Source organism: Aeromonas sp. YN13HZO-058, from assembly GCF_001921245.1.
Lineage (GTDB): Bacteria > Pseudomonadota > Gammaproteobacteria > Enterobacterales > Aeromonadaceae > Aeromonas > Aeromonas allosaccharophila.
In genome coordinates, this window is record NZ_MQSY01000028.1 from 1 (window position 1) to 115,343 (window position 115,343).

General features: G+C 54.4%; 102 protein-coding genes, 1 other RNA gene and 3 pseudogenes (1 of these 106 running past the window's edge). 81 read left to right on the forward strand and 25 right to left on the reverse strand.

Annotated features, from left to right (window positions below):
• Positions 1–320 precede the first annotated feature (320 nt).
• Together BSP75_RS06270 and BSP75_RS06275 are read left to right on the forward strand one after the other, a co-directional pair.
• Positions 321–752: a hypothetical protein gene (locus BSP75_RS06270; protein ID WP_075112599.1), complete on the forward strand. Its 432-nt coding sequence runs from the start codon at positions 321–323 to the stop codon at positions 750–752.
• A gap of 204 nt (positions 753–956) precedes the next feature.
• The gene (locus BSP75_RS06275; protein ID WP_042657367.1) at positions 957–2,216 is read left to right on the forward strand and encodes a dicarboxylate/amino acid:cation symporter; all 1,260 of its coding nucleotides are present in this window, start codon (positions 957–959) and stop codon (positions 2,214–2,216) included.
• 87 nt (positions 2,217–2,303) lie between these two features.
• Here the strand turns inward: BSP75_RS06275 and BSP75_RS06280 are convergent, their stop codons facing one another.
• Positions 2,304–2,906: a DUF924 family protein gene (locus BSP75_RS06280; protein WP_075112600.1), complete on the reverse strand. Its 603-nt coding sequence runs from the start codon at positions 2,904–2,906 to the stop codon at positions 2,304–2,306.
• Between the two features lie 189 nt (positions 2,907–3,095).
• On the opposite strand from BSP75_RS06280, the gene BSP75_RS21790 reads away from it, so the two are divergent.
• The 3 genes from BSP75_RS21790 to BSP75_RS06290 all read left to right on the forward strand — a co-directional run bounded on the left by BSP75_RS21790 (position 3,096) and on the right by BSP75_RS06290 (position 6,078).
• Complete coding sequence (locus tag BSP75_RS21790) at positions 3,096–3,236, forward strand: hypothetical protein (RefSeq protein ID WP_171971583.1); 141 nt, start codon at positions 3,096–3,098, stop codon at positions 3,234–3,236.
• A 1-nt stretch (position 3,237) separates the two neighbouring features.
• Entirely contained in the window at positions 3,238–4,158 is a 921-nt protein-coding gene (locus tag BSP75_RS06285; protein WP_075112601.1) for a DUF808 domain-containing protein, read from the forward strand.
• Between the two features lie 123 nt (positions 4,159–4,281).
• On the forward strand, positions 4,282–6,078 hold the full coding sequence (locus BSP75_RS06290) for a M3 family oligoendopeptidase (protein ID WP_075112602.1): 1,797 nt from the start codon (positions 4,282–4,284) through the stop codon (positions 6,076–6,078).
• Positions 6,079–6,139: 61 nt separating this feature from the next.
• Here the strand turns inward: BSP75_RS06290 and BSP75_RS06295 are convergent, their stop codons facing one another.
• Complete coding sequence (locus BSP75_RS06295) at positions 6,140–7,546, reverse strand: nucleobase:cation symporter-2 family protein (protein WP_042657363.1); 1,407 nt, start codon at positions 7,544–7,546, stop codon at positions 6,140–6,142.
• A gap of 482 nt (positions 7,547–8,028) precedes the next feature.
• Here BSP75_RS06295 and ycfP point away from each other — a divergent pair, with 482 nt between their 5' ends.
• Positions 8,029–8,568 carry an alpha/beta hydrolase YcfP gene (ycfP, locus tag BSP75_RS06300; RefSeq protein ID WP_042061892.1) on the forward strand — a complete coding sequence of 180 codons (540 nt, stop codon included), beginning with the start codon at positions 8,029–8,031 and terminating at the stop codon, positions 8,566–8,568.
• A 74-nt stretch (positions 8,569–8,642) separates the two neighbouring features.
• Positions 8,643–9,935: an NAD(P)/FAD-dependent oxidoreductase gene (locus tag BSP75_RS06305; protein ID WP_075112603.1), complete on the forward strand. Its 1,293-nt coding sequence runs from the start codon at positions 8,643–8,645 to the stop codon at positions 9,933–9,935.
• A gap of 84 nt (positions 9,936–10,019) precedes the next feature.
• Here BSP75_RS06305 and BSP75_RS06310 read toward each other — a convergent pair whose 3' ends face one another.
• The 3 genes from BSP75_RS06310 to BSP75_RS06320 form a co-directional block, all read right to left on the reverse strand.
• Complete coding sequence (locus tag BSP75_RS06310) at positions 10,020–10,661, reverse strand: energy-coupling factor ABC transporter permease (protein WP_075112682.1); 642 nt, start codon at positions 10,659–10,661, stop codon at positions 10,020–10,022.
• Between the two features lie 88 nt (positions 10,662–10,749).
• Positions 10,750–11,547, reverse strand: a complete 798-nt coding sequence (gene pflA, locus BSP75_RS06315; RefSeq protein WP_082034841.1) for a pyruvate formate lyase 1-activating protein — start codon at positions 11,545–11,547, stop codon at positions 10,750–10,752.
• 65 nt (positions 11,548–11,612) lie between these two features.
• Positions 11,613–14,549 (reverse strand): EAL domain-containing protein, encoded by a 2,937-nt coding sequence (locus BSP75_RS06320; protein WP_075112604.1) that lies wholly within the window; start codon positions 14,547–14,549, stop codon positions 11,613–11,615.
• 135 nt (positions 14,550–14,684) lie between these two features.
• Between BSP75_RS06320 and BSP75_RS06325 the strand changes: the two genes are divergently transcribed.
• From BSP75_RS06325 to pbpC, 4 genes are all read left to right on the forward strand, one after another.
• The gene (locus BSP75_RS06325; RefSeq protein ID WP_075112605.1) at positions 14,685–16,373 is read left to right on the forward strand and encodes an FAD-dependent oxidoreductase; all 1,689 of its coding nucleotides are present in this window, start codon (positions 14,685–14,687) and stop codon (positions 16,371–16,373) included.
• A 216-nt stretch (positions 16,374–16,589) separates the two neighbouring features.
• Positions 16,590–17,249 carry a DedA family protein gene (locus tag BSP75_RS06330; protein WP_075112606.1) on the forward strand — a complete coding sequence of 220 codons (660 nt, stop codon included), beginning with the start codon at positions 16,590–16,592 and terminating at the stop codon, positions 17,247–17,249.
• 165 nt (positions 17,250–17,414) lie between these two features.
• Positions 17,415–22,304, forward strand: coding sequence for an alpha-2-macroglobulin (locus tag BSP75_RS06335; RefSeq protein WP_075112607.1), 4,890 nt, complete (start codon positions 17,415–17,417; stop codon positions 22,302–22,304).
• Between the two features lie 10 nt (positions 22,305–22,314).
• Positions 22,315–24,738: a penicillin-binding protein 1C gene (gene pbpC, locus BSP75_RS06340; protein ID WP_075112608.1), complete on the forward strand. Its 2,424-nt coding sequence runs from the start codon at positions 22,315–22,317 to the stop codon at positions 24,736–24,738.
• Between the two features lie 426 nt (positions 24,739–25,164).
• On the opposite strand, the gene BSP75_RS06350 is transcribed toward pbpC, so the two are convergent.
• A complete protein-coding gene (locus BSP75_RS06350) occupies positions 25,165–26,130 on the reverse strand; it encodes a hypothetical protein (protein WP_075112610.1) in 966 nt (321 codons plus the stop codon).
• Between the two features lie 177 nt (positions 26,131–26,307).
• Here BSP75_RS06350 and thiI point away from each other — a divergent pair, with 177 nt between their 5' ends.
• On the forward strand, positions 26,308–27,756 hold the full coding sequence (thiI, locus tag BSP75_RS06355) for a tRNA uracil 4-sulfurtransferase ThiI (protein WP_075112611.1): 1,449 nt from the start codon (positions 26,308–26,310) through the stop codon (positions 27,754–27,756).
• A gap of 74 nt (positions 27,757–27,830) precedes the next feature.
• Here the strand turns inward: thiI and BSP75_RS06360 are convergent, their stop codons facing one another.
• Both BSP75_RS06360 and BSP75_RS06365 read right to left on the reverse strand, forming a co-directional pair.
• Positions 27,831–28,223 carry a hypothetical protein gene (locus tag BSP75_RS06360; protein ID WP_042063739.1) on the reverse strand — a complete coding sequence of 131 codons (393 nt, stop codon included), beginning with the start codon at positions 28,221–28,223 and terminating at the stop codon, positions 27,831–27,833.
• A 100-nt stretch (positions 28,224–28,323) separates the two neighbouring features.
• A complete protein-coding gene (locus BSP75_RS06365) occupies positions 28,324–28,956 on the reverse strand; it encodes a trimeric intracellular cation channel family protein (RefSeq protein ID WP_005333975.1) in 633 nt (210 codons plus the stop codon).
• Positions 28,957–29,338: 382 nt separating this feature from the next.
• On the opposite strand from BSP75_RS06365, the gene flaA reads away from it, so the two are divergent.
• The 14 genes and pseudogenes from flaA to BSP75_RS21985 form a co-directional block, all read left to right on the forward strand.
• Entirely contained in the window at positions 29,339–30,253 is a 915-nt protein-coding gene (flaA, locus tag BSP75_RS06370; protein WP_075112612.1) for a flagellin A, read from the forward strand.
• Between the two features lie 583 nt (positions 30,254–30,836).
• Positions 30,837–31,748: a flagellin B gene (gene flaB / locus BSP75_RS06375; protein WP_075112613.1), complete on the forward strand. Its 912-nt coding sequence runs from the start codon at positions 30,837–30,839 to the stop codon at positions 31,746–31,748.
• A gap of 33 nt (positions 31,749–31,781) precedes the next feature.
• A complete protein-coding gene (locus tag BSP75_RS06380) occupies positions 31,782–32,222 on the forward strand; it encodes a flagellar protein FlaG (RefSeq protein WP_075112614.1) in 441 nt (146 codons plus the stop codon).
• Between the two features lie 27 nt (positions 32,223–32,249).
• Entirely contained in the window at positions 32,250–33,668 is a 1,419-nt protein-coding gene (gene fliD, locus BSP75_RS06385; protein WP_075112615.1) for a flagellar filament capping protein FliD, read from the forward strand.
• A 25-nt stretch (positions 33,669–33,693) separates the two neighbouring features.
• The gene (gene fliS, locus BSP75_RS06390) at positions 33,694–34,116 is read left to right on the forward strand and encodes a flagellar export chaperone FliS (RefSeq protein WP_075112616.1); all 423 of its coding nucleotides are present in this window, start codon (positions 33,694–33,696) and stop codon (positions 34,114–34,116) included.
• A 44-nt stretch (positions 34,117–34,160) separates the two neighbouring features.
• Complete coding sequence (locus BSP75_RS06395) at positions 34,161–34,421, forward strand: hypothetical protein (RefSeq protein WP_253186614.1); 261 nt, start codon at positions 34,161–34,163, stop codon at positions 34,419–34,421.
• A gap of 6 nt (positions 34,422–34,427) precedes the next feature.
• Positions 34,428–36,512, forward strand: a complete 2,085-nt coding sequence (locus BSP75_RS06400) for a 6-hydroxymethylpterin diphosphokinase MptE-like protein (RefSeq protein WP_075112618.1) — start codon at positions 34,428–34,430, stop codon at positions 36,510–36,512.
• A gap of 85 nt (positions 36,513–36,597) precedes the next feature.
• On the forward strand, positions 36,598–38,217 hold the full coding sequence (locus BSP75_RS06405; RefSeq protein ID WP_075112619.1) for an HAD-IIIC family phosphatase: 1,620 nt from the start codon (positions 36,598–36,600) through the stop codon (positions 38,215–38,217).
• Positions 38,210–38,443 carry an acyl carrier protein gene (locus BSP75_RS06410; protein WP_075112620.1) on the forward strand — a complete coding sequence of 78 codons (234 nt, stop codon included), beginning with the start codon at positions 38,210–38,212 and terminating at the stop codon, positions 38,441–38,443. The genes BSP75_RS06405 and BSP75_RS06410 overlap by 8 nt, the downstream gene beginning before the upstream one ends.
• 56 nt (positions 38,444–38,499) lie before the next feature.
• Positions 38,500–39,195 (forward strand): AAC(3) family N-acetyltransferase, encoded by a 696-nt coding sequence (locus tag BSP75_RS06415; protein WP_148140634.1) that lies wholly within the window; start codon positions 38,500–38,502, stop codon positions 39,193–39,195.
• The gene (locus BSP75_RS06420; protein WP_075112622.1) at positions 39,192–39,596 is read left to right on the forward strand and encodes a VOC family protein; all 405 of its coding nucleotides are present in this window, start codon (positions 39,192–39,194) and stop codon (positions 39,594–39,596) included. The genes BSP75_RS06415 and BSP75_RS06420 overlap by 4 nt, the downstream gene beginning before the upstream one ends.
• A complete protein-coding gene (locus BSP75_RS06425; protein ID WP_075112623.1) occupies positions 39,593–40,954 on the forward strand; it encodes a DUF4910 domain-containing protein in 1,362 nt (453 codons plus the stop codon). The genes BSP75_RS06420 and BSP75_RS06425 overlap by 4 nt, the downstream gene beginning before the upstream one ends.
• 132 nt (positions 40,955–41,086) lie before the next feature.
• Complete coding sequence (locus BSP75_RS06430; protein ID WP_075112624.1) at positions 41,087–42,202, forward strand: class I SAM-dependent methyltransferase; 1,116 nt, start codon at positions 41,087–41,089, stop codon at positions 42,200–42,202.
• Between the two features lie 107 nt (positions 42,203–42,309).
• Positions 42,310–42,447, forward strand: a pseudogene (locus tag BSP75_RS21985) (IS1595 family transposase); the annotation flags it as partial.
• A 150-nt stretch (positions 42,448–42,597) separates the two neighbouring features.
• Here BSP75_RS21985 and BSP75_RS06440 read toward each other — a convergent pair.
• From BSP75_RS06440 to pseF, 5 genes are read right to left on the reverse strand one after another with little or no spacing between them, the layout of a single operon-like run.
• Positions 42,598–42,861 carry a hypothetical protein gene (locus BSP75_RS06440; protein ID WP_075112626.1) on the reverse strand — a complete coding sequence of 88 codons (264 nt, stop codon included), beginning with the start codon at positions 42,859–42,861 and terminating at the stop codon, positions 42,598–42,600.
• The gene (locus tag BSP75_RS06445; RefSeq protein WP_075112627.1) at positions 42,858–44,153 is read right to left on the reverse strand and encodes a 6-hydroxymethylpterin diphosphokinase MptE-like protein; all 1,296 of its coding nucleotides are present in this window, start codon (positions 44,151–44,153) and stop codon (positions 42,858–42,860) included. The genes BSP75_RS06440 and BSP75_RS06445 overlap by 4 nt, the downstream gene beginning before the upstream one ends.
• Positions 44,146–45,192 carry a pseudaminic acid synthase gene (gene pseI, locus BSP75_RS06450; RefSeq protein ID WP_075112628.1) on the reverse strand — a complete coding sequence of 349 codons (1,047 nt, stop codon included), beginning with the start codon at positions 45,190–45,192 and terminating at the stop codon, positions 44,146–44,148. Before pseI ends, BSP75_RS06445 begins: the two co-directional genes overlap by 8 nt.
• Positions 45,193–45,198: 6 nt before the next feature.
• Positions 45,199–46,455, reverse strand: a complete 1,257-nt coding sequence (gene pseG, locus BSP75_RS06455) for a UDP-2,4-diacetamido-2,4,6-trideoxy-beta-L-altropyranose hydrolase (protein WP_075112629.1) — start codon at positions 46,453–46,455, stop codon at positions 45,199–45,201.
• Complete coding sequence (gene pseF, locus BSP75_RS06460; RefSeq protein WP_075112630.1) at positions 46,445–47,140, reverse strand: pseudaminic acid cytidylyltransferase; 696 nt, start codon at positions 47,138–47,140, stop codon at positions 46,445–46,447. Before pseF ends, pseG begins: the two co-directional genes overlap by 11 nt.
• 164 nt (positions 47,141–47,304) lie before the next feature.
• Here pseF and BSP75_RS06465 point away from each other — a divergent pair, with 164 nt between their 5' ends.
• The 23 genes from BSP75_RS06465 to BSP75_RS06575 all read left to right on the forward strand — a co-directional run bounded on the left by BSP75_RS06465 (position 47,305) and on the right by BSP75_RS06575 (position 69,179).
• Positions 47,305–47,841 carry a GNAT family N-acetyltransferase gene (locus BSP75_RS06465; protein ID WP_075112631.1) on the forward strand — a complete coding sequence of 179 codons (537 nt, stop codon included), beginning with the start codon at positions 47,305–47,307 and terminating at the stop codon, positions 47,839–47,841.
• Positions 47,838–48,071: an acyl carrier protein gene (locus BSP75_RS06470; protein ID WP_075112632.1), complete on the forward strand. Its 234-nt coding sequence runs from the start codon at positions 47,838–47,840 to the stop codon at positions 48,069–48,071. The genes BSP75_RS06465 and BSP75_RS06470 overlap by 4 nt, the downstream gene beginning before the upstream one ends.
• Positions 48,071–48,820 (forward strand): SDR family NAD(P)-dependent oxidoreductase, encoded by a 750-nt coding sequence (locus BSP75_RS06475; RefSeq protein ID WP_075112633.1) that lies wholly within the window; start codon positions 48,071–48,073, stop codon positions 48,818–48,820. The genes BSP75_RS06470 and BSP75_RS06475 overlap by 1 nt, the downstream gene beginning before the upstream one ends.
• Positions 48,817–50,175, forward strand: a complete 1,359-nt coding sequence (locus tag BSP75_RS06480) for an AMP-binding protein (protein ID WP_083617080.1) — start codon at positions 48,817–48,819, stop codon at positions 50,173–50,175. The genes BSP75_RS06475 and BSP75_RS06480 overlap by 4 nt, the downstream gene beginning before the upstream one ends.
• Complete coding sequence (locus BSP75_RS06485) at positions 50,172–51,227, forward strand: acyl-protein synthetase (protein WP_075112634.1); 1,056 nt, start codon at positions 50,172–50,174, stop codon at positions 51,225–51,227. Before BSP75_RS06480 ends, BSP75_RS06485 begins: the two co-directional genes overlap by 4 nt.
• Positions 51,206–52,411: an acyl-CoA reductase gene (locus BSP75_RS06490; RefSeq protein ID WP_075112635.1), complete on the forward strand. Its 1,206-nt coding sequence runs from the start codon at positions 51,206–51,208 to the stop codon at positions 52,409–52,411. The genes BSP75_RS06485 and BSP75_RS06490 overlap by 22 nt, the downstream gene beginning before the upstream one ends.
• A 168-nt stretch (positions 52,412–52,579) precedes the next feature.
• Positions 52,580–53,524: a glycosyltransferase family A protein gene (locus BSP75_RS06495; protein ID WP_075112636.1), complete on the forward strand. Its 945-nt coding sequence runs from the start codon at positions 52,580–52,582 to the stop codon at positions 53,522–53,524.
• 37 nt (positions 53,525–53,561) lie between these two features.
• Positions 53,562–54,665: a glycosyltransferase family 8 protein gene (locus tag BSP75_RS06500; protein ID WP_075112637.1), complete on the forward strand. Its 1,104-nt coding sequence runs from the start codon at positions 53,562–53,564 to the stop codon at positions 54,663–54,665.
• 39 nt (positions 54,666–54,704) lie between these two features.
• Positions 54,705–55,685: a methyltransferase domain-containing protein gene (locus BSP75_RS06505; protein WP_075112638.1), complete on the forward strand. Its 981-nt coding sequence runs from the start codon at positions 54,705–54,707 to the stop codon at positions 55,683–55,685.
• A gap of 107 nt (positions 55,686–55,792) precedes the next feature.
• Positions 55,793–56,788 carry a glycosyltransferase family A protein gene (locus BSP75_RS06510; protein ID WP_148140635.1) on the forward strand — a complete coding sequence of 332 codons (996 nt, stop codon included), beginning with the start codon at positions 55,793–55,795 and terminating at the stop codon, positions 56,786–56,788.
• Between the two features lie 80 nt (positions 56,789–56,868).
• On the forward strand, positions 56,869–58,152 hold the full coding sequence (locus tag BSP75_RS06515; RefSeq protein WP_075112640.1) for a glycosyltransferase: 1,284 nt from the start codon (positions 56,869–56,871) through the stop codon (positions 58,150–58,152).
• Between the two features lie 11 nt (positions 58,153–58,163).
• The gene (gene rfbF / locus BSP75_RS06520) at positions 58,164–58,937 is read left to right on the forward strand and encodes a glucose-1-phosphate cytidylyltransferase (protein WP_075112641.1); all 774 of its coding nucleotides are present in this window, start codon (positions 58,164–58,166) and stop codon (positions 58,935–58,937) included.
• Complete coding sequence (gene rfbG, locus BSP75_RS06525) at positions 58,898–60,001, forward strand: CDP-glucose 4,6-dehydratase (protein WP_083617086.1); 1,104 nt, start codon at positions 58,898–58,900, stop codon at positions 59,999–60,001. The genes rfbF and rfbG overlap by 40 nt, the downstream gene beginning before the upstream one ends.
• The gene (rfbC, locus tag BSP75_RS06530; RefSeq protein ID WP_075112642.1) at positions 59,998–60,561 is read left to right on the forward strand and encodes a dTDP-4-dehydrorhamnose 3,5-epimerase; all 564 of its coding nucleotides are present in this window, start codon (positions 59,998–60,000) and stop codon (positions 60,559–60,561) included. The genes rfbG and rfbC overlap by 4 nt, the downstream gene beginning before the upstream one ends.
• Positions 60,558–61,781 (forward strand): class I SAM-dependent methyltransferase, encoded by a 1,224-nt coding sequence (locus BSP75_RS06535; protein ID WP_075112643.1) that lies wholly within the window; start codon positions 60,558–60,560, stop codon positions 61,779–61,781. Before rfbC ends, BSP75_RS06535 begins: the two co-directional genes overlap by 4 nt.
• Positions 61,778–62,890 (forward strand): DegT/DnrJ/EryC1/StrS aminotransferase family protein, encoded by a 1,113-nt coding sequence (locus tag BSP75_RS06540; protein WP_075112644.1) that lies wholly within the window; start codon positions 61,778–61,780, stop codon positions 62,888–62,890. Before BSP75_RS06535 ends, BSP75_RS06540 begins: the two co-directional genes overlap by 4 nt.
• Before the next feature lie 4 nt (positions 62,891–62,894).
• Positions 62,895–63,587, forward strand: a complete 693-nt coding sequence (locus BSP75_RS06545; RefSeq protein WP_075112645.1) for a class I SAM-dependent methyltransferase — start codon at positions 62,895–62,897, stop codon at positions 63,585–63,587.
• Positions 63,584–64,270, forward strand: coding sequence for a formyltransferase family protein (locus BSP75_RS06550; RefSeq protein WP_075112646.1), 687 nt, complete (start codon positions 63,584–63,586; stop codon positions 64,268–64,270). Before BSP75_RS06545 ends, BSP75_RS06550 begins: the two co-directional genes overlap by 4 nt.
• Entirely contained in the window at positions 64,270–65,001 is a 732-nt protein-coding gene (locus BSP75_RS06555; protein ID WP_075112647.1) for a WbqC family protein, read from the forward strand. Before BSP75_RS06550 ends, BSP75_RS06555 begins: the two co-directional genes overlap by 1 nt.
• Positions 64,988–65,767: a cephalosporin hydroxylase family protein gene (locus BSP75_RS06560; protein WP_075112648.1), complete on the forward strand. Its 780-nt coding sequence runs from the start codon at positions 64,988–64,990 to the stop codon at positions 65,765–65,767. The genes BSP75_RS06555 and BSP75_RS06560 overlap by 14 nt, the downstream gene beginning before the upstream one ends.
• Positions 65,768–65,769: 2 nt before the next feature.
• Positions 65,770–67,596, forward strand: coding sequence for a hypothetical protein (locus tag BSP75_RS06565; RefSeq protein WP_075112649.1), 1,827 nt, complete (start codon positions 65,770–65,772; stop codon positions 67,594–67,596).
• A 94-nt stretch (positions 67,597–67,690) separates the two neighbouring features.
• Positions 67,691–68,638: a hypothetical protein gene (locus tag BSP75_RS06570; protein WP_148140636.1), complete on the forward strand. Its 948-nt coding sequence runs from the start codon at positions 67,691–67,693 to the stop codon at positions 68,636–68,638.
• Positions 68,639–68,642: 4 nt separating this feature from the next.
• The gene (locus tag BSP75_RS06575; protein WP_075112650.1) at positions 68,643–69,179 is read left to right on the forward strand and encodes an adenylyl-sulfate kinase; all 537 of its coding nucleotides are present in this window, start codon (positions 68,643–68,645) and stop codon (positions 69,177–69,179) included.
• A 145-nt stretch (positions 69,180–69,324) separates the two neighbouring features.
• Here BSP75_RS06575 and BSP75_RS06580 read toward each other — a convergent pair.
• Positions 69,325–69,791 (reverse strand): annotated as a pseudogene (locus tag BSP75_RS06580) (DDE-type integrase/transposase/recombinase); the annotation flags it as partial.
• A 104-nt stretch (positions 69,792–69,895) separates the two neighbouring features.
• Between BSP75_RS06580 and BSP75_RS06585 the strand changes: the two are divergent.
• Genes BSP75_RS06585 through BSP75_RS06605 form a run of 5 tightly spaced genes read left to right on the forward strand, consistent with a single transcriptional unit; the run spans position 69,896 to position 74,932 of the window.
• Positions 69,896–70,456: a hypothetical protein gene (locus tag BSP75_RS06585; RefSeq protein ID WP_075112651.1), complete on the forward strand. Its 561-nt coding sequence runs from the start codon at positions 69,896–69,898 to the stop codon at positions 70,454–70,456.
• The gene (locus tag BSP75_RS06590) at positions 70,453–71,178 is read left to right on the forward strand and encodes a formyltransferase family protein (RefSeq protein WP_075112652.1); all 726 of its coding nucleotides are present in this window, start codon (positions 70,453–70,455) and stop codon (positions 71,176–71,178) included. Before BSP75_RS06585 ends, BSP75_RS06590 begins: the two co-directional genes overlap by 4 nt.
• The gene (locus tag BSP75_RS06595; protein ID WP_075112653.1) at positions 71,175–73,559 is read left to right on the forward strand and encodes a PEP-utilizing enzyme; all 2,385 of its coding nucleotides are present in this window, start codon (positions 71,175–71,177) and stop codon (positions 73,557–73,559) included. The genes BSP75_RS06590 and BSP75_RS06595 overlap by 4 nt, the downstream gene beginning before the upstream one ends.
• Positions 73,556–74,176: a gamma-glutamyl-gamma-aminobutyrate hydrolase family protein gene (locus BSP75_RS06600; protein WP_075112654.1), complete on the forward strand. Its 621-nt coding sequence runs from the start codon at positions 73,556–73,558 to the stop codon at positions 74,174–74,176. Before BSP75_RS06595 ends, BSP75_RS06600 begins: the two co-directional genes overlap by 4 nt.
• On the forward strand, positions 74,177–74,932 hold the full coding sequence (locus tag BSP75_RS06605) for a phosphocholine cytidylyltransferase family protein (RefSeq protein WP_075112655.1): 756 nt from the start codon (positions 74,177–74,179) through the stop codon (positions 74,930–74,932).
• A 39-nt stretch (positions 74,933–74,971) separates the two neighbouring features.
• Here the strand turns inward: BSP75_RS06605 and pseC are convergent, their stop codons facing one another.
• The 6 genes from pseC to BSP75_RS06635 form a co-directional block, all read right to left on the reverse strand.
• Positions 74,972–76,129 (reverse strand): UDP-4-amino-4,6-dideoxy-N-acetyl-beta-L-altrosamine transaminase, encoded by a 1,158-nt coding sequence (gene pseC / locus BSP75_RS06610; RefSeq protein WP_075112656.1) that lies wholly within the window; start codon positions 76,127–76,129, stop codon positions 74,972–74,974.
• Positions 76,126–77,130, reverse strand: coding sequence for a UDP-N-acetylglucosamine 4,6-dehydratase (inverting) (gene pseB / locus BSP75_RS06615; RefSeq protein ID WP_075112657.1), 1,005 nt, complete (start codon positions 77,128–77,130; stop codon positions 76,126–76,128). Before pseB ends, pseC begins: the two co-directional genes overlap by 4 nt.
• A 157-nt stretch (positions 77,131–77,287) precedes the next feature.
• On the reverse strand, positions 77,288–78,124 hold the full coding sequence (locus BSP75_RS06620; RefSeq protein WP_075112658.1) for a cobalamin-binding protein: 837 nt from the start codon (positions 78,122–78,124) through the stop codon (positions 77,288–77,290).
• A complete protein-coding gene (locus tag BSP75_RS06625) occupies positions 78,117–79,079 on the reverse strand; it encodes a cobalamin biosynthesis protein (RefSeq protein WP_075112659.1) in 963 nt (320 codons plus the stop codon). Before BSP75_RS06625 ends, BSP75_RS06620 begins: the two co-directional genes overlap by 8 nt.
• On the reverse strand, positions 79,076–79,768 hold the full coding sequence (gene mtnN / locus BSP75_RS06630) for a 5'-methylthioadenosine/S-adenosylhomocysteine nucleosidase (protein ID WP_075112660.1): 693 nt from the start codon (positions 79,766–79,768) through the stop codon (positions 79,076–79,078). Before mtnN ends, BSP75_RS06625 begins: the two co-directional genes overlap by 4 nt.
• Positions 79,769–79,937: 169 nt before the next feature.
• Positions 79,938–80,870, reverse strand: a complete 933-nt coding sequence (locus BSP75_RS06635; RefSeq protein WP_075112661.1) for a ZIP family metal transporter — start codon at positions 80,868–80,870, stop codon at positions 79,938–79,940.
• 341 nt (positions 80,871–81,211) lie between these two features.
• Here BSP75_RS06635 and BSP75_RS06640 point away from each other — a divergent pair.
• Positions 81,212–82,843: pseudogene (locus tag BSP75_RS06640) on the forward strand (methyl-accepting chemotaxis protein).
• A gap of 413 nt (positions 82,844–83,256) precedes the next feature.
• Here BSP75_RS06640 and suhB read toward each other — a convergent pair.
• Positions 83,257–84,060 carry an inositol-1-monophosphatase gene (suhB, locus tag BSP75_RS06645; RefSeq protein ID WP_042060219.1) on the reverse strand — a complete coding sequence of 268 codons (804 nt, stop codon included), beginning with the start codon at positions 84,058–84,060 and terminating at the stop codon, positions 83,257–83,259.
• A 199-nt stretch (positions 84,061–84,259) separates the two neighbouring features.
• On the opposite strand from suhB, the gene BSP75_RS06650 reads away from it, so the two are divergent.
• The 3 genes from BSP75_RS06650 to emrD all read left to right on the forward strand — a co-directional run bounded on the left by BSP75_RS06650 (position 84,260) and on the right by emrD (position 87,054).
• Positions 84,260–84,715 (forward strand): hypothetical protein, encoded by a 456-nt coding sequence (locus tag BSP75_RS06650; RefSeq protein WP_075112662.1) that lies wholly within the window; start codon positions 84,260–84,262, stop codon positions 84,713–84,715.
• A 217-nt stretch (positions 84,716–84,932) separates the two neighbouring features.
• Positions 84,933–85,595, forward strand: coding sequence for a glutathione S-transferase N-terminal domain-containing protein (locus BSP75_RS06655; protein WP_042060215.1), 663 nt, complete (start codon positions 84,933–84,935; stop codon positions 85,593–85,595).
• A 262-nt stretch (positions 85,596–85,857) separates the two neighbouring features.
• Positions 85,858–87,054, forward strand: a complete 1,197-nt coding sequence (emrD, locus tag BSP75_RS06660; RefSeq protein WP_075112663.1) for a multidrug efflux MFS transporter EmrD — start codon at positions 85,858–85,860, stop codon at positions 87,052–87,054.
• 177 nt (positions 87,055–87,231) lie between these two features.
• On the opposite strand, the gene ssrS is transcribed toward emrD, so the two are convergent.
• Positions 87,232–87,413, reverse strand: a non-coding RNA gene (gene ssrS / locus BSP75_RS06665) — 6S RNA.
• A gap of 16 nt (positions 87,414–87,429) precedes the next feature.
• Positions 87,430–87,762: a cell division protein ZapA gene (zapA, locus tag BSP75_RS06670; protein WP_005333910.1), complete on the reverse strand. Its 333-nt coding sequence runs from the start codon at positions 87,760–87,762 to the stop codon at positions 87,430–87,432.
• Between the two features lie 173 nt (positions 87,763–87,935).
• On the opposite strand from zapA, the gene BSP75_RS06675 reads away from it, so the two are divergent.
• From BSP75_RS06675 to BSP75_RS06765, 19 genes are all read left to right on the forward strand, one after another.
• Positions 87,936–88,505, forward strand: a complete 570-nt coding sequence (locus BSP75_RS06675) for a UPF0149 family protein (RefSeq protein WP_005333908.1) — start codon at positions 87,936–87,938, stop codon at positions 88,503–88,505.
• 177 nt (positions 88,506–88,682) lie between these two features.
• Positions 88,683–89,906: a 2-octaprenyl-6-methoxyphenyl hydroxylase gene (gene ubiH, locus BSP75_RS06680; protein WP_075112664.1), complete on the forward strand. Its 1,224-nt coding sequence runs from the start codon at positions 88,683–88,685 to the stop codon at positions 89,904–89,906.
• 123 nt (positions 89,907–90,029) lie between these two features.
• Complete coding sequence (locus BSP75_RS06685) at positions 90,030–91,298, forward strand: FAD-dependent 2-octaprenylphenol hydroxylase (protein ID WP_075112665.1); 1,269 nt, start codon at positions 90,030–90,032, stop codon at positions 91,296–91,298.
• 417 nt (positions 91,299–91,715) lie between these two features.
• Positions 91,716–92,813, forward strand: a complete 1,098-nt coding sequence (gene gcvT, locus BSP75_RS06690) for a glycine cleavage system aminomethyltransferase GcvT (RefSeq protein WP_075112666.1) — start codon at positions 91,716–91,718, stop codon at positions 92,811–92,813.
• An 84-nt stretch (positions 92,814–92,897) separates the two neighbouring features.
• On the forward strand, positions 92,898–93,287 hold the full coding sequence (gene gcvH, locus BSP75_RS06695; protein ID WP_075112667.1) for a glycine cleavage system protein GcvH: 390 nt from the start codon (positions 92,898–92,900) through the stop codon (positions 93,285–93,287).
• A gap of 270 nt (positions 93,288–93,557) precedes the next feature.
• Entirely contained in the window at positions 93,558–96,434 is a 2,877-nt protein-coding gene (gene gcvP / locus BSP75_RS06700) for an aminomethyl-transferring glycine dehydrogenase (protein WP_075112668.1), read from the forward strand.
• 538 nt (positions 96,435–96,972) lie between these two features.
• Positions 96,973–97,263 carry a His-Xaa-Ser system protein HxsD gene (gene hxsD, locus BSP75_RS06705; protein WP_157868080.1) on the forward strand — a complete coding sequence of 97 codons (291 nt, stop codon included), beginning with the start codon at positions 96,973–96,975 and terminating at the stop codon, positions 97,261–97,263.
• Positions 97,253–98,707, forward strand: a complete 1,455-nt coding sequence (gene hxsB / locus BSP75_RS06710; protein WP_011899284.1) for a His-Xaa-Ser system radical SAM maturase HxsB — start codon at positions 97,253–97,255, stop codon at positions 98,705–98,707. The genes hxsD and hxsB overlap by 11 nt, the downstream gene beginning before the upstream one ends.
• 3 nt (positions 98,708–98,710) lie before the next feature.
• Complete coding sequence (gene hxsC / locus BSP75_RS06715; protein WP_011899283.1) at positions 98,711–99,916, forward strand: His-Xaa-Ser system radical SAM maturase HxsC; 1,206 nt, start codon at positions 98,711–98,713, stop codon at positions 99,914–99,916.
• Positions 99,913–100,491, forward strand: a complete 579-nt coding sequence (gene hxsA, locus BSP75_RS06720) for a His-Xaa-Ser repeat protein HxsA (RefSeq protein WP_011899282.1) — start codon at positions 99,913–99,915, stop codon at positions 100,489–100,491. Before hxsC ends, hxsA begins: the two co-directional genes overlap by 4 nt.
• Before the next feature lie 41 nt (positions 100,492–100,532).
• Positions 100,533–100,805 (forward strand): DUF5334 family protein, encoded by a 273-nt coding sequence (locus BSP75_RS06725; protein ID WP_042657574.1) that lies wholly within the window; start codon positions 100,533–100,535, stop codon positions 100,803–100,805.
• A gap of 76 nt (positions 100,806–100,881) precedes the next feature.
• Positions 100,882–101,193: a M48 family metallopeptidase gene (locus BSP75_RS06730; protein ID WP_011899280.1), complete on the forward strand. Its 312-nt coding sequence runs from the start codon at positions 100,882–100,884 to the stop codon at positions 101,191–101,193.
• Between the two features lie 442 nt (positions 101,194–101,635).
• On the forward strand, positions 101,636–102,508 hold the full coding sequence (locus BSP75_RS06735; protein WP_011899279.1) for a TnsA endonuclease N-terminal domain-containing protein: 873 nt from the start codon (positions 101,636–101,638) through the stop codon (positions 102,506–102,508).
• The gene (locus tag BSP75_RS06740; protein ID WP_011899278.1) at positions 102,498–104,681 is read left to right on the forward strand and encodes a hypothetical protein; all 2,184 of its coding nucleotides are present in this window, start codon (positions 102,498–102,500) and stop codon (positions 104,679–104,681) included. Before BSP75_RS06735 ends, BSP75_RS06740 begins: the two co-directional genes overlap by 11 nt.
• A gap of 2 nt (positions 104,682–104,683) precedes the next feature.
• A complete protein-coding gene (locus tag BSP75_RS06745; RefSeq protein ID WP_011899277.1) occupies positions 104,684–106,123 on the forward strand; it encodes an AAA family ATPase in 1,440 nt (479 codons plus the stop codon).
• Positions 106,120–107,079 carry a TniQ family protein gene (locus BSP75_RS06750; protein WP_042657575.1) on the forward strand — a complete coding sequence of 320 codons (960 nt, stop codon included), beginning with the start codon at positions 106,120–106,122 and terminating at the stop codon, positions 107,077–107,079. Before BSP75_RS06745 ends, BSP75_RS06750 begins: the two co-directional genes overlap by 4 nt.
• 15 nt (positions 107,080–107,094) lie before the next feature.
• Entirely contained in the window at positions 107,095–108,699 is a 1,605-nt protein-coding gene (locus tag BSP75_RS06755) for a TnsD family transposase (protein WP_223945899.1), read from the forward strand.
• Positions 108,700–108,753: 54 nt separating this feature from the next.
• Positions 108,754–109,053 (forward strand): hypothetical protein, encoded by a 300-nt coding sequence (locus tag BSP75_RS06760; RefSeq protein WP_011899273.1) that lies wholly within the window; start codon positions 108,754–108,756, stop codon positions 109,051–109,053.
• 168 nt (positions 109,054–109,221) lie between these two features.
• On the forward strand, positions 109,222–109,578 hold the full coding sequence (locus BSP75_RS06765; RefSeq protein WP_011899272.1) for a hypothetical protein: 357 nt from the start codon (positions 109,222–109,224) through the stop codon (positions 109,576–109,578).
• Between the two features lie 133 nt (positions 109,579–109,711).
• Here BSP75_RS06765 and BSP75_RS22150 read toward each other — a convergent pair whose 3' ends face one another.
• Positions 109,712–110,182, reverse strand: coding sequence for an antitoxin Xre/MbcA/ParS toxin-binding domain-containing protein (locus BSP75_RS22150; RefSeq protein WP_011899271.1), 471 nt, complete (start codon positions 110,180–110,182; stop codon positions 109,712–109,714).
• Positions 110,183–110,999: 817 nt separating this feature from the next.
• Positions 111,000–112,217: a tetracycline efflux MFS transporter Tet(E) gene (gene tet(E) / locus BSP75_RS06775; protein WP_011899270.1), complete on the reverse strand. Its 1,218-nt coding sequence runs from the start codon at positions 112,215–112,217 to the stop codon at positions 111,000–111,002.
• Positions 112,218–112,297: 80 nt separating this feature from the next.
• Here tet(E) and BSP75_RS06780 point away from each other — a divergent pair, with 80 nt between their 5' ends.
• The 4 genes from BSP75_RS06780 to BSP75_RS06795 all read left to right on the forward strand — a co-directional run.
• Positions 112,298–112,930 (forward strand): tetracycline resistance transcriptional repressor TetR(E), encoded by a 633-nt coding sequence (locus BSP75_RS06780; RefSeq protein ID WP_011899269.1) that lies wholly within the window; start codon positions 112,298–112,300, stop codon positions 112,928–112,930.
• Between the two features lie 813 nt (positions 112,931–113,743).
• A complete protein-coding gene (gene trmJ, locus BSP75_RS06785; protein WP_075112669.1) occupies positions 113,744–114,466 on the forward strand; it encodes a tRNA (cytosine(32)/uridine(32)-2'-O)-methyltransferase TrmJ in 723 nt (240 codons plus the stop codon).
• Between the two features lie 92 nt (positions 114,467–114,558).
• Positions 114,559–115,062, forward strand: a complete 504-nt coding sequence (gene iscR / locus BSP75_RS06790; RefSeq protein ID WP_042063444.1) for a Fe-S cluster assembly transcriptional regulator IscR — start codon at positions 114,559–114,561, stop codon at positions 115,060–115,062.
• A 53-nt stretch (positions 115,063–115,115) separates the two neighbouring features.
• A protein-coding gene (locus BSP75_RS06795; protein ID WP_075112670.1) for an IscS subfamily cysteine desulfurase crosses the window boundary here: on the forward strand, positions 115,116–115,343 show its start. The gene runs 987 nt beyond the window's last position; only the first 228 of its 1,215 coding nucleotides appear in the window; the start codon lies at positions 115,116–115,118; its stop codon lies beyond the right edge, outside the window.

Genomic DNA, 115,343 nt, shown 5'->3' on the forward strand with positions numbered 1-115,343 from the left:
GGGAGGGGCGTGAATATCAAAGCGTGTTTGCATGAGGCGCTGGGGCACCCCATGCAACACGTAATTGGGACATAGCCTTTTCTTTTGTGCGCAATTCGGAGCCGGTGTGTGGCCCGGACAGGCGGATCAGGCCGGGAGGGCGGGCAGAGGCAGCAGCGAACAGAGACGGGTAGAAGAGGCGGCTAGAAGAAACGGAGAGCGGAGATGACCACTGTGATTGTGTCGCCACCGGCGTTTGTGCTGTAGTAACGCTCAGTTGCCCACCCCCCCAGCCGAGGTCCTCTGTGTCTGCATCTCTGTTCAAACCGGTTTGTCTGCTGATGCTCACCCTGCTGCTGGCGGGCTGCGCCACCCCTTACCTGAGTGAAAAGTCGTTCTGGAATGGCCAGACCGGTTTCTCCCAGACCCGGCTTGGCCCGGACAAGTGGCAGCTGGAGTTTGTCGGCAACGATCTGGTGGACAGGGAGACCGCCCGCAAATATGTGCTCAAGCGGGCAGGGGAGCTGGCGCTCGCAGAAGGCTATAGCTGGCTCGGCGTCGATGAGCTGACCATTACCCGTGATGCCGTCAGGGTGACCCCATCGCGGCCGATCTTCGGGTTTGACGAGGATGAACCGGATCTCTTTATGGCCCAGATGCAGGTGCAGCACCGCATCTCGGCGCTGCTCACTTTTCGCCTGTTGCCACGGGCAATGGATGAGCGAACCCTCAACGCGAAATATCTCGCCACAATTAAAACAAACAGCGATTAATATTGGTGGTTTGCAAGATCCATATCACATACACCTAATGGCAGCATAAAATTCTGGAACAACCCTCTAGATTTACCCCCTGCTTTTAGGCATTCTCCCAGCATACCAGCCGCTAGGAATCAACGGCTCGGATCACAAAAACGGACTGTAGTGGCTCCCATGCCACCGTTAACGGCTTGCACCAATCAAAACCGGGACTCCCCCATGAAAATGAATAAACTGACGGTCGCCATCCTCATCTCCATGATGTTTGGCATCCTCACCGGCCAGGGCTATCGCATGTTTGCCGCAGATCAGGCTGCGGATTTCGCCAATAACATCACTATCCTGACCGATATCTTCCTGCGACTGATCAAGATGATCATCGCACCGCTGGTCTTCACCACTCTGGTGGTCGGCATCGCCAAGATGGGCGACACCCGCACTGTCGGCCGCATCGGCGCCAAAACCCTCGGCTGGTTCATGCTGGCCTCCCTGATGTCCCTGAGCCTGGGTCTGGTGATGGTGACCCTGATGCAGCCGGGCGTGGGTCTTTCACTCTCCCTGCCCAATGACACCGCCAGTTCCGGTATTGCTGCCGGTGCCATTACCCTGAAAGATTTTGTGACCCACGCCATCCCCAAAAGCGTGGTCGAGGCGATGGCCACCAACGAGATCCTGCAGATCGTGGTGTTCTCCCTCTTCTTCGGTCTGGCTGCCGCCGCGCTCGGCGATCTGGCCAAGCCGGTGGTGGTGCTGATGGCCAGCGCTGCCGAGATCATGCTGAAAGTGACCGGTTACGTGATGAACTTTGCGCCGTTCGCGGTATTTGGTGCCATCGCTGCCATGGTTGCCAAAGAGGGGCTGGGTATTCTGGTCACCTACGGCAGCTTTATGGCCCAGTTCTACATCGCGCTGGCCTGCCTCTGGCTGCTGCTGATCGCCATGGGTAGCGTCTTCCTGCGTGGTCGCGTCATCAAACTGCTGGCGCTTATCCGCGAACCTATCCTGCTGGCCTTCTCTACCGCCAGCTCTGAAGCCGCCTATCCCAAGACCCTGGATCGTCTGGAGAAGTTCGGTTGTGACAAGCGCATCGCCAGTTTCGTGCTGCCGATGGGTTACTCCTTCAACCTCGATGGCTCCATGATGTACTGCACCTTCGCGGTGATGTTCATCGCCCAGGCTTATGGCATCGAGCTCTCCATGGCCCAGCAGATCACTATGCTGCTGTTGCTGATGGTCACCTCCAAGGGGATGGCCGGGGTGCCGCGCGCCTCTCTGGTGGTGATTGCCGCCACCCTGAACCAGTTCCATATTCCGGAAGCGGGCATCCTGCTGCTGCTGGGTATCGACCACTTCCTCGACATGGGCCGCTCTGCCACCAACGTGCTGGGTAACGCCATCGCCGCCAGCGTGGTTGCCAAGACTGAAGACAGTCTGGGCGAAACCGATGAACTGGGCGAGCGTGAACCCGCCAAGGCGTAACAACGGTTTAAGCCGCCCGCAGGGTTGGCAGGTTGAACGAAAAATCCCCGTCATGACCATGACGGGGATTTTTTTATATGGCGGGTGTCAGAAGCCGGAGCCCGGTTGCTGCAAAAACTCCACCTCTTCCGGCGTGCTGGTGCGACCCAGTATGTCGTTGCGATGTGGGAAGCGGCCAAAGCGCTCGATGATTACCTGATGGCGGCGGGCAAAGTCGGCAAATCCGGCGAAGGTCGCTTGCGCCGGTGTGCCGGCCTGCTCCGCTGCCAGTGTTTCGAACAGCGCCACGCTTCTGGCCTGCTGTTCGCGGGATTCGGCGTGCTCCAGCGGTAGATAGAAGAAGACCCGCGCCAGTGGCGAGAGGGATTTATCAGCCCCGATGGACAATCCTTTCAGGCAGAGATCCCGTGCCAGCGGATCCCGGGCAAAGGCCGCAGGCGTGCCGCGATGGATATTGCGCGGCAGCTGGTCGAGCAGCAGGATCAGCGCCAGCCGACCGCTGGTGGCATCGGCCCAGTGGGCGAGGCTGCCTTCGGCCGCGGCCTGTGCCGGCTCGCCGAAGCGGCTGGCCAGCAGGGTATCCGTTTCGCTGCTTTTTCCCCACCAGAGGGGGGCTTGCCGGGTGGCCCGGAGGGCGTCATCGGCCTCGTCGCCAAACCAAAGATCGAGCAGAGGTTGCCAGGGTTGCATGGGAACTCCTTGAGGTGATTCAGAGGGAACCAGGAACAAATGGCTCAGGGGTGCTGCCGAAACGGCGGCTTCTCGTTACACTGTGCCATCTTTTGCCCGAAAGACGTAACCCCGGAGCGATGAAGCGGGTCTGCTTATCCTGTCGCTCTCGCTGAGGGGTTTGCATCACTGATATAAGGAATCTCTGATATGGCCGGAACCAGTTGGTTGGCCCTGCTCGACGATATCGCCAGCGTGCTCGATGATGTGGCACTGATGACCAAGGTCGTGGTGAACAAGCGCGAGACATTTTTCGGGAAGACGTTTCTCACTGATATAAGGGATCTTTGATATGGCTGGAACCAGTTTGTTGGCCCTGCTTGATGATATCGCCAGCGTGCTCGATGACGTGGCACTGATGACCAAGATGGCAGCGAAGAAGACCGCCGGGGTGTTGGGGGACGATCTCGCCCTCAACGCGGAGCAGGTCTCCGGTGTGCGCGCCGAGCGGGAGCTGCCGGTGGTATGGGCGGTGGCCAAGGGCTCATTTCGCAACAAGCTGATCCTGGTGCCCGCCGCCATCGCCATCAGTGCGCTGGTGCCCTGGCTGATCACGCCGCTTTTGATGCTGGGGGGCGCTTACCTCTGCTTTGAGGGGGCCGAGAAGCTGGCGCACAAGTTCCTGCCTCATGAGGCGAGCGAGGGTGAGAGTCACGCCACCCCCATTCCCGATGATTTGGCCGCGTTTGAGCAGCAGAAAGTGAAAGGGGCGATCCGCACCGATTTTATTCTCTCTGCCGAGATCATCGTCATCGCCCTTGGCACGGTACAGGGGGCGAGCCTCGCGCTGCAGCTCTCGGTGGTGGCGGGCATTGCCGTGCTGATGACGGTGGGTGTCTACGGGCTGGTGGGGCTGATCGTCAAGCTCGACGATATCGGCCTGCACCTGCTGCAAAAGCCCGATGGCAGTGCCCTGCGCCGCGCAGTGGGGCAGGGGCTGCTGGTGACTGCGCCGCGCCTGATGCACCTGCTGGCACTGGTCGGCACCATCGCCATGTTTATGGTGGGGGGCGGCATTCTGGTGCACGGCTGGCCTTTTGCCCATCACCTGATTGAAGGGGCAGCCGCTGTCGTGGCCACCCTGCCGACCGTGGGGGCCGTACTGGCGGCGGTGACGCCGACCCTGCTTAACGCCGTGGCCGGTGTGGTGGCGGGTCTGCTGCTGGTTGCAGTGATGACGCTGGTGAGCCGTCTTGCCCCGGCCAAGGGATAAGGGAGCTTGCGGGCTATTTTCTCTTTTTTCCTCTCTTCATTTTTTTGCCTGCGGGACGCTCGGTCTCGGGCTTGGTGCCCGCAGGCCTGTTGCGCCTCCCGATGAAGGCCTTTGCGAGAAGCTATGTATCAACAACAGTGGAATAACGACCATATCTACCCGGGCCTCGACAGCCCCGAGCTGGAAGCGGACATGCGCGCCGCCCGCCACGCGCTGGAGGAGCTGGCCAGCTATATGGCGGGTCTGGACGCGGTGCGCGGCGATGACGCCGCGCTGCAGGATTTTTTGCGGGAAGTGCGGCTGCGCGCCCGTGATATTCGCCATATCGGCTGGAACGTCGCCATTCTGGCCGCGTGTCGCGGCAGTCAGGATGCGCGGGATCCGCAGGCCAAACAGCTGGCGTCCCGTGCCCGCGCCCTCAACGCCGATCTGTTCAAGACCCTGGCGCCGGTGGACGATCTGATGCTGGCGCTACCGGAAGAGGAATTCGCCGCGCTGATGAGGGATCCGCTGCTTGGCGAGGAGGCGTACCGCCTGCGCCATGAGCGTCGCTTGCAGGATCAGCGCCTGCCGGTGGCGGCGGAGCAACTGGTGATCGGCCTTGGCACCGATGGCTTGCACGCCTGGGGCAACCTCTATAACGATCTGGTGGGCAAGATCCGGCTAACCCTTGATGGCCGCGAGATGGGGCTGGCCGAGGCGAGCAATCTGCTCTCCAGCCCGGTACGTGCGCTGCGTTTAGAAGCCTTTGATGCCATCAGCGCCGGTTGGGAAGGGGAGCAGGAGACGGTTGCCGCCATCCTCAATGCCCTCAACGGCTGGCGGTTGGAGCTGGCCCGTCAGCGTGGCAAAACCCGTTTGCTCGATGCGCTGGATCTCTCCTGCCATCAGAGTCATATCGAACGCGCCACCCTTGATGCCCTGATGAGCGAAACCTGGCGGGCCCGTGGGCTGGGTCAGCGCGCCCTGGGGCTGATGGCTGCGCGGCTCGGACTCGACGATCTGGGGCCGGAGGATCTGTTTGCGCCGCCTCCGGCCGCCAGCAGCCGCGAGATCCCGTTCGAGGAGGCGATCGAGTTGATTGCCGATGCCTTTAGCCGTTTCGATCCCGAGATGGGGGCGTTTGCCCGCATGATGGCCGAGAAGGGGTGGATTGATGCGGCGCCTACGCCAAATCGCCGCACCGGCGCCTACTGCACCAAGTTTGCCGCGCCGGTGGAGCCGCGGGTCTTCGTCACCTATGCCGGTACCATGGACAATGTCATTACGCTGGCCCATGAGCTGGGCCACGCCTGGCACAACTGGGTCATTCGCGATCTGCCGATGAGCCAGCGCAGCTACCCCATGACGCTGGCGGAGACCGCCTCCATCTTCGCCGAAACCCTGGTGCGCAGCGCCCTGTTCGAGCAGGCGCAAAGCCCGGAAGATCAGCTGGCCATCGCCTGGGCGGAGGCCGATGGCGCCGCTACCTTTCTGGTCAATATCCCGGCTCGCTTCGATTTCGAGCAGGCCTTGGTGGCCGAGCGAGCGCAGGGCTATGTTCCCGCAGAGCGGCTCAAGGCGCTGACCGACGAGGCGTGGGGACGCTGGTATGAGGGGAGCCTGACCCGCTATCACCCCATGTTCTGGGCGGCCAAGGCACACTTCTCCATCGCGGGGCTGGGCTTTTACAACTATCCCTATCTGTTTGGTTATCTGTTCAGCCTCGGGGTCTATCAACAGTTGATGAGCCGCAAGGCGGCGGGGGAAGAGGGTGTTGCCGAGGCATATCGCGCCTTGCTGCGCGATACCGGCCGTATGAGCGCCGAAGATCTGGTGGCGAAACATCTGGGGCAGGATATCCGTGAGGCCGCCTTCTGGCAGGGGAGTCTGGCACAGGTAGCGCAGGCGGTGGAGCGCTTCGAACAGCTGCCAGCCTGATGGGTTGAGTGGCGATGTGAATAACAGGCCCCCGACAGTCTCGCTGTCCGGGGCCTGTTTGTTATGCCTGCTCCTGCTCCGGTTTGATGGGACCAACGAACAGAGGACGGGTCTGGTGACTCAGATCAGGCTGATAGCCGTTGAAGAAGAGGTTGAGTGCCACCGAGCTGATGGTGGCCAGCAGGATGCCGCTATGAAACAGCGGTTGTGCTGCCGCAGGGAAGTGCTGGAAGAAATTCCCTGAAACGGTGGGGATCATGCCGACCCCGAGGCTGATGGCGACGATGTAAAGATTGTGGCGGTTGGTGTTGTAATCGGCGCGCGCCAGAATGCGAATGCCGGTCGCCAGCACCATGCCGAACATCACTATGCCTGCACCGCCCAATACGAAGGGCGGGATGGAGGCGACCAGCACCGACATCTTGGGGATGAGACCAAAGGCGAGCAGGATCCCCCCCGACATCACGCAGACCCAGCGACTCGACACCCCGGTCACGCTCACCAGCCCGATATTCTGGGAAAACGAGGTATGGGGGAAGCTGTTGAAAACCCCGCCGACAATGGTGCCGATGGCATCGACCCGCAGCCCGCGCACGATGTCGCCGCGACTGGCCGGATGGCCAACGATGTCGCCAAGCGCCAGAAACATCCCCATCGACTCGATAAAGGTGATGAGCATGATCACCGTCAGGGTGGCGATGGAGATGGGATCGAAGGTGGGCCAGCCAAACGCGAACGGCACTATGGGAGCAAACCAGGCCGCATTGCCGAGGCCGTCGAGGCTCACTTCACCCATGGCGATGGCCACCACGAAACCGAAGATGATCCCGAGCAGCACCGAGATATTGCTGAAAAAGCCCTTGGTGAAGCGGGTCACCAGCAAGATGAAGGCGAGCACCACAAAACTGGTGCCGATATAGCGCAGACTGCCATATTCCGGATTACCCTTGCCCCCCGCCATCCAGTCGATCCCCACCTGCATGATGCTGATCCCGATAGAGGTGATAACCACCCCGGTCACCACAGTGGGGAAGAGCGGCATCAACCGGCCGATCAGCGGTACCAGCAGGGTCGAGATGATACCGGCGGCGATGGTGGCGCCGAAGATGCCGGTCAGCCCCAGATCCGGATTGCCGCCGATGGCCAGCATCGGCATCACGGCGGCAAAGGTGACCGACATGATGACCGGCAGCCGGATCCCGGCAAAGCGGCCAATCCCGACACATTGCAGCAGGGTGACGATGCCGCAGCAGAAGAGATCCGAACTGATAAGGTAGGAGATTTGATCCTTGGGCAGCCCCAGACTGCCGCCGATCACCAGTGGCACCGCCACGGCGCCGGCATACATCACCAGCACATGTTGCAGGCCGAGGGTAAAGAGCTGGCCCATGGGGAGCATGCGCTCCACTTCATCCACCGGGCGCTTGCGCGTACCCGGACGAGGGGAGGGGGGGTTGGTCTCGTTCATGAACAGATCACTCCTTGAAGCCCGCGCAACCGCTACAGGCAAGATAGTGAAAGCCGTGGCTTTCCCGGTCATTGATCTCGTGTATTGACTGACGTGCCAGATCCCTTTGCAGTGGTGAGAGGGATCCGGTGCAGCACGAGTCAGTGCACAAAACATGCACAACGCCGGTCATGAGCGAAAACGTTTGGCGCTAACGCCTTGTTTTTGTGGGATGAGTCACATCCCGGCCAGATAAGTGGCCAAGGTGGGGCTGCATCGAGCGGGAGCGGGATCTCACATTGGTAATGTTTTTATCATTATCGGGAGGCCACTCTCACTTTGATAGCCAATCGCGGGCCCCCGGGTGCACAACGCCGTCGTGACGGGCCATGATCAGGTCTATGGGCGTGATCCAAAGCAAGAAAGTTGGATGTTTTGGTGGCGCGCGGGGCCGCCGCTGGGGTAGTTTCGATAAAACCGACACAGTTCCTGAGGTCTTATCCATGATCATCTATCTGCATGGCTTTGATGCCACCAGCCCCGGCAATCACGAGAAAGTGCTGCAGTTGCAGTTTATTGATGATGATGTGCGTTTCGTGCACTACAGCACGGTTCACCCCCGTCATGATATGAGCCACCTGCTCAAGGAAGTGAAGAAGCAGCTCGATATGAGTACCGATCCAAAACCGCTGATCTGCGGGGTTGGATTGGGTGCTTACTGGAGCGAGCGGATCGGTTTTCTGTGCGGCATTCGCCAGGTGCTCTTCAACCCCAACCTCCATCCGGAAGAGAACATGCAGGGCAAGATCGACCGGCCGGAGGAATATGACGATATCGGTACCAAGTGTGTAACTGAATTTCGTAAGAAAAATTCAGGAAACTGTCTGTGCATCCTTTCCGTTCAGGATGAAGTGCGCGATAATCGGGACACTGAACGTGAATTGAAGAACTATTACGACATCGTGTGGGATGAGCGCGAGACCCATAAGTTCAAAAATATCTCGCATCATCTGCAGCGGATGAAGGCCTTCAAAGAAGCCTGATCCATCACGTCGACCGATTTCGTTTTAGGGAGCCAATGGCTCCCTTTCGTTTTGAGGAACCGAGGAAAATCATCATGATGAATATTGTCGTTGTAGGCGGCGGCGCCGGTGGCCTGGAGCTGGCCACCAGTCTGGGTCGCAAGCTTGGCAAAAAGAACAAGGCCAAGATCACCCTGGTTGACCGTAACCGCACCCACCTGTGGAAGCCGTTGCTGCACGAAGTGGCCACCGGCTCCATGGATGCGGGCATCGATGCCCTGAGCTACCAGTCCCATGCCAAGAACCACGGTTTCGACTTCCAGCTCGGCACCCTGACCGACATCCAGCGCGACGAGAAGCGCATCGTGCTGGCCCCGATCCACGACGACAATGGCGACATCGTGGTCAACGAGCGCGCCGTGCCTTACGACGTCCTGGTGATGGCTATCGGTTCTGTCTCCAACGACTTCAACACCAAGGGGATCAAGGATCACTGCATCTTCCTCGATAGCCCCTCCCAGGCGCACCGCTTCCACAACAGCATGATGAACCGCTTCCTGCAGTTCGCCACCGAATATAAGCCGGGTGACAAGGTGAAGATTGCCATCGTCGGCGGCGGCGCCACCGGCGTGGAGCTCTCTGCCGAGCTCTACAACGCGGTGGAGCAGCTCTACGCCTACGGCTTCAAGAACCTCACCACCGATAGCCTGAAGGTGACCCTGGTGGAAGCGGGCCCACGCATCCTGCCGGCCCTGCCGGAGCGCATCAGCGGCGCCGCCCATCAGGAGCTGGTCAAGCTCGGTGTAGACGTGCGTACCGCCACCATGATCACCGAAGCGACCAGCGATGGTCTGCACACCAAAGATGGCGAGCTGATTGAAGCTGACCTGATGGTGTGGGCTGCCGGTATCAAGGCGCCGGACTTCATGAAGGACATCGCCGGTCTCGAGACCAACCGCATCAACCAGCTGGTGGTGAAAGAGACCCTGCAGACCACCCGTGACGAGAACATCTTCGTTATCGGTGACTGCGCCGCCTGCCCGCAGCCGGATGGCAAGTTTGTGCCGCCGCGCGCCCAGTCTGCCCACCAGATGGCCAGCCAGGCGTTCAAGAACATTCTGGCCAAGATGAACGGTGGCGAGATGAAGCCCTACCTCTACCATGACCACGGTTCGCTGGTGTCCCTCAGCCGCTTCTCCACCGTGGGCAGCCTGATGGGCAACCTGATGCGCGGCTCCATGATGGTCGAGGGCTACATCGCCCGTCTGGTCTACATCTCGCTCTACCGGATGCACCAGATCGCTCTGCATGGCTACATCAAGACTGGCCTCATCATGCTGGTGGGTCGCATCAACCGGGTACTGCGCCCGACCCTGAAGCTGCACTAAGCCAGTAAGTGGCACAGTTCGGAAGATCAAAAGGAGAGGCGATGGCCTCTCCTTTTTTATGGGCGCAGATCAGGGAAGAGAGAGTTACTGGCCCAGATAGGTGCGGTCGAAGAAGGTATTGACCCAGTGTGGACGGTAGATCGCCAGTACCGTCATCGCCATGCCGTTGAGCAGCGCTTCGGGGAACAGCAGCAGCGGCCAGATGGAGAGGTAATCTGCCGTGATGGTGTGCCAGGGGTAGCTGTCGCTCAGCCCCATCAGCAACGCGCTGGCCACCACCTTGACCGAGATGGCGAGGGCGCCGCCGAGAAACGCGGCCACAAAGATATAGACAAAAAGGTGGCGCGGCAGCCAGGCCCAGCTGGCCAGAAACAGCAGCCAGCTGGTGGTCACCGGCAGGGCGATGCCAACCAGCGCCTGCCAGCCAAAATCGGCCAGATTGGTGACGCCGAAGTAACCGAGCACCAGCAGGGTCAGGCAGGGGGCGAGCAGTGCCAGCCGCCAGCCCAGCAGCAGGGTGAGGGAGGTGAGCCCGAGAAAATGGACCTCCAGCCCCTCATGCAGACCGGCCCTTAGATACCAGAGCGGTACCAGCGCGATGGCACTGCCCAGCAGCAGGTGCTGATAGAGGGGGTTATCATGGAGGGTGTGCCACAGGGAGCGGCGCAGGCTAAAGGCCAGCAGTACCAGCCAGATCAGGAGGGCGGCGAGTTGTCCTTCACTCATCTTTTCGTCCATTCATGCAGTAGCGTCCGGGCGGCCTTCCCGACCGCCCCATAGCAGAGCAGGCTGACGAGTCAGCCTGCTTTTACCATCAATATTTGACGTTGTCGTGGTACTTGCCGAGGATACCCTTGACCCGTTCCATGGTCTCCTTGCTGGGGGGCTTGATCCCGCTCAGCTCGTATGGGTCGCCCAGCACATCCCACTTGTGTTTGCCCAGTTCGTGGTAGGGGAGCAGCTCCACCTTCTCCACGCTCTCGCCCAGCTCGGCGATGAACTGGCCCAGCCCTTCGGCGCTCTCGTCGTCGTCGCTCCAGGTCGGCACCACCACGTAGCGGATCCACATGGTCTTGCCTTTGGCCGCCAGATAGCGGGCAAACTCCAGGGTGTATCTGTTGCTGACGTGGGTCAGCGGAATGTGTTTCTCGTCATTGATCTGTTTGATGTCGAGCAGCACCAGATCGGTCTGTTCGAGCAGCTTGTCCACCTGTTCGTCGAGATGACGGACGAAGCCGTTGGTGTCGAGACAGGTGTGGATCCCTTTCTCTTTGCAAGCGGTAAACAGTTCGGTAATGAAAGCCGGTTGCAGCATGGCTTCACCGCCAGACGCTGTCACGCCACCGCCGGAGGCATTCATGAAGTGGCGATAGCTGGTGATGTCACTCATCAACTCCGGTACGGTCACTTCGCGGCCACCTTCGGTATCCCAGGTATCGCGGTTATGGCAGTACTTGCAGCGCATCAGGCAGCCTTGCATGAATACGATAAAGCGTATCCCCGGACCATCGACAGTGCCGCAGGTTTCGACGGAATGGATCCGGCCAATGGTGCCGTGAGATCCGGCTGGCTGGCTGATTTCAACGGCAGGGATCCGATTAATGACAGACATAAACAACTCCAACGATTCGAGCAGGCCGTGATTTTATTACATAAACCCCTATTGATCCTACACCTTTAGTCCTGTGCCCGGCTGCCAAGCAACTGCTCCAGCGCCTTGACAGTGAGCGGCCGACTGGTGAGAAACCCTTGATAATGCTGGCATCCCAACGCTTTGAGGATGGAAAGTTGCGCCTCCTCTTCCACCCCTTCGGCGGTGACGGTAAAGCGGAAGACCTGGGCCAGATCGAGAATCGCCTTGACGATGGCTCTGTCCTGTTCGCTGTGCACCAGGGTCTGAATGAAGCTTCTGTCCAGTTTCACCTCATCGGCGGGCAGATCCCGCAGATAGGCGAGCGACGAGTAGCCGGTGCCGAAGTCGTCGATGGAGATGAGGATACCGAGCTCCTTGAGCTGGCGCATTCTGGCGATGCTCTCGCGCCGATTCTCCAGCACTACCGATTCGGTCACCTCCAGCAGCAGGCGGGAGGGGGGCACGCCGGTGTCGCGCAGAATGTACTCCACCTGTTGTACGAAGCCCTGGGTGTGGAACTGGCGGGCGCTGACGTTGACCGACAGGTGGGGGATCTGCAGGCCGCGGTTGAGCCAGAAGCTGTATTGGGCGCAGGCGGTCTTCATCACCCAGTAGCCGATCTCGAGGATCAGGCTGGTCTCTTCGGCGATGGGGATGAACTCCCCGGGTGGCACCATAGTGCCGTCGCTGCGCTGCCAGCGTAGCAGCGCCTCGATGCCCGACAGCGAGCCATTGTCGACCCGGTATTGCGGTTGATAATGCAGTTGCAGCTCGTGATGACGCAGGGCATCGCGCAGCTCATTGGTGAGGGTCAGCCGGTTCTTCTCGTGCCGGGCCATCGCCTCGGTAAAGAAGACGTAGTGGCCCTGACCGGCCCGCTTGGCCATGTGGGTCGCGGTGTCGGCCTGTTGCATCAGGACCAGATGATCGGTCTCGTTGCCGGAGAAGAGGCTGATCCCCACCGAGGCGCTGCAGTGCAGCTTGTGATCACCGATGTCGAACGGGGTGCGAAACAGCCCCATCAGCTCGCGGGCGAAGTGCTCCGCCAGAATTTTGGCGGTGACTTCCCCTTGCCCCAGCTGGGTAAAGAGCAGGGCAAACTCATCCCCCGAGATGCGCGCCTGCACCAGATTATCCTGGGGCAGCTCCCTGAAACGCTGCACCACAGCTTGCAGCAGCTGATCGCCGCAGGCGTGACCGAGGGAGTCGTTGATCGACTTGAAGTTGTCGAGATCCACCAGTAGCAGGGCGCCCCACTGGCCATTGGAGGCGCTCAGGGTCTGCTGCAAAATCTGGTTGAGACTGCGCCGGTTGTGCAGGCCGCAGAGATCGTCGTAGTAGGCGAGCTGCTCGATGTGTTTGGCGGCCTCTTTTTCCTGGGTGATGTCGTAGAAGCTGCAGATAAAGTGGCTGAGCTCCCCCCGCTCATCCTTGACCCCGTTCACCATCAAGCGCACCGGAAAGAGGTGGCCATCCTTGTGCAGGCAGCGCTCTTCCCCGAGCCAGAACTCCTGCTCGTTGACGGTGCGGCTGACATCCTCCTTGAGATGATCCCCGTAGTAGGTGGGGCGCAGCTTGCGAATGGAGTGACCGATCACCTCTACCTCGCCAAACCCGGTGATCCGGCTGAAGGAGTGGTTGACCTTGAGGATGATGCCGCTGTGATCCATCACGATCAGCCCATCGTGGGTATTGAAGGCCACTTCGGCCAGCCGCAGGGCGTCGTCGGCGGCGAGGCGCTTGAGCTCGATGGCCGCTCGCTCGTGCTGGCTGCTCAACAGATCCAGCAGGGGCTCTGGCTCTTCAAGGGGGGTATCGAGCAGCAGGGTGATCTGACCAATGGGGGCGCTGCTCTGACCATGGAGCGGAATGCCAATGTAGGTGCTGGCATTGAGGGCCAGCAGCCGGGTCGCCTTGGGATAGCGCGCGGGCAGATCTTCCACATAGATGGCCTGACCATGCTGGAACAGCTCCTGAGCGGGGCCGGGGTCGAGCTGGATGGGCTTGAGGGTGGAGCAGATCTCCTCGTTGATGACGCAGCGGGGGATGATCCAGAGATCCTGACCGCGAGGCTGGAACTCGCCGATCCAGCCCACCCGGGCACCGCTGGCGCTCATGGCCCAGCTCACCAGCGTCTTGCAGTAGTCGATGCCGGTCTGCTGGTGCAGCTCGGGCGGGAGGGCCAGCTCGGCACGGTGCTCTTCCGGTTGTGGCTGCCAGTGGCCGAGCAGTTGGGCGCTGCTGCGCACCAGTTGCAACATCTCTTCGCTGAGCGGGGTAGGATCGAGATACTCCAGACTCAGCACCCCGAACAGCTTGTCCTGCTCCAGCAGGGCGCCATCGAGGCGCGAGCGCACACCGGCACTGCTCAGATAGAGGTGGTTGCTCAGCATCGGCTGGTGGGCCGCCTCCGAGAAGCTCAAGGATTTGCGGGTGCGCAGGGCACGGATATAGCGGCTGTCACCGCGAATGGGGTAGAGCGCCTCGACCCCCAGGGTGAACACCGGGGTGAGCTGCTCGCTGCCGAGATCGCCGTTGGCCTGATAGTGCCAGAGGATGAGCCGATCGGCCCCCAAGCTCTCTTTAAGGGCCTCAAGCAGGGGCGCATACTGTTGCTGGCTCGCCATCTGGCTGAAACGTGGCAGTTGCAATGCCAGATCGGCGATGGGCTCCTGGCGAAGGGCCTGCAGACAGATGAGCCAGAAGCCATCCTGCTCGTGGGCGAGGGCGATATGCCACAACTGGCTGGCAAAGCGCACGGTGATCTTGCCGCCATGACCGTTGGCCAGCAGTTGCTCGATGGGCAGGCGCAGGGCATCGGGCAGCTGGGCAGGCCAGGGGGCGCGCGGCTCGTCGAGCCAGTAGAGCGGGGTTTGCATCACGTCGGTCAGGGCGACCAGCCGTTGACTGCGCAGATCCAGACGGAAAAAGAGCGGCGTCTGGAGGGCAGGAGGAAGATGACTGAGTGCGGTAGACGACATGAACAAACAACATCCTGTTAAGCAACCGTCGGGGTTGCAAGAATACTGCAAAATGGTGTGAAACAAAATTTCATTGAATTCTAAATTAGAAAAGTCTAATTTATTGCCCATTATCATGTTTGAGGAGTCTTGCAGATGAAACGGATCCTGATTATCGGTGGTGTCGCGGGGGGCGCATCGGCGGCGGCTCGCGCTCGTCGTTTGAGTGAAGAGGCAGAGATCGTGATGTTCGAGCGGGGCGAGTTTGTCAGCTTCGCCAACTGCGGTTTGCCCTACCACATCGGGGGCGATATCCCCAATCGGGATGCCTTGCTGCTGCAGACTCCCCAGAGTTTCAAGCGCCGTTTTAACGTCGATGTGCGAGTCTTCCACGATGTGATCGAGATCGACAAGGCGGGCAAGACCTTGCTGGTGCGCAACCTGCAAACCGGTGAAGAGCAGCGCGAGCATTACGATGTGCTGCTGCTGAGCCCGGGGGCGGCACCGATCCGTCCTCCCTTCCCCGGTATCGATAGCCCCCATGTCTATACCCTGCGCAACATCCCGGACATGGATCGCATTCTGGCGGCTCTGCACCACGATCAGCCACGCCACGTCACCGTGGTGGGTGGCGGCTTTATCGGGCTGGAGATGATGGAGGCGCTGCACCAGCGCAAGCTGGATGTCACCCTGCTGGAGCTGGCCGATCAGGTGATGGCGCCGGTGGACAAGGAGATGGCCAACATGCTCCATGCCCGCATCCGGGAAGAGGGGATCGACCTGCGCCTGCGCACCGGCCTCACCGCCATCGAGAGTCTGGATCTGCCTGCCGAGAAGACTTCCGCTGTGCCGACCGCCAACAGCGGTGGCCTGCGCCTGACCCTCAATGACGGCTCTCACCTCGACACCGGCCTGCTGATCCTCGCCATCGGCGTCAAACCGGAAACCCTGCTCGCCGCCAAGGCGGGGCTGGAGCTGGGCCCGCGTGGCGGCATTAAGGTAGATGCCGGGATGCGTACCTCGGATCCCTTCATCTATGCGGTGGGGGATGCGGTGGAAGAGATTGACTTCGTCACCGGTGAAGCTGTGCTGATCCCGCTGGCGGGTCCCGCCAACCGGCAGGGTCGCATCGCCGCCGACAACATGCTGGGCCGCAGCGAAACCTACAAGAAGACGCAAGGGACAGCCATCTGCAAGCTGTTCGATCTGGCGGTGGCCAGCACCGGCCTCAACGAGAAGCGACTGGTGCAGTTGGGGCTGCCCTTCGAGAAGGTCTATGTCCACCCGGGCAGCCATGCCGGTTACTACCCCGGCGCGCATCCGGTCAGCCTCAAGCTGCTGTTTGCCCCCGATGGCAAGATTTACGGCGCCCAGGCCATCGGCAAGGATGGCATCGACAAGCGCATCGACGTGCTGGCGGTGGCCCAGCGTGCCGGTCTCACCGTGTTTGATCTGCAGGATCTGGAGCTCACCTATGCGCCGCCGTTCGGGTCGGCCAAGGATGTGATCAACATGGCGGGCTTTGTGGCAAGCAACCACCTGAAAGGGGACACCCTGCTCTGCCACGTGGCCGAGGTGCAGGCACGCAACCCTCACCAGCTGGTGGTGGATGTGCGCAATGGCCCCGAGCTCGACAAGCTGGGCCGGATTCCGGGAGCGTTGCATATCCCCCTCGACGAGTTGCGTGGGCGCCTCCATGAGCTGCCCAAAGACAAAGAGCTGCTTATCAGCTGTCAGGTCGGGCTGCGCGGCCATGTCGCCTGCCGCCTGCTGAGCCAGCACGGCTTTAAAGTGAAGAATCTCTCCGGCGGCTTCAAAACCTGGCAGATGGCCACCGCCGAGTAACCGTTATATTTCTGTGCCTGTTTGCCCCTCTCCCTTGTGCGTGCAAGATGAGGGGCTTTTTGCCTCTGCTGTTCGCCCTTCTTGCATTCCCCCTCGTTGCTGCAATATTTCGACACACTTTTTTTCCTGCACCGGACAAAATTAACGTTTTGTTCAGGGGATGGGTGCTATAACCCCTGCCTCGTTCATGATGAACCGTGTAGTAGGGAGAGTGACATGCTGGATATGCTGATGGCCATTTGGCATCAGGATTTTGACGCCCTGGTTCAGATGCAGGCAGTGCCCCTGCTGATCAGTTGCCTGATGCTGGTGTTGCTGCTGGAGTCCGCATTCGTCTTCATGCCCCTGCCGGGTGACAGTCTGGTGCTGCTGGCTGGCGGGCTGGTGGGCATGGGGGTATTTGGCCCCGAGGTGACTCTCTGCTATCTGCCGCTGGCGGCGGGGCTGGGATCCGTGCTGGCGTATTGGCAGGGGCGGGCCCTGCAGCGCACCCGCTTTATGGAGCATATCGAGCGGATGCTGCCCCCCGACAGCCTGCCCAAGGCGACCCGCTTGCTGAAAAAGTACGGTTTTCTGGCGATGTTCTCCTCCCGCTTTATCCCGTTCGTGCGGGTCTTGACCCCCATGCTGATGGGGATTGGCCGCCTGAGCGTAGTGCGCATGTGCGTGGCCAGCTTTGCCAGTGCCTTTATGTGGGCGCTCACGGTGAGCTTGCTGGGCAAGCTGGCGATGAATACCCCCTTCTTCCTTCATCACAGCGAACTGTTGACCCGGGCGCTGCTCATCACCTCGCTGGTGCTGTTTCTGGCGGCCGTCATGGCCATCCTGTTTCGCTGGTTCAAAGGCGGGGCAAAAAACGAGACTACCCACGACTAGGTGACAACCCTTGCCGCACTAAATCAGTGGGCAAGGGGGTTCTCGCGCTTCTGGGGCGCTGAATTGTGCCCATTCGGTAATGAGCTTTGTGTCGGGTGAGCAGGATGCTTTATCCTGTTTGCTGCCTCGCTGCTGTTGCAGCGGATCCCAGCCAGGATGGAATCTATGCGCCTTTTTCACGCTCGCCCGGTTTCCCGTCGCTCTGTCCAAGGAGCACCCCCTCTGAATCGTCGTCGCTGGTCAGCCCTGTTGCTCTCCTGTTTGGCCGGTTTGCTGCTGGCTGGTTGCGGCCCCGACAAGCCTGTGGCCAATGGGCCGACCACACAACCTGCCGCCCAGCAGGAGGCCGGGGCGCCGAGTTCAGTTGTGCAAGCCAATGCCCGCCAATATCGCGATGCCCCAGCGCTGGCGTTGGTCTTCTCCGGCCCCTTGGTGCCCAAGGCAAACTGGCAGAGCTGGCTCTCTGTCAGTGAGGGAGGCAAGCAGGTGCAGGGGGAGTGGATCCTCGCCGAAGATGGTCGCACCCTCTATTTCCCGAACGTCCAGCCCGATAAAAGCTACGAGGTGAGCCTCAAGGCGGGGCTGGGCCCTGGGCCCCAGAGCTGGACCCTCAAGACCCGGCCGCTGGAGGCGGGGGCCTCCTTTACCGCCAGCGGCATGGTATTGCCGCTGCGTCAGGAACTTCGCCTGCCGATCAGCGCGGTCAATGTGGACGAGGTCAATATCGACTTCTTTCGGGTCGATGCCGAATATCTGCCCCGTTTTCTGGCCGAGTATCGCCCCGGTGCCGGCATGGGCAACTGGGAGCTTGAGCAGATCACCCAGCGGGCCAAGCGGGTGTTCAGCGGCCGCTACGCGCTGGAGCTCGATGCCAACCGGCGCGAGACCCGCCTTATCAATGTGAAGGAGCCGCAGCTGGCCGAGGCTGGCGTCTACTTTGCGGTGATGTCGCCTCTTGGCAACTACGACTGGCGCAAGGAGACCACCTATTTCGCGGTGAGCGATATGGGGCTCAGTGCCCGCCGTTACAGCGATCAGCTGGAGGTGTTCGTGAGCTCCCTGGCCAGCGCCGACCCCCTCAAGGAGGTGCAGCTCTCCCTGCTCGATGAGAAGGGTAATCGGCTGCAGGTGCAAACTACCGATCTGCAGGGTCATCGTCGTTTCGATCAGGTGCAGGGGGCCCGCCTGCTGCTGGCCGAGCAGGGCACCCATCTGGCGGTGCTGCGCCTCGATGGCGCGGCGCTCGATCTCTCCACCTTCGATCTCGGCACCCAGCCCTGGCAGGCTCAGCAGCTTTATCTCTTCAGCGGGCGCGACCTCTATCGCCCCGGCGAGCGCCTCGACAGCGAGATCCTGCTCAAGGGTCAAGATGGCCAGCTGCTGCCGGGCATGGCGGTGGAACTGGAGGTGAAGCAGCCGGACGGCCAGCTGCTCGAACAAAAGCTCCTGCTGCCGGACAATCTTGGTGCCGCTCACTACGGCCTGCGTCTGCCGGATGATGCGCCGCTCGGGCGCTGGACCATCAACCTCAAGACCGCCGCCGGCAGCCGCTTCGAGTGGCCTTTTCTGGTGGAAGAATTTCTGCCGGAGCGGCTGAAACTGCAGCTCGGCAAGGGGCCGGATGGGGAAGTCACGAGTCTGGACGCCGCCCTGACTCTGCCGCTGCAGGGGGACTATCTCTACGGTGCGCCAGCGAGCGCCACCAAGGCCAAGGCGGAGGTGAAGATCAGCCGCGCCACCATGCCTTTTACCCAGTGGCAGGAGTTCACTCTGGGTGACGTGCTGCTCGCCGAGCAGGCCAGGGATCTTGAACCGCTCAATCTCACCCTCGATGCACAGGGGCGGGGGGCTTTTTCGCTTACTGATGAACTCGATGGGGTGCGCACCCTCGGGCCGCTGGAGGTGGCCTATCGGGTGTCGCTCTCCGAGCCCGGTGGCCGCGCCGTCAATCGCAGCCGCACCCAGTATGGTTGGCCCGCGGACAGCCAGTGGCCGGCACTCAAGGCCGATTTCGTGGCGGATCGGGTAGAAGGGGGCAAACCGCTCCCCTTCCAGATCCTCAACCTCGATGAGCAAGGCCAACCGGTGGCAGGGTCGGTGAAGGTGCGCCTCATCAACGAGTACCGCGACTACTACTGGCACTACGCCGATGGCGAGGGGTGGAAGTACGAGTTCAACAGCCAGCCTTATCTGGAGCAGGAGCAGACCCTGCAGCTGGATGGCAAGGGGCCGACCCCGCTCACGCTGCAACTGGCGGCGGGCTGGTATCGGTTGGAGGTGGAGAACAGTCAGGGCCATCAATCGAGCCTGCGGGTTGAGATCGGCAGTTACGCCTGGGGCGGCGGTGGCGAGCAGGCGCGGCCTGACAAGATTGCCATCACCCTCGACAAGCGCGCCTATCAGGCGGGCGACACTGCCACAGTGACGCTGGTGGCCCCGCGCCCCGGCAAGGGGTTGCTGATGGTGGAAGATGGCGATGGCCTGCGCTGGTGGCAGCGCATCGAGCTCAAAGGCACCGGCAGCGACGCCAAAGATGCCCGTGGCGAGTTCGAGATCCCGGTCAGTCCCGAGTGGCAGCGTCACGATCTGCATATCTCGGCCCAGATCGCCGCGCCAGACAGCGCCTCCAAACCGGCTGGCAAGCAGCAGGGGCAGAGCCTGCGCTCGGTCGGTCTGGTGCCGCTCACCCTGGACCGGGAAGCGCGCCGTCTGCCGCTTACCCTGAGCGCGCCGGACAAAGCCGTGCCGCTCACCCGACTGGAGGTGACCGCCACCTCCACCCCCAACAGTCAGGGCCGCGTGGTGCTGGCAGCGGTGGATCGGGGTGTGCTCAACATCAGCGACTACCAGCCCCTCGATCCGTTCGAGATCTTCTTTGGCCGCAAGCGCTTCGCCCAAGATTTGTTCGACAACTACGGGCAAGTGATCCCGCCGCAGGATGGCAAGCTGGCCCGCCTCAACTACGGGGGCGATCGGGCGCCGCTGAAAAAGGGCGGCGCGCTGGAGAGCCGGGTCGAGATAGCCGCACTGTGGAGCGGCGAGGTGAGTTTTGACCAGCAGGGCAAGGCGGTGATCCCGCTCGATCTGCCCAACTTCAACGGCGAGTTGGCGCTGATGGCGCTGGCCTGGAACGAACAGCAAGTCGGTGAGGCCGAGCGAGCTGTGAAGGTGGTAGCGCCGCTGGTGGCCGAAATTGGCTGGCCGCGCTTTGGCGCCAGAGGGGATGAGACCCGGGCGCTGGTGCAACTGCGCAACATGAGTGGCGAGGATCAGACCCTATCCCTTGCCTGGACCCTCAACGGCGGGCTGAAAGCAAACGGTGAGCTGCCCCGCACCCTTTCCCTTAAAAATGGCGAGGAGCAGTGGCTGACCCTGCCGCTCACCGTGACCGGGGCGAGCGGCGTGGCGAGCCTGCAGTTGGCGGCCAGCGGCAAGGGTTTTGCGATAAGTCGCGACTGGACTCTGCCGCTGCGCTCCCCCTGGCCTGCCGAGACGCGTCAGCGCTACCAGATGCTGGCCCCCAGCCAGCAGATGAGCTTTGCGCCAGCTGAGCTGGCCGGGCTGGATCGCGCCAACCTGCAGGGGCTGCTCAGCCTCTCCGGCACCCCGCCCTGGGATCCGGCAGCCCAGTGGCAGGCGCTGGCCGACTACCCCTACGCCTGTCTGGAGCAGACCTTGTCCCGTGCCTGGCCTTACTTGCTGACCACGGCCGATGAGCGGGCCGCCTGGAGCAAACCCGTAGAGGGCAACAAACCGGCGAGCGAGGCGGATGTGCAGCGCGCACTGCTGCAGCGGCTGCAGCGGTTGCAATTGCCAAGCGGCGGCTTTGGCCTCTGGGATGGTCGCTCTGACGAGGAGCAGTGGCTCACCGCCTATGCCGCCGATTACCTGCTGGCGCGCAAGGAGGCAGGCGATGCAGTGCCGGAGGCAATGCTCAATCAGGCGCTGAACCGGCTGCAAAGCTATCTCACCGACAGCCAGTACGGCGAGCGCTGGAGCAGTGCCCCCGAGCACAGCCGTCTTGCCTATCAGGCTTACAGCGCCTATGTACTGGCCCGGGTGGGCAAGGCGCCGCTCGCTACCCTGCGCCTTATCTGGGAGCAGCAGGCGGATCACGCCCGCTCCGGTTTGCCGCTCTTGCACCTCTCGCTGGCGCTCTCGGCCATGGGGGATGAGCAGAACGCCGCCAAGGCCCTCAGCCGGGCATTGGCGACCGAGCGCGGGGACGACTATCTGGGGGATTACGGCTCGCCGCTACGCGATCAGGCCCTTGAGCTCTCCTTGCTGCGCCAGCACAAGCTGGCTGCGGAGCGCTGGCCGGCCCTCAGTGCCAAGGTGGCCGATACTCTGGCTCACCGTCAGTGGCTCAGCACCCAGGAGCGGCTCGCCCTGCTGCGACTCGCCCGCGTCGATCCGGCCGTCGACTGGCAGGCCAGGGTGACCTCCTCTCTTGGCAGTGGATCCCTGAGCGGTTCGGTTCCGCTGCAGCAGGGTGCCCCCGAGGCACTGGCGGCGAGCACCGTCACCAACGAGGGCAAGGGATCCCTCTATGTGCAGCGTACCCTGGTCGGTTACCCCGAGCAGGCGCCGGCACGGGTCAGCAAGGGAATGAGCGTGACCCGCAGCTGGTTCAACAGCGACGGTCAGCGTTTTGACCCGACCAAGGTGAAGGTGGGCGATCTGGTGGTGGTGCGGCTCAATGTCAGCAGTGAATCGGCGGTGCCCGATGCCCTGCTGGTAGAGATGGTGCCAGCCGGCTTCGAGCTGGAGAATCCGGCCCTTGGCAACAGCATCAAGCTCGAAGAGCTCTCCATTGAGGGGAAAGCTGCGTGGCAGAGCGAGTGGAACGACTACCTCAAGCATCAGGAGTTTCGCGACGACCGCTACACGGCGGCGCTGGATCTGAGCGAGGGGAGCAACCAGCAGCTGGTCTACCTGATGCGGGCGGTGACGCCGGGTCGCTATCAGGTGCCGCCGACCCAGGTGGAGGATATGTACCGTCCCGAGCTGCGGGCTGTGGGTGAGGATATCCATGAGGTAACGATTTCTGAGTAGCTGGCGCTTGATGAGTCGCAGACGCCCTCTGAGTAACGTCCCTTCCAGTGAGCGGGTTCGCCCGCTCACGCGCTGGCAGCGCGGCTGGCTGAAATTGGGTCGCAGTGGCCGCGCTGGTTGGCGCGGGCTTGGCCGTCTACCGCGCTGGCTGCGTGTCTCGGTGCTGGGTGTTGTAGCACTGCTCCTGTTATTGCTGACGCTGGATCGCATTTTCCCACCGCCGCCGCTCGACCCTGCCTATGCGCGGGTGGTGCTCGACATGAAGGGGCGGCCGCTGCGCGCCTTTGCCGACACCAGCGGCGTGTGGCGCTACCCCGTGACCCTGGAGCAGGTCTCCCCCCGCTATATCGAGGCGCTGCTCGGCTACGAGGATCGCTACTTCTGGCGTCATCCGGGGGTCAATCCGGTGGCCATGGTGCGCGGGGTCTGGCAGTGGCTGCGCTATGGGCGAGCTGTGTCGGGCGGCTCGACCCTCACCATGCAGGTGGCGCGTCTTATCGAGCCCTACCACAGGAGCGTGCCCGGCAAGCTGCGTCAGATGGCGCGCGCGCTGCAGCTGGAGTGGCACTACGACAAGCGTACTTTGCTCACCGTCTACCTCAACCGGGCGCCGTTTGGCGGCAACCTGGAGGGAGTGCAGGCGGCAAGTTTTGCCTATCTCGGCAAGAGCGCCGCCAAGCTGACCTATGCCGAGGCTGCGTTGTTGGCGGTGCTGCCGCAGGCCCCCAGTCGCAACCGGCCGGACCGGCATCCCGAACGGGCCCGCGTCGCCCGTGACAAGGTGATGCAGCGGCTGGTGGCACAGGGTGTCTGGCCGGAGCAGGTGTGGCAGGAGGGGCGCATCGAGCCGGTGCTGGCCCGCGGCCATTTCACGCCGATGGAGGCGCCGCTATTTGCCCGCCTCGCCGCCGATCATCAGGTCGGAGCGCTGGTGCACACTACGATTGACGGCGATCTGCAGCGCTGGCTGGAGGGGCGGGTGGCAAGCTATATCCGCCGTTTCCCCGAGCAGACTTCTGCCGCCCTGCTGCTGGTAGACAACAAAACTATGGCGGTGCGCGCCTATGTAGGCAGCGCCGAGTATGGCAATTTGCGCCGCCACGGTTATCTCGACATGGTGCAGGCGATCCGCTCCCCCGGCTCTACGCTGAAGCCTTTTATCTACGGCCTGGCCATGGATGAGGGGCTGGTGCACTCGGCCTCCCTGCTCTCCGATGCGCCGAGGCTCGGCTCGGATTACAGACCCGCCAACTTTTCCGGCGCCTTTCAGGGGCCGGTGACCCTGATCCAGGCGCTGCAGCAATCCCTCAACGTGCCGGCGGTGCAGGTGCTGGAGGCGTTCGGGCCTGACAAACTGGTCAGCCGCCTCGACAACGCCGGGGTGCGGCTGGCGCTCTCCGACAAGCCCAATCCGGCCATCGCGCTGGGGGCGGCAGGTATTCGGCTCGAGCAGTTGGTAGCCCTCTACAGTGCGCTGACCCGTGAGGGGCAGGTGGCCATGCCGGTCTGGCTGGCGGGGCAGCAGGCAGTGTCGCGCCCCTTGCTGAGCCCGGGGGCGGCCTGGATCATCTGGCAGATCCTGAGCGCGCAGGGACGGGCGGATCAGCCTTTTGCCAGCGAGGCGACTGGCCGGGTTAACCGACTGGCCTGGAAGACCGGTACCAGCTATGGCTATCGCGATAGCTGGGCGATGGGGGTCTCAGGTCGCTGGACCATCGGCGTCTGGCTGGGGCGCCCCGACGGTACCCCCATGCCCGGTTTTTATGGTCAGAGCGCGGCTGTGCCGCTGCTGCTCTCGGTCTACTCGCGGTTGGCGGACAACAGCCCCCTGCCAGCGCAGCCCAATACGGTGAGTGAGGCCGAGATCTGCTGGCCGCTGGGGCGCAAGGTGAGTTCGACCCTGCCGCAGACGTGTTTGCAGCGCCAGAGCGCCTGGTTGCTGGAAGGACGCGATCCTCCCACCTTGCCGGATCCTATGGATTGGCCCTCGCCGCTGCGCCAGGTTGCGCTGACCGCTGAGGGCAAACCGACCCTGGCACGCTGCCATGATGCGGCGCAATCCGGCTTTCGGGCCCTCTGGCCGCTGTCACTGGAGCCGTGGCGGGCGCTTGGCGAGCGACGACAGGCGCTGCTCGCCAGCGGTTGCGCGGGGGAGGGGCGAAGCGCCGAGCTGCAGTCCCCCATTCGCATCGTGGCGCTGGGGGAGGGCAATCTTATTCGCAGCCAGCGTTACCGGCTGCAGCCCAAGGTGCTGGGCGGTGTCGGCAAGCCGGCCTGGTTTCTCAACGGCCAGCGGCTGCGCTGGGACGGGGATCAGGTGCTGAGCGTGGCGGGGCGTTATCAGCTGGTGGTGGTGGACGAGGCGGGCAACAGCGATCGTATCGAGTTTCGCGTGGTGCATCCTGACAGTGATGCCGGCACCATCACCCGTTGAGCGTTTTGCCGACAGCCATTGAGGCGAATGTAATTAACCATTTGAAATGCATCAATATTTGATTGGATGAATTAATTTATGAATAATTACAAATTCATTCAAATCCAATCGGGAGTTCTCTTTTGCTGCGTGTTCTGTGTCCCTTGCTGGTGCTGATGAGTGCGGGTTGTGCCACAACCAATCATGGTGATCACCATGTTTCTCCTGAACGTACCGGGTTCTATTCACCTTTCGAACCTGCTTCCGAGAGTTTTGTGCGTTGTTATCAGAAACAGTTTGCCTGTACCCCTGCCAATATCCGCCGTGACAGGGCGATGGAGGCGCGCAGGCAGGCGCAAGAGCAGGCCAATCACCGTGGTGATGATTGGTAGGCCGCAGATAACGAGAGGGGTTGGCAGATGCCAACCCCTTTTTCATTCCGCCGATTCAGCCAGGCTGGCGCAGATGACCGAGCCGGGTGAAGAAGTGCTGGCTCTTGCGCTGGTGAAAGTGGCTCTTCTTGATGGGATGGAAGATGAGGTTGCTTTCGGGGTGGCTCGCCTTTAGCTGGTGGAGCATCGCCACGGCGGGCAGGCTGGTGCTGACCAGGGTAGTGAGTGGCATGCTGAGGGTCTCGGGCCCCAGCAGCTGATTGAGCCCTTGCTGAGCCTGCTCAAAGCGAGTCAGGGCCGCCGGGTCGGCATAGCCGCTGCCCAGCATGGCGAGCAGGCTGTCGAGGGCCTGATGAAATTCGGCCAGCTGTTGGCGAAAGCCGCTGCGCCCGCGCAGGGCAATCAGCTCTGCAAACGGAATCTCGGCCAGGTGAGTGGGCACTTGCAACGGGATTTCGAGGTGGAAGCAATCCTGCCCGCCCCGGTTGTGGTAGCGGGATTCGAGCAGGTGGAGCAGGCGGTCGAGATAGTCGTGATCGGTAATGAGCGCCCCGTCATTGGCGAGTGCCCACTCACGGGCGAGACGCATGGAGAGCAGGTTGGCAAAGCGCCGTGCCATTCTGATCCCCCCCTCATCCCGGGTCGCAAAGCCGTGGGTCAGGCAAAAGCCGTGCAGCCGCTCCAGTCCGGCCTGCTCCGGGCAGAAGCAGTCGTGGTTGGCGCCCTGGCGCCAGCGACCAATCAGCTCCTTGTTGCCAAACACCTTGTGGCGTACGAAATCGGGGGCCACCAGGCCGCTGATCTGGCTCTCCAGTTGCGGGGTGATGGCGGCAAAGAAGGCGGCATCGGGCCGCTCGGCCAGCAGATCGGTCTGCTGCTGCAGGGTATCGAGCAGGGTGGTTAGGCCACTTTTTTCACTGACGGTGAAGACGAAGGCGAGCCGCTCCAGATAGAGCAGGGCAAATTTGAGCCAGAGCTCGTCGCGTACCTCCATGCCGGGGTAGTAGATATAGGTCTTCATCGGATCGGTCTGTTGTCAAAAATCTGGCGAGGCGCAGGGTGGGGAATATACGCAAGATTGGCGCGGTGCGGCAAATATTGCGTGGGGGAATGTGAGCAAACGCTCATCCAGTAGGCGCTGGCCACAAAGTTCTGATATAATTCGCGCCCTTAAATCAAGGCCACCCGAGTCAAAACCATGAAGTTCATTATCAAGCTGTTCCCGGAAATCACCATCAAGAGCAAATCAGTTCGCCAGCGCTTCACCAAGATGTTGCAGGGCAACATCCGCAACGTGTTGCGCCGCTTCGACGAAGATGCCCGCGTACGGATGGATTGGGACAAGCTGGTAGTGAGCTCCCGTAACGATCAGTTCCACGCCCAGTATCTCGAGACCCTGGCCTGTATCCCGGGCATTCAGTACTTCCTCGAAGTGCAACTGAGCAACTTTACCGACCTGCACGATATCTTCGAGCAGACCCGCGCAGTCTGGGGTGAGCGCCTGAAAGGCAAGACCTTCTGCGTGCGAGCCCGTCGCGTCGGCAAACATGATTTCAGCTCGCTGGAGCTGGAGCGCTATGTGGGCGGTGGCCTCAATCAGCATTGTGAAACCGCCGGTGTGCGTCTGAAAAAACCGGACATCCAGATCAATCTGGAAGTGGAAAATGACGAACTCTACATCATCAGTGCGGTACACCACGGCATGGGCGGCTTCCCGATGGCCACCCAGGAAGATGTGCTGAGCCTGCTCTCCGGTGGTTTCGACTCTGGTGTTGCCTCCTACCAGTTCATCAAGCGCGGTTGCCGCGTTCACTACTGCTTCTTCAATCTGGGTGGTGCGGCCCACGAGATTGGGGTGAAGCAGGTTGCCTATTACCTGTGGAACAAGTTTGGCGCCTCCCACAAGGTGCGTTTCACTGCTATCGACTTTGAACCCGTGGTCGCCGAAATCCTCGAGAAGGTCGACAACGGCCAGATGGGCGTGGTGCTCAAGCGGATGATGATGCGTGCAGCCGGTCAGGTTGCCGACTACTTCCAGATCCCGGCGCTGGTCACCGGCGAGTGCGTGGGCCAGGTCTCCAGCCAGACGCTCACCAACCTGAACGTGATCGACCGGGTGACCGACAAGGTGATCCTGCGTCCGCTTATCACCTGGGACAAGCCGGATATCATCAGCGAAGCCCGCCGCATCGGTACCCTGGAGTTTGCCGAGACCATGCCGGAGTATTGCGGCGTCATCTCCAAGAAGCCGACCGTGAAGGCCGAGCTCTCCCGCATTGAAGCGGAAGAGGCCAACTTCGACTTCTCCATTCTGGACAAGGTGGTCTCCGAGGCCCGTTATCTCGATATCCGCCGTATCGGTGAAGAGACCGCCGCTGAAGTGCAAGAGGTGGAAACGACTCAGGTGCTGGGCGCTGACGAGGTGATCCTGGATATCCGCTCTGCTGATGAGCGTGACGAGAAGCCGCTGGTGGTGGAAGATCGTGAAGTGCTGCATATCCCCTTCTTCAAGCTGGCCACCGCCTTTGGCGATCTGCCCAAGGAGAAGACCTATCTGCTCTACTGCGATCGCGGCGTGATGAGCAAGCTGCAGGCGCTCTATCTGAAAGAGAAGGGCTTTGACAACGTCAAGGTGTACCGCCCGTAAGCGTGGTTTACTCTGCCCATAAAAAATCCGGCCAATGTGCCGGATTTTTTATTGCACGGGGTCAGTGATGACCATCAGGGGCAGGGGACCGGGGTGAAGGAGTCTTGCCCCTGGCAACGCCAGCCCATTTCCGCCTCCCGCATCTGCCACAGGTTGTCGCTGCGATAGAGAGTCAGGATGTAGATCATGTCACTCTTGCTGCCATCGAGGGCCACCGAGAGCACCAGATCATTATCCAGCTGCTGGGCATGAATGCGACTGGGGGTGTCGCCATGCCCCACAAAGCGCAGTGCCACCTCACGGTAGTCATTGACCCAGCGTTGTTGTTGATCACTGGCTTGACGTATCTGCTGGTTGAACTGCTGCACCGGCGCCGAGGCCAGTCGACCAAACACTACTTGAGCTTCGGCGTGGGCTGCCGTCACGTTCGCCAGGAGGAGTGTGGTAAGCATACCGATTTTGCGCATGAGAAGTTCCGGCTAACAACGACTGCTACTATGACAACAGAAAAGCCTATTTGGTTCAACGCAAGGCCCGCAGCGACATGATGGCGCTGTGGGCCTGCTCTCAATTGCGTTGCAGCGAGAAGGTTGGCAGCGACAGATGCCAGTAGATGGCGGCGACCCGCAGGCCAAATACGGCCGTCATGCAGATGAGCATGGCCGTTACCCTGTCCATGTTCGCCTCCAGCGCCAGGGTATAGAGAATGCCGCCGAGGATACAGGCGGTGGCATAGATCTCTTTTTGCAGCACCATGGGCACTTCTCGCGCCAGTACATCGCGGATCATGCCGCCGGCTACGCCGGTCATGGTGCCCATGATCACGGCGATCAGCCCCGGGGTACCGAAGTTGAGGGCCTTCTGGGCACCGATCACGGTAAAGAGGGCCAGCCCGAAGGCATCCGCCACCGGCAGCACATACCAGGGCATCCGGCGGGGCAGCTTGACCATCCACATACCGATCAGCGCCGTCGCGATGACGACCCAGATATAGAGGGGATCGCGCACCCAGAACACGGGGGTAGCGCCCAGGATCATGTCACGGATGGTGCCGCCGCCGATGGCGGTCACTGCCGCCAAAACCATGACGCCAAACCCGTCCATTCTGAGCCGGCCAGCCACCAATACCCCTGAAAACGCGAATACCGCAGTACCAAACATGTCGCTGATGTAAACAATCTGCTCAACCAGTGTCTGCATGGAGAACAACTCACGCCAAATTGTTGATGGGGCCGCGATTTTAGGGGCTGGCGAGCCCAATCGCCAACTGTGCTCGATAAAATTGCGAGTCGAGACGAACTTTTTCTCACTGCATGGACCGGGTGAGTCTCGAGTGTGCCCGCTTGCCACGTCGTTCGCGGGATTCGGGAGGTGACTCCTGTCGTCTGTTTTGGCCCGATTTTTTCCTTAAGTTTCCCCCCGACCCGCCGATATATAAGGTAAGCGGCGTTAATGCGATGAAGCGTTGAAAAAAATGCTAAAGACATCCAAAAACGAGCCGTTAAATAAGACGCATCGGGCACAGAAAATAATAAAGCCTGAGCAAATAGAAGAGTAAATTTAATAGCTTAGGAGAAGAATCATGAGTCTTTACATTAACACTAACGTTTCATCACTCAACGCTCAGCGTAATCTGATGAATACGACCAAAGCATTGGATACATCCTATACTCGTTTGGCGTCGGGCCTGCGTATTAACAGTGCAAAAGATGATGCAGCAGGTCTGCAAATTTCCAACCGTTTGACCTCCCAGATCAATGGGTTAGATCAGGGTAACCGCAACGCCAACGATGGTATCTCTGTTGCTCAGACAGCTGAAGGTGCGATGGACGAAATTACCTCGATGTTGCAACGGATGCGTACCCTAGCACAGCAATCCGCCAACGGTTCCAATAACACTGATGACCGTACTGCGCTGCAGCAAGAGTATACTCAGTTGACTACAGAGATTGACCGAGTTGCAAAAGATACTACTTTTGGTGGTCAGAATTTATTAAATGGCGGTTATTTTGGTACTTTCCAAGTAGGCGCGGATGCTGGGCAGACAATTACTTTCAAAATGACGACAGCGTTTACTCTGAGTGGTATTGCGCAGGCTACTAAAGGTAGCGCGACAGTAGCATCCAGTGCTGCAGCTGGTGTTGATAAGTATAAAGTAACGCCAAATTCAGCAAAGGTAGATATAGCTGATGTCAGTACAATTACAGCTGCTAGTACAGCACAGCTGGCAATGGCGAATCTGGATTTCATGATTAAGGTTGTCGATAGCAAACGAGCCGAATTGGGTGCTGTGCAGAACCGCTTCGATTCGACCATTCGCAACCAAGCTAACGTATCTGAAAACGTCAGTGCAGCACGCTCACGTATCCGTGATGCTGATTTTGCAACTGAAACCGCCAACCTGACCAAGCAGAACATTTTGCAACAGGCGGCTTCTACCATCTTGGGTCAGGCCAACCAGCGTCCTCAGTCAGCCCTCTCTCTGCTGCAAGGTTAACAAAAGAAAACAGGGCGGTTGTTCAGGCCGCCCTGGTCAAGAGATGGAACAAAGGGGTGTTCGGTTCGCACTCTGTTCTATCGGGAGAGATATCATTCTCTATTAGTAATGCCAAGTGTTGTCCAGCTGTTCAGTTCTGTCACACTTGGTCATATTCTCCTGAGCATATGCTCATCTTTAGGCCGGTTTACCGGCCTCTTTTTATTGTGCCGCCAAATTGACGTCACTCTGTCAGTACAAAGCATGAACCGTGCCAATGCAGTCCATCCCGCAAAATCAAGCATCGTCTGATGTTGGCGTTTGGCTGCGTCGTTCCGCCTTTGTCCTATTGCCGCCTACCGGAGAAAACTTGCCGCATCAGGCAACAATTTTCCTAAAGCTTGTCTCTGCGCTGCCGTTAAATAAAGTGAAGCAATCGAGGGGTGTTCGGAATCCAACGTTTGCACTACTGCGGGTGACCTGTTCGTTCAAACAGACACCCGCCTGAAGAGACAGGCATGTTCAACCTGTTCTTCAAACGGTGGGACGTCGTGCTGTTTTGACGACGCAACCTGCAGTCGCATGTTCTTCGGGAGAATATTTTATGGCCATGTATATCAACACCAACATTTCATCATTGAACGCTCAGCGTAACTTGATGAATACCAACAAGTCTCTGGATACCTCCTATACCAGATTGGCATCAGGTCTTCGTATCAACACCGCCAAGGACGATGCTGCCGGCTTGCAGATATCCAACCGTTTGACCTCGCAAGTCAATGGTCTGGATCAAGGTAACCGTAACGCCAACGATGGTATTTCTGTGGCACAAACTGCTGAAGGGGCGATGGATGAAGTGACCTCCATGTTGCAACGGATGCGCACTTTGGCTCAGCAATCGGCGAACGGTTCCAACAATACGGATGATCGTGTCGCTTTGCAGCAGGAATATGATCAGCTGACTACAGAAATAGATCGTATATCCGGTGATACCACTTTTGGTGGTCAAAAATTGCTGGATGGTTCTTATAAGGGGACGTTCCAGGTTGGCGCCGATGCCGGCCAGACGATTACCTTCAAAATGACAACGTCCTTTAATCTTGCCGGTATTGCAAAGGCAACCAAAGGTAGTGCGACAGTCGCATCTAGCGCTGCGACTGGTGTTGACAAGTATAAAGTTACACCAGCAGGAACCCCGGTTGCCGTTGCTGATGTCAAGAGCATTAAGGCTGCGAGTACAGCACAGCTGGCCATGGCCAACCTTGACTTTATGATCAAGGCGGTTGACAGCAAGCGTGCCGAACTGGGTGCGGTGCAGAACCGGTTTGATTCGACCATTCGCAACCAGTCCAACGTCTCTGAAAACCTGAGCGCCGCCCGTTCTCGTATTCGTGATGCAGACTTTGCGACTGAAACCGCCAACCTGACCAAACAGAACATCCTGCAGCAGGCGGCATCAAGTATCCTGGCGCAAGCCAACCAAAGACCGCAATCTGCTCTGTCCCTGTTGGGTTAACGGGTAGTGATGGGATAGACAAGGAGCGACGATATGGCCAATGACATTGGAATCCCCTCATCGGTCACTCCTTCTTCTCTTCAGTCAAGTAGCAAGAGCGGCCAATCGGCCGCTCAAGTGCTATCTGGCATGGCGGAAGAGCAGCGGGTGACGACACAGGATGTGGAAAAACAGCAGGAGGAGCTGAAACAAGAAAACGTCAGCAAGCAGAACATGTCCGAGCGGGACATTGAAAAAGAGGTCCAAAACTTGCAGGAGTTCAGTAAGTTGAAGGGATGGACGGTCAATTTCAGTGTTGAAAAAGAGCTCGAACAGGTCGTTATTAAGGTGATGGATGCCGATACCCAGTCGATGATCCGTCAGATCCCGAGCGAGGAGTTGTTGGCTATCAGCAAACGGATCAAGGATTTGCGTGAAGGGGATGTTATCGGCGGTGGTTCGCGAGTCGGATTATTGCTTGATAAAGAGATTTAATACGTAAGTGTTACGAGGAGAGTGAGAATGGCCACAATTACGTCTGCTGGTGCGGGTTCTGGACTGGACTTGGAGTCTGTCATCGCAGCAAGCGTTGACGCCAAGAAGGCGCAGCTGTTGCAGCCAATTACCACCAAAAAGACCAATGCCCAGATCACTCTCTCTGGGGTGGGACAGCTGAAGTCTGCGATCGCGACTTTTGTCACCACTCTACAGGCGATGTCAAAGGATGATGCGTTTAACAAACGTTCGATAAACATCACCCAGGATAAAGATAATCCGGTTCTCAAGGTAGAGAGTAAGAGTGGTTCTTCAAACGGGCAATATGATATCAGTGTCGAAAAATTGGCGAAAACCAGTAAATTTGAAGGTAGTTTTGCCTCTTCGACCACGCCCATGATTACTCAAGATGGCACCCTGACACTCAAGGCAGGTGACAAAACCTTTGATGTGGATGTTAAAGTGGGAGATTCACTCCAGTCCATTCGCAAGCGCATCAACAATGATAGTGACAACTTTGGTCTTAGTGTCAATATCATGAATACCTCCGATGGCAAGGCGGCCCTTGTTATTGACTCTGGTGTCAGCGGAACCGGTAAGGATCTGCAGATAACCGGCAGCACACCTGAGCTGACTGACAATTTCATCTCCAAGCTGACCCAGAAGCAACAAGCCCGTGATGCCGAGATAAGCGTAGATGGCAATAAATTGACCAGTGCGACCAATACCTTCGATGGCACCATTGTGGGTCTCAAGATTACGGTGTTGAAAGAGTCGGAGAGCACAACTACCACGAACCCGGCTGATGGTACCGTGACGACCACTTACAAGCCAAACAGAGTGGATGTGACTACAGACAAGGCTGGCATCAAGACCATGGTGCAGGGCTTCATCGATGGCTATAACGCTCTGGTGAAGAAGAGCAACGATCTGGGCAAACGCAGCTCTATCGTGGCCGGCGTCAGCCAGAATGATGGTGGAGCCCTGGCGGGGGATGCAACGACCAAGGCTGTGACTAGTCTGATGAGTGGCACAGTCACCGAGCCTTCGAACAACTCTTCGACCTTTTCGACCATCTTTCAGTTGGGGGTCAAGATGGACAACAAGGGAGTGCTCTCCCTTGACTCGACGAAATTTGACGAAGCGGTCGAGAAGAACTTCGACCAAGTAGTGGCTGTATTTGGCGGCAAGGACGGGGTGGCTGGCAAGCTGGCCAATCAGCTTGAGACCTATTCCAAGACAGGGGGGCTGCTTGCCAAGCGGGAGGATACCCTCAATTCGGATTTGCGTGACGTAAACCGCAAACAATCGGATGTAGCGGCCCAGCTTACCAAGTATGAAGAGACACTGAGAGCTCGCTACGGCAGTCTGGATACTCTGCTGGCAAAAATGAACAAGTCTGCTTCTTATCTCAGTTTGCTTAATACCAACACCAAAACCAGTTAATTTGTAGTCAGGAGCGGTGTCTCGTATGTATCGGAAAAATATCAAGGCTTATACCACTCAGAGTCTGCAGTCCGAGTTGGCAGTAGCGGATCCCTATCGCGTGATCCAGTTACTGATGCAAGGATGTCTCGAGCGTCTCGCACAGGCCCGTGGCGCTATTGAGCGCCGTGATTTCGAGGGAAAATCCCAGTCTATCTCCAAAACACTGGCCATTATCAACGGCCTTCAAGATTCATTGGACCTGTCGTATGGCAAGGTACCCGAGGATCTGTTCGCGCTTTATGACTATATGAAGGTACGTATGATGGATGCTAGCCGTGACATGGATGTGAGCGCCATTGATGAAGTGATTAGTCTTATGCTTACAGTCAAGAGTGGCTGGGATGCTATTCCTGTCGAGGAGCGTGACAAGGCGTTAGCGCAGCAAAAAGTGGGTAGACCGGAATGAGTGAGCGCGGCGGCTCTTCACTGTCAACCGTGATAATCCAAGGTGTGCAGTTGCAAGCCCTGCTGGAGCAGGGCGCGCTTGCAGAAGCCGAGCGGCTGGCAGAACATTATCTGCAGTCAATTGAAGAAGTATTCGAGCCGTTTCAGCGTGGAGAGACTCTCAATGTGGAACAGCAGCAGTTACTGTTGCAATTTCAGGTTCTTCATGACTGGGTAAGTCAGGAAAAGCTGCAAGCTGAAGCACAATTACGAGAATTTTCCCAGGCCGGTCGCGCATCGGGTCTGTACAAGCTGAATGCAGGTTAGTCTGATATGGATATTCATCACAAAATAACTGATTTAGAAAATGAGCTGGCTCGACTGGCACTGCAAAAGCAGCAGGAAGCGGCCATGCTAGAGGTGCTTCCCGTCCGTTATGATCTGAACATGGCCGCTTTTGCCAAGTACATGCCTGCCATTCATGACTGTTTCAAGGAGTACCAGTCTGCCAGGCCTTTTCGCTTCTTCTGTAATGAAAATGGTGTTCCCAATATTCTGTGGCTCGATGATGGTCTCTCGCTTTATGGGGAGGATCCATGCCACGAGGTACAGGAGCAGATTGCCGAGGTCATTGAACAGAGTGTCTTGCAATGTATCGACTTTGTGCCCCAGTGGTATATTGATGGTCAGATCCATATCAAATACAACAATGAAATATCCAAATTAAAAGAGAAGTCAGCCTTGGAAGGGTTGCATCTCAATTCGGCCTTACATACCGATATTCCGTTGGCATTGATGTATGGTATTGGCTTGGGTTACCAGCTCGGTTGCCTCTATGAACAGTGCAAGATCAAAAATCTGTTTGCTTTCGAGCCTGATCTTGACATGTTTTATGCGTCACTCTTCTGCTTTGACTGGCATCAGTTGCTCGCCTATATGGAGGCTGAGTCGATCAGTTTGCACCTATTTATCGGTGTTGATGAGCAATTGCTGGTTGCTGATATGATGGAAGCTCTCCATCGTAAAGGAGCATTCTGGTCAGCTAGTTATTTTTCTTTCTGTCATTATCATTCGCCAAAACTACATGCTTTGATCGAACAGGTCGAAAGGGAGTTTTATCTGCTCAAGACTGGATGGGGATTCTTTGATGACAACATCTATGCGCTTGCTCATAGCCACACCCATCTGCAAGATGGCACCCCCTTCCTCAAACGGTGGCGTGATACCAGTGCTTTCGAACAGGTGCCGGTCTTTGTGGTTGGCAATGGTCCTTCACTGGATCAGAGCATCGAGTTCATCCGGCAGCATCAGCAGCAGGCCATCATCATCGCGTGTGGTACGGCGGTCAGTGCGCTCTACAAAGCTGGCGTAAAACCGGATATCTACGTTGCAGTGGAGCGCACCAAAAGTTCTGCAGATTTTCTGAGCATCCTCAACGCCGATGACTTTATCAAGGATGCGGTGTTCCTGAGCGTTGATGTCATTCATCCTGAATGTAAGCTCTTCTTTCGTAAAACAGGATTAGCATTCAAGCCCAACGAGCCGATGTTTTCCATGTTGATCAGCGCGTTTGGTCAGGCATTCGAGTACGATACCATTGAATTTTCCAATCCCTTCGTCGGCAATACCGGCCTCAATTATGCTGCTTTGCTTGGTTTCAAGCAGGTATATCTGTTTGGTATCGACAATGGCTATAAAACAGCCGGGCAGCATCATTCCAGCCTGAGTCTCTATTACAATGATAAGCAAGAGGCGAAATACCAGGAAAATTTAAAGGATACTTTCCCGGCACCGGGTAACTTTGGCGACGAAGTGCGTATCAACCATCTATTCGGACTGGCCATTCATAATATGGCGCGCGTATTGTGCGATTATCCCGAGATGCAATGCGTCAATAGTAGTGACGGCGCTTATATCGAAGGGGCGATCCCTCGCCGTGTTGAGTCGCTGCAACCCGAATGGCCGGAACTCGACAAGATCGCACTCATGGATGAAGTGATGGCCACTTGTTTCCAGCCTTTTGACATGGCCAGTTTTGATTTTGCCGCTGCGTTGCAGGTGCCGCTGTTTGTTGAGCTGGTGGACAAGTTGCGTGATGACTGGCGCCAGGTTGCCTGTGAGCACAACGCGGTGCTGGCCATGATGCAACGCCATCACGACTATCTGCTTTATCTGTTGATGAGCCGCGAATCCCATCTCTATCGGGTATTGATCGGTTCAATAAACTATTTCTACGCCAATATCATCAGCCTGATGATGGCGCAGGTGACAGCAGAACCCGAGGTGCTGGCGGGCAAGATAAAAGAGGCGCAGGCAATTCTGGAGTTATTCTTCGAGGATAGCAAAGTGATGTATGCCGATGCTTTTGATGGTCATGACACCACCTACTTTACCGGCCTGGATGTGTTCAAGCGCTAGTTCTTGAATCGGATGGGGATGACGCTGTTCATCTCCATATCCTAACAGTATGATATCGAAGTATTTAATCCCTTCAGGTGCATATATGGCCACCCTTTCCCTGGCATCCACCGCATTTCTCATGCCCGGTAATGTGGCGTGGACTCCTTTGGGTCGATGTGCGCGGTTGCAATTTTGTCCTCAAGGTCAATGGCAGCCGATGGCCGATTGTGACGGACATCTGGTGCTCTGGTTTTGGGAGCAACTGCTGACCGACAGCGAATGCCAGCATTGGTACACTCTGGATGATCCCGAATTGTCCGAGACCATTGATACTTGGTTGGAAGCATTGCTCTCACCACTGCTGGGGACTCCTCATCTTTATCTCGGCGCCTGCTCACTGCAAGGGGGCGGGGTGAGTGGTGCTCTCCATCCCTGGATGATGCAGCTGGATGCCTGCTTTACCCGAGCGCTTGCACGTCACCACATTCGGGATTTGGGGCTAGGTCGCTGGCTCTCTGAGCAGGGACGATCCCATTGTGTGGACGAGCGTAATCGTTATCTTCTTTCTTGTCCTCTCTCGATGCACGGCTTGACTAGCCTTGCCGATTGGATTGCCGCGCGTTGGATGCTTGATCAGGCGCCGATACGCAAGGTGTTGGTGCTCGACTGTGACAATACCCTGTGGGGGGGGGTCGTGGGTGAAGAGGGGCTGACTGGCCTTTACCTTGGTCAGGACGGTCTCGGTAAACTCTATCAGTCGTTTCAGGATGTGGTGCTCTACTGGTATCAGCGCGGCGTGTTATTGGCATTATGCTCTAAAAACGATCCGGCAGATGTTTGGCTGGTGTTTGAGCAGCATGGCTCCATGAGACTCAAAAAGCGGCAGATTGCAGCGTCTGCCATTGGTTGGGGCTCTAAATCTCAAGGTTTACGAAATATTGCCGCCAGCCTCAATCTGGGGCTTGAGGCCTTGGTCTTCTGGGATGACTCCCCCCTAGAAAGGGCCGAAGTTCGACATGCCCTGCCACAAGTCGATGTCATTGAACCACCAGCAGATATTTGGGCATGGCCTACAACCTTGCTCACTTATGGAGGGTTTTCACGCACCTTCAGTGGTGATGACACTCTTCGTCAGGCCTCCTATCTGGCATTGGCAGATGCCGCCCGGTTACGTAGCAAGGCCGGCAGTGAACAGCATTTTCTCGCCTCCTTGTCGCTGCGTGCAGCGATACAGCCGCTGGCGATGGATAACCTTGATCGTGCCGAGCAGATCACCCATAAAACCAACCAGTTTAACCTCTCCTGTCAGCGATATGAGGCAAGCGAGCTCAAACGGCTGGCGCAGTCTGGCTGGTGTTGGCTAGTGTCGTTGCAGGATCGCTTTGCCGATCATGGTTTGGTTGGCTTGGTGCTGATCATTAAAATCACGCCCAAGCTGGCGTTGCTCGATGCGCTGGCTCTGAGTTGCAGAGTGTTGTCCAGAGGACTCGAATATTGGTTGCTGGCTCGTGTCTCGGCTGCATTGCGCGAGGCGGGGATCGAGCGTCTGGTTATTGGCTCGAACCGTTGTGAACGTAATGAACCTGCGCTGACATGGTTGGCATCCCTGTTGTTAACCCCCTGTGATAATCCGGATCCTGCCCGTTTTTCCCATGAGCATTACCATAGTCTGGCGCTCGAACAGCTGAATTTGCCTTTTTTGGAGTTTTATCACCATGACTGATCTCTTCACTCTGTTAGAACAGCAGTTCCCTTCTGCCATCATCTCGCGAGGCAACTATCAGCTGGGACTTGGGGCCTTTCCGGAATGGGATTCGCTCGGTCATTTCAATTTTCTGTTGCTGGTTGAGCAGACGTTCTCGGTACGCTTCGAGCCCGAAGAGTTGGCGACTATGAAACAGCTTCAGGATGTTCGTGATGCGCTGTTGCTGCGTGGTCTTGCGCTGTGATTGAAGCTCTCTCTCATGTTCTTGGCGCCCTCGGGATCGCACGTGGAAGCGCTATCATGGTTCACTCTGACGCCATGGCGGTGGCCCAGTTTCCAGGGCGGGGCAATGAAGCCGGCATGCATGCTTTTTGGCTCGGGATGCAGGAGTGGCTGGGGAAAGAGGGTACTTTGCTGGTGCCGACATTCACGTATAGCCTGACTCGCCAGATCTGTTTCGACAGGGCGACATCCCCCAGTGAAGTCGGGTTGATGACGGAGCAGTTTCGCACTCTGCCAGGGGTGGCGCGGACCCGCGATCCTATCTTTAGCGTTGCGGTATGGGGAGCGGGGCGCGACGAGGTGGTTGCAGCAGGGGGTCATGACTGCTTTGGTGAAGAGAGCCCCTTCGCCTGGTTGGCGGCCCACGATGGCTGGATTACCGGTTTTGCCTGTCATCCCGATCGCATTACCTTCACTCATTATGTCGAGCAGCAACTAGGTGTCGATTATCGCTTTATGAAACGCTTTGAGGGGGATGTCCGCGAGCTTGGAATGGTGTGCTCCTGGCATTGTGACTACTTTGTGCGAAGACTCGATCTGGCCAGCGAGATAGATCTCTCCCGTCTGGTTGAAGCCCTTAAAAGTCAGAACAAATGGCACCATGGGTTATTTGGCCGGTTACCGGTTTGGGCGGTTCGTTGTGCTGACTTTGCCGCGGTGGCAAAAGAGCTGATCGCAGTCCATCCCAATGCGCTTATCAGGGAGGGGAGATGAAACTACACCATATTGGACTGGTGGTGGCCGAACTGGATCTTGGCGTACGTTATTGCCGCGAGACCCTCGGGCTTTCCCGCTTTAGCGAGCCGGTGCTCGATCCGTTGCAGCGGGTGCATATCTGTTTTGCCTATGATGATGCGGGTATTTGCTATGAACTGATTGCCCCGGCCAGTGAAGAGAGCCCCGTCAGTCAGGCGCTACGTACCCGTCATAACCTACTCAATCACCTAGCCTATGAGGTGGCAGACCTGGCAATAGCTGCTGAAAAACTGCGGGCCCAGCGTCATCTTCCCCTCGGGCTCAGCCAGCCTGCCATCGCGTTTGGCGGCGCCCATGTCCAGTTTTTCCTGAGCCCCCTTGGCCATATAGTTGAATTGATCGAGGCACCCACCCCATGAGTTTTTCACCCAAGAGTGGCTATCTGCCCACCGACTGGGACGACCAGGCACAGATCGGTGAGCAGCTGCATCGGCTGCTCACCCTGTTGTTTCCGCTCAACCGTAGCCTGACCGGGGACGGGGTTCGACAGTCGCTGGCCCTGTGGCGCGAGCATTGCCTGCCCGAGTTGCAGATCCATGAAGTGGCCAGCGGCACCGAGTGCTTCGACTGGACCGTGCCTGACGAGTGGAACGTGCGGGAAGCCTACATAGTGGGGCCAGATGGACGCAGGGTGGTGGACTTCCAGGAGCACAACCTGCATCTGGTCGGTTACTCGGAGCCGGTGCGCAGCACCCTCTCGCTGGCCGAGCTGCAGTCTCATCTGCACTCCTTGCCCGACATGCCGGACGCCATTCCCTATGTGACCTCCTACTACAAGCGCCGCTGGGGCTTCTGTCTGCCCCATCGGCTGCGTGAGGCGCTGCCGGAGGGGGAATATCAGGTGGTGATCGATGCCTCTCTGGAACCGGGTTCGCTCACCTATGGTGACTGGGTGCTGCCGGGGGAGAGCGAGCAGGAGATCCTGCTGTCGAGCTACACCTGCCACCCCTCCATGGCCAACAACGAGCTCTCTGGCCCCTGTGTCGGTGTCTTCCTGATGGCTTGGCTGGCGTCACTGCCCACACGCCGTTACGGCTACCGGCTGATGCTGGTGCCTGAAACCCTGGGCGCCATCGTCTACCTCTCTCGCCATCTGGACCAGCTCAAGCAGCGCACCCTGGCCGGGTTCAATCTGACCTGCCTTGGCGATGACCGCGGTTACTCCTTCCTCCCTTCCCGCCAGGGCAACACGCTGTCGGATCGCATCGGTCGACATGTGCTGGGTCATCTGGCGCCGGGCTACAAGGCGTACAGTTTCCTGGAGCGAGGCTCCAACGAGCGCCAGCTGTGCGCCCCCGGCATCGATCTGCCGGTTACTACCCTGATGCGCAGCAAATATGGCTGCTATGCCGAATACCACACTTCGCTCGATGATCTCTCGCTGGTGACGCCGGCCGGTTTGGCTGGCGGATTCATGGCGCTGCGCCGAGCCATCGAGTGTCTGGAGCTGGACGAGCGCTGCGAGGTGACTGTACTGGGAGAGCCCCAGCTGGGCAAACGGGGTCTCTATCCTGATCTGTCGACCCGCTATTCCGGTTGGCAGGTGAGGGAGATGATGAATCTGCTGGCCTACAGCGATGGCAAGCTGACCCTGTTCGAGATCGCCGAGACCATCAAGGTGCCTTTCTGGCGGGTGGTGCCACTCGCTAGATCACTTCTTGACGCGGGGTTGCTACGTCGACATAGCCCCGTTCTTGAAAATGCACTTACAAAATAATAATTACTTGGAGTGTATGGGGTTGGTAAATACGATAGTGTTCATACCTCAGCTCCTTATCGAATATCACATTTTTTGTATGACAGAAAAACGCCGGATTATCTACCTTGGTCATGCTTTAAGGAAAGAATTATGAAGTGCCCATATTGTCACAGTGATAACACATTGATTTTTCTTGAGCGAAAAATGCCAACAGTCCTATCTGCATATTCTGGCAGTTTTCCTGTGAAAGTGGCAGATATGCAGATTAGTGCTTGCAAGGATTGCCTAGTCGGCTTTGCGTCGAAGAAATTATCCTCGGAAGAGCTAACTGAGATATATGATAACTATTTATATATTTCCCCGCTAAATAATATTGGCGTTACTAAATATGATGGGATGATTAATACTATCAGAAAGAATTTTAGTATAAATGATGAAATTATAGAAATTGGTTGTTCGGAAGGGTATCTTTTGAAAAAACTCAGAGATGTTGGCTTTTCGAATGTGACGGGAATTGAGCCAGGCCCTCAGGCTGATAGTGCGAAGGCATTGGGACTCAATGTCATAAAAGGTTATTTTGATGCCAGTCATGCTAAGAATAAAATTGATGGTTATTATCTTATGCATGTGTTCGAACATTTTGAAGACCCATTCTCAATTTTCAGATTAATGTCTGAAACATTGAATGAGACAGGGAAGATTGTAATTGAGGTACCAAACTTTGGTGGTTTTCACATCCAACACTTATTCTATTATAATATTTATTTCATGCAAGTTTTGTCTCGAGATAATGATTTAAAAATAATAGATTATTGCATTGAAAATGGCAGTTTAAGAGTTGTATTTGCTAAGGATGAAAACGTACGGTATCGCAAAATTCATCTAGTGTTCGACAAGATAAAATATATAGAAAATCTTACGGAGATTAAAAGTAGCTATGAATCATATCGTGAGAGAGTTAATGGCTTTCTTAGAGGTAAAGATACTGTTTTTTGGTGGGGGGCAGGATCCGCATCGGTAATTATTCTGAATGAAATAGAGCGAGATGTACTGAATAATACAAAAATAATCGTTGTTGACGGAGATAGGAATAAGTCTAATCTTACAATTCCAGGTGTAAACTTGAAAGTTGACCATTATAGCAACTTTAATGGTGCACATATCAATAACTTGGTGATTGCATCCAGCTTCTATAAAGAGATACTTGATTCAATAGAGCTCAGTGGCATAACGTATGACCATGTGGAGGTTTTTAGTTATGCCTAAAGCCATCAGGCAGCAGGTCATCACCGTCAGTGCGAGAGCTGAACATGCGGTTGGCAATGTGGTATGAATATGTTGCCTGTGATTTTGAGCATGGATGTAACGACATCCATTGCGTGGTGACCCATAACCTCTGGAATTATCTGGGTTGGCGCAGGATGCTGGATCGTTACGGGAAGGGTGTGGATATCAGGGACTGTCTGCATGAGGTGCTGGGGCGCCACATGAAACACGTAATGGGGGCATAGCCAAAATAAATCCCTGATCAGGTGCGGAATGTCGGGTAGAGGCACTGGTTGTTCCGCAGCTCAACTGCGGGCAGTTGGTTGGAGATCAAAGTTAGCTGAACGCTTGGCGGCGTGACAGTTTCTTGCGAGATAAATTGGATGTGGCCTTGATCATGAAACATCTCCTGCTGTGGTGGGGGAGGAAGGGGCCGTCAGGGTATGCACCAGCTCATATTCGAGATAGTCGGCTAGCCCAAGCCAGTCTTGCCGTTCCTGGCTGTGGAGCAAGGAGGCTATCAGGTCGGGTGGCAGGTTGCCCCGCTCGGTGAGGGTCTCCTGTAGCAAAACGGGCAGGGCCTGACTCGCCGAAACCGATTGTCCCAGCCGAAACTGGTGTGCCAGCGCCGTGATGCGGGTTATCAGGCTATTAATCATGACAGGTACTCCGGATGGTAGCTGCAACCCACAATCTCCGCACCTTCCCGGCTGCAGCTCCAGAATTTCACCTCGGGATGGCGCGCTATGTATCGTTCAAGTTCGATGCGATAGGCGGAGAAGTTCGGATTGGTCTTGACCCGCCGCCCGTGTCCATCAAGGGTCCAGCTGAGCGCCTCGCTGGCTCTGGGGCCGAGCGCCCCATCCGCCCATCCGGAGTGGGTTAGCTCGCCGGGGAAGGCAAAATCCGTTCCCAGCAGAATGACCTGCTGGCAGCCCATCTGCACGGCGAGGTCGACGGCGGGATGGATGACGCTGCCGCCCGAGTGCAGGGTCCCCTTGGGGATCGCCTGCCTCAGCGTCTGGTACATGGGACTGCGGGAGTAGGCTGCCTTGCGCGGTCCTTGCCAGGCCAGTAGGGCTGCCGTGGGGACCATGGGATAGTAGACCAGGGTGGTCTGGGCCGACTGGGCGGCAGGCAGTCTGTCGCCGTAGATGGCCTCATCTATGGTGACGACGATGTCGGGCCGGATGCCGTGGCGCAGCAAAAAAGCCAGCGCAGTGTCAACGCTGATCAGCAGGTAGTCCTGCCGACGGTTCTGCAACTGCTTCTGCAGGGTGGCCAGGTTGTGCTGCAGGGTCGGGCCGCTTGCCACGACAAGGGCCTGCTTGCCCTGGGCCAGACCGAACAGGGTCGCCACATCGCCATCACCGGCCAGCAGCTCGCGGTTTTCGGCCAGCCGCCTAGTAATGTCGGGGTGCTCGGCATCGAACCTGGCCAGGACGAACGGCAACTCTATTTCACTCACCAGCCGGTCGCGGATGCGGGCTGCTGCATCTTCCACCAGCAACAGTTCGGGCGGCAGGGCGAAGAAGGGCAGACGCATCTCGCTCTCGTCCCCCGCCATCATTAGTTCGACCCTAGGGTCAGCCAGCCAGTCCTGCTGGTCCAGCAGCCGCAGCACTAGGGCAAACAGGGCGCCATTCATGATCTTCACTTCCAGCCGCTTGAGGCCGCTGCGCGCCAGCAGGGCGCGCGGCAGATCACCGAGCCCGGTGCCGTAGAGGTGCAGCACCGGCTGTTCGGGCAGGCTGGCGGCCTGCAGCTCGGCCTCTTTCACCCTGTCATGGCGACTGGTGAGCTGGATGCCGTTGATGCTGAGGGTCGAGCCCAGCCCTTCGGTCAGCTCGGCTTGGATGCTATTCACGTCCTGCGCCAGCAGGCGGTGCCAGAGGGTGGGCCAGCGCTGGCTGATGAGCCTACCGTGCTGGTTGAAGAGATCATCACTCATCTTTTTCTATCCACTCCCAGTTGAGAGGTTGATTGGCGCTTAGATCGCGCCTGACCCGCTTGCCGATGAGCCGATCGTAATCGGCGGGGGGCAGGCCGAGGGCGGGGCGCACTGACTTGATGTGCTCTGCGGTGATCACCTCTCCTGCTGCAATATTCTTGACCAGATAGAGGGAGCGGCGAAACGCGCGGTTACCCTGTTCACTTGCGGTGAGCTGGTAATCGGCTACTCCGAGAGCGGCATGGGCGGTATTGACCGAGGTTACCAGTTCGGCGAGTTCCGCCGGTTCCATGGAAAAAGCGCAATCCGGCCCGCCGTCGGCGCGGGCTAGGGTAAAGTGTTTCTCGATGAGGGTCGCCCCGAGCGCGGTGGCGGCGATGGCGGTGGCCGAACCCAGAGTGTGATCGGAGAGCCCGACCTCGACGCCAAAGCGCTGGCGCAGCATGGGGATGGTGCGTAGGTTGTATTCGGCCGCGGGCGCCGGATAGCCGCTGACGCAGTGCAGAAGTGCCAGCTGGCCGCTGCCATGCTTGAGCGCCATCTCAACTGCGGCGGCGATCTCGGCCTCGTTGGCCATGCCGGTGGACATGATGAGCGGCTTGCCGGTCTGGGCGGCGTAGCGGATCAGGGGCAGGTCCACCAGCTCGAAGGAGGCAATCTTGTAGGCCGGGCAGTCGAGGGATTCCAGCAGATCCACGGCGCTGAAATCGAACGGACTGCTGAACACCGTCAGCCCCAGCTCGCGCCCCTTGGCAAACAAGGCCTGATGCCATTCCCACGGCGTGTGCGCCCACTCATAAAGATCGTAGAGGCAGTGACCATCCCACAAGCCGCCGTGGATCTGAAATTCCGGCCGATCACTTTTGAGGGTGATGGTGTCGGGGCGGTAGGTCTGCAGTTTGACCGCACTGGCCCCGGCCGCCTTGGCGGCGGTCATGATGGCCAGCGCGCGTTCCAGGTTGCCGTTGTGGTTGGCCGATAGTTCGGCGATCACATAGGGCGCCTGCGCCGGGCCTATGGATTGATGGGCGATCTGCATCTGTGGTCAGGCTCCTGTGCCAAGTTGCCAGCCTTGCGGCGCCGGCTGCCAGGGGGCAGGGGGCGCTATCTTGGGTGGCTCGGCAAGATAGAGGGGAAATTGGGAGAAAATTTTTAGCAAGCGATGTGCCAACACTTGCCAAACCTCGGGGGCAATCAATTGCTGGGCTTGCCACAGTAGTTGCTGGCCATTGAGGGCCAAGGTGAGCAGTGCCTTGTCATAATGACGTAACTGCCACTGCTGGCCATCTGGTATCAGTTGATAATCGGGTTGTGGTAGCAGCCAGGCGGTGAGGCGATCCAGCCCCAGCCCGTCTACCTGCTGCTGGCCACGGCGGCGGTAGTCGTCTGCCTGTCGTTCAAGTCGTTGCAGGGCCTGCATCAGCCGCTCAGGCTCAGCCAGCTCGCTCAACGTGAGTCGCTCTGCCAACTGGAAGCGGGCGATCACTTCGTCGTTGAACTGCTGGTTGTCGACGATGGGCACTGCCAGGGTCGGCAGGCCGAGACAGGCCCGCTCCCAGGTCATGCCGCCGGCGGCGCCGATGGCGAAGTCGTGCCGGCTCATCAGGTCGGCCATCTGGCCGCTCTGGCGCAGCAGCACCAAATCGAGGTCGGCCAGCTCGGCCACTCTCTGTTCCAGCTCGGGCCAGAAGGGGTTGGCGCCGCCCGCCACCAGGGTCCAGCTAATGGTGCGGGCCCAGGGCAGCTTGGCCAGGCTGTTGAGGGTGACGAGGCAGGCGCCGGCGGGATCTGCGCCGCCAAAGCAGACAAGGCCCCGTTGCCACTGACTGGCGTGTGGCCGCGCCAGCTGGCGATAGGCGGGGCGCAGCAGGGCATAGTCGGTACCCAGCAGCAGCCGGCAATCGGCTGGGGTGAGCGGCTGGTAATCGACGGTGTGGCGCAAGGGGCCCTGATCCAGCAGCAACTGACCATGATGAGGGCGATCGGCCAGATCGTCGATCACCAGCAACTGACCACAGTGACTTGCCAGTGTCTGCTCGATTTGCCGATCAATCTGGTAGTGATCACACACCAGCCACTCCGGGCGCAAGGTGGGCAAGGGGCCTGCATCGTCCAGATCACAGAGAGCGTGATGCTGGTGGGAGTGCAGCAGTGGCAACAGGTGCATAGGTAGCTGATGGCAGAGGAAGTGGCACTCGGCGCCAGCCGTTTTCAGCCGATCGGCGATGGCCAGACAGCGCATCTGATGACCCAGCCCAATCTCGGTGCCGGCGTCGAGCCGGAAGGCAACCTTAAACGTCATCTTGGGCCAGCACCTGATAGAGCAGTTCGGCCAGGTGCCAATCTTCCAGCGTGTCGATATCGACCACCCTGTGCCGCGGCAGTGTGTGGCCAATCCCTTCTCCCCCCACCGGACTGATCCCTCCCAGCCAGGCCGCACGGCTGCCCCAGTAGAACTGGCCGGCATCCTGATAGGCAGGTTCCAGATCCTGGGAGCGTTTTGCCATCTGCTCCGGCCAGAAGGGGGTGACCCGCCCCTGCTCATCCATGCGCACGGCGCGCTGGATAGGGAAGCCAAACTCGGCCACGGTATAAACAAATGGAGCCTTGCTTGCGATCAGTTCCTGATAGGCGGACTTCAGGTCATCGGCCTGGATAAGCGGCACGGTGGCATAGATGCAGCAGTAGTGCTCTGCTTTGATGCCTAACTGATCGAGCCGCTGGATGGTGTCGATCACCACAGGGGTGGTACCTGTGTGATCGTCGGCAAGGCTGGCTGGCCGCAGAAATGGCACTTCCGCCCCCAGTTGACGAGCGACCTCGGCAATCTCGTCATCATCGGTGGAGACCACAATCTTGCTGAAACAGCCAGATTTCTGCGCCGCCTGGATGGCATAGGCGAGCATGGGCTGGCCACAGAAGGGGCGGATATTCTTGCGTGGAATGCGTTTGCTGCCACCCCGGGCTGGGATAATGGCGATGGCCATGATGGGCTCTCTCTGCTGGATTAATGACTGGCCGCAACTAGGATAATCGATGACAACTATTTGATTATTTTTGATATTATACTGGTTTTTCTGCTTGTATTATCGATTTTTGCTACGGAATAGCAGCAGTGTGGTCGATAAGAGAGACAGGTCATGGAAACTGGATGGCGTTGAAGATGAATTATGGCGTTGAGCTACGCCCGATAGCGCCGTGGGATCTTCCCGCTTTGCGGCGTTGGCGCAATCAGGATGATGTGCGAATGCAGATGGTATCCCAGACGAGTATTTCGCCGCGGCAACAGCGCCAATGGTTCGCCGCCACCCGTGAGCTGCGGGATCAGCAGCACTGGGTGCTCTGGTGCAAGGGCGTGCGAGCGGGCTACGTCAATCTTAAAGGTGAGTGTCAGGGCGAGCTGCAGGGTCAGGCGGTCGCCGATGCGGGGCTCTATCTGGGCAGCTCAACCGTGCGGCATCCCATGCTGGCCGTTGCTGCTGCATTATCCCAGCTTGATCAGGGTTTTGACGAGTTGCATATCGGGTGTATCCGTACGCTGGTTCGGGAGAACAACCGCTCTGCCCTGCGCTTGAATGAACAACTGGGTTACCGCCAGATAGGGCAAGAGAACGGATTTTTCGCATTGGAACTGCTTCCTGCGGATTACTATGCCGCCCGTGAGCGGCTACGGAGATTTTTCAGATGACAATCGCATTGGAACAGGTTTTTGCCGAGGCTCTGGGTATCGATATCGGCAGCGTCAGCGATGGGCTGGCCTACAACAGCATCCCGCAGTGGGATTCCGTCGCCCACATGGGGCTGATTGCCCAGTTGGAGGATCACTACGGCGTATTGCTCGATACCGATGACATTATCGACATGAGTTCGGTCGGCAAGGCGCGGGAGATCCTGGCTAAATACGGGATCGCATTCTGATGCAGGGGCTGTTGCAGGGCAAACGCGTGTTGATCACCGGTGCCGGGCGTGGCATCGGCCTTGCCATCGCCCGCCAGTTTGCCTCTCAAAGGGCAGAACTGTGGCTGGGAGGCCGTGATGAGGTGGCGATGAGCCAGCTGGCGACCGCGATTGGTACCGAGTTTGGCATGCCCTGCCAGCCTCTCTGTTTTGATGTGGCTGATCCGTCGGCGGTCAAGCAGGCCTTTCAGCAGCTGTTTGCCCAGACTCGCCAGCTGGACGTGCTGGTGAACAATGCCGGCATGCTGGAAGAGGCGTTATTGGGGATGGCGAGCCAGGCTCATCTGCAAAAGACGTTTAGCAATAATACCTTTAGCGTGATCTACTGCAGCCAGTATGCCGCGCGCCTGATGCAACGCAGCGGTGGCGGCAGCATCATCAATCTCGCCTCCCTGATGGGGCAAGTGGGGGCTGCGGGGCTTAGCAGTTATGCTGGCAGCAAGGCGGCGGTGATCGGCATTACCCAGTCACTGGCCAAGGAGCTGGCCGTCAGCCAGATCCGTGTCAATGCCATTGCACCCGGTTTTATCAATACCGATATGGCGCATGCCATCCCGGAAGATAAGTTTGCCGAGAGGGTGGCCAGCATCGCCATGGGGCGGATTGGTACGCCAGATGAAGTGGCCAAGGTGGCCCTGTTTCTTGCATCCGACTTGTCGAGCTATGTGACCGGGCAGGTGATTGGGGTCGATGGGGGTATGGTGATTTGAGCCAACCTGATTTGTTGACGCATCTGGTTGAAATCAATGAGGAGCCCGCCTGGCGAGACCCGCAAGAGGGGTGGCTCAGTTATGGTGAACTGGCTCGGCGTGTGGCGCAGTTGGCCTCAACCTATCCTGCCGGTCGTCATCTGGTCTACCTGCCATTTGTGACGTCCACTCTGCATCTGCTGCACTACTTGCTGGCCCTGCGTGATGGCCACGCCATCATGCTGGCCGATCCTGCTCAGGATGCCCAGTTGCACCGTGAGCAGTGCCAGCACTTTGGTGTCAGTCTGCGGGTATTGGAGGATGGGGTTGTTGCGCATCTTGGCGATGCGCCCTCGCTTCACCCTGAGCTTGCCATGCTGCTGCCGACATCTGGCAGTACCGGCTCCTGCAAATGGGTGCGATTGTCGCGAACCAATCTGGATGCCAATGCCGCGGCCATCGCCGAATATCTGGCGCTGAACGGGCGTGAGCGAGCCATCACCTCTTTGCCACTTTTTTACTCCTTCGGGATGTCGGTGCTCAACAGCCATCTTTTGGCTGGCGCCTCGCTGGTTTCATGCACTGCCAGCCCCCTTGAGCGCCACTTCTGGGATGAGGTCAATCGTCATCGGGTCACCAGCGTGGCGGGGGTGCCATTTACCTTTCAGATGCTTAACCGTTTGCGTTTTGACTGGGCCAGCTATCCCAGCCTGATGACACTGACCCAGGCGGGAGGACGGCTTGAGCCAGCGCTGGCAAAACAGTTTGCCGAGCAGGCATCTGCACTGGGGCGACGTTTTTTCGTGATGTATGGTCAGACCGAAGCGGCACCGCGCATCGCCTGGTTGGCGCACGATGAAGTGATGATTGCCCCGGATGCCATCGGCCGTGCCGTACCAGGCGGGCACCTCTCTCTGCGTCATGAACCGGGCTTTCCCGATGGGGAAGGGGAGTTGGTCTACGAAGGTCCAAACGTGATGCTTGGCTATGCCGAGCGCCCTGAAGATCTGGTTCGGGGACGTGAGATGAATACGCTGTTTACCGGCGATCTGGCTCGTTGTGATGAGGCGGGCCGATTCTATCTGACCGGGCGACTCAACCGTTTCTTGAAGCTGTTTGGCAAACGGGTGAGTTTGGCAGAAGTGGAAACCTGGTTGCAGGGGCGGGGCTATGCCTGCGCTGCGACCGGCCGCGATGATCGCTTACTGGTGGCCATCGAGGCAGACGCGTGCCCCTGTGACGCACTGCAACTAGAGGTGGCCCGTTGGCTGATGGTGCCGCCATCAAGCGTTCGCATTTATCGGCATCATTTGCCACGGCGCAGCAATATGAAGATTGATTATCCGGCCCTGTTAACAGAGCTGGAGCAACTATGAACAAGCTGTTTGATGCGCCGGTTTTTGGGCTGCCCCAACATGAAAAAAGTGGGTTGCTCCTTGCTCGCCTGAATGAATTGACGCAGCGCCATGCACAAGGGTGCCCAGCTTTTACCAATATTCTGTCGGCGTTTGGTTGGGGGCAGGCTTCGACGTACCAAGAGCTTCCCTATCTGGCCGCTCGTTTGTTCAAATTGGCCCAGTGGCAGAGTGTGCCGCAAGAAGAAGTATTCAAGGTGCTCACCTCCTCTGGCACTACCGGAACGCCGTCACGCATTGTGCTGGATCGGGATACCGCCGCCCTGCAGAGCAAGGTGTTGGTGAAGATCCTGCAAGAGTTCATCGGCAAGCAAAGGCTGCCCATGCTGTTGGTGGAGCAACCCGCCCTTATTCAAAACCGCAGCGGTTTTTCAGCCCGCGGCGCCGGTGCGCTAGGGCTTTCCTTCCTTGGCCGTGACCATACCTATGCCCTCGATGAGCAGATGCGGCCCAACTGGCCGGTCATTGAGGCGTTTTGTGACAAATATGCTGGCCAGCCGGTCCTGCTGTTCGGCTTCACCTTCATGGTCTGGCAATGTTTGCTGGAGCCGCTACGTGAGCGCGGGTTACAACTGCCGCTCACGCAGGGCGTGCTTTTTCACAGCGGTGGCTGGAAGAAGCTGCAACACCTCGCGGTGGATAATCCGGCCTTCAAGCAGCGCTGCCATGAACAGCTGGGGCTGAGTCGGGTCCACAACTTCTATGGTATGGTGGAGCAGGTGGGATCGGTGTTTGTCGAGTGTGAACATGGCCATCTGCACGCCCCGCTTTTTGCCGATCTGCTGGTGCGGGATCCGCTGACCCATCGACCGCTCGGGGTCGGCCAACCTGGCTTGTTGCAGGTGATCTCGGCCATTCCCCAAAGTTATCCAGGCCACAGTTTACTCAGCGAGGATCTTGGTGTGCTGCTGGGGGAGGATGATTGCCCCTGCGGCCGTCGTGGCCGCTATTTCCATGTATCAGGACGTCAGCAAGGCGCCGAGGTGAGGGGATGCAGCGACACTTTCCAGTGATTCGGTCAGATACAGAAGATGCCATCTGGCAAGCGGGGCCCGAGGTCGCTTTCGCGGCTCCCGTCAGCGGCTGGCAGGGTTTTGTCACTCGCCCGCTGCCAAGCTTTGCGCCCGTCATATGTGACTTTGTGGCTGCGCTCTCTGCACGTCTGCAGCAGGAGGGGCGAGAGAACCCGGATCTGGCCGCTTTTGGTTTTTGGTTGCGGCCGCGCCAGATTGAGGTACAGCGTAAACGCATGGCTGGGCGCGCCGCACTGGGGATGGTTTTTCATCTGGTACCCGCTAACGTGCCGACTGTCGCGTTCTACTCCTGGATCATGGTGCTGCTGATGGGCAATGGTTCCGTGGTTCGTCTCTCATCTCGTATCGATCCGGTGCAAGAGGCCATGCTGGCTATTCTGAACGAACTCTTCTATCTGCCAGAGTGGCAAGAGATTGCCTCGCATACCCGTTTTATCCGGTATGACCATGACGAGCGCGTCACCGCCTGGCTGTCGGCTGGGTGCCGCCTCCGCATTATCTGGGGAGGTGATGAAACCATCGGCCGGGTACGGGCTATTCCGCTCGCTCCCCGCGCTCAGGAAATCGTGTTTCCGGATCGCCGCTCCATAGCGGTGCTGGATAGCCAATGGCTTGCCAGCCTGGATGCTGCTGCGTGGCGGCAAGTGGTCGCGGCTTTGCAACAAGACTTTACCCGCTTCAATCAGCAAGCCTGCGCGTCGCCCACCACCATTTGTTGGTTGGGCACTCCCGACAGTGCATTGCGCCGTCGTCTGCTCGAAGCAGTCTTCGCCCCCTTTGCAGATAGCCCTGCCCTGATGATGGAACGTCTCATCAATAGTCAACAAAATGCCGCCCATGATGGTCAGATGCAGCTGGAGACCTTTGCTGGCGTCACCTTATTGACTCCTGCCGTCTCTTTACGGCTTGCACACATCGGAGGAGGTACAGTTGCCGAATTTGTTGCCGATACCCTTGATGAGTTGCTGTTACAGCCTTGGGATATGCAGACCTGTGTCTGGGTTGGGCCAGATAAAACGCGGCTTGAGCGTGCGCTCCTGGTATCGCCAGGTTGTCGTATTGATCGGGTGGCAAGTCCGGGACAAGCGCTGGCATTCGAATGGCTCTGGGACGGCATCGACATGCTGGTGGCCTGCAGCCGTCAGCTTGATCGTATTGAATAGTGGATTCCAGGTCACATAAATCAAGTCATATCAATCAATTAGCTTGGTCAGGCACGACTATTGCAGTAAATATTGTCATGAAGGGCAGGAAGGGTTGACAGAGACCGTGCGGTAGCCTTGTCCATTTTCTCCAATTCGCTTCTTTTTTACTCTACTTCTGGATCCTCTATGAAAGTCAGCGTACTGGTGCCGGTGTATAACCTCGGGCGCTTTATCGAGCCCTGTCTGCTTAGTCTGCTGGAGCAGCAAACCAATTTCGATTTTGAGGTCATTGCCATTGATGACGGCTCGAGCGATGACTCCTGGGCAATTATGCAGCGGCTGGCATTACAGTGGCCCACACTGCGGGCATTGCAAAACAAAAAAAACATAGGGGTGTGCCTGACCATTCGTGCCTTGTTGGAACAAGCTCTGGGCTCGTATCTGGTTTATGTCGATGGCGATGATTTGGCTCTACCCGGCAAGCTGCAGGCGTTGAGTGATCATCTGGATAAGCATCCAGATTGCGGATTCGTTTATCACGAAGCAGAAGTATTTGATAGCGATTCCAATCGGACCACCTCGCTATTCAGCAAGGATTATTACAACGCCAAATATATCCCTGATCGAGCGGGTCCGGAGCATTTAGTACAATATGGACTCTTTTTCAACACCAGTTCCTGTGCTTTTCGCCGGCATGAAAGAATGCTGGATGCGGTAAATCTGGATTGCCATATAGTGAATGACTACTCCTGGCATATTCTTAATTCATCTTATCTGGGCGGAAATATAGACCGTATTCCGCAAGTATATGGGCGTTATCGGGTTCACGGTAGCAGCATTTGTGGAGCAATTCGCTCTTCAGAAGATCGTCGCAAACTAGCTTTGCAAGATATGCTGGCAGCATGTGATTTGGCGCTTCATACAGGAATGGATGAGTTGTTAGTAAGAAGGGGGAAAAGTCATCTGTGGTTTTCCACCGCATTGTATTTCTTACGTGCCAGGAACTGGGCTCTGTTTGATATCTTCATCACTGATTCCGTTCAATATGAGTGGTTCTTCGATGAGCGTCATGAATTTGCATGGCAACATAAAAATGAGCCAGAGCGCGTGCTTGAAAAAATTTTTGGCTGATCAATAGTCTATTTCATTAACCTGACTAGGTAATCATATGAAAAAAACAATCCATGTTGCCTTCTGTATTGATAATACCTTTGCAATTCATTTGGCAGCCTTGATACATAGTCTGGGTAAACATCTGAGTCAGAACTTTCAGCTGAAATGTCATATTTTGGGCAGTCTTAATGAAGACAACATATTTAAGCTGTCGGCATTGGTTTCGCAATATATAGATATTAGTTTTTATGATGACTTTCCTGATTATAAAGAAATTCCAATAAGTAACCTCTATAATAATAGATTGAACGAAGTTACTTATTATCGCTTTGCCATACCTGAAGTCTTGCATAATGTTGAGAAGGTTTTATTCATCGATGCGGACATGATAGCTATGGGAGATATCAGCCTACTTTGGTCGATAGATATGATGGATTCCATTGTCGCCGTAGTATCAGATCATATATTGGGATGCGATAAAGAGAAGCAGCAGGTGCGTGGAATATCATCTGGAAGGTATTTTAACGCAGGTTTCATGTTGATGGATCTTGGCAAATGGCGGAAAAATAATATCAGTCAGCAGGCATTGAAACTGCTTGTCGATAATAATGGTTTTGAGCACAATGATCAGGATGCCTTAAATATTGTTTTGCAGAATAAGGTTCTTTATCTCGATGAGAAGTGGAATGCTCAACCCAATCACCTTGCGAAAAAGGATATGCTCGTACCTGTTCTGGTACATTTCTGTGGTCAGGAAAAACCTTGGCATGTATATTGTGCTCATCCTTTCAAAGATAGTTATCTGGTAAGTCGTGCAGAGACTGCGTATGCATGTGAGCCACTGCAGACATATCTTGATCAAGATGATATGGATATTTTGTCCCGCCTGAAAAAAATATTTCCTGACGGGGCGCGTATCGTTGTCTGGGGTGCTGGTCAGAGAGGGCGACGTCTGTGTTATGAGATGATAAATAACATGAGTGAATACTCAATTGATTACATTGTTGATAAAAATGTGAATGGTGACTTTATGGGTATAGAAATAAATCGCCATCTCAAAAACGTGGTTCATATTGATGCAGTAATCATTGCCTCAATCCCTTATCGTGCCGAAATAATAGATGAGATTAGTAGAAATTTTGCAATTGTATGCATATGATGTGACGAATTTTGCGTAATTATCTATCGGGATATCCTAATGAATATTATAATGTTTCCTTTTGACAAGGTTGATAAAGGTGCAACTATTGCCATTTATGGTGCTGGTGAGATAAGTAAGATCTTCTTGAGTCAACTAAGTGCTATTAACTATTGTCAAGTCGCTTGGTTGGTTGACCGAAAGTTTGAAAAAAAAGAACAGAAGGGAAAACTGGTTTGTCTTCCTCCAAGCATGATGGATTGGCAGCAACCAGAGCAGATTATTATCGCTTCACAGGCGTTCAAAAATGAGATAAGCGAATATCTATTGGCTAGTGGCGTTGCTGCTTGCAAGTTGATCATGATAGAAGATGCACAAGAGATTGATGTGCTGGATTTAATCCAGACAAGATTGAGTGCTACCCCTGCTGGTTATGATTGGGGAGCTTATTACAAGTCAGCCGAACTTGCTGCTCAAGATCAATATAAAAAATTTATAAAGCCCATTCTTGAAAAATTGGAAGGAGAGTTGGACTATAGCAATGTACTGGATTTTGCCTGTGGAGAAGGACGCATAGCAGAGTTGATGCAGGAGCGTTGCCAACATCTACAGTTGATCGATGCCAGTGCTAAAGCGGTTGATGTTTGTCGTGAACGTTTTGCTAAATACCAACATGTGCAAGTACAGTGCAATGCGGCCGGTGCTCTCCCGCAAGCGGACAGTTCACTTAGTCTGGTTTATTCATGGGATGCAATGGTTCACTTCTCATACAAGAGTCTTGATTTCTATCTCTGTGAATTTAGCAGAGTATTACAACCGCATGGATATGTGATTATGCACCACTCCAACCTGGCAGCCTTAAATGATCATATGAGAGTCTTTGATGTGTGGAGTTTGAATGTCAATGGTCGCAGCAATATGTCGAAAGATGATATTCCCTTCATAGCAAGACATCATGGTTTCAGTGTAGTTAGCCAGACAGTCATAACGTGGGGTGTTCATAATATGGACTGTATTAGTGTTCTCAAAAAAGAAAAATAATCATGTGTGTTAATTGGCCAATTACTAAGCTAACAAAAATATCATATTGTTGACGTATTAAATTATTTGGCAATTTAAGCTATGTGAATGATCACGGGGTGTTTAGAATGGAAAATCCAAATTTAACTATTTTAATGCCTGCATTTAATGCCGAGAGTTATATCTCTCAAGCCATTTGTTCTATTTTGTCTCAGACATACACAAATTATAAGTTTGTTATATTGGACGATGGTTCTAATGATAACACTGGCAATATAATATCTGCATTTGAAAAAATAGATGGAAGAGTAGTATTTCTTGCAAATGATAATAACATGGGGGTTATATATAGCAGGCAAAGGCTCGTTGATCTGGTTGATACAGAGTTCTTTACTTGGATGGATGCTGATGATATCGCACCGATTGAACGTATAGAATTACAGATGAACACTATTAAATCATCACCAGAATTAGTCGCTGTGGGTGGGTATAATAAATTCTTTGGTGATAAAAATATGGTTTGTGTTGTGCCGTGTGAGCCGGAAGATATTAAGGCTTCACTATTGGTCGGTAATGTCATGACCATGCCATCCATGATCAGAACCTCTTTGTTCAAATCATCAGGATTCTCTTTTGTTAATTGTGGTGTAGATAGTGCAGAAGATTATGCCATGTGGTCAAAATTGGTTCGTTGTGGTGAACTCAAAAACTTACCGATAGTAGTTAACTATTATCGTAGACATAAGACACAAGAAAGTACTCAATTTATTGAATACCAAAACAAGATGGCAAAAAACGTAATGGTTGACATGTTTTCATGTGTCAATGTCAAGGTCGCTGATGATATAGTTGATTGTGTTCGTCTTTTTCAAGGTGATACAACCACTACTGGTAACGTTTTCAAAATAGCCCAGTTATATGAAGAAGCCATGTTGAAAAATAAAGAGATTAAATTTTTTAACGATAAATCATTGAAGAGGCATCTTGCAAATAGCTTCAGAAGACATTGTAAAATGCTGGGAGGCTATGGTGTTCTTGTTTTTATTTATTATTTCGGGGTTGTGGAGTTTTTTCGAGGGGACAAATATGGATTGTCATTTGTTAAATATTGTTTTGGAAAATAGCTTTTTTAAAAATTAAGCTTTTTAAAGCATGGGAATAAATTTTTAGTGAAATTTCACCAAAATTCTTATTGGGGATTGATATGACCAAACGACCATTGTTTAGTATCGTACTTCCCACTCGAGACCGACCTGAGTTAGTGTCAAAAGTATTAAAGGCACTAGAGTTACAAACATTTTCAGATTTTGAGGTTATTATTTCCGATAACGGGTATAACGCTTTCTGTGAACATGCAATTGCTCCATTTTTAAAGGATGAGAGGTTTAAATATAAGCGACCGCCACACCCAATGAATATGTGTGACAACTGGGAGTTTGCGATAGGAAGTGCGCAAGGAAAATATATAACAGTATTTTGTGATAAATTTATATTGCGTTCTGATGCATTACATTTAATGGCTAACGAGATCTCAAACTCATCTCCTGATGTGTTGACATGGCAGTATGAGGTGTTTGATGTCAAGCAATCAAAAAATGAAATGCTATATGGAGAGTTTCACCCGTTATTAAAACCGGGCAAGGCTAAGAAATATAACCCTGCATTAGAGTTAGAACGTCGTTTTAGCTTTGATTTTCCACTGTTTTGTCGATTTAATAAGCCCATGGACAGTTATGGTAAAATATATTCAGGAATTGTTAAGGCTGATGTATTGACTCAGATAAAAGAACGCTATGGTCGAATATTTCACCCTATGAGTCCTGATTTTACTTCAATGATTGCTATTCTAAATGAAAGTAAAGTTTGTGTGGATCTAAATCAAACGCTGATGTTGGTCATCAATATGGACGGGTTTTCCAATGGTGAAGCGACTCGAAAATCAATTTTTGCTACTCGAGAATACCTTGAAAGCTATGGGGTAGATGCAGATGCCTACTGGCAGCAATTACCAATTAGTGGGTTTGGTGTGGGACATAATTCCCATATAGCAGCTGAATTCGAATTTATGAAGTCATTGGCAGTGGACGGTTCGATTAAAAATTTGATATTAGATAAGGGAGCTCTTGCTTTCTGGGCAAGAGAGGACCTTAAGATGGTTTGTGATTTAGATGCTACAGAGCGGTTTAGATTTGAGGCATTATTGCAACCCTGGCTTGAATCCTTGGATGATGTTCGAAGGCATGAATTAGAGTCTAATATGATTAAACAGCTTAAGCCGGCTAGCAGCGAAATTTATCATTCCGGATTGATTAAAACAGATGCGTTTATACATGATATATCTGCTGAGCATTTGGCGTACGTACATTGGCATGATGGTGTAGCATTGCCGAGAAAACCGGTGACAGAAGCTCCTATTGAGCTATTTGACGCGTTGAACTATTTGACTGGTTATAATAACTGCTCATGTCAGTTGCTTGGTATCACTTAATAGGAGTCAGCATGAAAGCTATTATTTTAGCCGGCGGATTGGGTACACGGATTAGTGAAGAGTCTCATCTTAAGCCAAAGCCAATGATTGAGATTGGTGGAAAACCGATCCTTTGGCATATAATGAAAATGTACTCACATCATGGGATTAATGATTTCATTATTTGCTTGGGGTATAAGGGTTATATTATCAAGGAGTATTTTGCAAATTATTTTTTACATATGTCGGATGTCACGTTTGACATGCCGAATAATCGTATGGAAGTTCATCATAACCATGTTGAACCTTGGCGGGTGACATTGGTTGATACCGGTGAAGATACTCTCACGGGGGGACGGTTACGACGTGTTGAAGAGTATGTTAAGGGAGAGCCAGCCTTTTGTTTTACCTATGGGGATGGACTCAGTGATGTGGATATTCGGCAACTGATTGATTTTCATCAAGCTCACGGCAAGATGGCAACAGTTACTGCGGTTGCACCGCCAGGTCGTTATGGTGCTCTGACTCGGGACGGTAATGTAGTGACTGGCTTTTCTGAGAAACCCAGAGGCGATGGCGGTTTGATTAACGGCGGTTTTTTCGTGCTCTCTCCTGCCGTATTCACGTTGCTGGAGGGTGATCAATGCAGTTGGGAAGGTGAACCTCTGGCCACATTAGCAGATATGGCGCAGTTGATGTCATTCGAACATCAAGGGTTTTGGCAGCCGATGGATACGTTGCGAGAAAAGAATCAGTTGGAGGAGTTATGGGCCAATCACAGGGCTCCCTGGAAGGTATGGGCATGACGCCGGGTATTGATGCTTCTTTTTGGGCGGGGAAACGGGTGCTTGTCACCGGGCATACAGGTTTTAAGGGCAGTTGGTTGACCTTGTGGCTACATCGACTTGGGGCGGATGTGACCGGCATTAGTCTGGCACCCAATACAACTCCCAATCTGTTTGATGTTGCGGAGATAGCTAAGATATGTCGTCATCATATCTGCGATATCTGCACACCGGAGCATTTTGTGCCACTTGTACGCGAGGTGAGACCAGAGATCGTATTCCATCTTGCCGCGCAATCATTGGTTCGAGAGGGGTATCGTGAGCCAGCACGAACATTTGAAACCAATCTGATGGGGTCGGTTTATTTATTAGACGCTCTCAGGATGTTGGATTCCGTCAAGAGTATTGTCATGGTTACCACGGATAAGGTCTATTACAACCAAGAGTCCGTTTGGCCTTATCGGGAGACTGACCATTTGGGGGGACATGATCCATACAGTGCAAGTAAGGCTGCCAGTGAACTGGTGATCAGCAGTTATCGTGAGGCGTTTTTGGCCGCTCAGGGTGTTGCCGTCGCCACCGCTCGAGCTGGCAATGTGATTGGGGGGGGGGATTGGTCCGCTGATCGTTTGATCCCCGATGCTGTTCGAGCTTGGCAAGCTGGTCAGACATTATCCATTCGGCGTCCCGACGCTGTGCGTCCATGGCAGCATGTTTTAGAACCTATTTCGGCATATCTCGTGTTGGCACAACGCCTGTATCAAGAACCACGCTTAGCTGGTGCATATAACTTTGGTCCAGACAGCCGGGATGCGGCAAGCGTGGAGAAAGTGGTTAATTTGGCTGCGATCAGTTTTGGTTTATGCCATGAGGCTTGGTGCTTGGTGGGTGATCCTGGGCCTCATGAGACTGGGTGGTTGGCATTGGAAACGGCCAAGGCGCGTCAAACTCTGAGCATTTTGCCACACTGGTCTTTATCACAGGCCATTGATCACACCATGAGCTGGTATCGTGATTGGTATCAGGGGGCTGCTGCACGGGATTTGTGTGAGCGGCAAATTGAGGACTATGAGGCTCACCGATGAGCCGTTTTACGTTATTGTCCGAGCCGTTGCCCGGAGCCAAGTTGCTGCAACGCGAAGCCCGAGGGGATTCGCGAGGCATGTTGAGTCGACTGTTCTGTGCCCAAGAGCTGGCTGCTCTGGGTTGGGAGCAATGTGTGGCACAGATCAATCTGACTTGCACATCTCGTTGTGGCACGATTCGGGGACTGCATTTTCAATATCCACCACATAACGAGAAAAAGTTGGTGACCTGTATTAGAGGCCGAGTCTGGGATGTGATTGTCGACATTCGGGCTGGCTCGCCGACATTTTTGACGTGGCATGCGGAAGAGCTTTCGGATAGTAACTTCCGTTCTCTAGTTATTCCGGAAGGTTTTGCTCACGGCTTTCAGACTCTGAGTGATGAAGTTGAGATGCTTTATTGTCATTCGGCAATGTATGTTCCAGAGGCGGAAGGAGGACTCAGTCCGCTGGATCCGCGTATTCAGATTACATGGCCGCTAACGATAGCGGAGCTTTCGGCACGTGATCGCCAGCATCCGACATTAAAGGACTGTTTTCAGGGGATCGTTATCCGATGAAATGCCGACACTGTGGTACCACGTTGGTTCATGGCTTTCTTGATTTGGGCTTTGCTCCTCCTTCTAATGCGTATCTTTGTGCCGATGATCTCTCTCGGCCAGAAATAACCTTCCCGCTACGCTTGCAAGTATGCGACCGATGTTGGCTGGTGCAGACCGAAGATTTTACCTCAGCAGATCAGCTGTTCCGTCCGGATTATGCTTATTTTTCAAGCACGTCAACCAGCTGGTTGGCTCATGCCGCCCGTTATTGCTCGCGCATGATGAACGAGTTATCCCTGACGTCCAAGCACCATGTGGTCGAGATCGCAGCCAACGATGGTTATTTGCTCAAAAACTTTGTAGCGGCGGGTATTCCTTGCCTCGGGATTGAACCTACCGTTGCTACGGCGACTGCAGCTGAATCGCTGGGCATTCCGATTATCCGCGAGTTTTTCAGTACCGAATTAGCAGAACAGATCTGCCAACGTGGTCAAGGTGCAGATCTACTGATTGGCAATAATGTCCTAGCCCATGTTCCCGATATCAATGACTTCTGCGGTGGTTTGAAGCACCTGCTTAATCCTGGTGGAACCTTGACTCTGGAGTTTCCTCATCTGCTGCAACTATTGCTTCAGGTGCAGTTCGATACGGTTTATCACGAGCATTTTTCATATCTCTCGCTGCAGACTGTGCAGCTGATTTTGGCTTCGGTTGGTCTGCAAGTGTTCAACGTTGAATTATTACCTACTCATGGTGGAAGTTTGCGGGTATTTGCCTGCCATGCCGATGAACAACGGCCAGTTACTGCGGCTGTCGTAGAATGCTTGCGTCAGGAGTCGATGGCTGGATTGCATCAGTTGAGCATCTATCAGGATTTCCAGTCACTGGTGGACAGAGTCAAGAATTCACTGCTCACTTTCTTATTGACTCAGCGGCAGGCTGGTAAAACGGTGGCTGCTTACGGGGCTGCAGCTAAAGGCAATACCCTGTTGAACTACGCTGGTGTTCGCCCCGATTTGTTGCCTTATGTCTGTGATGCGGCTGGCTCGAAACAAGGTCGATTCATGCCGGGAAGTCACATTCCAATTGTGTCACCGGAGGTGATGATGGCAAATCCGCCGGACTTTGTCCTGATCTTGCCTTGGAATCTGGTGGATGAGGTCAGCCACCAACTGGCACCTCTGAGTGCTGCCGGTACCCGTCTTGTCGTCGCTGTACCGCGTTTGGAGATCTTATGAACGAACGCATTTTGTATACCAAGCCTTCTATCACTGAGCTGGAAATTGGCTATGCCACTGATGCGGCGACCAACGGCTGGGGGGAGCGTTGTTATGAGTATATTGACCGTTTTGAACGGCTTTTCCGTGAGTATCTGGGTGTGAAATACGCCATCGCCACGTCAAGCTGTACCGGTGCCCTGCATATGGGGATGGCTGCGCTGGGCGTCGGTGCTGGTGATGAAGTGATATTGGCTGACAGTAACTGGATTGCCAGTGTTGCCCCCGTAATTCATCTGGGGGCGACACCTGTTTTTGTGGATATATTACCTGACTCCTGGTGTCTGGATCCTGACTTGGTTGAGGCCGCAATTACGCCACGTACCAAGGCCATTCTTGCGGTACATCTCTATGGCAACCTCTGCCATATGACGCAATTGCTGGAGATTGGTAAACGCTACGGGATTCCGGTAATTGAAGATGCAGCAGAAGCGATTGGTTCTATATATCATGGCCAGCGAGCTGGTTCTATGGGGCGTTTTGGTGCTTTTTCATTTCATGGAACCAAAACGATGACAACCGGTGAAGGTGGCATGTTTGTTACCAATGATGACGACCTCTATGAACGGGTGTTAACGCTGAGCAACCACGGTCGAGCACGTGGACAGACTCGCCAGTTCTGGCCCGAGACCGTGGGCTATAAATATAAAATGTCGAACATCCAAGCTGCGATTGGCTGTGGGCAAATGGAGCGAATAGAAGAGCTAGTCTCTCGAAAGAGAGCTATTTTAGAGTGCTATCGACGTGAGTTGCTGTGTTTCGATGGAGTCAAGATGAATCCAGAACCGAGCGGTACGATCAACGGTGCCTGGATGCCAACCATTCTGATTGAAAAATCAGGCTCGGAAGCTGTTGAACAGTTGAAATCTAAATTCAACACTGAAAATATAGATGCGCGAGTATTCTTTCATCCATTGTCATCTCTGCCCATGTTCATACCAAAAAAATGTAATGCTCTAGCGAAATTTATATCTGAAAGTGCGCTGAATCTTCCTAGCTATCATGATATGAGCGATGAATCTCTAGACAAAATTATCAAAATTATTCGTTCTGTGTTGAAGAGTAATTAGAAAAATGAATAATCAAGAAATTAGTCAAGTGTTGTGTGAACACTATTCAAAGACATTCATTAAGCATGGCCGAAATTCCAAAGGGGTTGATTGGGGGGATAATAAATTTGACCATTTATTGCGCCTTGAGAAAATGCTAAATGTCATCGATGTGACTAGCATTTCAACTGCCAACTCAATTTTGGATGTCGGATGTGGATATGGAAGTTTACTTGAGGTGATTAGACAAAAAAAAATACCAATAAAGTACACAGGCATTGATATCAGTTTGCCAATGATTAACTCTGCAAAGGGCCTCCATCCTAACGATGAATGGAAGTGTGTTGATATATTAAATGATTCTTGTTCTGGACAATATGACTACGTTGTTTGCAATGGTATATTGACACAAAAACTGAATGTCAGCCATAAACAAATGGATCGCTATGCTCATGATCTAATAAAAAAAATGTTTAATTTGTGTCGTGTTGGTATCGCCTTCAATGTCATGACGACCCATGTTAATTTTCAAGTTGATAATTTGTATTACCGAAACCCAGTGGAGTTACTCGCCTGGTGCATGAGTGAGTTATCATCGAAAATTAGAATTGATCATTCTTATCCTTTATTCGAATATACGATTTATTTATATCGGGATCTGGATTATAAAGAAAGGGGTTGTGATATGAAATATAATTCGGCGTTAAGCTCACTATGATGCGGCTCGGTATTATTGCTTCAAGCGGTGGATCTGTTTTCGCCGCAGGCGTTAACTTGCTAAAGTCGTGTGGCTATGAAGTATCTGCATACGTGGTTACGGATCGTGAATGCGGGATAGAAAATGCCTGTGACGTGTTAGGCATTTCTTACACTAGAATAATTGATGGCGATAATGTTAGTTTTTCATGTAAAGCCAGTCAGTGGTTATATTTTGAAAAAAATGTCGACTGGGTTTGTCTTTTTTTTACCCGGCTGGTCAGCTCGTCGATATACTCATTAAAACCTTGCATAAATATACATCCTTCTTTGTTGCCAGCGTTTCCTGGATTCAACTCTCTGCAGCGGGCATTTGAAAAAAAGGTCCGATTTGTTGGTGCAACAGCTCACTTTGTTGATGGAAGCTCGGACGGTGGCGAGCTAGTGGCTCAGGTGGTTGGCTCGGTAGTCAACATGCGCGACATACAGCAATTGGAACGCCTTTCTTTTGCGCAGAAGCTATATATATTTCTTGTCTTGTGTGAATCAGTACTTCTGGATGGCGTTAGTTATTTATATAAGTCTAAAGATTACTTAAACACATACCCTGCCCATCCATGGAACAGCCAGTCTCTCAGGAATAAAAAACTAGCAGATGCCTTCGAAGATTTTTTGAAAAACGAGAAAATATATTGGATACGGTAATGGTTGATAAAAAACGAGTTGTCATATCACAATCTATGTACTTCCCATGGGTTGGATTGCTTGAGCAAATCCGTCTGGCTGATAGTTTCGTGCACTATGATGATGTTCAGTTTTCTCGTGGTTTTTTCAACCGTGTACAAATTAAAACGTCAAGAGGTATTGTCTGGATGACTGTTCCTCTAAAAAAATATCATCAGAAAGATAAAATAAATGAAATAGAAATCGACAACTCAACAAATTGGCAAAGACAACACAAAAATATTCTCAAGGAGGCCTTTTCAGTATCCCCTTACTTTCAAGATGTTATGGATATTGTAGATGGGGTTTTTTCTTTTCCATGCAATACATTAAATGACCTGTCGAGATGTTCTATTGTCGCATTATCTGATTATTTTGGCTTAGCTCAAAATACTAGTTTCTATGAGTCTACTCAATTAGAGGTTTATGGTAAAAGTACTGATAGATTGCTTGAGATCGTCAAGGTTCTTGGTGGTAATATATATGTCACTGGGCTTGGTGCTAAAAATTACTTAAATCATGAGCTATTTTTAAAATCAGGCATTTCTGTAGAATATATGAACTATCAAAAAACAGCATACCCCCAATTGTTCGGAGAGTTTACACCCTACGTGTCTGCTCTCGACCTGATTGCAAATTGCGGGGCTCATGGGAAAAAATTTATCCATTCCGGAACTATACCTTGGCAGGAGTTTGCTGATGAATCCCAATGATTTATTCAAAGAAGAAGTTGAGACAAATATTCTCTCTCTCGCGTCAGATATGGATCTGCAAGCTTTATCAAGGATCTGGATTAGGGAGATAGCCCCCCATAAGTGGTCATATAACTTTCGATGGATGGGAAGGCCTGCTATACAGTTTCCGAATGACGCGTGGGCAATGCAGGAGTTGATTTGGGAAATACGTCCAGATCTTATTATTGAGACTGGCATTGCACATGGTGGTTCGCTGATCTTTAGTGCTTCGATGCTGGCCCAGCTAGATTTGTGTGAAGCCATTGAACGTGATGAAAAATTTGATGCTAAACGATCAGAACGCAAGGTCATCGGAATTGATATTGATATTCGGAGTCATAATCGAGATGCGATTGAAAAACATCCTATGTCATCAAGGATTCACATGATTCAAGGATCAAGTACGGATGAAAAGGTGATTGCTGAAGTCCGAGATTTTGCTCGGAAATATAAAAGAGTACTCGTGTGTCTAGATAGCAACCATACGCACGACCATGTTCTTGCCGAGTTAAATGCGTATGCCCCATTGGTCAGCGTAGGTAGTTACTGTGTTGTATTTGATACCATTATTGAGGATATGCCAGATAGTATGTTCCCGGACCGGCCATGGGGGAAAGGTAATAACCCCAAGACGGCTGTGTGGCAATATCTTAATGAGCATGACCAATTCGTGATTGATGCGGACATACCTGCCAAGTTGCAGATCACCGTCGCGCCGGATGGTTTTCTAAAGCGGATGAAGTAGTTATGCCAATATATCAAGGATTGGCAGCGTTGTTTGATTCGTCGCCAAACGACAATACTGGGTATCGTATCGGTATTCGCCTGTGTTTTAGCGCGGCTGCCAATCAGGCTCTGGAGTTCTTATCACAGTTGCAGATCTTTCCTGAAATTCAGATTTGTGCATTGGTTACTCAGGCTGAATATCAACAAGCTCCGGACTGGTATATTGAACACTTCATCGATCTGCCACTGGTGATTTTTGCTGAAAGTGATCCTGCACTTGTGGATTTTGACTGTTTTATCTGCCCTGAGTCAAACCACTGGATTTACAGTGAACTCCCTGCAGGTATTATCCGTATAGGTCTACCCCACGGTGCAGATATTCCACTGGAAAAAACGGTGGAGATTTACGGTGGAGGTTATTGCTTCGATTATGTACTTGCCCCGGTAAAAAGGCCGCCACTGGAAGATCTGCGGTTTGTTAACCGCTTTCATTCCTCACTGCGCAATCACTACGCCGAATTTATTTGCGAGATCCCGTTTGGGGTTCCAAAGCTCGATGCCATGCTCAGAGCAGTAGAGGCTCATAGGGATGAGCCACGTTGTATCATCTATCACCTATCGCTACTGTCACTTGAGCCTGAATGGGTCAGCCAGTTATTGCTGCCAACGTTGCAAAAACTGCTTGAGCTATTTCCCTCTACACGTGTGGTTTTTCGTCCTCATCATTTGGACAGGCAACATCCACTGATTCTTGAAGCCACGGCATTTGGTGACAGCTTTGAGCATTTTTACTTCAGCGATAGTGACTCCTATATCTCAGATTATGCCTGTGGTGCTGTCATGATCTGCCACCGGGAATACCAGAATCATTTGTTTCCCATGAGTACTGGCAAGCCGATGCTGAGGGTGTCTCCAGACGGAATGTCGGCCACAGGATATGGCCATGGCTTGGAAGTGGGCTGGAGGGACTTGGCATCCAAGGTGGCAGATGCCCTGAACAATCCGTTGCACAGTAGTTGCAACATCGCTCAAGTTTACAATGCCGGTAATGCGGTAAGCAGTTTTGTTGCCAGATTGCCAGCAATCTTGGCCCATCAACCCATGGCGGATTGCCGTTACTACCCGTTGGAAGCACCATTGGGTGACGCGGGTATACCTCTGACAGTGCTGGATATTGTGTTGGCACTGCTCAAGGGGCAGATAGCCAATCTATTTTTTGTTGCTCTAGCAGAACGATTTCCTAACTGGCAACTTGCCCAACTGATGGAAGTTGAGAGCTTTTGTCGACCCACTACTCTTGCCTCTTACTATTTGCCGATAGCCGAGCAACGCTTGCAGAAAAAAGTGCTGTCGGTGTCGGGAGACAAGTCAGTGTTCAACGTCTGGTGGCGCTATCGACATGAGCTGTTTTCGGTACCGCTGCCTGATGTGGTTGCTGCTGTGCCTACAGACGTCCTGACATTTTTCAGTCTGTCACAGCTTAAGTTCGTTGAACCGGAAAATGGTCTGGTGTTGTATGGTTCCGGGTTGGTAGCCCAACGAGTGATCGATACCCTTGGTGCACAGGTCGGTATGATAAACGCCATTGTGGATAGCCACCCTGGTCGCTGGGGTGAAACTTTGGCAGGACACCGAATTGTAGCCCCTGAACATGCCCTAGCCGATGCTTATCAGATTGTGATTTGTTCCAATTCATCGGTGAAAGAAATTATGACTCAGCTTTTGCACTCTAGCTACACTAGCGGAACGGTTGATATTCTGACGGTCTGCCCAGACGCGCCTACGGCCATTCTTTTAGCTGGAGTTATTGATGAGGCTGAATCGGAATTAATGAGTTTACTGCAATAGCAGTATGAATTTTTTGAAATTACGGATGTCTCATAGGTATGCCTATATAAAACATACGCTTACGAATATCATTAATGTCAAAGGCAGGTGTTTAATGAGTCAATTCAGTTATCTCGAGTTTGGTAGTGTTAATCCTTTATCTGGATCTCGACAAATTTATGATTTTAGAACCCATGAAAAAGCTTATGAATGGTTAATGGGTGCAAGGTATGCGAATGACATCGTTGCATATAATAAAATGACGGCAGCACTCTCATTCAGGCAGTTTGAGTCAGTCGAGCATCTTTTTGTGGACGAGATACATCATAAAGATGACTTGGTATTTAACTGCAATAAGCTGATTGCTTTGGAGCTGTTCCAAGGGAGTTTTTTTGAACTTGGGCAGACGTTATTTGGTTGTATAAATGGGATGGGTTTTTTAACGGAGCTAAACGCATTGATGTCACCTTGTCAAAAAAAAATAGATTTGACAGGGATTAAATGGATTGGTGTTGACATTTCTGAGTATTTTAATATCTTGGCTAGAATGCTTCATAGTTCTCATGATGTGTCTATTTTTGAGGATGTAAATGAGCTGCCAAGTCATTTAAATGTGTTTTTTGCAAAAGGGATCACGTTGTTGTATGCCATCAGAACGGCAGAACAACTGTTTGGACTTATCTCAAAAAGTGACATTTCCATTATTGATTATTCATTCAGCATTTCCTCATCTGTTGATACGCAAGTTGGGACAGGTAAGGATGTACGGTATTTGTCTAAGTCTGAGTTTTTTAGATTCTATGAAAATATACAATCGGATGGTAAAGATATATGGGTGAGAGATACTGCAGAAATTAAGCAGAACTCTGATTTATTCTATTTCGAAGGCATTGTATGTAATGCTGACACCGCGTTTATGTTTATTGAAAGGCAGCGAATATGGCGTGACAAATTAATGAGTGCCTTTCCTCAGTTATTTAATGTTTTTATTCATGACAAATCTGAACCATACTGGCGTTGGAGTAGACTCGGTGACATTCTTTCCAAGAATAACATAGGGTGATTAAATGGTTATTTGGTTGGTAGGATTATCTGGTTCGGGTAAAACAACAATTGGGCGCTCACTTTACAGCAGATTGAAAACTGACAACGCTGCGACGTTATTTTTGGATGGAGATGAGGTGCGAGCACTGTTTTCTCATGACGCTCAATCGTCAGATTATTCCATCGCGGGGCGGCGATTGAGTGGTGAGCGGATGCACCGATTGTGTGGATGGTTGGATTCTCAGGGTATCGACGTTGTCTGCTGTATTATCTCCATGTTTCCTGATATCACAGCATTAAATCGAGATTGCTATTCAAGTTTTATGGAAGTTTTCGTTGATGTCCCTCTGGAGTTATTGATTGAACGGGACAATAAATCACTATACAAATCTGCAATTCTGGGTGAAGTTAATAACGTAGTCGGTATAGACTTACCATATGCCAAGCCAGTATCCCCCGACTTAATTATCAACAATAACTTCGACCAATCTGAAATTTCCCGCTATGTTGACGCTATTATAGCCTTGTTCGGTGCTACTCATGTAAATAACTTATCCTAATAGTGCGGCGTTGTTGCCTAAATCAGCCAGAAAGTCATGACTTCCCCAGCTCTAGGTGACCGCTACACTCGGGCTTTCTGACCGGCAGACCAAGAGTGTTCAGTTTGTTTATCGCACTCACATATGCCATTAGCTCTTGTAGTGGTCAACTAAATCCGGACACTTGGTTAGGCCGAACCTCGGCTTTTGCTGGCGGCATCCCGTCATTGTGTTGATTTGGACGCCACCAGTTGTAGTAATCCATCAGGTAATAACTGATATCCCGCTTTGCTTCCCGCAGGCTCATGTATCCCGTTGCTGGAAGCTACTCAGGCTCCTGAACAAGCGCTCCATCGGTGCGTTATCCCAGCAATTACCACGACGACTCATGCTCTGGGTCATGCGATAGCGCCACAGTCGTTGCCGAAATGCCCGACTGCCGTATTGGCTGCCCTGGTCGGAGTGAAACAGCACGCCTGATGGACAACCCCGCTGCTGATACGCCCTCTCCAGCGCTTTGATTGCCAATTCTGCATCAGGCTTGTCAGACATCGCCCTGCCCACGACCCGCCGGGTATGCAGGTCAAGCACCGCGGCCAGGTAATGCCTGCGACCACTGGCCCAGACATGGGTGTGGGGCGCCCCATGCAACACGTTATTGGGACATGGTTTTTTATATCTATTTCAATTGGTTGCTGCTAAAAATATTGTACATGATGTGTCACTGGAGAGGCGTGATGACATGCAATGTAACTTACCCCTATGTTACCGAAGACAACCTGGCCCAGATCCAGAGCTACCAGTATTCCCAGTGGCAGGGTGATGTCTTTATTGATGCGTATTTTCACCAGCGCAACAGTCTACTTGAGCAGATGCCTGATCCCGTATTGTGGCAAAGGTCAGAGGAGGCTTGCGATACGATCCGGCGTCTTTGGCCTTTGGTTACAAAACTCAGGAAGGGGAAGGTCGTAACTCAGGCAGAGGTTTATTGGGCACTGGTGCTGGTAAAAAAGTTCGAGGTTAGCAAGCGGCTATACGGCTCTTATGAGTCTGACGCTCCCCATAAACACTGTACCGTGGAATACCGGGTTCCTGGGCCTTATCTGCTGTTGGCTGAAGTAGCACTGCAGCTATGGTGCCAGCAACGGTACACCTTTTGGCTGAGTGTCGCCATTAAGCTACTTGATACCCTCTGCTCAGTGGGTCAGAGCTTGTCTGTTTCGGAACAGGCTGGTGTTGCAGCGCTGATTGTGCTGGAACGTGCCCAAGTGACAGAGTTGATCAAGGAGTGCCAATGAGCTTGCTTGATGGTGTCGTGTTGCTGTGTGCCCAAACGGCTCGCTCTGCCGCTTATGTCCAGGCATTGATAGATAAGGGTCTGCGTCCTCAGGGCGTAATTGTGTTCGGGAGTAGAGCCAACATACCTTCTAGTCCACGCGATTTAGTGGTTCGGACTTTGCCATGGTTCTGTCCTGACCTGTCAATCCAGGTGGAAGATTCATTGAAAGCTGCCGACTGGCCTTTCGTAACTGTGGAAGAGCGTGCGTTGGACAGCGAGGCGTTGCTTTCCTGTCTTGAAGTTCTATCCCCAAGCCTGCTTGTGTACTCAGGCTATGGTGGTCAGCTGGTGCCTGAAGTTGTGCTGAATATGACACGCGTGCTCCATATTCACAGTGGGCTGCTACCCCGTTACCGCGGAAGTACCACTCTGTATCATGAAATACTGGAACATAACGGCTGTGCGGCAAGTGCCATTCTGCTAGCGCAGACCATAGACACTGGTCCATTGATTGCTAGTCGGGAATATCCTATGCCACCGTCTGGCATGGATGTGGATTACTTGTATGACAATCTTATCCGAGCCGATCTATTGACGGCAGTTCTGGCCCATTACCAAGTTACGGGGCAATTACCCAGTTCACAGCCCCAGAAAGAGTTGATGCCAGCATATTTTGTTATTCATCCAGTACTCAAACATCTGGCACTTAAAAAAGTGGATAGTCACAGGGGGTCATCATGACCCAGAGAACCTTTTCCTTTGGTACTAAATCCGAAACACTCCAGCGGTTGATGCCGCTACTGAAGCAAGCCAAGATACTACCCTTGCAATATTTTATGGTGGCACAGTGGCAGTCCTCTCCAAAGCAATGTCTGGCTAAAGTAGCTGCCTTGACAGCATCACATGTAGTGGTCAGATCCAGTGCGCTGAAGGAGGACGGTGATACCAGTTCCATGGCAGGTACCTTCACCAGTTGCTTAAATGTGGATGCATCCTGTGCCGAGGCGCTATGCGATGCTATCAATGTAGTGGTGGCTTCGTTTGATAAAATGCCGGATTTGCGTAATCAAATCCTTGTCCAGCCCATGCTCAGTGATATTCAAATGAGCGGGGTGGTGATGACCCACGATATTCAGCACGGAGCTCCCTACTACAACATCAATTACGACGATGAGAGTGGTAAGACAGATACTGTTACTGGTGGCTATGGGGTGGAGAAATCCGTGATGGTATATCGGGGCTGTGCACTTGAGGCGATTCGCTCCCCCCGATTGCGGGCACTGATAGCTGCCTGTCGGGAGCTGGAAGATTTGTGTGGTGAGGTGCCGCTGGATATCGAATTTGCCTTGGATAATCAGGGTATTGTGTACATTTTCCAGGTCAGGCGTATCAGCTTGTACCGCCAGTGGCATCCGGTCACCGAGCGGCGAGTGGCCAGACAATTAGCTCATGTTCGGGCATATCTTGAAACGCAGTTGGGGCCCAAGTCTGGCTTGTATGGCGAGCGCAGTGTGTTGGGGGCTATGCCTGACTGGAATCCTGCCGAAATTATCGGAGCCAACCCTCGCCCCTTGGCCGCCAGTCTGTATCGCCAGTTAGTGACTGACAGTATTTGGAGGGAGGCCCGTGCGGCTATGAGTTATCACCATCCCAAGCATCAGCCTCTTATGTTGATGGTAGGTCAGCACCCTTTTATCGATGTCCGGGCCAGCTTTAATTCGTTTTTGCCACAACAACTTGCCCCCAATACAGCGTCATTGCTGATTGATGCTTGGGTAGCTCGATTGGCCAGTAATCCCCAGTTGCATGACAAGGTGGAGTTTGAAATTGTGCCCACCTGTTTTGATTTCGATTTTGACAGCCAATTTGCCAGCCGCTATCCCGATTTGCTTTCGCGTGAGTCTCTATTGGCTTACCGCACCGCACTGTTTGGGTTGACAAGGTCAATACTCACCAAACAAGGCCTTGGAGGACTGAAGTATTCGTTAGATCAGATTGCAATGCGCGAACAGCAGCAATTCTCAGCCCATAGTCTTACAGGCGCGGCAGAGTTGGGGTTGGAACGGGTCCGGGATTTGCTGCAGGAATGTCGGCAATTGGGTACCTTCCATTTCGCGATTATTGCCCGTCATGGGTTTGTAGCTGAGTCATTGTTGCGGTCGGCCAGTCGGATTGGGGTTCTAAATGAGGCTCGAGTTGCTCAATGGAAGACAACCATTACTACAGTCTCTGGTGAGCTGACCCGAGACTTTCAAGCGGTTTGCGACAGCAGAATGACATCGGAGATATTTCTGGCAAGGTTCGGCCACCTGCGTCCGGGCACCTATGACATTACCTCACTACGGTATGATGAGCGCTCGGACCTGTTTGTCGATAGTGCACTGAGGATGTCATCTAGTGTCTGCGAGCCCTTTGCTTGGACCCGGGAGGAGACCGAAGCTATGGATACCCTGCTCACGGAAGAGGAGTGGGGCATCAGCGCAGAAGAGTTCTTCAGTTATGCCCAAAATGCTATTGCCGGACGGGAATACGCCAAATTTGTCTTTACCAGGGACCTATCCGATGCCCTTGCAGCTCTGACCTTGTGGGGTGCTAACAATGGCCTGTCTCGGGATGACTTGTCATATCTTGGCATTGACCGCTTGCTGGGACTGATTACCGACCCACAGCTCGATGATTTGGATCGCTACCTTCTGAATGAGGTCAGCCAAGCAAAATCCCGGTGCGCAGACGCGGAACTGATAACGCTTAGCCACCTAGTGCTGGATCCTTCGGAAGTATTTGTGGCGCCCATGCACCGGGCACAGGCCAACTTTATCGGCCAACAGTGCATTGAGGCACAGCTGCAAGTGTTGTCGGCCAATAATACCCAGTCGTCCTGGGGGCTTGGCGGTAAAATAGTGTGTATTGAAAATGCCGACCCTGGCTATGACTGGATCTTTACCCGAGGCATTGCCGGACTGATCACTCAGTATGGCGGCGTCAATTCTCATATGGCGATTCGTTGCGCTGAATTTGGTATCCCGGCGGCCATTGGCTGTGGCGAGCAATTGTTCAGCCGCTTGCTGAGTGGACGGCAAGGTGTGCTCAATTGCCGCGACAAAACGGTGACACTGGTATGAGACGCATTGGCATTACCACCCGGAGCTGTGATGCCCAAGGGTATAACGAGCGTCGTGACGGAATTGCCCGGGATTGGTATCGGCTGCTTGGCGCACTGGATATTGGCTTTCAATGGCTGTTACTGCCAAACCTCGGCGCAGATACGATTTCCTATGCGCAATGCCACGGAGTGAATGCTCTCATCCTGACTGGCGGTGATGATGTGGGGACATACTCGGCCAGAGACGTGACCGAGCACGTGCTGCTGGCATATGCTACCCAGCACCAATGGCCTGTGCTTGGCGTGTGTCGTGGCATGCAATTTATGCACACTTTTGCTGGCGGCCAACTGGTGTCACTGGGGGAAGAGCATATAGCTTGTCGCCATGAGGTGACGATTTCAGCCCCTTTGCCCTGGGCATCTACAGTATCGTGCCTTGAGGTCAATTCTTTTCATCGCTGGGGGATAAAAAGTCCGGCTGCCGGGTTGCAATCGTTGGCTTGGCATGCGGACACTTGCGAAGCCTTTGTACACAATACCTTGCCTTGGGTCGGTATTATGTGGCACCCCGAGCGTGAGATAACTCTTTCGCCTATGGACAGGGCGCTCTTTTGTTGGTTATTCGAGGTGGAGTGAATGAAAGCAATTATACTGGCTGCTGGCCGCGGTTCTCGATTAGGTAGTCTAACCGAGCATAAGCCAAAGCCCTTGACCATCCTTGCCGGAAAATCTCTGCTGGAGTGGCAGATGATGGCGTTGGAGCGCGCGGGGGTGTCAGAGATCAGTCTGGTGACAGGCTATTGTGCGGAGGCATTGGCCCATTATGGTAGAACTTGTCATCATAATCCTCGATGGCAACAAACCAATATGGTGCGCAGTCTGCTGTGTGCAAGTGCCGTACTGGCGGAAGATAGCCATATTGTCAGCTATGGTGATATCGCTTACCGCCCAGAGTCGGTACGTCGATTAATGGAACTTGATGCAAATATAGCCATCACGTTTGACACCCGTTGGTTCGAGCTCTGGTCAGCACGTTTTGAGGATCCACTATTAGATGCAGAGAGCTTTCGACACCATGATGGCCAGCTGCTCAGTATTGGTGACAAAGTGCTGGACGTGGCGGATATCCAAGGCCAGTACATGGGGTTGCTCAAGTTTACGCCTACCGGCTGGCGCGCGGTCCGCTCACTGGTCGCGACCTTGGATGAGGTTGTGCTGGACAGGCTGGATATGACTTCGTTGCTTCAACGGCTGCTTAATTCAGGACAGTCGATTGCAGTTGTTCCCATTGATGGAGGATGGGTCGAAGTGGATGAGCCGCAGGATATCACGCTATACGACTCTAAAACCCGTGAGGTCGGCTGGAGCCATGATTGGCGAGACCTCATTTAATAATGCTCGCATTATGATGCTGAAATATGTTCTGACATATTAACGTTCCAATGGATGAACAGCATAGAGTGCTGTTCTCAACTTAGAAATGACATCTTCTTGAACAACACCTAATCCAGGATAAATTGGGAGGGATATTATCCTGTTAGTAAAAGCCTCAGCTTGCGAGGGGGTAGTGAATGTGACTTTTTCATAATACGGTTGGTTGGTTATGTTCATGTAATGAACGTTAACTCCAACACCCTGTTCTCTCAGTTGTTCAAAGAGGGGTTTTCGCATGTCGATGGTCATCTTGATGACAAACAGATGCCATGCACTGATGCGACCTTCGCGATTGGCGAGGGTCTCCAGTTCAAGACAATGCAGATTGGCCTGATAGCTGGCCGCTATATTCCGGCGTTGCTCTAAAAAAAACTCTAGCTGACTCATTTGACTCAATCCAAGAGCCGCCTGGATATCGGTCATGCGGTAGTTGAAGCCCAGCATCTGCTGCTCGTAGTACCAGGGACCATCCGACTCATTAATAAAGTCTTCCGGTTCGCGAGTGATCCCGTGGCTGCGCAACATACTCATGGTTTTGGCAAGCACAGGATCATTGGTCATGGCCATGCCGCCTTCACCCGTGGTGATGATTTTCACCGGGTGGAAGCTGAAGACGGTAATGTCGCTGTAGCGGCCATTGCCGGTGGGTTCACCGTGATAGCGGGCACCGAGGGCGTGGCAGGCATCCTCGATGATCCGAAAGCCATACTCTTGGCCCAGGCGGTGGATCTCCTGCATGTCGCAGGGGAGGCCGGCAAAGTGCACCGGTATGACTACCTTGGGGAGCTTTCCTGCAGCCTTGGCTGCAAGCAGCTTCCTCTCCAGCTCCAAAGCGCACATGTTACCGGTATCCGGTTCAATATCGACAAAATCGACTTGTGCACCGCAGTAGAGAGCACAGTTGGCGGATGCAACAAAGCTGATGGGGGATGTCCAGACCCAGTCGCCGAGGCCGACTCCCAGTGCCAGGCAGGCTAGATGGAGTGCTGCAGTACCTGAATTGACTGCCACCCCGAATTTAGCTCCACAGTAATCGGCAACTGCTTGCTCGAAGCGGGGAACGACTGGCCCCTGAGTCAGGAAGTCGGACTTGAGAACGTCCACGACAGCATCGATATCTGCCTGACTGATAGATTGGCGGCCGTAGGGGATCATTCTGTTACCTTGCTCTGGTTCATCTTCTGCAGCTGTTCAATGGAGAAAAAGTCAGGGTTGCTGCGAGAGTTGTATTCAAACCCCTGCTCGACCATCTTTCCCTTTTCACCTGCAGCTGTCTTGGAGAAGTCGTTGTTGCGATTATTGAAGTTGATGGTTGGGCCAATAATGAAGAAGTCATCAAACTCAAAGGTGTGATAAGAGTCATCGGCAGGGCACATCACTTCATGGAGTTTCTCCCCCGGGCGGATACCGATGATCTTGTGTGGCAGGTGCGGTGCCATGGCACTGGCGAGATCCGTAATTCGGACGGATGGCAATTTGGGAACGAATATTTCCCCCCCCTTCATCCGCCCAAAATTGTCCAACACGAAATCCCCCCCTTGCTGCAAGGTGATCCAGAAACGCGTCATCTCCTCATGGGTGATGGGCAACGCATCTGCCCCTTGGTCAATCAGCTTTTGGAAGAAGGGGACGACAGAGCCGCGAGAACCGACCACGTTGCCATAACGGACCACGGCAAAACGGGTGGGATCCTGACCTGCGATGTTGTTTGCTGCCACGAAGAGTTTGTCTGATGCCAGTTTGGTGGCGCCGTATAGGTTAATTGGGTTCGCGGCTTTGTCGGTAGAGAGGGCAATCACCTTTTTGACTTGATTGAGCAACGATGCCTGGATGACGTTCTCGGCACCATGGATATTGGTTTTGATGCATTCCATCGGATTGTATTCAGCGGCCGGCACTTGTTTGAGTGCCGCAGCATGCACCACATAATCCACACCACGCATCGCCATGGTAAGCCGGTTGGCGTCTCGTACATCACCGATAAAATAGCGCATGCAGGGGTCGTTAAACTCCTGCTGCATTTCGAATTGCTTCAGTTCGTCACGAGAATAGATGATGAGTCGTCTCGGTTTATATCGTTCCAATACTGTCTTGACCAATCGTTGGCCAAACGAGCCGGTGCCACCTGTGATCAGTAGCGTTTTATCGTTGAACATTGTGGGCATCTCGTCATAAAAACAGTAGATGAATCATATGCTAGCAAATAAAGTACCAGCTTTTTTGGTAAAGAGTGTGATCCATTCATAAAAACAGTTTTAAAGATTATGTCGCCAGCCAGTATATCGCTGGTTGACGCTTATCGGCAGCAGCTTATCAAGATGGATGTAATGTCTGCGAGGTGAGCCGGATAGCTTGGCATACCTGCTCCACCGCATTGAGGGCTCTCGGGGTGAAGCGGTGCAGCTCGTCCGAATTGATCAGGTCGAGTCGCCGATGCTGCACTGCGTCAAGATTTGGCCACTTCTGCCAGTGACGCAGGGCGTCAGGATCTTGACTCCCCGCCAGGATCAGCGCCGGGTTGGCCCTGATCACCTGTTCCATGTCCACTTGAGGGTAGGGGGTCTTGGCATTCGCCATGACGTTGATCCCGCCGCAGAGTTCGATGGCCTGAGCCGGCCAGGCATTGCCACTGACACTGGTGAGCGGCGGGTACCAAAGCTGGTAGAACACCTTGACGCCGGTTGGTTGGCCATAACGCTGTTGCAGGTCATGCAGGCGCGCCAGATAGCGATCGGCGGCTTCGTTGGCACTCTTTTCCACCCCCAGCAATTTGCCGAGAGCCCGCATCTCGACGGCCAGCGAGGCAAAATCGGTGGGCTCCGAGTAGAAAACCGGGATACCCAGCTGCTCCAACGGGGCCAGCATTCGTGACTGGGCCGAGCGCCAGCCGAGGATCAAGTCCGGCTTTTGCGCTAGCAGGGCCTCGACATTGATGCTGCGATAATTGGCCACCTTGGGCTTGGTTTTCACCTCGGTGGGATAGTCTGAGGCATCATCAACGGCCACCAGCCTGTCACCGGCACCGATGTCGTAAAGCAGTTCGGTAAGATGGGGCACCACGCTCACCACCCGGCTCGGTGTGGCCGCCAGCAGCGCACCGGGCAACCATGCCAGCAGTGTGCAGGACAGCAATCGCAGCCATCTAACCATGAAATAACCCTGCCACCGTGACAAGCAGCGCCAGCATCAACCAGCCCCAGCCCATTGCTTGCAGAATATTGAGTACCTTGCGCGGTGACTCGCCATCGGGGTCATGACCGCTGCCAAGTACCGGCCAGCGTTGCAAGGTTCCCTGATAATAGCGGGGGCCACCAAGGCGGATCCGGCACTTGTCAGCCAGTAGTGTCAGCAGCATGCCGATAGCGGGATAGGGCCAGAGTGCACCGCTTCGCAGCAGTTGAGTGGCCTGCCTGATACGGGGCAGCAGGAGCGGCAGTCCCAGCAGCAGGATAGTGGGGGCATTGAGCCCCTGATAGAGGGCGCTGGCGGCACGGCCGAAATAGCCAAAGGCGGGATCCTTCATGCTCCAACCCTGGCTCATCAGCTGGGCCAGCCGCCAGAGCAGGGCTCCCTGTACCCCGGCGAGGGCGTACCCGAGCAGCGGGCCCGTCCATTGGCCGACCAGACGCAGGGCGCAACTTTCGGTCATCGCTTTGGCAATGCCCATGGCAGAAAGTTTGCCGGTCTCCCGCTTGAGCCAGGGGGCCGCCTGCAATCTCGCCAGCGGCAGGGTCTCCTGCGTGGCGAGCGAGCGGGTGGCATGGGCGAGTTCGCGCAGCGGACGGGATTCGATCATCAGCAGCAGGAACAACAGGTCAAACAGCGGCTCGCTCAGAGCCAGATTGCGCAACGACCAGAGTCCGGCTGCGCAGGGAACCCAGACCACCAGCATCGCCAGCATGCCCGCTTGCAGTTGCTGGCGGGGCGTACCATCGGCTCGGTGCACCTTGTGACCCAGCCGGGTCAGTAGGGGCATGACGGCCGAGAGCCGCAGATAGGATGGCCACGGGATCACCGCCTCCAGCAGGGCCGCCCCCACCAGAATGGCCGCCGTCGTCGAGAGGAGGGCGTCGGCCATCACTTCGAGTGAGCCGGTTTCGATCACAGCTTGCCGAGCATCTTGATGATCATTTCGGCGGAGTGCTTTCCTGCCACTTCGATAAAGGCGTCGAAGGATTCAACCTGTTCCTTGCCAGCGATGTCGGACATGGCGCGCACCACCAGATAGGGCACTTTGAACATGTGGCATACCTGGCCGATGGCGGCCCCTTCCATCTCGACTGCCAGCATCTGCGGGAAGTCGGCGCGGGCCTTGGCGATGGCGTCCGGTTTGCACATGAACTGATCGCCGGTACAGATAAGGCCGACCTTGGTCTGGTGCTTGCCCTGCTCGGCGATGCAATCCTCGGCGACCGCGATGAGCTGCTCGTCGCAGGGGAAGGCGGCGGGCTGCTGCGCCATCTGGCCCATCTCGTAACCAAAGGCGGTCACGTCGACATCATGAAAGCGCATCTCGCTGGCGATCACCACATCACCGATGTGCAGATCCTGGGCAAAGCCGCCCGCAGAGCCGGTATTGATGACGCAGTCGGGGGCAAACTTTTCCAGCAGCAGGCTGGTGGCCACGCTGGCGGCAACTTTACCGATGCCGGAGCGGGTCAGGATCACTTCTTTGCCTGCCAACTCACCTTGATAGAACTCGCAGCCGCCCAGTTGCAGGGTAGTGGGGTTGCTCATCTGGCTGCGCAGCAGGGCTACTTCTTGCTCCATGGCGCCGATAATACCTACTTTCATTGCTGACCTCGTCTTGCTAGCCGTGTGGCTGAATTTAAGTTGCTGTAGATCATAACAAAAGATGGCGTCGGCGCCGAGAGGCACAAGCGAAAGGATAGATGAAGTACGACGCTCCATATGGGAGCGCCGCAGGTGACAAAAATCATTGATGAGAGAGGAGAGGGAGCTTTTAGCCAAGCGCGGTGTCGAGGGTCATCATCAGGGCAAAGCCCGCCATCAGGCCAAGGGTGGCATAGGTCTGATGACCGTTGCGGTGGGTCTCGGGGATCACTTCATGGGAGACCACGAACAGCATGGCACCGGCGGCGAGCCCAAGACCTATCGGGTAGGCGATGGCAAGGCCGCTGGAGAGGCCCACCCCGAGTAGGGCGCCTAACGGTTCCAGCAGGCCGCTGGCGATGGCAACCAGTACTGCCACCGAGGGGCGAAAACCGGCGGCGCACATGGCCAGTGCCACTGCCAATCCTTCCGGAATGTCCTGCAGTGCGATGGCGGTAGTAAGCGGCAACCCGACCGACATATCCCCCTGGGAGAAGCTGACCCCTATGGCCATTCCTTCCGGCAGGTTGTGCAGGGCGATGGCAAAGACAAACAGCCAGACCCGGGAGCACTGCTCGTGGCCGGGGCCACAGGGACCGGTCTTGTCATGCTCGTGCGGGGTGAACTGATCCAGCCCCAGCATCAACAGCACCCCGAGGGTCATGCCAACTACCACCACGGCGGCGGCACTAAAGCCGTTGCCGGTGATCCCCTCGGCGGCTTCCAGCCCAGGCAACAGCAGGGAGAAGGCACTGGCGGCCAGCATCATGCCAGCGGCAAAGCCCAACATGGTGTCCTCGACCTTTTGCGGCACAGAGCGCAGGAATAGGGCGGGCAGGGCGCCAATGGCGGTGGCGGCAAAACCGGCTGCTCCCCCGATCAGGCCGTAGCGCACGCCGCTGGTTACGTCGCTGGTCGCCAGCATGATCAGGCTCTGCAGCAACAGGAGCAGCACCGCGACCAGCGCGATAAAGAGGCCGAGAGCGGTGAGCGGGCGACTTTGCATCTGGCTGCGCAGTTGCTGTGGCCAGGATAACGGGTGGAGGGCTGAAAGATGGTCCATGATATGACCTCGGGGTGTGCAAAGTGGATGGTGGCATTACATCGATTCGGCCACCCCTTGTCCATGTCTGCAAGACGATTGCCGCTATCGGGAAAATGGTGCCAGCTGAGTTTGGGGTGGTTTTTGTGATCCGGCTCCGGTTGTTGATTTTGTTAAGTTGCTTTTAATTTTTAAAGAAAAGTGAGGAGGTGGTCGCTTTGTGCTGGCGTGCGCGCCTTTGCGGAACCCTATCTTCCCGGTGTTCTGCTATTTTTCCCGTCAGGAAGGTCCGGGTATTTGCTCATAGGGATGTGTTCGCCACACTCCATTCGCCTGTCAGCAGTAGAGGATCACCCGCCACTATGTTTTACAAGAATCTCTCCATCGGCAAAAAAATTGCCGTGGTCTTTGCGGTTATTGCCGCCGTCAACGTGATATTCGGCATCTTTCTCTCCAGCGAGTTGCGCGGTGTGCGTGATCGGGTGTTGAACTTTACCGACTCTACGCTGCCGAGTGTCCTGTCGGTCGAAACCCTGCTCTATGACGTCTCCTATGTCCGTCGTGCCCAGTTTGCCTTGCTGATGGTGAACGATGCCGCTGATCTGCAAGCTCGTCGCAGCAGGATCCAACAGAACATCCAGAAAGTAGACAACGCATTTCACGCTTATGAGGCGACAGTCGGAGCTGATCATGAGCGTCAGGTGTTTAATCAAGCCAAACAACAGTGGCTCAGTTATCAACGTTCAGTGAACGAGTTTGATCAACTGCTGGTACAAGGACAACAAGATCAGGCCAAGGAACAGTTGTTTGCCTCGAATGCGGCTTTCGGCTCTCTGGAGCAGGCAGTTAATGCTCTGATCGATGTGAATCTTGGTTTTGTGAAGGAAAACCGCAGCAGCTTGCTTGGCAGTATCAGCATGGTGATCTCGTTTGCCATGGTGAGCATCGGGAGCCTGCTGCTGTTTATGATGGCCATGACCTGGTTCTTAACTCGTCAAATCTGTCTGCCACTGCAGGCCGTGGTGGCGCAGGCCAATGCCATTGCTGCGGGTGATTTGACCCACCAGCTGGAGCGCCAGCATATCGGTCGTGACGAGCTGGGAGCGCTGGCGAAGGCCTCTCTCAAGATGCAGGATAACCTGCGTGGCCTGATTGAAGAGGTGGTAGCTGCGGTTACCCAACTGGGCGCTGCGATTGAAGAAGTGAGTGCGGTTTCCGAGCAGTCCGCCAAAGGGATCCAGAGTCAGCAGCAAGAGATTTCGCTGGTGGCAACGGCCATGACCCAGATGAAGGCGACCGTTGCCGATGTAGCGGGCAATACCGAGAGCGCCTCCGAATCAGCCAGCTCCGCCAATGCGTTGGCCCGCAGTGGCAATCAGGATGTGCAGCGCTCGCTGGTGGCGATCACCCGTGTGGCCGAAGAGATTGAGCAGGCCGGCACGCTGGTGGCCGAGCTGGAGCGCGAATCTGCCCAGATCAATGTAGTGGTCGATGTCATTCGCGGCATTGCCGATCAGACCAATCTGCTGGCCCTTAATGCTGCGATCGAGGCTGCCCGTGCCGGCGAACAGGGCCGCGGTTTTGCGGTGGTCGCCGATGAGGTGCGCACCCTGGCTGGTCGTACCCAGGCCTCTACCGGCGAGATCGTTGCCATCATCGAAACCCTGCAGTCTCGCGCCAATCAGGCGAAAGAGGTGACCGGGCTGAGCTGTGACATGATCCGCCAGTGCGTGACCTAAAGCGAGCAGACCGGTACCGGTATCCAGCAGATCGAAGAGGCGGTGGCGCAGATCGCCGATATGGCGATCCAGATTGCTAGCGCCTGTGGTGAGCAGGATGCGGTGTCTGACGAGCTGGGTCGCAACGTCGAGCGGATCAATGAATCCGCCAATGAGGTGGCGCAGGGGGCGGATCATACTGCCCGCGCGTGTCTGGAGCTGAGCCAGCTGGCCGTTGGTCTGAGACAGACTATCGGGCGCTTCCGTCTCGCCTGATAAAGGGGCTGGGGGCGTACACCGGCCTCTTCATGCATAAAAAGTCGGGGCGCTTTGCATGCCCTCACGACACCCGGCCATGTGCCGGGTGTTTTTTATCTGGCGATTGGTACGAGACCTGGGGGTCGGGGTTCTCCGTAAGAGGATGAAGGTCAGGGCAAAGATGGAGGGAGATCAAATGCTTATCCCTGCCTGTGTGGTGATATTCAAGAAGGTTGGTTAAGGCGTATTTGATAACGAGAGAAGGGCGACTAACTGTTTTGGGGATTGAGTATGGGTGAGCTGATGGTATGCCCGCTGCGGGGGAGGAGAGAATTAGTTGTGGGTTGGTGTGGCCTTACAGGGCATATCGCAGCCATAAAAAAACCGGCTTGCGCCGGTTTTTTTATCTTGGTGAATGCTGGGAAGCGGGCTTATTTGGCCAGGGACTCCGGCAGCTCTTCACGGATCTTGCCGAGCATCTCTTTCAGGACGCGCGGGTTGGCAACCACGATGTTGCCGGAGTTTTCGTAGTTGTGACCACCTACGAAGTCGGTGACGATAGCGCCGGCTTCTTTGGCCAGCAGTTCACCGGCAGCGGTGTCCCAAGGCTTCAGGCCGATTTCCCAGAAACCGTCGACGCGACCGGCAGCCACATAGGCCAAATCCAGCGCGGCAGAACCGGAGCGACGGATGTCGGCACATTCGATGAACATGCTCTGGAACATCTTCAGGTACGGCTCGATGTGATGCTTTTGCTTATAGGGGAAACCGGTTGCCAGCACGGTGCCAGCCAGCTCTTTGGCTTTGCCGACACGGATGCGGTAGCCGTTCAGCTGGGCGCCGTTACCACGGGTAGCCGTGAACAGTTCGTCACGGATGGGATCGTAAACAACGGCTTGTTCGGTTTTGCCTTTCACGCGCAGCGCGACGGAAACGGCAAAGTGCGGAATGCCTTTGACAAGGTTGGTTGTGCCATCCAGCGGGTCAATGATCCATTGGTAGTCCGGATTGGTACCGGCAATCTCACCGGACTCTTCAGCAACAATGCTGTGCTCCGGGTAAGATTTTTTGATGGTGTGAATGATGGCCGCTTCGGCTTCACGGTCAACGTTGGTCACGAAGTCATTGCTGCCTTTTTGGATAGCCTCAATGTTCTCGGGCTGGGAGAAGGCTTTTACTACAACTTGACCGGCGTTACGCGCAGCGCGCACGGCGATATTCAGCATCGGATGCATAGGTTCACCACTGGATGTTAAAGAACGGGGGATAAAAGGACGCGGTATGATACCAGTATTTTGTGCGATGGCAACTGTTATCCCCCTACGACCAATTGATTAGCACTGCCAGATTTGACGGCTCCAATATAGACCAGATCTGCGCTAGTCTTATCCCAGCAGCCTGATACCGGCTGTCATGAGCATAGGGATATGAGCCATGAATTTGTCATTAGTGAGTCAGAACGTGTCAGCGACCAGTGAAGGTCTGTTGGCCATTTTGCGGTCATCACCGGAGTATGGTGATCACTTTGCCCACATCGCCGTGACCCCCCTTGCCCAGTGGCAACCGGCCAAGACGGAGGCGGCGATCCTGCTGATCGACGGGGATGCCCCCTGGCAGGATGCCGGATTTGCCCGCGCAGAGGACGAGACGATCGGCTTGCCGGTCTTGCCACTGCTGATCCGCAAGGGGGACAAGGAGTTGACGGTCTGCGGGCCGGATGTGCGGGATCCCCGTTTCTATTTTGTCTCAAACGGCATCGTACTGGATGAGTCGGAGCTGGCCGAGCCTGCCTGCAGTCGGGTGTTGCTGAGCAAGCTGGAGTCCTACTTCCCGCTGCTTTCCCGCCTGATCATGCTGCGCCAGCGCAAGCCGGTCGCCATGCTCAACTAGTCACGCCTGTTTTTTGATTACACAAACAACGCACTGCAGGCCATATCGGCTCGCGGTGCGTTGCTTTTTAATGGCCCGCTGTCGGTGACTTGTTGCAAGATGAGGCGGCAATGGTTTGGTCTCGCCATCGAGCCGAGCTATCTATACCGACCCCTACTATTTCGAGTCGTACTATTCCGATTCGAACTATCCGGCTATGACCAACAAGGAGTGAATCATGATCGACTTTTACACCGCCGCGACCCCCAATGGTTTCAAGGTGGCAATCGCCCTCGAAGAGCTGGGTTTGCCCTATCGGGTCATTCCCCTCGATTTGTCGGCGCTGGATCAAAAAAAGCCGGAGTTTCTGGCCATCAACCCCAATGGCCGCATTCCGGCTATCGTCGATCGGGATAACGACGATTTCGCCGTGTTCGAATCGGGTGCCATCCTCATCTATCTGGCGGAGAAAACGGGCAAGTTGCTGCCCGCCGATCCCAAACGCCGCTCTCAGGCCATCCAGTGGCTGATGTTCCAGATGGGCGGGGTCGGGCCCATGATGGGGCAGGCCAACGTCTTCTATCGTTACTTCCCGGAGAAGATCCCCGCCGCCATCGAGCGTTATCAGAAAGAGGGGCGCCGCCTGTTCGAGGTGCTCGACAGCCATCTGGCCCACCACGAATATCTGGCGGATGAGTACAGCATCGCCGACATTGCCACCTGGCCCTGGGTGCGTATTTATGACTGGAGCGGCATCTCGATCGAAGGCTTGCCTCATCTGCAAGCCTGGATGGCCCGTATGGCAGAGAAGCCTGCCTGCCAGAAGGGGATCACCATACCGCCGCGCAAGGAGCAGCCCGATGAGCTGATCAAGCAGGCGCAGCAGATGGTAACGCGTTGATTTTTAACTGCCGACGGGGCGCTTTGCCCCGTAATATTAGAAAAACTAGGGCAAGCTGATTATAAAGATTCGTTCGTTTTTTGTGAGCTGAGTCACTATGATGCCCCCATACCACCAAGCGTCCTGTGCGGTGGTCTGGCGGGCTCCCCGCCTATTGTTTCCAACACTGTTTTTGATTGCATCACAGCATCTGTGATCGGATTCCTCTGGGCTATTTTGTGCCAGAGGGGCGGCAGCATTTTTTCGATTTTTTGGGACTGATATGGATCGGCACAGTTTTTATCCGTTGTTTTTATTGACCATTCTGATGGTCGCTGTGGGCCAGATGACCCAGACCCTTTATGTTCCCTCCATTCCGATGATGGCGGGGGATTTCAATGTGGCCTCGGGCCAGCTGCAGGCGGTGATGGCCTGTTACCTGATCCCCTATGGCCTCTCCCAGTTTGTCTACGGGCCGCTGTCTGATCGTATCGGCCGTCGCCCGGTGCTGATCGTCGGCATGATGGTGTTTCTGGTGGGCACCCTGACCATCCAGCTCATCCCGCACTTCACCGCCTTGCTGGTGGGCAGCTTTATTCAAGGGCTGGGGACCGGTGCCGGTGGTGCCATGAGCCGTACCGTGATGCGCGATCGCTACAACGGCGCCGAGCTCAACCGCGCCAACAGTCTGGTGAGTATGGGGGTGATCTTCTCCCCGCTGCTGGCGCCGGTGCTGGGTGGCTGGTTGACCGAGCTGTTCAACTGGCGCGCCGGTTACTGGTTCCTGTTCGGTTTTGGTGCTGTAGCCACTCTGGCGATCATGGCCTGGTTTGGTGAGACGCTGCCTGCTGCAGCCCGTCAGCCGCTGCGCGTCGGTGCTGCCTATCGCCACGTGCTCGGTAACCCGCGCTTTCAGGGCAACCTGCTCTGCCTGATGGCGACTTTTGCCGGTTTGGCGGTGTTTGAAGCAGCGGCCGGTGTATTGCTCGGTGATGTGCTGCAACTGAGCGCCCGCACCGTGAGCGTGCTGTTCGTGCTGCCGTTGCCCGGCTATCTGTTCGGTGCCTGGCTCTCTGCCAAGCTGAGCTTTCGCCTGAGCCAGGGCAAGCTGATGCGTCTGGGTATCGCCTTTCTGGCGCTGGGATCGCTGATCATTCTGGTGCCGGGGCTGTTCGGTGTGGTGAGTGCTGCCTCGCTGGTTGGTGGCGCGGCGGTCTACTTCATCGGTAGTGGCATTCTCTACCCGACCGCTACTTCCTGCGCCATCGAACCCTTCCCGGGTCAGGCCGGCACAGCCGGTGCCATTCTCGGCGGGATGCAGAATCTGGGGGCCGGTATCGTGACTCTGCTGGCCGCCGGTTTCCCGATGACCGGTCAGGTGACCCTGGGTGCCATCATGACCCTGATGGTGCTGATCGTGGCGCTGAGCTTTGTCTGGTTGCGCCACCACGGCGCCCCTCACGAGCAGATGGCCGTCTGATCAGCCGCTCTCTTTGTGCCTGGAGCAAGCCCACCCTCAGCGGTGGGCTTTGTTTTATCCGAAGAACGGGCAGGGAGATCGCATTCGCTTGATGCGGTGATCGCGGCGGTGTCATCGCTGGATGTTGGTCGGGTAGAAAAGAAAAAGCCCGTCACGCTGGTGACGGGCTTTTGCTGTTGGTACCCCGAGATGCCGTTGCCGGTTTGGGCCCTTGAACCGTAGGTTCAAGGCGGGAATCGAATCTGACCGCAGGCTTCTCGGTCGTGCCGAGCATGCGCAATAGCCAGAAGGCCGATCCCCTGTTGGGTATGATTATCGGCTCGGGGACTTGAACCGGCTGACAAACATCCCAGGGAATTTTAAAACGGTTTGCGATTAGGGCTGTTGCCCCTCTTCGCTGGAATCACCATATTGTCCGTGCTCGATCAGGGCCGCTTCGATGGTGCGCTGCAGCATCTTGATCCGCTTGTCCATGGTCTCAGAGTATTGGTGGTTCTTCTCTTTTTCAAGGCAGAGCTCATGACAGAAATTGAGCGCCGCCATGATAGCCAATTGCTCGTTGCTGGAGACTTTGGAACGTTGACGCAGGTCGATCAACTTGTCGGTCAGCTGCTCGGCGGCCTGGCGCAGGGCATCCTGCTGTCCCAAGGGACAGGATACCTTGTAGGGACGTCCCAAAATGACGATTTCTACGGCCTCTGTGCTCATGCCTTCCTCAATACGGCGGAGCTGATTTCCGCCTTTATCCACGTGGACAACTGGGCGGGACTATATAGCGCAGATGCATAAGTTTCAAGGCCTTGCTGGCTCTGGAAGAGGGAGAATGCTAGGATCCTGACCATTAATTCTGCAAATTTGACTGAACTTTGAGCGGATCCTCGATGAGCAAAACGAACCCCCTTAAATATGCGGCAGTGGCCGACATCATGGAACAGCATGAGCTGATGGCCAGCGCAGTAGAGGCCCATGGTGTGATCTGCGGTCTGGTGTGCGGTGGCGTGGCACTGGACGACAAGAGCTGGCTGCCCCATTTCAACGATCTGGTGAACGACGGTTTCGGCCTGCCGGCCCCGGTGCGCCAGGTGATGACCGATCTTTATCACAATGTGGTCGAGAGCCTGATGGCCCAGAAGGGCGTCGAGCTGCTGCTGCCAAGCGATGATGCTCCCCTCGACGAGCGCATCGATTCGCTGGTGGACTGGTCACAGGCATTTCTGGCCGGTTTCGGCGTGGTACAGCAGGAGCTCTCCCGCGCATCGGAAGAGCTGCAGGAGATGATCCAGGATATCGCCAGCATCACTCAGGTCTCTGCCGAGTTCGATCAGGAAGATGACGAGAATGAAGCCTCCTTCCTGGTACTCTACGAACACGTCAAACTGGGGGTCATGATGGCCTTCGAAGAGTTTGGCAAGCGCCCCGATACCCCGAGCGCGCCGCCGACCCTTCATTGAGGTGCGGGTCAACGGGCCCCTTATTGAATCTGCAAGAGCGCCTGATGGCGCTCTTTTTTATTCCCTTGTGGTGGCTAACCCTGTGAGGCGCAACCGGTTTTTTGCCGCTGACCTCGCATTCGGCCAGCGGCTTTGTGATAGCATGAGGCCACCTTTTTCACTTCTTCCTCTCTGCTTATGTCTCAATCTGATATGCGACAGGTCGATGTCACCCTGGTCGGCGGTGGAATGAGCGGTGCCGTGCTGGCGCTCTCGCTGGCGGCCCTGCTTCGATCCGATGGCTCCCCCCTCGAGATCCTGCTGTTGGAAGCGAGCGTCCCCGAACAGCATACCCATACAGGATTTGACGCCCGTGCCATTGCGCTCTCGGCCGGTACCTGTGATGCGCTGTTGCGGCGCGGACTTTGGCCCCTGTTTGCTCCCCATTGCGCTCCCATTACCCATATTCATGTCTCGGATCGGGGCCACTGCGGTCAGGCTCGACTGTCGGCCGCCGAATACGGTCTGCCTGCGCTGGGTCAGGTGATTGAGCTTGCTGCTGCCGGTCGCGAGCTGCAACAGGCGATGGCTGCCACCACCAATATTCGGGTCTGTTGTCCGGCCCGGGTGCGCGAGATAGAACCGGATGAGGAGAAGGTGACCCTCACCCTCGAGGGTGGTGAACAGATTGAGACCCGCTTGCTGGTGGCGGCTGACGGGGGCAACTCCTTTGTGCGGCAGCACTTCAAGTTGCCGGTGACCCGCCACGACTTTGAGCAGCACGCCATCATCGCCACCGTCAAAACGGCGCAAGATCCTGAGGGGCGCGCCTTCGAGCGCTTTACCGAAGGGGGGCCGCTGGCCCTGTTGCCGATGCAGGAGGGGCTCTCCTCGCTGGTATGGAGCGTCGGGCAGCATGAGGTCGATGAGCTGATGGCGCTAGATGAGGCGGCGTTTCTCGCTCGTCTGCAGCAGGCCTTTGGCTGGCGGCTCGGCCGCTTCGAGCGATGCGGCGTGCGTAATGTCTATCCGCTGATCCTGACCGCCTGCGACTACCCGCTAGCCCAGCGTACCGTGCTGGTGGGCAATGCCGCCCACGCCCTGCACCCCATCGCCGGGCAGGGCTTCAACCTCGGGATGCGGGATCTCGACCTGCTTACCGACGCCGTAGCCAAGGCGTTGGCAGGGGGGGAGGATATCGGCAGCTTCAAGGTGCTGAGCGGCTACTGGCAGCAGCGCCAGCGCGATCAGGCGCAGACCGTCTGGCTTACCTCCTCGCTGGCCCAGCTCTTCTCCAATGGTCACGACCCGCTGGTGGCAGGGCGCAATCTGGCGCTCACCTTGATGGGGCGATTCCCGTGCCTCAAGGCGCCGCTTGCCTCGCGCACCCTGGGCTTTGTCGCTGATGTGTGCGGCAACTAGCCAGCACTTATTGAGTGGAACCTGTTGACCGCCATTCGTTGAGCAAAACCTATTGAATTGAAGAGGCGATGCCCGCGTGCATCCCCTCGCTGGCCCGCCGGTCAGCCCAGAAAGGATGAGATGATGCAGATGCAAAATGTGGATGTGGTGATTGTCGGTGGCGGCATGGTGGGGCTGGGGCTCACTGCGGCCCTGAAACATAGCGCCCTCAAGGTGCTGGTGGTGGAGGGGCAATTGCCCGACCCGCAGCTGGGGGAGGTGGCTGACAACCGGGTCAGCGCCCTGAGCTTGGCCAGCCAGCAGATCCTGCGCCATGTTGGCGCCTGGGAGGGTATTGAAGCGCGCCGCCTGCAGGCCTACGACAAGATGGCGGTGTGGGAGCAGGACAGTTTCGGCCATATCGACTTCGATGCCGCCAGCCTGCGTCAGGCCAACCTCGGCCATATCGTCGAGAATAGGGTGATCCAGCTGGCATTGCTTGAGGCGATTGAAGGTGCCAGCAATATCCAGTTGCTGACCCCCGCCAGAGCCAAGAGCCTGCAGAGCGGCCCGGCGGGCGCCCTGCTGCTCCTTGAAGATGGTCAGGCCATCTCGGCCAAACTGGTGGTGGCTGCCGATGGCGCCCACTCCTGGGTACGCCGTCAGGCTGATATCCCGCTCACCAGCTGGGATTATGGCCACCACGCATTGGTGGCGACGGTGCGCTGCGCCGAACCCCACGAGGCGGTGGCACGCCAGATCTTCACCCCGGATGGCCCGCTCGCCTTTTTGCCGCTGTGGCAGGAGAACCTCTGCTCCATCGTCTGGTCGCTGCCTGCGGCCCGCGCCGAGGCGCTCTGTGCCTGCGATGACGAGCAGTTCAATCGCCAGCTTACCGCCGCCTTTGATGCACGGCTCGGTCTGTGCAAGGTGGAAGGGCCGCGCAGCGCCATTCCGCTCACCGCCCGCTATGCCCGCGATTTTGCCCGTGAACGGCTGGTGCTGGTGGGGGATGCTGCCCACACCATCCACCCGCTGGCGGGGCAGGGGGTCAACCTCGGCCTGCTGGATGCTGCCGCGCTGGCGGAGCAGATCTTGCAAAATCATGCCGCGGGCGAGGATATCGGCCTGCTCGCCAACCTGCGCAGCTACGAGCGCTGGCGCAAGAGCGAAGCGGCACGCATGCTGGCGGCGATGGAGGGGCTCAAGCGGCTGTTCAGCGGCGCCAACCCGCTCAAGAAGCTGGTGCGGGGCGTGGGATTGCGGGCGGCCAATCTGTTGACGCCCTTCAAGGAGGGGGTGATCCGCGCCGCCATGGGGGTGGAGGGCGAGTTGCCTGCACTGGCCCGTCCTGACTGGGCTGTGGCGGCGACCAAGGGCAGTGCCATGCAGACCAAGGGTGAAAAAAACTAATATTACCCGCTGTTTTTGGCAACAAAAGTAATCCGACAAGGCTGATGACCCGTTTTGGGTGTCAGCCTTTAATTTTGCTCTGGAGCGAAACGTTTTTCTGCAAATTGTGACGAAACGGTAAAAATCAAAATTTAATCTCGCCTGAGTCGGCTTATGGCTGTTTTTATCACTGCATTTATCTTAGTGTCTGGAGTCAGTTTTACGGGAGGGGATTAGTTTTTTTTGAGCGGCACGCTCGCCTGCTTGTCATATAATCCGCTCCGTTCAAGGAATCCCTCTTGCCTGGCAAGGGCAGGAGCGAGCACACACTTTTTGGATCCGGTCGCTATTTGCTGCGCACAGTGCAGTCAGAGCGGTGGCGCGGGTCGCAAGGGTGGTCGCCAAAGCGAAAAGGCTTTTTGCTAAGGAAAGAATGCGATGATCCAGACTACTGTACTGCATCCCAAACACCTGGAAGCCGGCGCCAAAATGGTGGACTTCCACGGTTGGGAAATGCCCATCAACTACGGCTCCCAGCTGGAAGAGCACCACGCGGTGCGCAGCGATGCCGGTATGTTCGATGTTTCCCACATGACCATCGTCGATTTGACCGGCGAACGGGTCAAAGCCTTTCTGCAACACCTGCTGGCCAACGACGTGGCCAAACTCACTGCCCCCGGCAAGGCCCTCTACAGCGGCATGCTCAATCCGGAAGGCGGCGTGATCGATGACCTCATTACCTATTACCTCACCGATACCTTCTACCGGCTGGTGGTCAACTCCGCTACCCGCGAGAAGGATCTGGCCTGGATCCGCCATCACGCCATCGATTTCGATGTGACCGTGACCGAGCGTCCGGAGCTGGCGATGATCGCGGTGCAGGGCCCCAACGCCAAGGTCAAGGCTGCTGCCGTGCTGAGCGCCGCCCAGCGCACCGCCGTGGTGGGGATGAAACCCTTCTTCGGTGTGCAGGCTGGCGATCTCTTTATCGCCACCACCGGCTACACCGGCGAGGATGGCTACGAGATAGTCGTGCCGCAAGAGAAAGCCTGCGAGCTGTGGCAAGCGCTGCTGGATAACGGCGTAGCCCCCTGTGGCCTCGGTGCCCGCGATACCCTGCGCCTCGAAGCGGGGATGAACCTCTACGGTCAGGACATGGACGAGTCAATCTCTCCGCTCGCTGCAAACATGGCCTGGACCATCGCCTGGGAGCCGAGCGATCGCCACTTCATCGGCCGCGACGTGCTGGAAGCGCAGAAAGCGGCGGGCAACCAGCCCAAGCTGGTGGGTCTGGTGATGGAAGAGAAAGGGGTGCTGCGTGCCGGTATGCCGGTCACCTTCACTGCGGCAAACGGTGAGAAGCGGGAAGGTGTGATCACCTCCGGCTCTTTCTCCCCCACCCTGGGCTACAGTATTGCCCTGGCGCGGGTGCCCCGTGATATCGGTGAGCTAGCCGAGGTGGAGATCCGCAAAAAGCTGGTCACCGTGAAGGTCACCAAGCCCGCTTTCGTCCGTAACGGCCAGAAGCTGGTTTAATACCGTCTTGGGGGAGGGCTGTGCCTCCCCCATCCCTTTTCATATTCGTTTTTAAACGCGACTCAAAGATCAAAGGAAGCACAAATGAGCCATATCCCGAGCGAACTGAAATATGCCACTTCCCACGAGTGGATCCGTGTTGAAGCCAACGGCGAGGCCGTGGTCGGTATCACCGAGCACGCCCAGGAGCTGCTGGGTGACATGGTGTTTGTCGAGCTGCCGGAAGTGGGCAAGCAGGTCAGTGCCGGTGACGACTGCGCCGTGGCCGAGTCGGTCAAGGCGGCCTCCGACATCTACAGCCCGGTGAGCGGCGAGGTCATTGCCGTCAACGAAGAGCTGGAAGGGAGCCCCGAGCTGGTCAACTCCGACCCCTACGGCGCTGGCTGGCTGTTCCGCATCAAGCTCGATGACGAGAGCGAGCTGGCCAACCTGCTGGATGCCGAAGGCTACCAGAACGTGGTGGACGAAGAGTAATGCCCCCGGCCCTGCACCAACGTGCGGGGCCTTTTGTATGGCTGCCGACGGAGTCGACAGCAGGGTGAAGTCACTCGTATCCGGCGTGTTGTGGTTTAGCCAGCGCGGTTTACAGGGTGATCCCCGGGGTGCCAGCGAGCATCCAGTGCCGTGCTCTCTTGGCTGCGGCATAGCGAACATGAGTGGCGTCGGTATCAGCCGACCATCAGGAACATGAGGTCTTGGTTATCAGGATGTCATGCCAGGACTTATTTACCAGGAAATAGGGAAATGACCCAGTCACTGTTTGAACTCGAGCAAAAAACCGATTTTGTCCGCCGCCATATCGGCCCGGGCGAGGAAGAGCTGCGCCAGCTGCTGGCGACCGTCGGGGCCGAGAGTCTGGACGATTTGATTGCCCAGACCGTGCCCGCCGCCATTCGCCTGCCGGGCCCGCTGGGGATCGGTGCCGGTATGACCGAAGTGGAGGCGCTGGCCAAGCTCAGGGGCTATGCCGCCCAGAACAAGATTGCCAAGAGCTATATCGGCATGGGTTATCACGATACCCATGTGCCCCACGTCATTTTGCGCAACGTGCTGGAAAACCCGGGCTGGTATACCGCCTACACCCCCTATCAGCCAGAGCTGGCGCAGGGCCGTCTCGAAGCCCTGCTCAACTTCCAGCAGCTGACGCTGGATCTCACCGGCATGGATCTGGCCAGTGCCTCCCTGCTGGATGAAGCGACCGCCGCTGCCGAAGCGATGGCGCTGGCCAAACGGATGGCCAAGTCGAAATCCAACCTCTTCTTCGTGGCCGATGACGTGCACCCGCAGGTGATCGACGTGGTCAAGGAGCGTGCGGTTCATTTCGGTTTCGACGTGGCGGTCGGCGCCGCGAGCGAGGCGGTGAGTGAAGAGGTGTTCGGTGCTCTGTTCCAGTACCCCACCACCACGGGGGAGGTGAAAGATCTGCGCGCCCTCATCGCCGCGGTACAGGCCCAGAAAGGGCTGGCCTGCGTCAGCGCCGATCTGCTCTCTCTGCTGCTGCTCAAATCCCCGGGTGAGCTGGGGGCCGACGTGGTGCTGGGCTCGGCCCAGCGCTTTGGCGTGCCCATGGGTTACGGTGGCCCCCACGCTGCCTTCTTCGCCACTCGCGATGCCTACAAGCGCTCCATGCCGGGCCGCATCATCGGTGTCTCCAAGGATGCCCGCGGCAAGGCCGCACTGCGCATGGCGATGCAGACCCGCGAGCAGCACATCCGCCGTGAGAAGGCCAACTCCAACATCTGTACCGCTCAGGTGCTGCTGGCCAACATGGCGAGCTTCTACGCCGTCTACCACGGCCCGGTAGGGCTGAAAACCATCGCCTCCCGCGTGCACCGTCTCACCACCATTCTGGCGCTCGGCCTCAAGGCCAAGGGCGTGGCCCTCAAGCATGCCAGCTGGTTCGATACCCTGACCGTGCAGACTGCCGACAAGGCCGCGCTGATCGCCAAGGCCGAGGAGCTCGGCATCAACCTGCGTGCGGATCTCGATGGTGCAGTGGGCGTGTCGCTCTCTGAAACCACCACTCGTGGCGACGTGGCCGAGCTGTTTGATCTCTTCCTCGGCAAGGGACACGGCCTGGACGTGGAAGCGCTCGACAAGGCGGCCCAGGCCCATCACGCCATCCCGCAGGATCTGCTGCGCACCGATGCCGTGCTGACCCACGAGGTGTTCAACAAGTACCACTCAGAAACCGAGATGTTGCGCTACATCCGCCGTCTCGAAGCCAAGGATCTGGCGCTCAACTACGCCATGATTTCGCTCGGCTCCTGCACCATGAAGCTCAACGCCACCGCCGAGATGATCCCGGTGACCTGGCCCGAGTTTGGCAAGCTGCACCCGTTCGCTCCGCTGGCGCAGGCCAAGGGCTACCAACTGCTGCTCGCCGACCTCGAAAACTGGCTGGTGAAAGTGACCGGTTATGATGCGGTCTGCATGCAGCCCAACTCAGGTGCGCAGGGCGAATACGCGGGTCTGCTCGCCATCAAGAAATATCACGAGTCTCGTGGTGAAGGGCATCGCGACATCTGCCTGATCCCAGCCTCTGCCCACGGCACCAACCCGGCCTCTGCCCAGATGGCGGGGCTCAAGGTGATCGTCACCGCCTGTGACAAGTCCGGCAACGTGGATCTCGACGACCTGCGCGCCAAGGCCGCCGAGGCGGGGGAGAAGCTTAGCTGTCTGATGGTGACCTACCCCTCCACCCACGGTGTGTATGAGGAGACCATCAAGGAGGTGTGCGACATCGTTCACCAGCACGGTGGTCAGGTCTACCTCGACGGCGCCAATATGAACGCGCAAGTCGGGTTGACGGCGCCAGGCTTTATCGGGGCGGATGTCTCTCACCTCAACCTGCACAAGACCTTCGCCATTCCTCACGGCGGTGGCGGCCCGGGTATGGGCCCCATCGGCGTGAAGAAACATCTGGCCCCGTTCGTGGCCGGTCACGCCGTGGTCAAGACCGACAAGGAGAGCCGTGACAACGGCGCAGTGTCGGCGGCACCGTTCGGCTCGGCCAGCATCCTGCCCATCAGCTGGATGTATATCGCCATGCTGGGTGATGAGGGGCTGAAGAAATCCACTCAGGTGGCCATCCTCAACGCCAACTATCTGGCCAAGAAGCTGGGTGACTCCTTTCCGGTGCTCTACTCCGGGCGCAACGGTCGGGTGGCCCACGAGTGCATCCTGGATATCCGCCCGCTCAAAGAGGCGTCCGGCATCAGCGAGATGGACGTGGCCAAGCGGCTGATGGACTACGGCTTCCACGCGCCGACCATGAGCTTCCCGGTAGCGGGCACCCTGATGGTCGAGCCGACGGAATCCGAATCCAAGCGCGAGCTGGACCGCTTCGTCGAAGCGATGACCGCCATCCGCGCCGAGATTGCCAAGGTGCAGGACGGGCAGTGGAGCCTCACCGACAACCCGCTGGTCAACGCGCCCCATACCCAGGATGACGTGATGGACGAGCAGTGGGCTCGTGGCTACAGCCGCGCCGAGGCGGTCTTCCCGTCCGAGGCGGTGCGCGCCAGCAAGTTGTGGCCATCGGTCAACCGCATCGACGACGTTTACGGCGATCGCAACCTGTTCTGTGCCTGCATCCCGACTGAGGATTACGCCAAGTAAGTGGCCTGCTGATCACGACCATTTAAGTTGGATACCGTGACATTGAAGTTGGAAACCGACCATTTAAGTTGGAAACTAAAAGGCCCTGCAATAGCAGGGCCTTTTTTATGCTTGGTTTGATAAAACGTAATTAAATTACAAATTAAGAATTTATTAGACCGTCGTTAGTAGATCAGTAGCATTCATATATCAAGGGCGCGGTATACTTTATACAAAAGTTTGCGTTATTACTCAAATTTCCCTATCGGGCTAAGCACCGGCATGGTGCCAAAGGATAATCTGGGTACCGAAGGAGGGCCAACGATAGGCACATGAAGGGGTAAAGCAACTCACCAACACATAATGGTAACAACATCAGCCATTCACAACACTAAGTATGCGATGTTCCGTCGTGGGCATTGCACCTAAACATTGAGCTAACGCAAGCATAGCTTAGATAATCTAAAAAATCCTAACTTGAAAATTCACTTCGATACCTCATTTTTGGTATAGTTGAAGAGTTCTTTGTTTTCCTCATATGTATTTCCTGAGTGTAATCATGATCGTAATTATCGACCCTTTTTTCAGTAAAGATGCCATATTGCGAACTTGTTACGGGTTTGCAGGTAATTTTAATTTCGAAATTCAAATGAAAAGTGGAATGTATTTCATTACTGTTGCGGCATTGGATACCACTCCGATAGCCAGCGACTTTGAGGCTGAATTTAAAAATGCGCTGATTGACCACGAGTTGCGGGTAGTGATTGAGGAAAAAACGAAGGTAGTGAAAGAGGCGTTGGTGTGTGCTGCGCTGCGTGAAGCATGGAGCGAACCGGTTGATGCGAAATAAATTTAAGAATAAAGCCTATTTTGCTGACAAAGATAAAGACTATACACTGTTTCCTTTTAACTTTGAACGCTTGAGTCAAGATGAAGTACTCATCGTCAATGCAGTTGGTGAATTTTCATTTATTCAGGATCGAGAATTGCAAGAATTGGTGGCTGGCGAACTGCCAACTGACACTGAGTTATATCAAGAGTTAAAACGAAAGAGTTTCTTGGCAGGTTCTGAGGATTCGTATGCACTGCGCTGTTTATCAGCCAAATACAGGCAGCGCAAATCTTTCCTCAGTGGCGGGCCGGGACTGCATATCTTTGTGATCACATTGCGTTGTGGAAATTCTTGCGAGTATTGTCAGGCGAGCCGCAAATCAGTGACATCGTCACAGCACGACATGTCACAAGAGACGGCCAGAAATGCGGTAGATCGGGTGTTCGAATCACCCAACCAGCGCATCACCATTGAGTTTCAGGGAGGTGAGCCTTTGCTCGCCTTCGATTTAATTAAATTTATCGTGGACTACGCTCACGAAAAAAACAGTGTGCATGGCAAGAGCCTCGTGTTTGTCATTGCCACTAGCCTGCAATACATTACCGATGAGATGCTGGATTTTATCAAGCTCCACAGTATTCAGATCTCAACGTCGCTGGATGGCCCAGAAGCGCTACACAACAAAAATCGGCCATCCTCATGTGGTAATAGCTATCAAAGTACCCTTGCGGGTATTCGAAAGGTGAGAGAGGCCATTGGCGATGAGGCCATCGCCGCCATGACCACCATCACCAAAGACAGTCTACCTTTTCACCAGGAGATCGTAGATGAGTATGTGAAGCATGGCTTCCATTCGATATTCTTGCGGCCGCTCAACATGTATGGCTTTGCCGTCAAAAGGGAAAGCAAGGTCAGCTATACCTCTGCCGAGTATTTCGCGTTTTATCAAAAGAGCCTGCAATACATCATCGATATCAATAAAGCAGGCTACTACCTAGATGAAGTCACGGCGTCCTTGGCACTGAACAACATGCTGACCGGACGTGCGGTGGGCTATGTGGATCTGCGCTCGCCCTGTGGCGATGGCACCGGGGTGCTGGTCTATCACTACAACAGCTATGTATACCCGTCCGATGAAGCCCGAATGCTCTATGACATGGGCGATAACAAATTCTGTTTGGGCTCAGTAGAGGCGCCCTATGTGGAGCTGATTTCGTCGGATGTGATGGGTGAGATATTGATGAGCGGGGTGGCCGAATCCCTTCCGGCTTGCGCCTATTGCGCCTATTTACCCTACTGTGGTGCCAACCCCATCCAGAACTATTCCCGTACTGGCGACTTGGGTGGACACAGGGCTAAGAATGACTTCTGCAATAAGCAGAAACCGTTGTATCGCCACTTGTTCAGCCTCCTTGAAGAGAACAAGGATGTATTCACTTCATGGGTCACAAGGGGTAAGTGAGCGATGAGCTTCAAACTGAAATTAAGAGCGGTCATTCATTATCCCTCTACAACTCGCCGCCCGTTGCGGGTAACGACAGTTGATAGCTACATCGCCACAGGAAGATCACCGGACGAGTTATGCCTGATCTACCCCGACGGGCAATATAGAGGCGAAGCCCTGCTTTCCATCAAGTGGGGGGCTATTGTCATTTATGACCATGCAACCCCGCTTTTTGACGGTCAAATCATTCACGTCACCGAGGAAGGTGAGCGCCTTGACGATGGCGACATCATTGTGACGTTAACGGATGCCGTGTATATCGCCTACAAGCAGCGCAGTGACTCCAACTCACTGTTCTTGACAGAGCGGTGCGATAACTTCTGCATCATGTGCTCGCAGCCGCCGAAAAATGTGGATGACGCGTGGCGGGTGAATGATGCACTGGACATCATTGATTTGTTGGACGATGAGCCGCGCACTTTGGGGATCAGCGGCGGTGAACCGACGACGTTAGGGGCGGATTTTTTGAAAATTCTGACCCATTGCCACCAGAAATTGCCGCAAACCCAGCTTCATATTTTGACCAATGGAAAAAACCTGAGTAATAGGGAGCTGATCGATGAGATTCAGCAGATTGGGCATGAGCGGGTGCTATGGGGTGTCCCATTGTATGGGGCAATGGCCCGCGATCACGATTACCATGTGCAGTCTCGCGGGGCATTCAATCAGACCATCAACGGCCTCTATCACCTAAAAACGATTGAACAGTCCATCGAACTGCGGATCGTCTTGACGAAAGATGTACTCAGAAATATCGAAGCGCTGTGTGAGTTTATTGTCAGAAATTTATCGTTTGTCTCTTTTGTTGCCCTTATGGGGATCGAATTTACGGGCTTTGCCAAGCAAAATTACGCTACGGTGTACTCTCCCATTGCTGAGCATTTGCCCGCGTTAAGCTCTGCCATGAATACCCTGAAAATGAATAATGTGCAGTACTGCCTTTACAATATTCCGCATTGTCACTTGCCGCTGAGTTTGCGCGATTTTGCCGCGCAAAGTATTTCCGACTGGAAAAATGGATTCCCGCAAGGTTGTGACGATTGTGCTTCGAAGGCAGTCTGCTGTGGCTTCTTTGCGTCGAACCTTGATCACAAGTCGGGTGTTTTAACTAAATCATTATGTAGTGTTGATGATGACTCTTATATTGGAGTAATAAATTTGTTATGAAAAAACTAATGTCCACGTTGCAGCGTTGGGGTGTACTGGGTCTGGGTGTGCTAAGTGGGCATGGGGTCACGGCTAGCGAAGCGCATCTCTCCGATGACGCCTTCAATCAGTTGAACTTAGACAACTTGCCCAACATGGAAGCCTCGTTGAACATGGATGTGAACAACCTCTATGCAGGCCACCGTTCACATCGCTCGCACAGTTCACATCGCTCGCACTCCAGTCATCGTTCTCACTACTCAGGCTACGGCACCTCGACCTATTCGGCCCCTGTCGCTGTGCCTTCGCGAGCATATGGCAGCAGTGTAAACAGCCTTAACCAAAGCTTGCAGGCCCCTCTCGAAGTCACTTCACCAGCCAGACGGCTGACAGCCAATGATAGCGCCATGATGGATCTGGTCATGCGGGTGCAATTAGCACTGTTCACCAAAGGCTATGATGTAGGTATTATCGATGGCAAGATTGGCCCGAAAACCCGCGCCCAGATAAAACGCTATCAGAGTGATAACAGGTTAAGTAGTACGGGAACACTGACGACCTCCTTACTCACAAGTTTGGGTATTCAAATTCAGTGAGTCATCCGGGCATTCTTAACTTAATTTAAAAAGGATTACAGATGAAAAAAATAACAATCACTCTAGCTTTCTTTGCTGCAATAATGTCTTCTAATATTTATGCATGGGAAGGTGTTGACAATGATTCTGGGAGTGACATTGAGATTGAAAGCGGTAATTTAGTAAGAGCTGGGGAGGAAATTGAATATTATGACCATGATTATGGAGAGTATCGTTCAGCGGATGTTGAGAGCGTAGAGTCTAGTGGTAGTGGTGCAGAGGTAGAAGTATATGATCATGAATCAGGTGAATATCGGACATTTGAAATGGAATGACTTCGCAGTTTCACTTGGGTAATACCTCTAATCGGTTGAGCACCGTGCCCTGACCAGCTAAGGAGGGTGCGAATAAGTGTCCTCTACAATAAAATTGAAATTTTTAGTCCTTAAAATTCAACTTGTTATAAAGGCATGGCATTGTGTTTGGTGGCTTATTCGCATCATCCCCCTGTGGGGGCGCTGTTCCCCCCATGGCCGGATCACGCTTAACCCACACCTCGTCAAAGCGTCTCGCGAGTGTATCGATTACGTCATCCTGCACGAGCTCTGCTACATTGCCGAGCACAACCACAGCGAGTCGTTTCGGCTGATGAGCCAAGTGATGCCAGGCTGGGAAAAGACAAAAGAGCGATTGGATGGGATGGCGGCTCGATTGTTGGCGTGAGTTATCTGATCGTCAGTCACTCCCACAGCCCGGCAGGTTACCCTTGCCGGGCTGTTTCTTTGGTACTGATGCCTTCTACTGATCCTCAAAGGATCCCTCTCATGGCCGAAAAGGCCATTTTTTCTGTGCAGAACAATCGATAGCCTCAGAATCATGCTCTATATCAGTTGTCCTCTTATATCTAAATTGGAATAAAAAACTTGTACTTATTATTTATAAAAATAAATATGCACTGTTGTGTGTATTTATGCGCATATAGGTAAGTTTTTGTTTTTAAAGGGGAAATATAAAAATTCAATACGTGTGGAGTTTTCACCACAGCAGCATCATCAGTTAATATTTATAAAAATAAATAAGATAAAACAACATCTTACGTTCATTCTTGTTGTTGACGATCCCCTGCCTGCTGACTAGGTTGTATGCAAGTCAGATAGGAGCGGTCATGAAACAAAAGATGGTTAAGCAGCCAATTATCACAGATGCGGAAATCGCCAAAACGGAGCGATACAACCGAGACATCCAGGCTTGGGGGTATCGGCCCTGGGTCACAGTGCGACAGTCCCATACCCATGGGCAGGGTCAGATTGTGTATAGTCACAAGACCAAACGTGAGCATCATCTGCTCAGCCGTGGTGAGCGACGCCCATTTTTTTACTTCGAACATGACCCAACGGTTATCGATATTCTGGAGCAGTACCCGCTGCCCCTGCATAAAACTCTAGAAATTGCTGCCTCTCTGAACATTGTCCATCCAGGTAATTACAAAGAGAGGGGCAATCATGGTGGTCGTATTCCAGCCAAAACCATGACTCAGGATTTTTTAGTGTTGAGGCAATCCGATAGTGGCAACGCGCGATTGACAGCGTACAGCTATAAATATTCCGATGCTCTGGATCCTGCCATCACCAATCCTCGAGTCGTTAATCGAACACGAGCAAAAGAGAAAATTGCCCTTGAATATTGGCGTGCTGAAAATATCGATTTTGTGATGGTAACTGAGAAAGATTTTGATGCTACATTTATCTACAATGTAGAGTTCTTGCGGGAGTGTTTTGATTCAAAAAATCTTCTCCAAGTTTCAGCAGATCTTTATGATCATGTAGTTTTAAAATTTAAAAATCACATGATTATGGCACCCTTATCCACACTTAGGATGTTAGCCTTGCTGGTCGCTCAAGAGATGAACATTGATGAGAGGCATGCTGTTTGCTTATTCCAACATGCAGTATATACCGGTCGTATTGATATGGATTTGACACAGCGTATTGAGTTATACCACCCTCTTCCCGCATTGCGAGGGTCTCATGAGAATTAACCAAAAAATTGTATCTAACACAAAAAATAAATCCGAGTTGCTTATTGTTGATATCTGTCTGGATAACAGGTTAATAGCTGTATCAGATTTGTTGACTGACTCACCTAAGCGCCCATTTTTTATTTCTTTGGAACATGTCGAGTCTGATATAAATTCTGCTAGGGTTTCTATTGCAGATCATGATTTTCCAGAGATATTCTATCAACCAGATTCAGCTTTTGATCCTAGATGGATTGATAAAAGAGATCAATGTCTTGCTACTATCAAACCACTGATAGTAGATCCAGATCTTAAACATCGTTATCTATATGGTGAATCAAACGGCATATTGAAACAACTCATAATTCAGTCAGGTCGTAGTAAAAAATATGTAAGCAGTTGTTTGAATCGCTATTTCAAATGTGGAGGGATGAAAAATTCACTATTGCCACGATATTACGAGTGTGGTTTGAATCATCAACTACCAACTAAAACTATTAAGTTGGACGATGGGAAAATCTGTCTGGCCTCAAAAAGAGGACGTGAAACTAATTACGGCAATCCTTATCGAGGTATTACCCAGCAGGACATTAAAAACATTGATTTATTCTCAAAGTCGATTCGCTCTGGAGAGGAAGTCGTTCTCTCTAAATTATATTTAGACTATTGTATGACCTATGCATCTGTCGAATTGAGTCCAAAAAGTGTTGGAGATGGTGAAGTATCAGAATCAGTGAAAGTATTACTTCCAAAAGATCACTTGATTTCTCCCCGTTCATTCAAACGACAATTAATGAAATGTATCGATAAACTAACATTTATCAAAAAGCGAGTTGGTAGCATTAATTATGCGCGAGATCATGCGGCTAAACCTGGTGTGGCTAAAAAAGGGCTGCGCGGACCAACTTATCGGTATGAAATAGATAGTACCATTGCCGACATTTATATTCGTGATGAATATTCACAAGATGAATTAGTGAGTATTGGACGACCTACAATATATTTGGTTGTTGATACGTATAGTACCATGATTGTTGGAATTCATGTGGGATTTGGCAATCCCTGCTGGCATGGTGCCAGTCAGGCTCTTTTTAATGCCATGAGTAATAAAATTGATTTCTGTCGGGAGTATGGCGTTGATATAAAGGAGTCTGAATGGCCCTGCCAAGAAGTATGTCGTGAGTTAACGATGGATCGGGGATCTGAAAATTCGGATAACAATATTACTGCAATATTGCAAGGCCAAATCGGCATCAAGGCCGCAAATTTAAATGCACTCCACCGTGGCGATATGAAAGGCACGGTCGAAAAAAGCTTCCATTTACTGCAAGAAATGGCAATACCACCTCATGCAGGAAAAGTGATGAAAGTGCCGAAAAAAGAGGACCAACATCCGTCTCGTAAACCATTGTATAGTTACAGCGACTTTATGAACCGCTTGATAAATACTATTCTCTTTTTGAATAATAATCGCGCTAGTATTAATTCTCAAAACTTTGAAATGTCACGAGATGGTGTTGGTTTTACTCCTCGTGATGTCTGGAATTGGGGGCTAAAGCAAGCTGTCATAGGTTCCAGAGTGTCCGCAGATAAGCTGCGTTTTGCATTATTGCCCGAGGCTGAGGCAACGGTTATGTCACAGGGCATTTATTTTAGAGGCTTGTACTATAGTTGCAATGAAATTGTTCGTAGGAACTATCTGGATAAAGCCAGGAATCTTGGTAGGTTTAAGATTAAAATTCGCTACTCAGATGTCACCACCAATTATATATGGCTTAAAGATGCGGTATTGGGCGATGTTATCCAGTTGGATATTAATGACCGGAGTGAGGCCTATAAAAATCATAATTGGGAGAATGTCATGCGACAGCAGGAAATCACTAAGGAACGTCTCGCAAATATGAAGGAGCGCGAGTTCAGTGAGCGAGTCGCACTTGTACAAAAGTTCGATAAACAGGATAAACAAATACAGGCCAGTATCAGGCGGCATATAAAAAGCAATGCCAAAAGCATTCAAGGCGGCATGAAAGATCGCAAAATGATAGATGCTGCCATGCAACGACATCGGGAGGGGCAGTCCATTGTTGCCGAATTGGTTCCTGTCGCTCAGCTAGATACAAATCCTCGACCATTATCGGCGATAGGCCAGCAAGATCTCACTGATCCAACAATATTCACAGTTCAGGAAAAGTAACCATGGCGGAACCGAAATATTTTGCACACCCCAATGTGAGTTATCGTGGTAATCCCTATATTGAGGGGTTAGGTATGCCACTCTCTTCGGCACAGTTTTATGCGAACTGTGAGATTCCTTTTCACTATGAATTAGATCTTAGCGGGGTAGATGAATCGCTACATTCATATTTTATCCGTACTGCCATTGACCAACTGGCGGCGGTTTATACATCTCCAGATGAGGCGTACCGTTTATACGACCAGATGCGACGGATGATCGAGGCCGGGTATGTTCGACGCAACCCAGTTGGGGCTGATGTACGTCGGATATTAGCTGCGATTGATCGTGATAAGGCTGAACCGTGGAAGGCTGCACATGTATTGGAACTGGAGTTGTCGGTTCAATACAGCCTGTTACTGCTGGGACTGAGTGGACGTGGAAAGTCCACGATGGTAAAGCAGATTTGCAGGCAGATCCCACAGACGATAGAGCATGGTGATTATACGGATCACCATGGCAACGAGTTTGTTATTAACAGAATACAGGTGACCTATCTGTATATCGAGGTACATGATCGCCGTGGCCAAAAGGCATTACTACTGAACTTGTTGGAATCGCTGGATGCAGTCACTGGCGAGGATTACAGTCATGCGCATCGAGGTAGATCTGTCAATGAATTGATTTCGGTGGTGCAAAAGGCGTTTATCAGCCATGGGGTTGGTTTGTTGATCCTCGACGAAGCACAGAATCTGGCCAAGTCGGCCAAGAGTGAGGTGATCAGCAACAACGAAAAAACCACCATGAAATTTCTGGAGGAATTATTCAATCGAGTTGGTATACCACTGATGTTTGTCGGGACGCTGGCCACGATGAAATTATTTGAAAGCGAGATGACGCTCACTCGCCGAGCGACCAAAAATGGTTCTATGCAATTGGTGAGTTGTGACCTCGAAAGCTCATTTTGGCACCGCTTTATTCGCCTGATCTGCCAGACTAGATTGCTGAAAAACCAGACAACCTCGGAAGACGTGTTGCGCCAGCACATTCATTATTTAAGCGCAGGTATTCCAGCTATTGCGACTAGCCTAGTGCGGGTCACGCTTTCGTATCTGACCCATTTGAAACCTCAAGATCAAGATCTCTCGATAGCTGCATTGGATCGCTGCTTTAATCGCGATTTTAGAATACTCAATCCTGCGCTGACCGCATTGCGTAATGGTGCCTATTACCAATTTGAGGATCTCTCACCGATGCTCATACTGGAATCGGTGGCGAGTGGTCATGAGGTCGCTCAGCAGGTGCAACCACAGTCTGGAACTCATCTGCTGCAAGGTGATGTTAAGCTCAGCAATAAGTCGCAGAAAATAGATGTAAAACAACAGAAAACATTGGAACAGTTATCGCCGGAATTATTGTTAGGCCAGCTTGGGTATCACCTGGATACAGGTAAGCCGAAATGATCCTGCATCGATTGGAGTTGCTACCGGGCGAACATCTGGGGGCGGTGGTAGGCCGGATGCATGTGTTGAGCACGCACGGAACGTTTACAGCAACGGCCCGGGCGTTGGGGCTGAGCAGCCCACAAATCCGCCCTCACCGTTTATGTCACCCCGACGATCCTACCCTCGATACCCAGTTTCGGGCACGAGACGTTCAACGTGCGTGGCAGGATCACTCTGTCGGCAATTATTTAGCCCCCTTCCTGACTCCGCACGAGCAAGGGAGCGTGGTGGCAGCGTTGGCGGGTCATACGCCGCTCCGGCTGAGGGTGACCGGCCAACATAATATACAGCACCGACACTGGCGCTGGTGCGCAGGCTGTATCGCAGAAGATCACGAGATCCATGGCATGCCGTATTACCACCGGGATCATCAGTTGCCAGGGGTGTTTCATTGTCATCGACATCAACTCGGCTTGTCCGGGTGCTGCGCAGGCTGTGGTTTTACCGCCACGCTGTTGTCGGAACAACCCATCCCTCCCTACGATAACCTCTGCTCACAGTGCGGCCACTGGGTGGGGGGATATGATGGTCATTTTACCGAGCCGATGCGCGAGATCGAGTTAGCGTCGCTGGTATTGGCCCATTCCGCCAGCGCACTTACCCTACGCTCGCTGACCCAGTTGGTGAGTGATTCGATGGGGATATCGGGCGAGGCGATGCGCACGGTCAAGAGTATTAAAGCGATCAATATGTGGTTCAAGCAGATGGATGCGCAGAGCGATCCCCAGACATTGGCTGCGTATTTCATCAACTCTGGACGGATCGGTCAGGGCTGGCAGTTACCCCCCCAACTGCGTAATGCACGGGGCTATCATGAGCAGTCAGCCCGAGATCCGTTGCATCCTCTGGCCCACCTTCTGCTATTGCAGCATGCAGGTATCGATCTGGTAGGGCTCCTGGGATCTGAGGGGTGAGCGGTGTTGACCTCAGTGAGCCCAACCTATATTCCTGGCGAATCAGCCTACAGCTGGGTTAGCCAGTGTTTCGTACATTCTGCCTACAGTGACCGAAACCGCTTCTGTGAACGATTGTTCCATCGTCCTGCCATTCGGTTGCATCCGGTATTGCCAGGCCATATTGAGGTTACTGCCCAGGCTGCTGGAGTGGATCCGCAATACCTGCTGCACTATGGCACGGGCTTCCCGCTCTATGCCTTCGCGCTGGACGAGCAATCCCAAGTCCACGCCCTAGCGGCCGCCATGCTGGGTGAGGGGAGGGGGATCATCGCCCTGTCAGGGCAGGCCGCCAGCAAACTACATTTTGGCGGTGTCTGCCTTAAATGGTGTCCCGCCTGCCTGCGGGGGGATGAACAGGTCGTGGGTTGCGGCTACTGGCATACGGCGCACCAACTGTACGGGGTCACCGCCTGTGAAACGCACCAGCTGCGTCTGCATACCCTGGTGGCCGGTGCAGGCGGCATCGACCGCCGATTGTTCCTGCCGGATCCCGCGATACCCTGTGAACCATCACGACCATCCGCACATGAAATCTATCTCTCTGCATATATCACCGCTCTGCATCGGCATCTGTGCGTCCAGTCACCAACGGAGTCGCTAGCGGAGCTGTACCAGCGATGGCTCGGGCAACAGGGCTATCTGACGGCCCGAGGCCATCTGCGCAGCCAGGCCCTGTTGCAGGCCATGACGGAGTTCTGGCAGGGGTTGTTTGCCGATATAACGCCGATAGTGCCGCCGGGACTGGCCAACTATCGATACGTCTCGGGGCTGGTGCACGGTGACCGCAGTCACCACTACCTGAAACATGTGATGCTGATGGCGTTTGTGAGTCGCAGCCCAGCGGAGTTCTTCTCCATCGAGGCGCAGCAGGTGTTGCCTGTGCCGCCAGCGCGTGACGCGCAAGCCGCCGAGCGAGCAGTGCTAAGGTGGTTGGCAGAGCCGCTCTCCATGCGCCAGATCGCCCGCCACACCGGTTACAGTGTCGGTTATATCAAGCAACTCGCGTTGCGACACAACCACCCCGTCGAACACCGAATCCAGCGCATCACTGCGGCAGTGGCGCAGGGGATATGGCGGCAGGCGTTCATGGGGGTAAGCCGACAGCAGATCGCCCATTGCCATGGCGTCTCAGTCGGTGCGGTCGAAGCCATCATTCAGAGCCATCAGGGGTTGTCTGATTGGCGGCGGCATTTGGGCAGAGTGCGCAAGCTGCGTGAGCACCGCGATACATTGACGACATATCTGGCACAGCATGTCCATGCCAGTCGCGGTGTCATCGAGCAGGCGTGCCGAACGGCATTCAGCTGGCTCTATCAGCATGATCGCGTCTGGCTGTATCAGCAGTTGCCCGCTCCCAAACGGGCTGTTCACCATCCCAGCGTGGATTGGGCACAACGGGATCTGGAACTGGCTGCACGACTTGGGCAGCTGGCCGCACAGGCAAGATCATTGTCAGCCCTGGAGCGTGCGCTTGGCAAACCGGATTGGCTCAGGAAATACAAAGCTAGATTACCGCTCAGCTATGCGCTGGCTGTGCGACTTGTCGCTGCTTACGCAGCCCAGCATGCCAAACCCTGATGGTTGCCGTCGATATAGGCACGGCTGTCAGGGGTCAACACGAGGAGTATTGCCATGAAAGTCGAAGCCATCGTCCCCACCACGCAGGTCGTCGATATTCTCTGCGATGTCTGTGGCAGTAGCACGACAACCACCATTGGTACGCAGGAGTTCGGCACGCTGGCAGCGCGCTGGGGGTATGGTTCGCAGCACGATGGTGCGCAATATCAGGTGCATCTTTGCGAAACCTGTTTTTTCGAAGCGTTGGCAAACCTGAGGCAGGCTCATCGGTTGCAAAACCTGTTCGCGGAAGACTATCAACCCGCCGATCCGGACCACTTTGGGCGAGTTGAAGGAAATCAGGAGCTTATCTAACGATGAAGCGATTGAGACCCGTCGGCTCACGCAGGAGCGTGCCAGCCTGCGCCCAACGGCAATCAGACAACAGATACTCTCGTGTTGCATGGGAATAATTGCATTCTGCCCGTCACAGCAGGTTGTCCAAGAACCTAATTTATCCTGCGCTATGAAAGGAGCCGTGGTATGAAAGTTACACCAGAGGGGTGGGTGGTATTGCGTATCCCACCAGATGAAAAGGAGGAGCGAGTTGGCGTATTCAAAATATTTGCATCTTGGCGACAAGATGACAGATGGCGACTTTCCAGCGGAACTGGAACCCTATCAACGATAGCAAGACAGGGTGACTTTCTAGTATGGAAACAGTCATCTGGTAATGATTACTGGCTGCCATTTGATGGGGAAAATGGCATGACTTTTTATACCTGCGGGGTCCTTGAGAACATGTTAAATGCGCTTGAACTAGATCAAGGCGAGGTCATCATTCATCTCCTCAGGGATGGGCAGTTTGACTACGAAGAGCTTCGTCACCTTGAGTTTTGATTGCGTCAAAATAGCTTCGGAAATACTGGCCATTCATGTTAATGGATTCGTTTGGGCTTAAGCGGGCGATTCGACACGCTGCAAGCGGTTGAAAGGGGTCGTTCTGGTATAAACGATGACATGTACGGGTGAATCAATAAGGGACGCCGTGTTCAATTCCTCCTGCAAGGTCGATAACCGCCTGAGCGCCCATCGGTGAGGTGAGCACCTCAGCGGGCCTTTCACCCCCAAATCCCCAGGCTGGTCGAGTGAGCCATCGTAATGACTTGGTAATATCGCCGTTGTACAGGGATATGACAGCCTCCAGCGCTAGTACAACCCAGTAGAGGCGATCTCCCTGAGCGGGAGATAGGTGAACTCCCCGCCTGATTTGGCGACTCAACTCATCACGGTGAATGCCGATCATCGCACAAACAGTACGAGTGTCCGACCCTAGCAGGGCAACCAACTTGATGACGACCTCAGGGGAGACTCCGGCAACAATGTGCTGATGAGCCGCCAGCCTATTGCGAGGCATATCGAGGGATGCAAGAACATCGGTCACAGATGAACTGCTAGCGGTGAGAGCGTGGTTAGCACGATTCATGTAGCCAGTTGTCTCCATATGGGCTCTGTTGATGATGGTCGTGAACGTTGTCGGGCCCAATGTAATCCATCACTCAAGAGTTCATTGGGATCTCACCTAGTTTGGCGCACTTCGTTGGCCGTCGACGAAAGCGTTGGCGCTTTTGTGACGAATCAGGACCTGATTTGGCGATGAGCCGATTAGTGACGTTAATCGGCTCATTATCTAGGCCTTTTTGAGCCGATTAGGTTCTGGCATCGGCAACGCAGGCGTGTGTCAACCGGTGAGAGGTGTCATCTGATGACGAAAGCTTTCGCTCAGTCTCCGCTTTGCCGTCTGGCATCTCGCCCGAGCAGGGCTATCAACTGGCGTTCGCGTCTGCCGGTAGCGGGTGGGTCATTGAGTTAAACCGATCAAAATACCCGCTTGATGGCTTTTCTTGGAGTAAATCAGAGTGGCCTCCTCGCTGAGTCAAACTCACCAGCGATTTGTCATAAACTTTCACGCTAATCAGGCCCAGACTAGCTTCGGCTGAGGGTGTAAAACTGGCGCTAATTTACTATTTGGCTGCGAAGTGACCATTTTGCTAAGCAAACACTGCAATTAAACATAATGGGCATTATGCGCTGACAGATTGGCATGGTGGCTTGCAATTGTGGAGGACAGTTCTTTATTCTGTTTACCATACTTTCAGTATGGCGACAGTCGTTATGGAGTAGCGTTAATACTACTCAAATAATATGGCTTGCATTGTAGGTTCTCGTAGTAGTCCAATGTGTTACATTCACAATTTCTGATGCTGTGCAACGGTCGGTTTCACGTCTAGGAATTGGGGGCATTCAGTTACCATTACCATTTAAAGAAATGGCTGTGAATTGCTCTGATTTTTCGGGTGGACTGCCCTGCCGGGATAGAAAAACCTCAGTATAGTCAGTGCAACTACATACAATCCGCATCCAACTATCCACACCCAACCATTCCAAGATTCGTGGGTTGCACTATACAAAAATGCAAAAATAAGTGGACCGATTACACCCGTGAGGTGTGTCAAACTGGTCAGCAACCCTTGCAATTGTCCCTGTGCTACCTGACCGACACGAACAGATATAATTCCCTGCAAAGCGGGAAGAGTTATGCCACCACAAGCGAGTAACAGCACAACTGGCCAAACCATCCAGCTTTGCGTAATGACTGCCAATAAAAGTAGGCCACAGCCATCAGCCAAGATGCCAACCACGATAGCTCTCTGTTCTCCCAAATGTTTAGCGATAAAACCAGCAGCAAGTCCTTGAAACAGAGCGTGTGTAAGCCCAAACACAGCCAATGAAACACCGACCATTACGCCATCCCATGCGAAGCGCTCTTCTCCGAATAAAACCCATAATGTTGCAGGGATTTGGCCAATCAATTGAATGATGAAAAAGACAACTAGCAATCCCGATAATGGGGAGATCATCTCGCGTATGGAGGATGTGGTTTCATTGATTGTTTCATTCTTTATCTCGTCACTAACCTGATTAGCATTATGGGTCTCATGTAAAATGAATAGGGAGACCAGAAATGCCAGCCCGTTAATGGCAGCAGCGAACATAAACGGTGCCTGTACCGAAAGTTGACCTGCAAAACCACCAATGACTGGTCCAGCAATCATACCGCCACCAAAACAGGCACCCATCATACCAAACCAATGTGTCCTGGATTCCTCAGGTGTGACATCGGCAATTGTTGAGGCTGCAACAGCTCCAGTCGCACCGGTAATACCAGCAATTAAGCGTCCCAGATACAACACCCACACTACGCTGGCTGTTGCCATTAATGCGTAGTCCAGTGTTGCACCTAAAAGTGAAAGTAATAATACAGGGCGACGACCTATGCGATCTGACCAGCGGCCGAGAAGAGGGGCAAAAATCACTTGCATCATTGCATACAGCGCCAATAAAACACCGTAGTTCTCCGCAACATTAGCCTTTCCAACAAACTCCCGTAATAACGCCGGTAAGACAGGCATAATTATGCCAATCCCTATGGCATCTAAAAAAATGATGACCAGTGCCATCATCACAGTGCGGTTCATAGTTAACGCTCTCTATCGGTGATAGGGTTTGAAAAGTAACTCTATCAGTGATAGATTGTCAACAGCGAAAGGAGATAGTGATGGCACGACTAAGCTTGGACGACGTAATTTCAATGGCGCTCACCCTGCTGGACAGAGAAGGGCTAGAGGGCCTGACTACGCGTAAGCTGGCGCAGTCCCTCAAAATTGAGCAACCGACTCTGTATTGGCACGTGCGCAACAAGCAGACCCTTATGAACATGCTTTCAGAGGCAATACTGGCGAAGCATCACACCCGTTCAGTACCGTTACCGACTGAGAGTTGGCAGCAGTTTCTCCAGGAAAATGCTCTGAGTTTCCGTAAAGCATTATTGGTCCATCGTGATGGAGCCCGATTGCACATAGGGACCTCTCCTACGCCCCCCCAGTTTGAACAAGCAGAGGCGCAACTACGCTGTCTATGCGATGCAGGGTTTTCGGTCGAGGAGGCTCTTTTCATTCTGCAATCTATCAGCCATTTTACGCTGGGTGCAGTATTGGAAGAGCAAGCCACAAACCCGACAGAATACAATACAGTGATGGACGCTGTGCCACCATTATTACAGGAGGCATTTAATGTTCAGACGAGAACCACTGCTGAAACGGCCTTCCATTTCGGGCTGAAATCATTAATAGTTGGATTCTCTGCACAATTAGATGAAAAATATATGTCCATCCAGGGTAATAATAAATGATGCTGTCTATGGGGCAGTGCTAACGGTAGTAATTTTAAATCTATCGCCAGTGATTTTTATTTTTCACGCGACAAGTATTCTTGAAAATGTGTATGTGCATAGCCTTTGATAAATTAGGGAGATCCGAACAAAAGGGGGATTTCTTTGCGGGTCTGGCGGTGTTTGCCATTGAACTCGTAGTCAGCGAAGGTCAGTTGATGGCTCACGTTGGTTCTCATCCATGGTACTAAGAAAATCTGATGATCTCGTGTCAAGGATTTGTTCGCACCCTCCCCATCACGTCAAATAGAGCCTGTTTTCCAACTTAAATGTCCTGTTTGCTCACGGAGCAGATGTAGTATTACTTTTGAGTTTCCAACTTAAATGTCACATTTGGTATCGTTAACTCATTGAATACTTTGATCTGCCAGTTTCCAACTTAAATGGTTGTGATCACCTGCTGATCACTGACATTCAAGTTGGAAACCGACAATTAAGTTGGAAACTGAAAGACCCTGCACCGCAGGGTCTTTCTATTTGTGAGGTACATCGCTGCTTGTTCATTGTGCCATATAAGTGGCTTGGTTAGGGAAAGTGCAAACAAGTCCCTATTGTTAAGGCCTAATGGGCGATTCCGATACACCCGCAAGCTAAAGGCGGTTATAGCATATGAGAAGCTCAAATCTGTATCCGTGCCAAGCGCCAAGGTAGATCTGCCGTTCCAGCTCATTGAATAGAATCAACTGAGGGCGATTCACTCAGCTTTTACGGTGCCAAAATAGCGTTCTCCTATGTTACAATTGCGCGCTATTTTTGACTGAAGATTGACTGGGCATGTTGGATCAGATTCGTATCGTTTTGGTAAACACCTCTCATACCGGCAACATGGGGTCTGCGGCGCGTGCCATGAAGACCATGGGGTTGACCCAACTGGTATTGGTTGATCCGCAAGCCTTGCCGGATGACAATGCCTTCGCCCTGGCGGCAGGAGCCAGCGATGTCCTTGCCAATGCCCGTATCGTCCCGACGCTGGATGACGCGATCGCCGATTGTGGTCTGGTGATTGGCACCAGCGCTCGCTCCCGTACCCTGAGCTGGCCGATGCTTGACCCCCGTGAAGCCGGCGAGAAGGCTGTGGTTGAGGGGATGCAACACCCGGTCGCGCTGGTGTTTGGCCGTGAACGCACCGGTCTCACCAATGACGAGCTGCAAAAGTGCCACTACCACGTGGCCATTCCGGCCAATCCCGATTACAGCTCCCTCAATCTGGCCATGGCGGTGCAGACCCTCTGTTACGAAGTGCGGATGCGCTGGCTGCAGGGGCAGGCCGCCGAGCCTGAAGATGAGATGGCCTATCCGAGTGCTGCCCAGCTGGAAGGGTTCTATCAGCATCTGGAACAAACCCTGATGAAGACCGGTTTTATTGCCGATGACCATCCGGGTTATGTGATGAGCAAGCTGCGTCGCTTGTTCAATCGGGCACGGCCGGAAGCGGCAGAGCTCAACATTCTGCGCGGGATTTTGACCTCGGTGAACAAAGCGCGCGTACCGGATTAATCCGACTGATTTACTCAACCATATACTTGACTGATTTGGTCGGGTATGTGACCATGTGCCCCATTAAATTGCTTCGCAAGACGGTAAGGCACATGAGACTGACTTCAAAAGGACGTTACGCTGTAACCGCCATGCTCGACGTGGCGCTGCATGCTGAGCAGGGGCCCGTCCCCCTTGCCGATATTTCCGAGCGCCAGGGCATTTCGTTGTCCTATCTCGAGCAGCTCTTTGCCCGCCTGCGCAAACATGGTCTGGTGAGCAGCGTGCGTGGCCCGGGCGGTGGTTATCGCCTAGGTTTGGCCCCTGACGAAATCTCGGTCGGTCAGGTGATCACCGCGGTCGATGAGTCGGTCGATGCCACCAAGTGTCTCGGCAAGGGCGGCTGCCACGGCGGTACCCAGTGCCTGACGCACTCCCTGTGGCGTGATCTGAGCGAGCGGATCTCCAGCTTCCTCGGGGATATCACTCTGGCCGAGCTGGTGCGCCAGGCCGATGTGCGCCGGATTGCCGGCAAGCAAGATGAACAAATGAAGACCGTGTTGTCCCTGGTTGAACGGGCAGAACACGGCGATGTGAGCTTGAAAGTCCAACTATAAACGTGCTTTCCACAGCGGGATTCTGTATGACCCGGACTGTGACGGAGAAAAACATGAAACTGCCTATTTACCTTGATTATTCGGCAACCTGTCCGGTGGACCCGCGTGTCGCAGAAAAAATGATGCAGTGTCTCACCATGGATGGCCTGTTCGGCAATCCGGCTTCCCGTTCTCACCGTTTTGGCTGGCAAGCCGAAGAGGCGGTGGATCTGGCCCGTAATCAAGTGGCAGAGCTGATTGGTGCCGATCCCCGCGAGATCGTCTTCACCTCCGGTGCGACC

What these genes read in the sequence shown, in the direction of transcription:
- BSP75_RS06360 (WP_042063739.1), bottom strand. Translation starts at nt 28,223, where the DNA reads ATGCGCAAAATCGGTATGCTTACCACACTCCTCCTGGCGAACGTGACG.
- mtnN (WP_075112660.1), bottom strand. Translation starts at nt 79,768, where the DNA reads ATGAAAGTAGGTATTATCGGCGCCATGGAGCAAGAAGTAGCCCTGCTG.
- thiI (WP_075112611.1), top strand. Translation starts at nt 26,308, where the DNA reads ATGAAGTTCATTATCAAGCTGTTCCCGGAAATCACCATCAAGAGCAAA.
- hxsB (WP_011899284.1), top strand. Translation starts at nt 97,253, where the DNA reads ATGCGAAATAAATTTAAGAATAAAGCCTATTTTGCTGACAAAGATAAA.
- BSP75_RS06290 (WP_075112602.1), top strand. Translation starts at nt 4,282, where the DNA reads ATGTATCAACAACAGTGGAATAACGACCATATCTACCCGGGCCTCGAC.
- ubiH (WP_075112664.1), top strand. Translation starts at nt 88,683, where the DNA reads ATGTCTCAATCTGATATGCGACAGGTCGATGTCACCCTGGTCGGCGGT.
- BSP75_RS06745 (WP_011899277.1), top strand. Translation starts at nt 104,684, where the DNA reads ATGGCGGAACCGAAATATTTTGCACACCCCAATGTGAGTTATCGTGGT.
- rfbF (WP_075112641.1), top strand. Translation starts at nt 58,164, where the DNA reads ATGAAAGCTATTATTTTAGCCGGCGGATTGGGTACACGGATTAGTGAA.
- flaB (WP_075112613.1), top strand. Translation starts at nt 30,837, where the DNA reads ATGGCCATGTATATCAACACCAACATTTCATCATTGAACGCTCAGCGT.
- BSP75_RS06725 (WP_042657574.1), top strand. Translation starts at nt 100,533, where the DNA reads ATGAAAAAAATAACAATCACTCTAGCTTTCTTTGCTGCAATAATGTCT.
- BSP75_RS06295 (WP_042657363.1), bottom strand. Translation starts at nt 7,546, where the DNA reads ATGAACGAGACCAACCCCCCCTCCCCTCGTCCGGGTACGCGCAAGCGC.
- BSP75_RS06510 (WP_148140635.1), top strand. Translation starts at nt 55,793, where the DNA reads ATGGAAAATCCAAATTTAACTATTTTAATGCCTGCATTTAATGCCGAG.
- BSP75_RS06735 (WP_011899279.1), top strand. Translation starts at nt 101,636, where the DNA reads ATGAAACAAAAGATGGTTAAGCAGCCAATTATCACAGATGCGGAAATC.
- BSP75_RS06555 (WP_075112647.1), top strand. Translation starts at nt 64,270, where the DNA reads ATGGTTGATAAAAAACGAGTTGTCATATCACAATCTATGTACTTCCCA.
- BSP75_RS06330 (WP_075112606.1), top strand. Translation starts at nt 16,590, where the DNA reads ATGCTGGATATGCTGATGGCCATTTGGCATCAGGATTTTGACGCCCTG.
- BSP75_RS06310 (WP_075112682.1), bottom strand. Translation starts at nt 10,661, where the DNA reads ATGAGTGAAGGACAACTCGCCGCCCTCCTGATCTGGCTGGTACTGCTG.
- hxsC (WP_011899283.1), top strand. Translation starts at nt 98,711, where the DNA reads ATGAGCTTCAAACTGAAATTAAGAGCGGTCATTCATTATCCCTCTACA.
- BSP75_RS06675 (WP_005333908.1), top strand. Translation starts at nt 87,936, where the DNA reads ATGAGCAAAACGAACCCCCTTAAATATGCGGCAGTGGCCGACATCATG.
- BSP75_RS06405 (WP_075112619.1), top strand. Translation starts at nt 36,598, where the DNA reads ATGGCCACCCTTTCCCTGGCATCCACCGCATTTCTCATGCCCGGTAAT.
- pseG (WP_075112629.1), bottom strand. Translation starts at nt 46,455, where the DNA reads ATGACGTTTAAGGTTGCCTTCCGGCTCGACGCCGGCACCGAGATTGGG.
- BSP75_RS06430 (WP_075112624.1), top strand. Translation starts at nt 41,087, where the DNA reads ATGAAGTGCCCATATTGTCACAGTGATAACACATTGATTTTTCTTGAG.
- BSP75_RS06270 (WP_075112599.1), top strand. Translation starts at nt 321, where the DNA reads ATGCTCACCCTGCTGCTGGCGGGCTGCGCCACCCCTTACCTGAGTGAA.
- BSP75_RS06470 (WP_075112632.1), top strand. Translation starts at nt 47,838, where the DNA reads ATGACAATCGCATTGGAACAGGTTTTTGCCGAGGCTCTGGGTATCGAT.
- BSP75_RS06440 (WP_075112626.1), bottom strand. Translation starts at nt 42,861, where the DNA reads ATGATTAATAGCCTGATAACCCGCATCACGGCGCTGGCACACCAGTTT.
- BSP75_RS06550 (WP_075112646.1), top strand. Translation starts at nt 63,584, where the DNA reads ATGATGCGGCTCGGTATTATTGCTTCAAGCGGTGGATCTGTTTTCGCC.
- pseI (WP_075112628.1), bottom strand. Translation starts at nt 45,192, where the DNA reads ATGCAGATCGCCCATCAATCCATAGGCCCGGCGCAGGCGCCCTATGTG.
- BSP75_RS06765 (WP_011899272.1), top strand. Translation starts at nt 109,222, where the DNA reads ATGAAAGTTACACCAGAGGGGTGGGTGGTATTGCGTATCCCACCAGAT.
- BSP75_RS06280 (WP_075112600.1), bottom strand. Translation starts at nt 2,906, where the DNA reads ATGCAACCCTGGCAACCTCTGCTCGATCTTTGGTTTGGCGACGAGGCC.
- BSP75_RS06365 (WP_005333975.1), bottom strand. Translation starts at nt 28,956, where the DNA reads ATGCAGACACTGGTTGAGCAGATTGTTTACATCAGCGACATGTTTGGT.
- BSP75_RS06650 (WP_075112662.1), top strand. Translation starts at nt 84,260, where the DNA reads ATGAATTTGTCATTAGTGAGTCAGAACGTGTCAGCGACCAGTGAAGGT.
- BSP75_RS22150 (WP_011899271.1), bottom strand. Translation starts at nt 110,182, where the DNA reads ATGGAGACAACTGGCTACATGAATCGTGCTAACCACGCTCTCACCGCT.
- suhB (WP_042060219.1), bottom strand. Translation starts at nt 84,060, where the DNA reads ATGCATCCGATGCTGAATATCGCCGTGCGCGCTGCGCGTAACGCCGGT.
- BSP75_RS06325 (WP_075112605.1), top strand. Translation starts at nt 14,685, where the DNA reads ATGAAACGGATCCTGATTATCGGTGGTGTCGCGGGGGGCGCATCGGCG.
- hxsD (WP_157868080.1), top strand. Translation starts at nt 96,973, where the DNA reads ATGATCGTAATTATCGACCCTTTTTTCAGTAAAGATGCCATATTGCGA.
- BSP75_RS06445 (WP_075112627.1), bottom strand. Translation starts at nt 44,153, where the DNA reads ATGAGTGATGATCTCTTCAACCAGCACGGTAGGCTCATCAGCCAGCGC.
- BSP75_RS06400 (WP_075112618.1), top strand. Translation starts at nt 34,428, where the DNA reads ATGGATATTCATCACAAAATAACTGATTTAGAAAATGAGCTGGCTCGA.
- BSP75_RS06495 (WP_075112636.1), top strand. Translation starts at nt 52,580, where the DNA reads ATGAAAGTCAGCGTACTGGTGCCGGTGTATAACCTCGGGCGCTTTATC.
- BSP75_RS06490 (WP_075112635.1), top strand. Translation starts at nt 51,206, where the DNA reads ATGCAGCGACACTTTCCAGTGATTCGGTCAGATACAGAAGATGCCATC.
- BSP75_RS06655 (WP_042060215.1), top strand. Translation starts at nt 84,933, where the DNA reads ATGATCGACTTTTACACCGCCGCGACCCCCAATGGTTTCAAGGTGGCA.
- BSP75_RS06305 (WP_075112603.1), top strand. Translation starts at nt 8,643, where the DNA reads ATGATGAATATTGTCGTTGTAGGCGGCGGCGCCGGTGGCCTGGAGCTG.
- hxsA (WP_011899282.1), top strand. Translation starts at nt 99,913, where the DNA reads ATGAAAAAACTAATGTCCACGTTGCAGCGTTGGGGTGTACTGGGTCTG.
- BSP75_RS06410 (WP_075112620.1), top strand. Translation starts at nt 38,210, where the DNA reads ATGACTGATCTCTTCACTCTGTTAGAACAGCAGTTCCCTTCTGCCATC.
- BSP75_RS06780 (WP_011899269.1), top strand. Translation starts at nt 112,298, where the DNA reads ATGGCACGACTAAGCTTGGACGACGTAATTTCAATGGCGCTCACCCTG.
- BSP75_RS06740 (WP_011899278.1), top strand. Translation starts at nt 102,498, where the DNA reads ATGAGAATTAACCAAAAAATTGTATCTAACACAAAAAATAAATCCGAG.
- BSP75_RS06350 (WP_075112610.1), bottom strand. Translation starts at nt 26,130, where the DNA reads ATGAAGACCTATATCTACTACCCCGGCATGGAGGTACGCGACGAGCTC.
- pseB (WP_075112657.1), bottom strand. Translation starts at nt 77,130, where the DNA reads ATGTTCAACGATAAAACGCTACTGATCACAGGTGGCACCGGCTCGTTT.
- BSP75_RS06500 (WP_075112637.1), top strand. Translation starts at nt 53,562, where the DNA reads ATGAAAAAAACAATCCATGTTGCCTTCTGTATTGATAATACCTTTGCA.
- pbpC (WP_075112608.1), top strand. Translation starts at nt 22,315, where the DNA reads ATGAGTCGCAGACGCCCTCTGAGTAACGTCCCTTCCAGTGAGCGGGTT.
- BSP75_RS06535 (WP_075112643.1), top strand. Translation starts at nt 60,558, where the DNA reads ATGAAATGCCGACACTGTGGTACCACGTTGGTTCATGGCTTTCTTGAT.
- iscR (WP_042063444.1), top strand. Translation starts at nt 114,559, where the DNA reads ATGAGACTGACTTCAAAAGGACGTTACGCTGTAACCGCCATGCTCGAC.
- BSP75_RS06590 (WP_075112652.1), top strand. Translation starts at nt 70,453, where the DNA reads ATGAGCTTGCTTGATGGTGTCGTGTTGCTGTGTGCCCAAACGGCTCGC.
- BSP75_RS06505 (WP_075112638.1), top strand. Translation starts at nt 54,705, where the DNA reads ATGAATATTATAATGTTTCCTTTTGACAAGGTTGATAAAGGTGCAACT.
- fliS (WP_075112616.1), top strand. Translation starts at nt 33,694, where the DNA reads ATGTATCGGAAAAATATCAAGGCTTATACCACTCAGAGTCTGCAGTCC.
- BSP75_RS06485 (WP_075112634.1), top strand. Translation starts at nt 50,172, where the DNA reads ATGAACAAGCTGTTTGATGCGCCGGTTTTTGGGCTGCCCCAACATGAA.
- gcvP (WP_075112668.1), top strand. Translation starts at nt 93,558, where the DNA reads ATGACCCAGTCACTGTTTGAACTCGAGCAAAAAACCGATTTTGTCCGC.
- pseF (WP_075112630.1), bottom strand. Translation starts at nt 47,140, where the DNA reads ATGGCCATCGCCATTATCCCAGCCCGGGGTGGCAGCAAACGCATTCCA.
- BSP75_RS06635 (WP_075112661.1), bottom strand. Translation starts at nt 80,870, where the DNA reads ATGGACCATCTTTCAGCCCTCCACCCGTTATCCTGGCCACAGCAACTG.
- BSP75_RS06570 (WP_148140636.1), top strand. Translation starts at nt 67,691, where the DNA reads ATGAGTCAATTCAGTTATCTCGAGTTTGGTAGTGTTAATCCTTTATCT.
- BSP75_RS06285 (WP_075112601.1), top strand. Translation starts at nt 3,238, where the DNA reads ATGGCTGGAACCAGTTTGTTGGCCCTGCTTGATGATATCGCCAGCGTG.
- BSP75_RS06605 (WP_075112655.1), top strand. Translation starts at nt 74,177, where the DNA reads ATGAAAGCAATTATACTGGCTGCTGGCCGCGGTTCTCGATTAGGTAGT.
- BSP75_RS06475 (WP_075112633.1), top strand. Translation starts at nt 48,071, where the DNA reads ATGCAGGGGCTGTTGCAGGGCAAACGCGTGTTGATCACCGGTGCCGGG.
- BSP75_RS06560 (WP_075112648.1), top strand. Translation starts at nt 64,988, where the DNA reads ATGAATCCCAATGATTTATTCAAAGAAGAAGTTGAGACAAATATTCTC.
- pflA (WP_082034841.1), bottom strand. Translation starts at nt 11,547, where the DNA reads ATGTCTGTCATTAATCGGATCCCTGCCGTTGAAATCAGCCAGCCAGCC.
- rfbC (WP_075112642.1), top strand. Translation starts at nt 59,998, where the DNA reads ATGAGCCGTTTTACGTTATTGTCCGAGCCGTTGCCCGGAGCCAAGTTG.
- flaA (WP_075112612.1), top strand. Translation starts at nt 29,339, where the DNA reads ATGAGTCTTTACATTAACACTAACGTTTCATCACTCAACGCTCAGCGT.
- trmJ (WP_075112669.1), top strand. Translation starts at nt 113,744, where the DNA reads ATGTTGGATCAGATTCGTATCGTTTTGGTAAACACCTCTCATACCGGC.
- BSP75_RS06545 (WP_075112645.1), top strand. Translation starts at nt 62,895, where the DNA reads ATGAATAATCAAGAAATTAGTCAAGTGTTGTGTGAACACTATTCAAAG.
- BSP75_RS06465 (WP_075112631.1), top strand. Translation starts at nt 47,305, where the DNA reads ATGGCGTTGAAGATGAATTATGGCGTTGAGCTACGCCCGATAGCGCCG.
- gcvH (WP_075112667.1), top strand. Translation starts at nt 92,898, where the DNA reads ATGAGCCATATCCCGAGCGAACTGAAATATGCCACTTCCCACGAGTGG.
- BSP75_RS06415 (WP_148140634.1), top strand. Translation starts at nt 38,500, where the DNA reads ATGGTTCACTCTGACGCCATGGCGGTGGCCCAGTTTCCAGGGCGGGGC.
- BSP75_RS06335 (WP_075112607.1), top strand. Translation starts at nt 17,415, where the DNA reads ATGCGCCTTTTTCACGCTCGCCCGGTTTCCCGTCGCTCTGTCCAAGGA.
- BSP75_RS06565 (WP_075112649.1), top strand. Translation starts at nt 65,770, where the DNA reads ATGCCAATATATCAAGGATTGGCAGCGTTGTTTGATTCGTCGCCAAAC.
- BSP75_RS06425 (WP_075112623.1), top strand. Translation starts at nt 39,593, where the DNA reads ATGAGTTTTTCACCCAAGAGTGGCTATCTGCCCACCGACTGGGACGAC.
- BSP75_RS06600 (WP_075112654.1), top strand. Translation starts at nt 73,556, where the DNA reads ATGAGACGCATTGGCATTACCACCCGGAGCTGTGATGCCCAAGGGTAT.
- BSP75_RS06595 (WP_075112653.1), top strand. Translation starts at nt 71,175, where the DNA reads ATGACCCAGAGAACCTTTTCCTTTGGTACTAAATCCGAAACACTCCAG.
- BSP75_RS06760 (WP_011899273.1), top strand. Translation starts at nt 108,754, where the DNA reads ATGAAAGTCGAAGCCATCGTCCCCACCACGCAGGTCGTCGATATTCTC.
- rfbG (WP_083617086.1), top strand. Translation starts at nt 58,898, where the DNA reads ATGGGCCAATCACAGGGCTCCCTGGAAGGTATGGGCATGACGCCGGGT.
- BSP75_RS06575 (WP_075112650.1), top strand. Translation starts at nt 68,643, where the DNA reads ATGGTTATTTGGTTGGTAGGATTATCTGGTTCGGGTAAAACAACAATT.
- BSP75_RS06275 (WP_042657367.1), top strand. Translation starts at nt 957, where the DNA reads ATGAAAATGAATAAACTGACGGTCGCCATCCTCATCTCCATGATGTTT.
- pseC (WP_075112656.1), bottom strand. Translation starts at nt 76,129, where the DNA reads ATGATCCCCTACGGCCGCCAATCTATCAGTCAGGCAGATATCGATGCT.
- BSP75_RS06320 (WP_075112604.1), bottom strand. Translation starts at nt 14,549, where the DNA reads ATGTCGTCTACCGCACTCAGTCATCTTCCTCCTGCCCTCCAGACGCCG.
- BSP75_RS06685 (WP_075112665.1), top strand. Translation starts at nt 90,030, where the DNA reads ATGCAGATGCAAAATGTGGATGTGGTGATTGTCGGTGGCGGCATGGTG.
- BSP75_RS06420 (WP_075112622.1), top strand. Translation starts at nt 39,192, where the DNA reads ATGAAACTACACCATATTGGACTGGTGGTGGCCGAACTGGATCTTGGC.
- BSP75_RS06620 (WP_075112658.1), bottom strand. Translation starts at nt 78,124, where the DNA reads ATGGTTAGATGGCTGCGATTGCTGTCCTGCACACTGCTGGCATGGTTG.
- BSP75_RS06515 (WP_075112640.1), top strand. Translation starts at nt 56,869, where the DNA reads ATGACCAAACGACCATTGTTTAGTATCGTACTTCCCACTCGAGACCGA.
- ycfP (WP_042061892.1), top strand. Translation starts at nt 8,029, where the DNA reads ATGATCATCTATCTGCATGGCTTTGATGCCACCAGCCCCGGCAATCAC.
- BSP75_RS06540 (WP_075112644.1), top strand. Translation starts at nt 61,778, where the DNA reads ATGAACGAACGCATTTTGTATACCAAGCCTTCTATCACTGAGCTGGAA.
- gcvT (WP_075112666.1), top strand. Translation starts at nt 91,716, where the DNA reads ATGATCCAGACTACTGTACTGCATCCCAAACACCTGGAAGCCGGCGCC.
- BSP75_RS06585 (WP_075112651.1), top strand. Translation starts at nt 69,896, where the DNA reads ATGACATGCAATGTAACTTACCCCTATGTTACCGAAGACAACCTGGCC.
- BSP75_RS21790 (WP_171971583.1), top strand. Translation starts at nt 3,096, where the DNA reads ATGGCCGGAACCAGTTGGTTGGCCCTGCTCGACGATATCGCCAGCGTG.
- emrD (WP_075112663.1), top strand. Translation starts at nt 85,858, where the DNA reads ATGGATCGGCACAGTTTTTATCCGTTGTTTTTATTGACCATTCTGATG.
- BSP75_RS06380 (WP_075112614.1), top strand. Translation starts at nt 31,782, where the DNA reads ATGGCCAATGACATTGGAATCCCCTCATCGGTCACTCCTTCTTCTCTT.
- fliD (WP_075112615.1), top strand. Translation starts at nt 32,250, where the DNA reads ATGGCCACAATTACGTCTGCTGGTGCGGGTTCTGGACTGGACTTGGAG.
- zapA (WP_005333910.1), bottom strand. Translation starts at nt 87,762, where the DNA reads ATGAGCACAGAGGCCGTAGAAATCGTCATTTTGGGACGTCCCTACAAG.
- BSP75_RS06750 (WP_042657575.1), top strand. Translation starts at nt 106,120, where the DNA reads ATGATCCTGCATCGATTGGAGTTGCTACCGGGCGAACATCTGGGGGCG.